Raw genomic sequence first — 113,964 nt, 5'->3', positions numbered from 1 at the left:
CACGATGCCGCCGGAGAAGTCGGAGCCTCCCGCGTTGTCGTGCACCTCGTTGTCGGTGACCCGGGCATCCTCGGTGCCGGTCAGCACGATGCCCGCGCCCTGGATGGCGCCGAGCCTGGGGTTGGCCGGGCAGTACTTGTTGTTGGCCACCACCCGGTTGTGGCGCACGTCGAGGTCCCCGGCGCGGGGCACGCCCTCGTCGCCGACGACGAAGACGCCGGCGCAGTTGCCGCTCATCTCGTTGCCCTCCACGGCCAGCCCGCGCAGCCGGCGCACGGTGACGCCGACCCGGTTGCCGCGCAGCTCGTTGCCCTCGACGACGGTGCCGCCGGTGTCGGGCGCCCCGCCCTCGCGGTAGGCGTAGTTGGCGAGGAAGACGCCGGACTGGCCGTTGTCGACCGAGCGGTTGGCGACGATCGTGGCCCGGGTGGACATCTCCTGGCTGATGCCCTGCTGGGCGTTGTCGTGGACGTAGGTGGCCCGGACGGTCAGGCCCGTGGTGCCGCTCGCGTCGATGCCGTTCTTGCGGAAGCCGGTGACGGCCAGGGCCTCGACCGTGACGTCGGCCAGCGGGGCCCGCTCGGTGCCGTGCACGCACAGGCCCTGCCCGGCGGTGGCGCAGGCGTTCTCCGTCCCCGTCCCCGGGGTGATCACGCTGGCCGGGCCGGAGCCGCGCAGGGTCAGGCCGGGGGTGGTGATGCGCACGCTGCCCGCGTAGGTGCCGGGCAGCAGCTGGACGGTGTCGCCGGGGCGGGCGGCGTCCACGGCCTGCTGGACGGATTCGCCGGGGCGGACGAGGTGCAGGGTGCCCCCGGAGGCGGCGGCCGGGGCCGCTCCGGCGAGGGTGGCGAGGACGGTGGTCAGGGCGGTGGCGGCGGCGGTGGCCGCGGCGAGGTGGTGGACCCGTCGCGTGGGCATGAGTGGTGACCTGTCTTTCCGGCGAGCCTCGTCGTGGACGCCGTGTGAGCGGGTGGTGACGGCCGGTGGGTGCGGCCGAGTCGACGCTATGGGCGCCCGGGTGGGGCCGCCACCAGGCCGTGTCGTTCGGCTCACGTCGGGTCAGCGGGCGTCGTTGGGGTGCGTGCATCGGCGGTGCCGAGGAGGGAGCCACTGCGGAGCATTGGTGACCGACGAGAAGCCGGCGAGGTGCGTGCCCCGGCGGCGACCGCCCGGCGTGAGCCGAACGACACGGCCTACGGCTGGGCTGGCGGGCTGACGGGGCGTCGGTGGCTCGGCGTGGCGTGCGTCCGTAGGGTTGGTTCGGTCGTCGCCCGGGCCCGTGACATGCTCGGAGGCATGAGCACCACGCCCGTACCGCCCGCCGCCCTCCGCAACCCGATCGGGGCGCACGTCCCGGTGGCCGCCAAGGGCCTCGCCGGTACGGGCCTGGCGTACGCGGAGACGGTGGGCGCCGAGACGGTGCAGGTGTTCGTCGCCAACCCGCGCGGCTGGGCGACCCCACCCGGGAACCCGGCGCAGGACGAGGAGTTCCGTACGCGCTGCGCCGAGCGGGGCGTCCCCGCCTGGGTGCACGCGCCGTACCTGATCAACTTCGGCTCCGACAACCCGGCCACCCGCGAGCGCTCCGCCGAGTCCCTGCGGCACTCGCTGCGCCGGGGCCACGCCATCGGCGCGCTGGGCGTGGTGCTGCACACCGGGTCCGCCGTCGGCACGGCGCCCGGCGGCGGCTCGCGGCGCGCCGAGGCGATGGCGCAGGTGCGGGCCGACGTCCGGCCGCTGCTGGACGAGCTGGACGCGCTGGGCCAGAACGCGCTGGGCGAGGACGCGCCCTGGCTGCTGCTGGAGCCGACCGCCGGTCAGGGCAGCTCGCTGTGCTCGCGGATGGAGGAGCTCGCCGAGTACGTCGAGGCGCTGGACGGGCACCCCAGGGTCGGCGTCTGCCTGGACACCTGCCACGCCTTCGCAGCCGGACACGACCTGGCCGTTCCCGGCGGGGTGACGGCCGCGCTGGACGCCCTGGCCTCGGCGGCCGGGCCCGGGCGGCTGCGGCTCATCCACGCCAACGACTCCGAGGACGTGGTCGGCGCCCGCAAGGACCGGCACGCCAACATCGGCGCCGGAATGATCGGCGCGGAGCCGTTCCGGGAGCTGTTCGAGCACCCGGAGACGGCCGGGGTGCCGCTGCTGGTCGAGACGCCCGACCGCAAGCACGGCGGGGACGGCACCGGGCACGCGATGGACATCGCCGTGCTCAAGGAGCTGCGGGAACGGGCGCGCGTCCTCGAATCCTGCTGAGCGGGTGAGCGGCTGAGCGGGAGAGGTGCTGAGCTGCCGAGGTGCTGAGCGGGTGAGCGGCTGAGCTGCCGGGTGGCGCGGGCGATGGCAGGCTGGAACGAGTCTCTGCCGCCTCCGTTGGGGGTCCTTCGTGTCACCGACCCGGAAACTGGCCGCCCTGCCCTGCGGGCGCCGCAGCAAGTGGGTGGTGCTCGCCCTGTGGCTGGTGCTGCTCGTCGCGCTCGGCCCGCTCGCCGGGAAGCTGATGGGCGCCGAGGACAACCAGGCGTCCAGCTGGTTGCCCGGCAAGGCCGAGTCCACCCAGGTGCTCGACGAGCAGCGCGCCTTCCAGCCCGTGGACACCGCCCAGGCCGTCGTCGTCTACCAGCGCGCCTCCGGCATCACCCCCGAGGACCGGGCCGAGGCCGCCCGGGAGGCTGCGGGCTTCGCCTCCGTCCCGCACGTGGCCGGCCCGGTGATCGGGCCGGTCCTCTCCGGGGACGGCCAGGCCATGCAGACCATCGTGCCGATCGACATCGGCAGCAACGGCTGGAACGACCTCAAACCCGCCGTCGAGACCCTGCGCAGCACCGCCGCCGCGAACAGCCACGGCATGACCACGCACGTCACCGGCCCGGGCGGGACGGCCGCCGACCAGGCCAAGGCGTTCGCGGGCATCGACAGCTCCCTGCTCGCCGCCACCGTCAGCGTGGTGATCGTCCTGCTGCTGCTCACCTACCGCAGCCCCGTGCTGTGGCTGCTGCCGCTGCTCTCCGCCGCGGGCGCGCTGACCGTCTCCCAGGCGTTCATCTACCTGCTGGCCAAACACGCCGGGCTGACCGTCAACGCGCAGAGCGCCGGCATCCTGATCGTCCTGGTGCTCGGCGCCGGGACGGACTACGCGCTGCTGCTCACCGCCCGCTACCGCGAGGAGCTGCGCCGGCACGAGGACCGGCACGAGGCGATGGCCTTCGCCGTGCACCGGGCCGGGCCCGCCGTCCTCGCCTCCTCGGCGACGGTGGTCGCCTCGATGCTCTGCCTGCTCGTCGCCGAGATGAACTCCACCCGGGGCCTCGGGCCGGTGCTGGCGATCGGCGTCGTCGTCGCCCTGATCGCCATGCTGACGCTGCTGCCCGCGCTGCTGGTGATCGTCGGCCGCTGGGTGTTCTGGCCGGTCAGGCCCGCGTACGGCACGCCGGAGCCCACCCGCAGCGGCCGCTGGGCGCACGTCGGCACCTGGATCTCCCGGCGGCCGCGCAAGGTGTGGGTCGGGACGGCGCTGGCGCTGGCGGCCTGCTGCATCGGGCTGGTCTCGCTGGACGCGAGCGGGGTCAGTTCGGCCGGGTCGTTCACCGGCAAGCCCGACTCGGTGGTCGGCCAGCAGGTGCTGGAGCAGCACTTCCCCGCCGGGACGGGCGCGCCGCTGTCCGTCGTCTCCAGCGCCGCCGGGGCTCCGGCCGTACAGGCCGCGGCCCGGTCCACGGCCGGGGTCGCCTCCACCTCGCCCCCGGTCGTACGGGACGGGCGGGCGCTGTTCCGGGCCACGCTCACCGACCCCCCGGACAGCCAGGCCGCCAAGGACACCGTCGACCGGCTGCGCGCCGCCGTGCACGCCGTCCCCGGCGCGGACGCGAAGGTCGGCGGCAACACGGCCGTCATCCTGGACGCCGGACGGGCGGCCGCCAACGACAACCGGGCGATCATCCCGCTGGTGCTGGGCGTGGTGCTGGTGATCCTGGCGGTGCTGCTGCGGGCCGTCACCGCCCCGCTGGTGCTGATCGCCACGGTGGTGCTGTCGTACGCGGCGGCGCTGGGCATCAGCTCGTTGTTCTTCGCGCACGTCTTCCACTTCCAGGGCGAGGACCAGGCGTTCCCGCTGTTCGTGTTCGTCTTCCTGGTCGCGCTGGGGATCGACTACAACATCTTCCTGATGACGCGCGTACGGGAGGAGTCCGCCCAGCACGGCACCCGGCTGGGCGCGCTGACGGGCCTGTCGGCGACCGGTGGCGTGATCACCTCGGCCGGACTGATCCTGGCGAGCACCTTCGCCGTCCTGGGGACGTTGCCGCTGGTGGCCTTCGCCGAGATCGGGTTCGCGGTGGCGCTGGGCGTGCTGCTGGACACGCTGGTGGTGCGGTCGGTGCTGGTCACGGCGCTGACCATGGACCTGGACCGGCACATGTGGTGGCCGGGGCGGCTTTCCCGGCCCGGTCCTGCCGCCGAGGAGCAGCGTTGAGCCCGGGGGCCGGTTGGTCGGCGCCCGGGCTCGGGTTGTGCGGTTCATACAGGTGGTGCGAGTGGTGCGGGTGGTGCGAGTGGTGCGGGTGGTGCGAGTGGTGCGGGTGGTGCGGGCGGCGCGAGATCAGCAGCCGCAGTCGCTCTCGCTGTGCTCGGCGAAGTTGAACCAGCTGGCGTGCGGGCCGAACAGGCCGACGCCCGCGGAGCCGGACTCCAGGCTCTGGCCGGACGACTGGTGCGGCGCGAAGCCGCCCGCCATGGCGGTGGTCGGCACGGAGACGACGGCACCGGCCACGGCGACGACGACGGCGAGCTTGCGGATCTTCCCACGAAGCGACATCTGTGGTCCTCTGCTTGGTCACTAGGTCTCAACCCCCGCCCGTGGACGGCTTCTTGGGCCGAACACCGGGCAGGGCGGCGCCCCCACCGGGGAGGCGCCGCGCCAAGGTTGGCACACGAACCCGCATCCGCGGGGCGCCGCCGCAACCGGGGTAGGGCATACGGGTGAGGCATCTCCCCCGCTCGGCGCAACGGGCCGCCGCATTCGGGGGACGCGGTCACGGGCCGCCGCAGGTGTGCCCGTCCTGCACTTTCGCCGCCGCAAGTCTTACGGTCACACAGCTCGCAAACCGAACGAATCCCGGCGATTTGGTGGGCGATACCGACACAGCCGAGCATGAGCGGTCGTCGCTCCATCGAGCACGCACGGCACCACAGCACCACAGCACCACGAAAGGCGCACCACCCTCATGCAGACCAGCCCGGCGACCGCACCTGCCTCGTCCACCGTTGAGACGGGGAAATCGGGCCGCTTCGGACTGGCCACCGCCACCGCCCTGGTCATGGGCAACATCATCGGCGGCGGCATCTTCATGATCCCCGCCGCCGTGGCCCCTTTCGGCACCCTCAGCCTGGTCGCCTTCGCCGTGCTCACCGTCGGCGCCATCGCCCTCGCGCTCGTCTTCGGCCAACTCGCCCGCCGCAACCCGCGCACCGGCGGACCGTACGTCTACGCCCGCGAGGCGTTCGGCGACTTCGCCGGGTTCCTCTCCGCCTGGTCCTACTGGATCACCACCTGGGTGAGCAACGCCGCCCTCGCCGTGGCCGCCGTCGGCTACCTGGAGGTGCTGGTCCCCATCGGCGACGATCCGGCGACGGAGATCGCCGTCGCCCTCGCCTTCCAGTGGCTGCCCGCCCTCGCCAACCTGGCCGGCACCCGGTACGTCGGGGCCGTCCAACTCGTCTCCACCGTCCTCAAGTTCATCCCGCTGGCGCTCGTCGCGGTCGGCGGCCTGTTCTTCTTCGACCCGAAGAACCTCGGCCCCTTCGACGCCAGCGGCCAGGGCTGGATGGGCGGCATGAGCGCCGCCGCGGCGATCCTGCTGTTCAGCTACCTGGGCGTGGAGTCCGCCGCCATGAGCGCGGGCCAGGTCCGCGACCCCGAACGCAACGTCGGCCGCGCGAGCGTCCTCGGCACCACCGGCGCGGCCGTGGTGTACCTGCTGGGCACGGTGGCCGTCTTCGGGACCGTCGCCCACGACCAGCTCGTGCACTCCACCGCGCCCTTCTCCGACGCCGTGAACGCCGTCTTCGGCGGCACCTGGGGCGGCTCCGTCATCGCCGTCGCGGCGATGGTCTCCATGCTCGGCGCGCTCAACGGCTGGACGCTGCTGGCCGCCCAGGCGCCGTACGCCGCCGCGAAGGACGGCCTCTTCCCGGCCGCGTTCTCCAAGGAGCGGCGAGGGGTGCCGACCTTCGGCGTGGTCGTCTCCGTCGCGCTGGCCTCCCTGCTGACGGTCCTCAACTTCGCCAGCGGCGCCAAGGGCGCCTTCGACATGCTCGTCCTCGTCACCACCTTCACGGCGACCGTGCCGTACCTGCTCTCCACCGCCGCCCAGCTCTACTGGCTGGTGCGCGGAGCCACGGAGAAGGTCGACACCGGCCGACTCGTCCGCGACGCCGTCCTCGGCCTCGGCGCCTTCGCCTTCTCCCTGTGGCTGCTGGCCGGCGCCGGGTACGCGGCCGTCTACCAGGGTGTGCTGTTCCTCTTCGCCGGCATCCTCGTCTACGTCTGGATGGCAGGCCGCCGCCGCAGCGCGTCGTAGCCCTCGGATATCCTCCGCACCATGACACCCGAGGACGAGGACGAAGAGCAGGTACTGGCCCAGGCCGCACGCGCCGAGAAGGTCGGCTGGTACGCCATAGGCGGCGTCAGCGCCCTCCTCGCCTTCGCCGTCATCGGCGCCCTGGTGCTGTCCGTCCTCGCCGTCGTCGCCGCCTACATCGTGATCGGCGCCTCGCACTCCTGACCCCACCCGGCCACTGAGCGCAGGAAGTCGGCCCGGCCGACTTCCTGCGCTTCGCAGTTTCCTAGCCCGACAGCAGCGGCACCCAGTGGTTCATCACCCCGCGCAGACGTTCCCGGTGCTCGGCGATCCAGCCGTCCGGCGGCACGAGCGGGACGCACACCGTGACCATGGACCCCGACTCGTCCTCGACCACGACCTCCGGGCAGTCACGCTCCCCGGCGAGCCGGATGAAGATCGACGGCCCACTGCTCATCTCCATCCAGGCGATGTCCTCGCCCGCTTCGAGCCTGTTCAGCGCCTCCGCCCAGCTTTCCACGTCACTCATATCAGTTCCATGGCTCCTGGTCGGGGTCTTCACCCATGATCGTCGCTGCGGCCACGCAGAGGTCGCGGCCGTAGATCTGGTTGCTGCCCCACTCGGAGCCCCACAGGTCGGTCGCGGCCCGGGCGACGGAACGCCAGGTGCGGTCCTCGTCCACGCGCCAGGTGCGGATCTGGGCGGCCATCGCGGGGGTGATCGTCGCCGGGTCGACGGTGATGTAGGTCATGTCGCCGACCCTACGGACTGCGGGGTGGAGGCGGCCATCGGATTCCTGCGCGGTGCTGCGCCGTGAGCCGCTCAGGGCGTGTCTGACGATTGACGACCGACGAGAAGCCGTCGAGGTGCGTGCCCCGGCGGCACTGGTCCGTCAGTACGAGGCGCTGGTGGCGCACCGACCGGTGTCGGAGTTGCACACGGTGACGTACGAGGTGATTCCGGAATCCTGGAGCTGGAGGGTGTAGTGCTCCTCGCCGCTGACGTTGCTGTAGGCGCTGGACCAGCGGCCGTTCGACTGGTGGAGGTAGACCGTACAGTAACTGCCCGTCGTGGAGATGACGTAGCCCTGCACCCAGTCGTGCCCGTTGTAGTACTGGACGTTCATGCCGCCGGCACAGCCGGGGACGTTGGCGGGATAGGTGCCGTCGGCCGACGCCACCCCGGTGGTGAGGGCCAGACTGCCCGCGGCGACGGCGGTCACGGCGGCGAGGCGAATGGCGGTGCGCAACCAAATCATCGGTTCCCCCTGCGAATTGGCGTGGTCACTGCGACCCATGCTGCCACCGAACGCCTCTGATGACGCCTCTCGCGCACGAATCCGTCTTCGACACTCGACCGCACGACCGCAGGACCGCAGGACCGCAGGACCGCAGGACCGCAGGACCGGCCCGGCGACGCCTCAGCGGTGCTCGGGGTTCTCGAAGTCGAAGCGGCAGCCGGCGTCCCACTCGGAGCGCTGGTTGCCGTACGCCGGGATGCCGCCTGCGTCCTTGAGCATGCGGGCGAGGTGCAGCTGGTTCCAAGTCATGAACGTGGTGTTGCGGTTGGTGAAGTCGTTCTCCGGCCCGCCCGACCCCTCGTCCAGGTAGGACGGCCCGGGCCCGGCCTCACCCACCCAGCCCGCGTCGGCCTGCGGCGGGACGACGTAGCCCAGGTGCTGGAGGCTGTACAGCACGTTCATCGCGCAGTGCTTGGCGCCGTCCTCGTTCCCGGTGATCAGACAGCCGCCGACCCGGCCGTAGTAGGCGTACTGCCCCTGGGAGTTGAGGATCGAGGAACAGGCGTACAGCCGCTCGATCACCCTCTTCATCACGGACGAGTTGTCCCCCAGCCACACCGGACCGGCCAGTGTCAGGATGTCGGCGCTCATCACCTGCGAGTAGATCACCGGCCACTCGTCGGTCTCCCACCCGTGTTCGGTCATGTCCGGCCAGACACCGGTCGCGATGTCGAGGTCCACGGCGCGCAGCACCTCCACCGCGACGCCCTGGCGCTGCAGGATGCCGGTACTGACGTCGATCAGCCCCTGGGTGTGGCTGCGCTCCGGGGAGCGCTTGAGGGTGCAGTTGATGACCAGGGCACGCAGGTCGCTGTAGGAGGTGGTCGGGTCCGGCACGTGGTCCTCCGTCGAAGAGCAGGTTCCTGCCACAGCTCAGCAGGACGAGGGCGCGCCCGCGTGCCGGAGTGGGCCGGACGGGTCGGCCGGGGCGGGGTCGCCTGGACTCCTGTTTGGTTCGAGTAGGCGCTCCATACTCCTGACCAGCGCATTTCTCAGGACCGGATAGGCTGGCCGCCTGAACGGAGCCTGTTCACGGCTCGGCGTCGCCCGCCTCTGGCAGCAGGAAGGTGAAACGGTTGCTCTACATACCGCTATGCGGTAGAGGAGGATACCGCGAGCCGCGAGCCGCGAGCCGCGAGCCGCGAGCCGCGAGCCGCGAGCCGCGAGCCGCGAGCCGCCTGATCGGCGCTGTGGGATCCTGCGGTCAAGCGGAGGTGCACGATGGATCCCCATGAGCGCATTCACGTCCCCATAGGGGCGGATGCCCACCGCTGGCGGACCTTCGAAAGCGAGCGGACCGTGGTTGTGGCCGCGCGCACGGTCACCTCGCTCGTGCGCGTCCTGGACGTGGTTCCCGAGATACTCCACGACGACGCCCGGGTCACCGTGGTCTTCGCGTACGACCCGACCTCGGCGTTCAACGACGGCGTCCTCGACCTGTTGCGTTCGCTGGGCTGTCGCACCATGCCGTGGCCGCAGCTGGCGGAGTGTCCTCCTGACCTGCTGATCTCCGCGTCGGAGAACCTCACCGTCCCGCCGGGGGAGTACCCGGTCCTGGTCCTGCCCCACGGCATCGGTTTCCAGAAGCACGTCCCGGACTCGGCAGGCCCGGGCACGCGGCTGTCCGGCCTGGTCCCGGACGCACTGTTGGCGGCACGCCGGGCCTGGCTCGCGGTGTCACACCCCGCCCAGGAGGCCCAGCTCGCGTCCATTCACCCCGGCACCGCCGGTAGGACCGTACTGGTGGGAGACCCCTGCTACGACCGGCTCCTCGCCAGTGAGCGATGGCGGGAGCGGTACCGGTCCGCCCTGGGCTTGCTCCCCGGTCAGCGGCTGGTACTGGTGACCTCGACCTGGGGTACGGAGGCACTGGCCGGACGCCACCCCGGGCTGCCCGCGGAGCTGTTGGCGCAGCTCCCGGCCGACGAGTACCGGGTCGCCCTGGTGCTCCACCCGAACGTGTGGTCCGGGCACGGCACTTGGCAGGTGGGGGTCCTCCAGCGGACCGCGGTGGAGGCAGGACTGACAACCGTCGACCCGACGGACGGCTGGCAGCAGACTCTGATCGCCGCGGACCTGGTGATCGGGGACCACGGCTCGGTGACGATGTACGGGGCGGCGATCGGACGCCCGGTGCTGCTCGCCGCCTTCGGCTCCGAGGCCGTCCCCGGAACGGCGGGCTGGGCCCTGCGTACCGCGGCGCCATGGCTGGACACCGCGAGGCCCCTGCCCGGACAACTCCGGACGGCCCTGGCCGATCACCGCCCGGGCCGCTACACGCAGGTCACCTCCGCGGCGTTCACCACCCCCGGCCAGGCGCTCCCCCGGCTCCGCGAGACGGTCTACGACCTGCTCGGCCTGACTCCTCCCAAACGGCCCGCACGTACAGCCCGCGCCTTCCCGCTACCGCCGCCGGGCGCCGCACCGCCCTGTTCCCTGCTGGTCCGCACCACGGTCACCGGTGTTCGGGCCGACGCGATCGAGGTGGAGCTGGACCGCTTCCCGGCCGCGCTGGCGGGCGAAGCGGCGGAGACCGCGGACTCCTTCCGTCATCTGGCCTGCGACGTGGACGAGCCCGACACGCGCCTCGCCGAGAGCGCCACCACCGTCCTGATCCGCGCGTCCGTCTTCGCCGCCGAGGACGGACGGCGGCGGATCGCCGGGCTGCTGTCCGACTTCCCCGGTGCCCGACTGGCCGCCCTCTCAGGGGAGAACGGGTGCCTGGTCGGTGTGCGCGGCGGCGGCACGCTGGAGGTCACCGCCGCCACCGGCTCATGCCCGGACCCGGGAGCCGCTGCCGCGGCGGTGTACGCCTGTCTACGTCTCGGCATTCCCCCGGACGGCATCACGGTGACGATGCGTCACGGAACGCTCAGCCGGGAACTGCTGCTCCAGTCCCTGCGCTCCTCCGCGACCGGTCAGTCGCCGACGAGCCGGGACAGGACGTCCGCCGCCCGAGGACTGCCGCCCTCCTTGTAGACCACGAGAGCCCGACGAAGACAGTCCCGCGCCTCGGCCGGATCATCGAGCAGGTCCGCGAGGTCCTCCAGTGCCCGAGCCTCGTAGTGAGACGCTCCCTCACCGCGCAGCTCCGTGACGGCCTGCCGCAGATCGGCCACCGCCCCGGCCACGTCGCCGAGGCGTGCCCTCGTCCGCCCCAGGTCGGCCAGCACCCGCGCCGCCATCCGCGCATCGCCCCGCGCGAGCAAATCCTCCCTCGCTTCGGCGAGCGCGGCCAGGGCGGCGGCGTGATCGCCGCCGACGCTCTGCGCACAGCCGAGGAAGTACCGGGCCAGCGTGGCACCGCGCCCCTCTCCGGCTTGGAGGTTGAGCATGAGTGAGGCTCGGTACGCGTCGGCCGCGCGGGCCGGATCGTGCCGGTCCCAGTATCGGCCCAAGAACTCCTGCACCGATGCCTGGAGGACGACGCGGCCCGATTCCACCGCCAACTGGTCCGCGGCCTCCAGATGCTCCCGCGCCTCGTCGTCCCGGCCCAGGTCGAGCAGTGGCCGGGAGAGCAGGCTGCGCAGCCTGGCTTCGGCCGCCGGCTGCCCGTCGCGGTTCGCCGCGGCGGCTCCCAGTTCCAGGGACTCGCGCCACTCCGCCAGGTGCCGGTGGTGCAGGAAGAGCACGGTGAACGACTCCGCCAGCTGCCACGCCTGACGGTCGAACCCGAACGCCGCGGCGGCCCTGAGAACGGCGAGGACGTCACCGCGTTCGGCTTCCAGCCAGTCCAGGGCGTCCCGCCGGGGACTCTCCGAGTTCGCGAACGGCCCGGCGTCACCGCTCCCCGGCTCGCGAACACCGGCTCCGAGTACCTCGACGGGCTCGGTGATCCTCAGGCGGTCGGCGCGGACCGCGAGGTCCGCCAGCAGCGCCAGGGCTCGGTAGTGACCGCTCACCCGGCGGACCACCTCCCGCTCCGTACCGGGCGGGTCGAGCCGGCGGGACATCTCCCGCGCGTGCAGCCTGACCAAGTCGTGCACGGAGTACCGGCCGTCTTCGGTCGCGGTCAGCAGGCTCGCCGCTTCGAGGGTGTCCAGCGCCTCCTGGGCGGCCTCCCGGGAGTACCCGGAGACCAGCGCCGTCAGAGCGGTGTCGAACGCCCGACTGGGCAGACAACCCACAGCTCGGTAGACCGTCGCGGCGGTGTCGGAGAGGTCCCGGTAGACGACTTCGAGTGCGGCCACCATGGTGCGCTCCTCCCGGCCGGACGATGCGCCGATTCGACCGAAGCGGCTCTGCTCGTCGGCGAGTTCACCGACCAGCGCGCCGATCGTCAGCCGCCGGTGGGTCAGCAATCGGGCGGCACACAGCCGCACCGCCATCGGAAGACCCCCGCACAGCCCGACCAATTCCGCCGCGGCCTCCGGCTCGGCGTCGACCCGTCGCTGTTCGCAGAGCGCAGCCAGCAGTTCCAGCGAGCTCTCCCGGTCGAGCACGTCGAGGTGGAGCAGCGCGGCCCCGTCGAGGGCGAGTTCCCCCAACCGCCAGGTGCTGGTGGCGAGCACCGCACTGCCGGCACCCTGGGGCAGTAGCGCGGTGACCTGCGCCGGACGGCTGACGTCATCGAGGACCACCAGCATCCGCCGGTCCGCCGACAGGGTGCGGTAGAGCGCGGCACGGTCGGCGAGCCTGGCCGGCAGGTAGGAGTCGTACACACCCAGGCCGCGCAGACACATCGCGAGCGCTTCCGAGACGTCCCCGCCGGCACCGCCCGCCAGAGCCCCGAAGTCCACGTAGAACTGGCCGCCCGGGAAACGCTCCCGGTGGCGATGGGCCCACTGCCGGGCGGCGGCGGTCTTCCCGATCCCGGGCAGGCCGCTGAACACGCCGATGGGGCAGCCCCCGGTCTCCTCCGCACCGGCCAGCGCGCCGTCCAGTTCGGCGAGCGCCCACTCGCGGTCGACGAAGCGGTGCGGCGGCCGGGGCACCTGATCGGGACGGCGGGGCACCTGGTCCGGGGCCTGCGCGGAGTGGTAGTTGAAGGTGATGCCGCCGTGGACGCTGCCCACCTGGGCGATCTGGCCGTGAACGGTCCCCGGCAGGCTGTTGGCCACGTGTTGCGGCACGGAGTGTTCCGCGTTCTCCGGCCCGCTCACGCAGCCCACCGCCTTCCGGATCGCCGACGAGGTCACGTTACTGGAAGGCGCCCTCAGGATGGCGGCGCTTCGATCGATACGATCGGGATATGCCACACGAGGCCCACACGCCGAGTCCGCCTCCCCACGACGCCCTTGTACCGAATCCACTCAATCCGATAAAATCGACAGTTTTGGGCAGCGGGCAGCGGGCAGCGGGCAGCGGGCAGCGGGCAGCGGGCAGCGGGCAGCGGGCAGCGGGCAGCGGGCAGCGGGCAGCGGGCAGTCCTGATCGCGGCGCGTTCCGCCGGGGCCCTTCACCGGCTCCTGGACGTGCTGCCGGTGTTCCTCGGGGATCAGCGCATCACCACCCGTTTCACTCTCGTCCCGGGTTCCGACTTCGATGTCGCGGCCCTCGCCGCACTCGACCGGTCCGGTGCCCGCACCATGCCGTGGGGGGAGGCCCTCCGCACCGACCACGACCTGGTGCTGGCCGCGAGCCCCAAGGGTGAGCTGCGCGAGCTCTCCGGCCCGCGGGTCCTGCTCCCCCACGGGGCGGGATTCAACAAGGCCGTCCGCGACGACGGCTCACCCGGCGTACCGTCTGGCCTCGATCCCGCCTACCTGCTCCCCGGCGGCATCCCCTGGGCCGACCTGCACGCCCTCGCCCATGACGATCAGGTAGCCCTTCTGGCCCACCACTGCCCCTCCCTGGCAGGCCGGGCCGGGGTGGTCGGAGATCCCACCCTCGACCGGCTCCTGGCCTCGGCCGACCACCGCGCGCACTACCGCGACGCCCTGGGCACGGGACAGCGACGGCTGATGGTGCTCACCTCGACCTGGGGACCCGAGTCCCTCCTGTCCCGACGGCCCGAGCTGCCCGGCGAACTCGTCGCCATGCTGCCCCAGGACGCCTTCCAGATCGCCCTGGTCCTGCACCCGAACGAGCACAGCCGGATCGGCGAGTTCGACCTGTCCCGCCGGCTGGCCCCTGCGTTGGCCGCAGGACTGGTGCTTTCCCGGCCGTACGAGGAGTGGGCCGCACTCCTGGTCGCGGCGGATGCCGTGGTCACCGATCACGGATCCACCGCCCTGTACGCGGCCGCGCTCGGCCGTCCGGTCGTGAACGCGTACGACGGCGGGGACGAGTTGCTCCCCGGTAGCCCCATGGCGCGACTGCTCGCGCGGGCTCCCCGGCTCGCCGAGGCACGGCGACTGGAGGAGGTCCTGTCGGAAGCCGTCGGGCGGGACACCCGCCCGGTCGCAGACGCCGCCTTCGCACGACAGGGCGAGGCGCTACCGCGACTGCAACGAAGGCTCTACGGCATGCTCGGCCTGCACCCGGTCGCCGCCGCTGCGGAGGCCCGGGCGTTCCCCGCCCCGGACGGTGGGGCCCGTCGCCCGATGGCCCACGCCGTCCGAACGGAGGTGAACGGTCTCCTGATCGGCGTGGAGCGCTTCCCACCGCAGACCCCGCACACGGTGCACCATCTCGCGGCCGAGCACCCGAAGGCCGGACCCCGAGCGTTGCAGAGCGCGGCCGTGCTGTGGCGGTGCGCCCGGCCGACCGGCCCGACAGGCCCAGCCGATCCGCGAACGGCCTCCACCACCTGGACCGCCGCCGGCTGGACGGCTCACGTCCTGGAGGAGGCACCGCTGTGCCGTACGGCCGCCGCGGTCCTGTCCGCCGAGCGGTGCCTCCTCAGGCACCGCTCGCACGGGCTCTTCAGCATCCGGGTGGAGCCTCGACGGGCCGGGGGTCGGGTGTCACGCATCGATCCGGTGGCGGCGGTCTCCGCCGTACACGCCTGGCTCGGGGCTACGGCACCGGCCGCCTCCGCCGACCCGGTCGTCCTGACCTGTGAAGCGGGGCCGCTCAGCGTGCTCGTCCACCTGGGCCCTCCTTCCCCCGCTGACCTCGACCACGAGCTCTGACCACCCGCCCCTTCAGCCTCCGTCCCGGAGTCGCCGAGAGGCCGCCCGGTACTGCTCGGCCTCGGCGAGGTCACCCCGGTCTTCCACCAGCACCGCCAGTTCCTCCAGCACCCGAACCTCGTCGGTACCCGATCGCCGCTCGCGAGCCCCGTCCAGCGCGGCCCGGACCAGCACCTCCGCTTCCTGCCCACGCCCCGACAGCCGCAGTGCCCGCCCGAGTTCGAAACCCGAACGCGACGACATGCGGCCTCGGCCCTGGTCAAGCGCCATCCGGTGGCTCCGCTCCAGCAGCCGAACGGCATCGTCGAGGTCACCACCTGCCAGAGCGGTCCGGCCGAGCAGATAGGTCTGCAGGAGCACTCCGTACTCGTTCCCGATCTCCGCATGCACCGCCCGGGACGCCTCGAACTCGACGGCGGCCCCGCTCAGATCACCGTTCGAGGACTTCAGCAGCCCGTTGAACTCCATGACCGACGCCTGCAGTCTCCGCGCCTGCGCCCGGTCGGGGAGCACGCCGTCCAGCAGGCGCGAGGCCCGCAGCGCGTGATCGATGTGTTCGGCCGCCTCCTCGTGGAATCCCTGCTCCCACAGCGGGCGGGCCAGCTGGCACCGCATACGGACCATGGCCGGGAGGAACTCGCTCCGGTCTGCGGCGGCGACCCCGAACCGGAAGGCGTCGATCACGTCCGCGTAGTGCGGATGGTCGAGGAAGTGGGTCCACAGCGGCTCGCAGAGCGCCCAGGCGTCCTCGTAGTGCCCGTCCCCGGCCGCGGTCCGCACGCACCCGAACAGGGCGAGCCGCGCCGACTCCAGCCAGCGGTAGGCCGCCGCCGCGTCCGGGAAGTCCACGTCGGCCACCTCCGGGCCGACCGGCTCCACGGGCGGCGCGAAGGTCATCCTGCGGCCGGCCGCCGCGAGATCCGCGCGGGCCGCCTGCCTGCGGTACCACCCGACGACGGAAGACCGGGCGGCCGCCCCGTCCGTGCCGTCCGGATCGATCTGCCGGGCTCTGCGTTCAGCGTGGCCACGCAGGAGGTCGTGCATGCGGTACCCGTCCGGCCGGTACTCCAGCAGGCCGGCGGCCTCCAGTTCCTCCAACGCGTCCGCGGCCCGTTCGGGGGCGACGCCGAGCAGGGCGGAGGCCGCAGACTCCCCGAGGGCCGGCCCGGGGTGCTGCGGCAACAGTCGGTAGAGCCGCGCCGCGGCCGGCGCCAGCCCTTCGTACGCGGCGTCCCAGACGGCCTCCACCATGGGAATCCCCTTCCCGTGCAGTTCGGCGGTCAGCTCCTCGACCAGCCGGGACAGACTCCGCCGGCGGTACTTGCGCACCCACTGCCCGGCCACTTGCAGCGCGGCGGGAAGTCCTCCGCAACCCCGGGCCAGTCGCACGGCGGCGTCGGGCTCGGCCTGTAGCCGCGGGTCCTCCACGATGTTCCCGAGCAGGCGCAGCGCGTCGTCCAGCGACAGCGGGCCGACAGCCACCTCCACGGCAGCCGTCCCGTCGAGGTCGTGCAGCGGCGCCTGGCTCGCGAGGATCACCAGACTCCGGCCCGAGGCCGGCAGGAACGCTCGGACCTCGCTGCCGAACCGCACGTTGTCGACGAGGACGATGAGCCGTTTGTCCCGGGTCTGCGACCAGTACTGCTTCGAACGTTCGGCGGCGCCGCGCTCCAACCACTCCGGCGGCACCCCCAACGCCGTCAGCATCCCGCCGACGGCGTCAGCGACATCCACCACGCCGTCGAGGCGCAGGTCGTCGAGGTCGACGTGGAGCACACCGTCCGGGAAACGGTCGGCGAACCGGCGTGCCAGCTGGTACCCGAGGGCCGTCTTGCCGATGCCGCCGATCCCGGTCAGCGACACCAGCAGCGGACCTGCGTCGTCGGGGTGCTCCGCCACGGCCCGGTCGACGCGGTCCTGCTCGACTTGGCGGTTCTCGAACGGCAGGGTGAAAGGCGGGACCTGATACGGCGTCGGTCTCGAAGGCCGGCCACCGTGCTCGTGGAAGTGCAGTTCCCCGATGCTCCGGGCCTGGACCACCGTCTCCGCCCGCCCGTCCAGGCTGTTGCGCGTCTCCTCTGACATGGGACCAACACTAGGTCCCGCAGGGAGGAATGACGCCGCGGTCGATATCCGGCCCCTCGCTTCGCAGACCCGATCGGGGGAAACCCGTGCCACCCGGACGGGATCTCCCTATCGTGTAGAAGCCGACACCGAGGAACGAAGGAGCACCGCGATGGACCCGATCACCGCCGCCACTCTCACGGCGATCGCCGGCGGCGTCGCCGGTGAGGTCGGACGCCAGGCATGGCAAGGGCTCGCCGCCCTGGTGCGGCGCCCGTTCCGCCGTGGCGGAGGGGAGGAGCAGCAGGAACTGCCCGGAGTCAGCTCGGGCGAGGTGGAGCTCGCAGCCCTGGAAGCGGCCCCCACCGACCCCGGACGGGCCCAGGCGCTGGCGACCGTCCTCGGTGTACGGGCCGCCCTGGACCCGGAGTTCGGCGTACTCCTCGACGAATGGCGGACCCAGGCGGAGGCCGATTCAGCCGGCTCCGTCCACAACACCATCAGCGGCGGGACTCAGAACGGCCCGGTCGTCCAGGGGCGGGACTTCTCCAACCTCACCTTCAACATGCCGGGAACCCTTCGAGGCGACGACCGCGGCTGATGACGATCATGCGGTGAGGGAGCGCCTGCCGCCCCGCCGGATTCCCCGGTCACCTGCGTAACGGGTGACGCCCACCCACAGGGCCCGTGTGGCATCAACTCCCCCCTCCGGACCATCCCATGTTCCGGGCCGGGAGGATCGGCCCGTGCTCTCCTCAGGCCGGGTGGGGTGGCTGCTGGACGAAGGGGAGGAAGAGGTCGGCGGTGGCTTCGGCGTGGATGGTGAACTGTTCGCGGGCGCGGGCCGGGTCGTGGGACTCGATGGCGGTGGTGAGGGCGCGGTGGCGCTGGTCGGGGGTGCTGCGGGCCTCGGTGCCGCCGGGGTGGTCGGCGAGTAGGCGGGTCATGATCAGCATCGGCGGCGCCGTCGGCGCCGGGCTGTTCGTCGGTTCGGGTGTGAGCATCCAGCAGGCGGGCCCGCTGGCTGTTCCCGGGGCTCACCTGGGCGGCGCTGCTGGCGCTGCTCGGGCTGTACGCGGTGATGATCGTCCTGGCGGACTCCCGCGTGGACGCCCTGCTGGCGCTGGCGCTCACCGTTGCCGTGTCCCTGACGGGGCTGTGGCTGCAGCGGAGGCAGTCGCCGCCCGCCTGAGCGCCCGCAGTTCACGCTCCGCACCGCTTCGAGGGACGCCCCCCGATGTCCTCTGATGGTCCGCCGGTTGTCCGGCGGACCATTGGGTTTTCAGGGCCGGACTTGACGGACTTAGGTAAGGCTCACCTATTATCCCGCTTTGTTCGACCTGCCCTGAAGCAACCCCCAAGGAACCCCCATGAACCGCCGGCTCCCCGTCGCCGTCCTCGCCGTCGCCCTCTCGGCCACGCTGCTCGCCGCCTGCGGCAGCGGCGGTGACGCCAAGTCCGGCGACTCCTCCGCCGCCGCCTCCGCGCCCGCCGGCACCGCCGCCGGTTTCCCGCGCAGCGTCAAGCACGCCGCCGGGACGGCCGAGATCAAGGCGCAGCCCAAGCGGGTCGTGGTGCTGGACAGCGGCGAGCTGGACGACGTCACCCTGCTCGGCCTCACCCCCGTCGGCGCGGTCTCGCCGCACATGAAGACCGAGGGCGGGTTCCCGAACTACCTCAAGGACAAGATCAAGGACACCAAGGACGTCGGCCCGATGAACGAGCCGAACCTGGAGCTGATCGCCTCCCTCAAGCCCGACCTGATCCTGTCCTCCAAGGTCCGCCACGCCAAGATCTACGACCAGCTGAACGCCATCGCCCCGACCGTCCTCGCGGAGACCACCGGGTTCCCGTGGAAGGAGAACCTCGCGCTGTACGCCCAGGCCCTCGGCCGGGAGGACGACGCGAAGAAGGCGCTCACCGACTACGAGGCGCGGGCGAAGAAGCTCGGCGAGGCGATCAAGGCGAAGAACAACGGGACGATGCCGACGGCCTCGGTGGTCCGCTTCGTGGCCGGGCCGACCCGCCTGTACGCCAAGGGCTCGTACAGCGGCGTCGTCCTCAAGGACGTCGGCCTGGCCCGCCCGGCCTCGCAGGACGTGGACAAGAACATCATCGAGGTCAGCGCCGAGCAGATCAGCCAGGCCGACGCCGACCTGCTGTTCGTCACCACCGCCGACGACCCGACCAAGACCAAGGAGAGCGAGGTCCAGCAGACGGCCGTCTGGCAGGGCCTGAACGCCGTCAAGGGCGGCAAGGTGTTCACCGTGCCGGACGAGACCTGGATGTCGGGCATCGGTGTGCAAGCGGCGGACGCGATGCTCGTGGACATCGCCAAGGCGGCGGGCGTGGACGCGCCCAAGTAGTAGCCGCCCCACCGGGGGCGGACCTCACAGACGGGTCCGCCCCCGGGCCCCCTCCGGCTGCACCGCCCCGCGCCCCGCACCACCCTGCGCCTGAACCACCCTCGCCCGCACCACCCTCCGCCTGCGCCACCAGAGGACCTGCCTTGCGGCTCTACCTGCTCGCTCTCAACCCCACCGACTCCGTCACCCGGGGATTCCTGCCCGCCGCCGCCCGGCTCGGGCTCGACGTCACCGTCCTCACCGACCACGTCGAGGATCACCGACGCGCCTACGCCGACGCCGAGTTCGAGGCGGAGGTGATGGACTGCGACGTGCAGGACTTCCGCGAGGTGATCGGGGCGATATCCCAACACCACGCGCCCGACGCGGTGTTCAGCAACAGCGACCACCTGCAGACCCAGACCGCCCTGGTCGCCGAGTACTTCGGCCTGGCCGGCAAGGACTGGAAGGCCGCGCTGCGGGCGAAGAACAAGGGCGAGCTGCGCCGCCACCTCGCCGAGACCGGCCTGGACCGGGTCTGGTCCGCCGAACTGGCGCCCGGGCAGGACGCGGGCGCGCTCACCCCGCCCTTCCCGTGCATCCTCAAGCCCCGCGAGGGCGTCGCCAGCGAGGACGTCACCCTCGTCGCCGACAGCGCCGAACTCGCCCTGCGCGTCAAGGAGATCCAGCAGCGCCGCCCCGGCGCCACCCTGGTCGTCGAGGAGTTCCTGGCCGGCGAGCTGTGCACCCTGGAGACCCTCGGCGACGGCCTGACCCGGCACGTCCTGGGCGGCTTCCGCACCCGGCTCTCCCTGCCGCCGGACTTCATCGAGGAGGTGCTGACCTTCACCCCGGCGCACCCGGAGCCGGTGGTCGACCAGCTGCTCGCCCAGCTCGACGCGCTCGGTGTCGGACTCGGCGCCTGCCACACCGAGTTCGTCCTCCAGGCGGACGGCCGGGCGCGCATCATCGAGGTCAACTACCGTGCCATCGGCGACCAGTGCGACCTGATGCTCGCCGAGATCCTCGACCTCCCGTACTTCGAGCTGGTCCTGCGCGCCCACCTCGGCGAGGCGCTGCCCGCCGGCCTCGGCGCGCGCACCGACCGGCGGGCCCGCCACGAGCGCGTCTGCGCCGACCGGGCCGGCGTCCTCACCGCCGCGCCCGGGCCGCTGCTCGAGGGGCGGGCCGACGGGGTCGTGCTCTCCTACCGCCCGGTGCGCGAGCTCGGCGCCCGGCACGAGCTGTACCGCACCAACCGCGACTACCTGGGCATCGTCTGGGCCGTCGGCCCGGACCAGGGCGCGGTCGACGCCGCCGTGGCGGAGTTCATCGCCGCCAACCGCTGGGAGATCACGCCGTGAGCCCCTCCGACCGGCTCACCCTCCGGGTGCTGTCCGCACTGCTGCGCGAGGACGTCCTCGGCCTGCGCGCGGGCGGCGTCCTGGAGCAGCGGGCCGACGGCCCCTGGCTGGGCTCCGGCACGCTCGCCCTGCCCGTGGCCCCCGAGGGCTTCCAGGGCGACCACGCCGCCCGACTGCCCCTGCTGGAAGTGAACGGCGAGCCGCTCACGAGCCTGCCCGCGATCCTGGAGCGCCTCGCCGACCTGGCCGACCCGCTGGACCGGCCCGGCCACCTGGCCTTCGCCGAGGAGTGCCGGCAGACCCTGGCCACCATGCGGCTGCACGACGAGGTCCGGCCGGCCGTGAACGCCGCACTCGCCGAGCGCTACGGCAAGGACACCGCCGAGTGGACGGGCCCGGGCGCCTCGCTCGGCTTCGAGGCCCTCGCCGCCTTCCTCGACCACCCGGTCTACCCGACCGCGCGTGGCCGCTCCGGCCTGACCGAGCCGCAACTGCGTGCCCACGCACCGGAGTTCCACCCGAGTTTCGAGCTGCGCTGGCTCGCCGTCCCGGCCGATCGGCTGACCGTACGCGGCGGCGGCCCGCTGCCCGCCTGGTGGCCGAGTGCCGAACAACTGGGCATCCCCGGTGAGTTCCTCACCGTCCCCGTCCACCCGCTCACCGCGGGCGAGGACTTCGAGCGGATCGCGCCGGGCTCGGTGCTCGCCCCCGAGCCGTACCTCAGCGTGCTGCCGACGCTGTCCATGCGCACCGTGGCCGTCGCCCGCGATCCGGGCTGCCACCTCAAACTCCCGCTCGCCACCGCCACCCTGGGCCTGCGCAACCGGCGCACCATCAAGCCCGTCACCCTGGTCAACGGGGCGGTCGGACAGCGGCTGGTGGAGGCCGTGCTCGCACGCGAGCCGCGCTTCGCCGGGCGGGTGCTGCACGCGGACGAGCAGCTCTACGCGCACGCCGAGGACGAGCTGCTGGCCGTCCTGCTGCGCCGCTACCCGGACGGCCTCGACGAGACCGTCACGGTGCCGCTGGCCGCCCTGCTCGCGGAGGCGCCCGACGGGCGGCTGGTGATCGACCAGCTCGCCGACCGCTTCTACGGCGGTTCCGTCCTCGGGCTGTACGAGGACCTCGTGCGGCTGCTGGTCGACTGGCAGACCACCCTGTTCGGCCACGGCATCGCCCTGGAGTCGCACCAGCAGAACACCTCGCTCGTCCTGGACGGCACCGGCCTGCGGCTGCTCTACAAGGACAACGACGGGCCCCGGATCAACACCACCCGGATCGGCGAACTCGCGCCCCTGGCCGCCGAGTTCAGAGATCCCCGGATTCTCGGCGAACAAGACGGCGCCCTCACCGACCTGTTCACCACGATCACCGGCCACCTGTGCACCGCGTCGCTCGCCTTCGGCCTCGCCGCGCACGAGCGGGCACCGCTGGAGCGCACCCTCGGGCTGCTCCGCGAGATCCTCACCGAGGCCGTCGACCGCCTCGGCCCGGCGGGGCGGCCGCTGCGCGCGAACCTGCTGGACGCCGAACGGCTGCCCGTCAAGGCCATGGTGAGCGCCGGCACCCTGCTCAGCAAGGAGCGCAGCGGCGCCGCCGACATCAACAAGCACTACACGGACGGCCCCAACTACCTGCTGCCCGACCGCTTGCGGCCCAACACCCTTCTACCGAAGGGCGGTTCACGATGACCGCCGAGACGCTCGCGCGGCCGGCCGGCGGTGTCGGACTCGACCGGCGCCAGGTGAACGCCGTGGCCGCCTGCTACTTCGTCGCCTCCTTCGCGGCCCTCGGCCTGCCGCCCTACCTCACCGAGATCCTCCCCGGCCTCGGCGACCACGACGGGCACTGGGCCGGCCTGCTCTACATCGTGCCGACGGTCTTCACCGCCCTCGGCGCACCGCTATGGGGCCGGCTGGCCGACCGCTTCGGCCAGAAGCGGCTGCTGCTGCGTGCCCAACTCGGCCTCAGCGTCTCCTTCCTGCTCGCCGGCGCCGCCGACAGCCTGCCCGCGTTCACCCTCGCGCTGGTGCTCCAGGGCGTCCTCGGCGGCACCTTCTCCGCCACCAACGGCTACCTCGCCTCGGCGCTGGACGGCTCCCGGCTGTCCCGGGCGCTGACCCTGATGCAGGGCAGCGCCCGGGCCGCCCTGGTCGCGGCGCCGATCCTGGTGGGGGCGCTGTCGCCGTGGATCGACCCGCACCGGCAGTACCTGGTGATGGCGCTGCTGCCGCTGACCGCCGCCGCCCTGCTCGGCTTCCTGCCTGAGCCGAGCCGACCGGCCGCCACCCGGACCGCGGAAGGCAACGCGGAAGGCAACGCGGGAGGCACCGCGGGAGGCAACGCGGAGGGCACCGCGCAGACGGACCCGCCGGGCTCACTGAAGCTGCTCTACACCTTCGAGTTCGCCTTCGTCTTCGCCACCATCATCTCCTTCCCCTACCTGATCACCCTGGTGCAGCAGCGGCTGCCGGGCGTGAACGGCACTGTCGCGGGCCTGCTGTTCGCGCTGCCGCACCTGGTCTACCTGTTCGCCGCCGGGCGGCTGCACGGCCTCGTCGAGGAGCGGCCCGGCACCGGGCTCGCCCTGGGCTTCGCCCTGGTCGCCCTCGGACTGGCCGGCCACGCCCCGGCCCACTCCCTGCTCACCTTCGCCCTCACCCGGGCGGTGCTCGGGCTCGGCATGACCCTCGGCCTGGTCTGCCTCGCCGTCCTCACCGCCGAAGCCGCCCGCGGCCGCGCCCCGGGCCGGATGTTCGGCACCCGCGAAACCGTCTCCAAGTGCGGTGCCGTCGCCGCCGGACTCGCCGCCGCGCTCGCCAACGGCAGCGGTGGACCGGCCGCCCCCGTCGTCACCGGCACCGCCGCCGCCCTGGCCGCCGCCCTGCTCGCCCTCCTGACCCGTAGGAGCCCCCGATGACCGCCCGCACTGCACGCCCGCAGTCGGCCGCCGCCCCGACCGGGCTGCCCTCGGCCGACCACGCCGTGGCCCACACCCTGCTCAACTGCCTGGTCCGGGAGGTCTCGGCGCCCGAGCACCAGACCGCCGTCGACGAGGGCCACCTGCTGCTGCGCCTGCCGCGCCGCGGCGCCCTGCTGCGGGTCGCCCTGCGCCGCACCTCGCTGATCGGAGCGCACCGGTTCACCGGGCCGGTCTTCGAGCAAGCCCCCGACGGCTGGCGCGAGTTGGGCTGGCGCGAGCTCGCCGAACACGTCCGGGCCGAGCTGACCCTGCGCAGCGGCGTGGAGAACGAGGAGTTCCTCGCCCAGCTGGCGTCCAGCCACGAGGGCGTGTCCGCCGCCCTGTCCGACCGGCCGGCGATCGGCAACCTCCCGGCGACCGGCCAGGGGCGGTACCTGGAGTCCGAGCAGGCCCTGGTGTTCGGGCACCGCTTCCACCCGGCGCCCAAGTCCCGCTCCGCCGAGGGCGCCGACCGCGCCACCTGGGCCGCGTACGCGCCCGAGGCCCGCGCCGCGTTCCGGCTGCGCCATCTCGCGGTCCGCAGCGAGTACATCGCCCAGGACACCGCCGACCCGGCCGCGCTCGCGGTGCTCGATGGCCTGGGCGAGGTCCCGGAGGGCTACACCCTGCTGCCCGCCCACCCCTGGCAGTACGAACTCCTGGGCGACGAACCGCTGTTGCGGGAGGCCATCGAGCGCGGGGACGTCATCGACCTCGGTCCGCGCGGCGAGGAGTTCACCGCCACCGCCTCGGTGCGCACCCTGCACGGCGCCGACGCCTTCCTCAAGTTCAGCCTCAACGTCCGCATCACCAACTGCCTGCGCAAGAACGCCGCCTACGAGCTGACCGGCGCCGTCCAGCTCACCCGGCTGCTGGACGAGCCGTTCGCCGACCTGGCCGCCCGCTTCCCGGACACCGCGATGCTGCGCGAGCCCGCCTTCCGTACCCTCGCCCTGCCGGGCGCGGACGGCGCCGCCGACACCACGCTGTTCGAGGGCTTCGGCCTGATCGTCCGGGACGGGCTGGCCGGCGTCGTACGACCCGGCCTGACGCCGCTGCTGTCGGCCGCCGTGGCCGACGAGTACGCCACCAGCTCGGCGCACATCTCGCGGCTGCTCGACGGCGCCGGCCCCGAGCGGGCCGAACAGTGGTGGGCCGCCTACCTGCGGCTGGTCCTGCCGCCGGTGCTCGCCGCCTACTTCGACCACGGCGTGGTCCTGGAGCCGCACCTGCAGAACGTGCTGGTCTGCGTCGACGCCGCCGGGCTCCCGGCCCAGGCGCTCCTCCGCGACCTGGAGGGCACCAAGCTCGTGCCCGAGCAGAACGCCGCCCTCCTCGAACGGCTCCCCGCCGACGTCGCCGGACCGATGACGTACGACGCCCAGCGCGGCTGGGACCGCGTCGTCTACTGCCTGCTGGTCAACCACCTCTCCGAACTGCTCGCGGCCGTCGCCGACCTCCACCCCGACCTGGAACCCGCCCTGTGGGCCGAGGTGCGGGCGGTCCTGGCGGAGTACGGCGAGGCGCACGGCCGCCCGCCCAGGCTCGCCGCCCTGCTCGCGGGCGTCCCGCTGCCCGCGAAGGCCAACCTGCTCACCCGCTGGGAGCGCAAGGCCGACCGCGAGGCCGGGTACGTACGACTCTCCTCGCCGCTGGCCGAGGACGTGCTCGCCGAGGCCGCCCGGGGCGTGACCCGATGAGCGAGCTCGCCCTGCACCACATCGACACCCTCGCGCCCGAGGAACTGCCCGCCTACGTCTACGACTTGAGCGAGCTGCGTGCGCACGCCGCCGCTGTCCGGGCCGCGCTGCCGCCGCGCGTCGAGCTGTACTACGCGGCCAAGGCCAACCCGGAGGCGCCCGTGCTCGCCGCACTGCGCGAGGCCGTGGACGGCTACGAGGTCTCCAGCGGAGGCGAGTTGGCCCACGTCCGCGCCGCCGTGCCGGGCGCCCCGCTGGCCTTCGGCGGGCCGGGCAAGACCTCCGCCGAGATCGCGGCCGCCGTGGAGGCGGGTGTGCACCGCTGGCACGTCGAGAGCGTCCACGAGCTGCGCCGGCTCGCCGCGGCCGCCACCCGGCCGGTGGACGTGCTGCTGCGGGTCAACCTGCCGGTCGGCGACGGCACTCTGGACTCCGTCGCCCTGGCCATGGGCGGGCGTCCGACCCCGTTCGGCCTCGACCCGGACCAGGTGCCGGAGTGCCTGCGGCTGCTCGGCACGCCCGAGTTCGCCCGGCTACGGCTGCGCGGCATCCACGCCCACCTGGCCAGCGGGCTGGCCGCCGCCGAACACCTCGCCGTCGCCGCCGGGATCGTGGAGTGGTCCGCCGCGCTGGCCGAGCGGCACGGCTTCGCACTGGAGGAGGTCAACGTCGGCGGCGGCATGGCCGTGGACTACGAGGACCCGTCCGCCCGCTTCGACTGGACGGCCTTCGGCGAGGGCCTCGCCGAACTGCTCGACGCCCACCCCGGACTCACCCTGCGCATCGAACCCGGCCGCGCGCTCACGGCCTACTGCGGCTGGTACGCGACCGAGGTCCTGGACGTGAAGCGAAGCCACGGCGAGGACTTCGCCGTCGTCCGCGGCGGCACCCACCACCTGCGCACCCCCGCCACCCGGGGCCACTCCCAGCCCTTCACCGTCCGCCCCGTCGCCCCCTGGCCGCACCCCTGGCCCCGCCCGGCCACCACCGGCCCGACCGTCACCGTCTCCGGCCAGCTCTGCACCCCGAAGGACGTCCTCGCCCACCGCTCCCCCGTCACCACCCTCCGCGCCGCCGACCGCCTCGCCTTCACGATGGCGGGCGCCTACGCCTGGAACATCTCCCACCACGACTTCCTGATGCACCCCCGCCCCACCTTCCACCACCTCGACGCCCCCACCTCCTGAGCGAGAGGTACGTACTGACGAGGTATGTACTGACGAGGTACGTACTGACATGGCCGGGAAGTCCCAGTGCCTTGGTATCGCCGATCCACGCGAAGGCCGTCAGGCCGCCGCCGCGGGCGGGAGCGGGAGGCTGATTCGGAAGGTCGTCGTGCCCGATGTGTCGAGAACGGTGAGTGTGCCACCGTGAACGGCGGCGATGTCGCGGGCGATGGGGAGGCCGAGGCCGGCGCCGCCGTCGTCGCGGCTTCGGGCGTCGTCGAGGCGGGTGAAGCGTTCGAAGATCTTCTCGCGGTCGGCCGGTTCGATCACGGGGCCGTCGTTGGCCACGTCGAGGAGGGCCAGGCCCGCTGCCGGGTCGAGCTCGAGGCGGACGGTGATGTGGTGCCGGGCGTGGCGATGGGCGTTGTCCAGCAGGTTGGTGAGCAGGCGGCCCAGCCATTGCGGGTTCCCGTGGACGAGGACCGGTCCGGGGGTGTGGACGGAGACCGGGTGGGCCTGGGTGCCGCGGGCTGCGACGGTGGCGCGGACGAGTTCGGCGAGGTCGACGGGTTCGTGCGGCCAGTCGTGTGCGGTGGCGTCCAGGCGGGCCAGCAGCAGGAGGTCGGCGGCGAGGGCCTGGAGGCGCTCGGTGTCCTCCAGGGCTCCGGCAACCAGGCGGTTGCGGACCTCGGGGTCCGGGTGGGCGAGGGCGACTTCGAGTTGGGTGCGCAGGACGGTCAGGGGGCTGCGCAGTTCGTGGGAGGCGTCGGCGATGAAGCGCCGCTGCCGGACCCCGGCGGCCTCCAGGCGTTCGAGCATGGCGTTCATGGTGCCGGCGAGGCGGGCGATCTCGTCGTCGCTGCCCGGTTCCGGGACGCGCCGGTCGAGGTCGCGGTCGCCGATGGCGGCGACCTCGGTGCGGATGGCTTCGACCGGCCGCAGGGCGCGGCCGGTCGATCGCCAGGTGAGGGCGCCGACGGTGAGCAGCAGGACGGCGCTGAGCACGGCGAGGGCTGCGGTGGTGAGATCCTCGGCGGCGTCGGCGGTGCGCAGGGAGGCTCCGACGTAGATGGTGACCGGGCCGGCGGGGGTCGTGGCGGTGACGGTGGTGACGCGCTGGTGGTGTTCGTCTCCCAGCGCGCCGAGGTTGAAGACGGTGTGGCCGTCCCGCCGGCTGACGGGGGCGACGGCGGGGTGGCCGGCCAGGTTCTGGCTGGCGGCGACGACGGCGCCGTGCGCGTCGACGACCTGGATGAAGTCGGTGCCGTGGTCGAGCGGGAGCGGGCTGCTGAGGTGTCCGTCCGTGGCGAGACGGGCGACGACCTGGGCCTGCTCGCGGGCGCCGGTCTCGACGGTGCGTCCCAGGTTGGCGCGCAGCAGCAGCACGACCGCGGCTGAGGCGATGGCGAGGACCACGGCGACGCTGACGCAGGCGGCGAGGGTGGTGCGGGCCCGGACCGAACGTGGGGCGAACCGGTCGAGAAGGAGCGCGAGGCGTGGGTGCCGGGCCAGACTGCGGCGGGCGACGGCACGGATGCGGACCCGGATGCTGTCAGCCACCGTCGGCCGCCAGCCGGTAGCCGGCGCCGCGGACGGTCTGGACGGCGGCGCGCCCGAACGCGGTGTCGATCTTGCGGCGCAGGGCGCTGACGTGGACCTCGACGGTGTTGGGGTCGCTGTCCAGGGCGCTGTCCCAGACGGCGTCGAGGATCTCCCGTTTGGAGACGACCTCCCCGGCGCGGCGGGCCAGGTGGTCGAGGATGGCGAACTCGCGCGGGGTGAGCGGCACGGCGACGCCGGCCCGGGTGCAGGTGCGGGCGGCGGAGTCCACGACGAGGTCGCCCAGGACGGTGCGCCGGGGTGCGCGGCTGCCGATGCGGCGGGCGAGGGCCTTGAGGCGGGCGACGAGCACGACGAAGGAGAAGGGCTTGGAGAGGTAGTCGTCGGCGCCGGTGTCCAGGGCTTCGGCCTCGTCCCACTCACCGTCCTTGGCGGTGAGCATCAGGATGCCGACGTCGCTGCCGGCGGCACGCAGGCGCGAGCAGACCCGGTAGCCGTTGAGGCCGGGCAGCATGATGTCCAGCACGATCACGTCGTAGGAGTGGTCCATGGCCCTGGCCAGGCCGGTGAGCCCGTCGTGGGCCAGATCGACGGTGAACCCTTCCGCGGCCAGGCCCAGCTGTACTGCCAGGGCCAGCCGCCGTTCGTCCTCCACCACCAGTACGCGCATACCCACCAGGGTGGCAGGTCCCGGGACCTGGGAGCTGAGGACGGCTTCAGGTCTTCAGCTCAGCTTCAGCATCGCCCGGACATCCTGGTCCTGGGCCCGGACGGCGTGCGGCACGTGGGGTCACGGTGGACGGCGCCAACGACACGATCACCGGTGACACCGTCCTGGGCGGCTGACCCATTCGTTCGGCGCGGCCGCGGCCACGCATCATGGAAGGGAGCGCCGTCCTCGTGGGCGCTACGACGACACCCCTGCACACGCACCGACGCCGAGCCGGATTCGCCGGCCCGGCCTGGAGCAAGGTCCCGCAGGTGACGGCGGTGTTCTGGATCGTCAAGATCCTCACCACCGGCATGGGCGAGACCACCTCCGACTACCTCGCCCACACCCTCGGGCCGATCCCGGCGGTCGGCTCGGCGGGCCTGCTGCTGGCCGCCGCGCTGTTCGTTCAGGCCCGTACCCGCCGCTACGTCCCGGTCGTGTACTGGGCCGCGGTGGTGATGGTGAGCGTGTTCGGCACCATGGCCGCCGATGTCGCGCACGTCGCCCTCGGCGTCCCGTACGCCGCGTCCGCGACGGCGTTCGCCCTCGTCCTCGCCCTGGTGTTCGTCCTGTGGCGGCGCGCCGAGGGGACCTTGGCGGTGGAGACGGTCGCGGGCGGGCGGCGCGAGGTCTTCTACTGGTGCGCGGTGATGGCCACCTTCGCGCTCGGCACCGCGGTCGGGGACCTGACGGCGGCCACCCTGGGCTGGGGCTACCTGCCCTCCGGGCTGCTGTTCGCCGCCCTGATCCTGGTCCCGGCGCTCGCCCGCCGCCTGTCCGGCCTCTCGCCGGTGCTCACCTTCTGGTGGGCCTACGTGCTGACCCGGCCGCTGGGCGCCTGCTTCGCCGACTGGGCCGGGGTCAGCCGCGAGCGCGGCGGCCTGGACCTCGGGACCGGTCCGGTCAGCCTCGTCCTCGCGGTGGTCATCGTGGCCGCCGTGGCATGGCTGGCCAAGGGCGAGCGTCGCGTGCCCCGAGCATCGGCCTGACGTCCGATCCTCCTCACCTCCGACCGACCCGTCCCCGCGAAAGGGCGCTGAACGCGATGAACCTCTCGTCGAGCCTGCTGGCCGTCAACCCTCTGGACGCCGGATCACTCCTCGGCGCGTTCGGCGCCCTGGGTATCGCCGTCGTGCTGTTCGCGGAAACCGGCCTGCTGGTCGGATTCTTCCTCCCGGGCGACTCCCTGCTGTTCACCGCGGGGCTGCTGTGCACCACCGGTTCCCACAGCGGCCCGCACCTGAACCTCGCCCAGGTGCTCGGTGCCTCCGCCGTCGGCGCGCTCGCCGGGGCCCAGGTCGGCTATCTGCTCGGCCGCCGCGGCGGCCGGGCCCTGCTCGACCGCTCCCGCAACAAGCGCCTCCACGAGGGAGCGCAGCGGGCCGAGGAGATCCTGCACCGCTACGGGCACGCGAAGGCCGTCGTCCTGGCCCGCTTCGTACCGGTGGTGCGTACCGTCCTCAACCCGCTCGCCGGGGCGCTCGGCGTCGACGCCCGCACCTTCACCCTCTGGCAGCTCCTCGGCGGCCTGGTGTGGACGTTCGGCCTGGTCCTCGCCGGCTACGCGCTCGGGTCCTCCGTACCGAACGTCGACCACTACCTGCTGCCGATCGTCGCTCTCGTGGTCGTGGTGTCGCTGCTGCCGCTCGCACTGGAACTGCTGCGCTCGCGCCGCCGGGCCGGGGCCCGATGACGGCCGCTGCCTCCTCCCTCGCGTTCGACGGCCGCGTGGGGAAGGCCGGCCGGGTCAGTTCGGGACCGGGCGCGGGGCCGGGCTCGGGACCGGGCTCGGGACCGGGCGGTGGTCCGCGAGTGGTGCCGCGTCGGAGCGCCCGAGGGAGAGGACGGTGTCGGCGTGGGCGGACACCAGGGGCAGGTCGTGGCTGACGAGGAGGACAGCGAGGCCCCGGCCGTCCCGTAGGTCGCGCAGGAGCTCCATGATGCCGTCGGCCGTGTCGGCGTCGAGGGCCGAAGTGATCTCGTCGCAGAGCAGGACGTCGGGTTCGGCGGCCAGGGCCCGGGCGATGGAGACGCGCTGGCGCTGTCCGCCGGACAGCTCATGGGGGTACCTGGCGGCGTGGGCGGGAGTGAGGCCCACGGCGGTCAGCAGTTCGGCCACGCGAGCACCGCGCTGGTCGGCGGTCCGGGCGAAGTGGAGCTTCAACGGACGTGTGAGGGTGGTGCCGACGGTGTGGGCGGGGTTGAGCGCGCCGAGCGGGTTCTGTGGGACGAGCTGGACGCGGCGGCGCTGGTCGCGGGTGCGGCGCCGGTAGGAGGGGGCCAGGGGTTCGCCGCCGAGGGTGATGCTTCCGGCCTCGGGGCGGTGGAGCCCGGCGAGGGCGCGCAGCAGGGTGGTCTTGCCGCAGCCGGAGGGGCCGGTGATCCCGGTCAGGGTGCCGGCCCTGACGGTGAGGTCGAGGCCCGTGAAGACCTGCCGGCGGGCGCGCCCGCCGCCGACCCGGGCGTCGAGCGCCCTCACCTCGACGACGGGCGCCGCGTCGGTGGAGACGCCGACTCGGATGGTGGCCACGGGCGTTGCCGCGGTTCTGGGGCCCGCGGCCGGCCGGGCGGGCGCCAGCGCGAGGACCTCGTCGGCGCAGCGGGCGACGAAGTCGCCGTCGTGGCTGGTGAGGGCGACGGCGATGCCCTGCCGCTCGGCGAGATCGCGCAGCAGCCCGGCGATCTCGTCGCGCAGGGCGGTGTCCAGGCCGGCCGTGGGTTCGTCGAGGAGGAGGATCGCGGGGCGCCGGGCGAGGGCGCGGGCGAGGGCGACGCGGCGCTGCTGTCCGCCGGAGAGGCCGGTGGTGCGGCGGCGTTCGATGCCCTCGTCGACCGGTAGCCGGACGGCGCGCAGCAGGTCCGCCACGGAGGTGGTACGGCGGTCGGCGGCGGTCTCGGTGATGAGCCGGCCGACGCGCATGCGGGGGTTGAGCCCGGAGCCCGGGTCCTGGCCGACGAAGGCGAGCCGGTGGCGCCGCAGCCGGCGCAGTTCCCCGGGCGGGAGGGTGAGGAGGTCGTGCCCGAGGACGGCGAGGCTTCCGTCCGTGACGCGCGCGCCGGGTGGCAGAGCGCCGACGAGGGCGCGCAGCAGGGTGGTCTTGCCGGCGCCGGAGGGGCCGGTGATGGCGTGGACGCGGCCCGGGGTGAGGGTGAGGGTGGCGCCGGTGAGCAGAGGGGTGTCCCGGAGAGCGACGGTCAGGTCGGTGGCGCGGGCGGCGGGTGCGGGGGTGCTCACTGCGGGGTCTCCGGGGTGGGCCTGGCGGGGGCGAGGGCTTCGGCGGCGAGGTTGACGCTGATGGCGAGCAGGCCGATGGCGAGGCAGGGCGCGCCGACGGCCCACGGGTTGAGGGTGATGCCGGCGGCGTTCTCGCGGATCATCAACGCCCAGTCGGCTTCGGGGGGTTGGGGGCCGAGCTGGAGGAAGGCGGCGACGGAGACGATGTAGACGCCTTCGACGAAGCGCAGGCCGAACAGGGCGAGGACGGTGGAGCGCAGGTTGGGGAGGACTTCGTGGACGGTCAGGTGCCAGAGGTTCTCCCCGCCGGCCGCGGCGGCTTCGACGTAGCCGGTGGTGGTGACGGGCGCGGCCGCGGCGGCGACGATCCGTACGGCGTAGGGGATGCCGAGGAGGGTGGCGGCGGCGGCGACGGCGAGGCGGCCGCCGCCGGGCCAGGCCAGGGCGATGAGCATGACGGCGAGGACGGAGGGCAGCAGGATCGTGCTGTCCGCGGCCCGTTCGATCCAGCGGCCGAGGACCGGGCGCAAGGCGGCGACGATGCCGATGGCGCCGGCGGCCGCGGTGACGACCGAGGCGATGGCCAGAGCGGCGACGATCAGCGGTGCGCCGCCGGTCAGGAGGCGGCTGAGGACGTCACGGCCGAGCTGGTCGCCGCCGAGCGGTGCGTCGCCGCCCGCTTCGGCGTAGGGGAAGGCGACCGGTGCGTCGATCGGGTGCGGGGCCAGGAGTGGTCCGGCGAGTGCGAGGAGGACGAGCAGGAGTGCGGGGGCGGCGCGCAGGAGCACCTGTCGCTTCCGCCGGACGGTGCGGACGGGGGCCTTGGCGGTGGCGGTCATCGGCGCTCGTCTCCGAGAACGGTGGTGCGGACGAGGTCGGCGAGCATCAGGAGCAGGCTGATGGAGGCACCGGCGGCGGCCACGACCCCGGCGACGAGCGGGGTGTCGCGGTCGGTGACGGCTCCGGCCAGGACGGAGCCGATGCCGGGGTAGTTGAAGAGGGTCTCGACGACGACGGTGCCACCCAGCAGCATGCCGGCGGAGGTGGCGATGCCGACGGCGATGGCGGGCAGGGCGCCGGGGAGCATGTGGTGGCTGAGGAGGCGCCGGTGGGGCAGGCCGTCGAGGACGGCCGCCTGGACGTGCGGCAGGGCCGCCTGGTCGGCGAGTGCGCCGCGCACGATGCGGGTGTTCCAGCCGATCTGGGGGACCGCCAGGGAGAGGAGCGGCAGGACGATCATGGTCCAGGACTCGGGTCCGCCGTCCGGCCCGGTGAGGGTGACGGCGGGCAGCCAGCCGGTCCACTGGGACAGCAGCAGGAGCAGGGCGACGGAGACGACGAACTCCGGCAGGGCGAAGGCCGCTGTGGACAGGACGTCGATCGCGCGGTCGACGCGCCCGCCCGCGCGCAGGGTGGCCCAGCCACCGAGGGCGAAGGCGCCGACCGTGCTGAGCGCGAGGGCGAGGCCGCCGAGCAGGAGGGTGTTGGGGAACGGGCCGGCCAGGACGTCGGTGACGTGCTGTCCGCGTGCGGTGGTGCCGAGGTCACCGGTGGGCAGGCCGGTCATCCAGTCCCAGAAGCGTTCGGCGACGGGCCGGTCGAGGCCCAGCGCGGTGCGCCGGGCGGCGAGGTCGGCGGCGGTGACGCCCCGGTCGGAGCTCGCGCCGGCGGCGTCGCCGGGCAGGACCTCGACGGCGGCGAACACGGCGCCGAGCAGGACGACGAGCATGACCAGCCGCCGGACGGCCTGCCGGGCGGCCCGGCCCGCACCGGGGAGGATGCGGGCCGGGAGGCTCCGGGAGGCCGGCGCGGCCACCGGGTGAGGGGTCGTCAACGCGACAGCCAGGTCTTCTCGAGCTGGACGCGGCCGTAGCCGGGGAGCCTGGGCAGGTCGCGCACGGCCGCGCCGGCGAGGTCGATGCCGTCGGCCATGCCCCACAGCAGGTAGCCGGACTTGGCGAACTCGATCTCCTGGAGCCGGTGGAGCAGTTTGTCGCGCTGCGCGGTGTCGGCGGCGCCCATGGCCTTGCGGTAGGTCTCGTCGAACTCGGGCTCGTTCCAGCCGGACTCGTTCTGCCCGGCGTCGGAGAGCATCGTCTTGGAGGCGAAGAAGACGACCGAGTCGTTGGTGCCCCAATAGGTGGTGTAGAGCGCGCCCTTGAGCCAGGTCGCGTCCCAGAACACCTTGGAGTCCTGCTTCACCACGTTGATCTTCACCCCGGCCTCGCGGACCTGGGTGGCGAACAGGGTCGCGGACTCGGCGAGGCCCGCGATGTCCTCGGTGGTGACCAGGTCGTAGGTCTTCGAGGTGTCGAACCCGGCGTCGGCGAGCAGCTGCTCGGCCTTGGCGAGGTCACGGGTGCGCTGCGGGACGTCCTTGGCGAAGGCCGGGTCGCCGGTGCCGAGGATGTCGTTGCCGATGCTGCCGTAGCCGGAGAGGACCTGCTTGACCATGGCGTCGCGGTCGACGGCGAGCCTGAGGGCCTCGCGCACCCGGGCGTCGGCGAACGGGCCGTCGGCGGTGCGCATGACGATGGGCATCGCCATGTCGTTGGGCCGGCGCACGATCTGGACGCCCTTGCGGGCCTCGGCGGTGCGGGCGGCGACCGCGCCGACGTTGGAGGCGACGTCGATCTGCCCGGCGAGCAGCGCGTTGGCCATCGCCTGGGGGCTCTCGAACAGCCGCACCTCGACGGCGTCGAGCAGGACCTTGCCGCCGTACCAGTTGTCGTTGCGCACGAGGCGGGCGTTGCCGTCGCGGTACCAGTCGAGCTTGAAGGGGCCGGTGCCGGGGGCGCCGGCGACCGCGTCGTCCTTGGTGTCCTTCCTGAGGACGAAGGTGGTCAGGCGGGTCAGCAGCGGCAGGTCCGCGTTGGGGTAGTCGGAGACCAGGACGACGGTCTTCGCTCCCTCGGCGGTGATGCCCTCGGGCTGGATGCCGGGCAGGCGGCTCTTGCCGGACGGGGTGTTGCGCAGGCGCTTGAGGGACCAGACGACGTCATCGGCGGTGACCGGGGTGCCGTCGTGGAAGGCGGCACCGTCGGCCAGGGTGAAGCGCCAGGTCCTCAGGTCCTCGGACGGCTTCCAGGAGGCGGCGAGGCGGGGGGCGGTGTTGGTCCTGTCCCCGGGTATCGCGAGCGTGTCGTAGACCAGGCTGATGATGAGGTAGTCGCTCTCATGGGCCTGGGTGCCGTGCGGGTCACGGGTGACGGCGGACGCCTTGCCGAGCGCGCCCACCTTCAACGTGCCTCCGGCGCGGGGCTGTTGGGAGGCGCCGCCGGAGGGCGCGGTGCCCTGGGAACCGCCCGTGCCGCCGCCGCAGGCAGCGAGTGCGCCGTCGGCTGCGGCCGGTCGACACCGCCGACGGCCTGTTCGTGCTGCGCGGCCTCGACGTCGACGACGCCGAGCTCGGCCCGACCCCGGGGCACTGGTCGACCGTCGCCGACGCCGGTGCGCTGTGGGACGTGGTGCTGCTGCTCGTCTCCGCGCTGATGGGCACGCCGATCGCCTGGGACGGCCAGCAGGACGGCCGCTTCGTGCACAACATCGTCCCCTCGCCGGGCCACGAGAGCGAGCAGACCGGCGCCTCCAGCTCGGTGCTGCTCACCCCGCACACCGAGGACGCCTTCCACCCCGGCCGCGCCCACCTGCTGCTGCTGTGCTGCATGCGCAACCACGACGAGATCGCCACCACCGCCGCCAGTGTGCGCCTCGCCGGGCTCTCGCAGGCCGACCTCGACCAGCTGAAGCGGCCCGTCGCCCCGATCCTGCCCGACGACGCGTACGAGGAGGCCCGGCGGTTCGGCGGCCGTCCCGACCCGGTGCCCACCCTCTTCGACTCGCCCGAGGGCCTGACCATGCGTTACGACCCCGCCTACACCCCGCTGGACGAGACGGACGGGGCGTGGCGCGAGGCGTACGACCGCCTCGGGCGGGAGTTGGCGCGCGTGTCGGTCGCGGTCAGCCTGGAACCCGGCGACGTCCTGGTCGTCGACAACGACCTCGTCGTCCACGGCCGCGTGCCTTTCCGGGCCCGCTACGACGGCACCGACCGCTGGCTCAAGCGCGCCTCGGTACGCGTCGAAAACCGTTCCACCCGCCCGCCGGCCGAGCACGACGAGCACGGGTACGGCCAGGCCGCCCTCACCGCCTGGGCCGGCTGAACCGCCTGACCCGCCTGACCCGCCTGACCCGGCGCCTCTGACGCCATCTCACCCTCTCGAAAGGGCACACCACGTGGACCGGGACGACACCGCCCTGCGCGTACTCTCCACCAGCGACCTCGCCGGCCTGGACATCACCCTCGCCGACGTCGTCGACACCGTCGAACAGGCATACCGCACCCTGGCCGCCGGAAAGTCCGACAACCCGCGCAAGCTCACCGTCAAGCCCGCAGACGGTCACTCCGTCTCCTACGCGATGCTCGGCCGCGACGGAGTGCGCAACGTCGTCGCGATCAAGACCTCCTACAAGCACGGCCTGCACTCCGGGCGCGAGGAGCAGCACTACTACACGACGCTGACCATCTACGACGACGTCACCGGCCTGCCCGTGGCGATGATGGACTGCTCCCGCATCGGCTCGCTGCGCACCCCCGCCGTCTCCGCGCTGCTGGCCCGCGAGTGCGCCGCGCCGGACGCGCGCACCGCGCTGGTCATCGGCACCGGCACCCAGGGCCGCCTCGCGCTGCCGTTCCTGCTCACCACCCTGCCGAAGCTGGAGCGCCTGCTGCTCTCCGGCACCCACCCCGACGGCATCACCGCCGTCCGCGCCGAACTCGCCCGGCACTTCCCCGGCCGCGGGATCGAACTCGTCGACGACCTCGAGGCCGCCACCCGCGACGCCGACGTCATCCTCGCCACCGCCGGCGCCCACTCCCCCGCCGCCGTCGAGGCCGACTGGCTCAAGCCCGGCGCGGTGACCGTCCTCGTCGGCCACGGCCTCGCCCCCTCCACGCTCCACCGGGCGGACCGCGTGATCGCCACCAGCGAGGCCCAGATGCGTGTCACCGGCACCGACATGGCCGACGCGGACGGCGACTTCCCGGCCGTCGATCTGGAACTGCCCGTCGTCATCGCCGGTGCCGCCAAGGCCCGAACCGCCGACGACCAGCGCATCTTCGCCTACAACAGCGGCCTGGTCGTCACCGACATCGCCCTCGGCCACCGCTTCGCCCAGCTCGCCGCCGCCCAGGGCCTCGGTACCGAGGTGGCCCTGTGGCGCTGACCCTGCCCGCCCACCCCGACCCGCTCGCCGACCGCCTCCACGCCGGCGGCCTGCTGCACGAACTCGCCCACGGCCTCGACGGTCCGTTCCACTACCTGCTGCCGGAACGCTTCGACGCCAACCTCGCCGACTTCCGGGCCGCCCTCACCGAGGCCGGCGTCGAAGGACGCGTCCACTACGCCAAGAAGGCCAACAAGGCCTCGGTGTTCATGGCCCGCTGCGCCGCCGGGGGCGCAGGCGTGGACGTCGCCTCCCTCGGGGAACTGCGCGACGCCCTCGGCCACGGCGTGCGCGGCGAGCACCTGGTCGTCACCGGGCCCGCCAAGTCCCCGGAGCTGCTGCGCGTCGCGGTCCGACAGGGCGCGCTGATCGCCGTCGACGCCCTGGACGAGCTGGACCGCCTGCTCGCCCCCGATGGCGCGCGCCCTGTCCGGGTACTCCTGCGCCGCCACCCGCCGACCCAGCTGCGCAGCCGCTTCGGCCTGGACCGCGCACAGCTGCACGCGGCACTCCGCCGCTGCGCCGCCGCCGGGGACGCCGTGCGGATGGAGGGCTTCAGCTTCCACCTCTCCGGCTACGAGGTCCAGCCGCGCGCCGACCTCGCCGGGGAGCTCGTCGAACTCTGCCTCAAGGCCCGGGTCCTGGGCCTCCAGGCGGACCGGATCAGCATCGGCGGCGGCTTCCCCGTCGACTACGTCCCCGCCGACGCCTGGGACACCTTCCTCGGAGAACACGGTCCCGGGCAGTACCACGGCGAGAAGGCCTTCGCCGTGGATGACTTCTACCCGTACCACTCGCCGGTCGCCGGCGACGACGCGCTGCGCGCGATCCTCGCCGCCCGACCGGCCGGCGACGACGACGACGTGAGCCTGGCGGAACGGCTGCGGCAGGCCGGGGTGATGCTGCTGCTCGAACCCGGCCGCGCCCTGCTCGACCGCGCGGGCTCCTCGGTGTTCCGCGTCCAGGGCGTCAAGGACCGTACCGGATACGGCATCGTCACCGTGGACGGCACCAGCCTCAGCCTGTCCGAGCAGTGGTTCAACAGCGAGTACCTGCCCGAACCCCTCCTGCTGCCCCGGGGGGAGCGCGAGGACGGCCCGTACGAAGCCTGCGTGGGCGGTGCCAGCTGCCTGGACTCCGACCTGCTGACCTGGCGCAGGATCCGCTTCCCCTCCCGGCCCCGGTTCGGCGACCTGATCGTCTACCCCAACACGGCCGGCTACCAGATGGACTCCAACGAGTCCCCCTTCCACGAACTGCCCCTGCCGCCCAAGGTCGTGATCGACCAGGACGGCGACCGCCCGCGCTGGCGCCTCGACCGCTGACCCCACTGGAGTTCTCCCACCATGACCGACGCCCTGCACCGCCCCCCGGTGGTCAGCCGGATATCCGACCTCATCGGCTGCACCCCGCTGTTCGAACTCGCCCGTGCCGACAACGGCGCCCGCCTCCTCCTCAAGCTGGAGATGTACAACCCCACCGGCAGCGCCAAGATCCGGATGGCCCGCCAGATGGTCCTCGACGCCGAGGAACGCGGCGACCTGCGCGAGGGCGGCCACATCATCGAGTCCACTTCCGGCAACACCGGCCTGGGCCTGGCCGTCGTCGCCGCCGAACGCGGCTACCGCTTCACCGCCGTCGTCGACCACCACGCCGCCGCCGACAAGCTGCGCGCCATGTCGGCCATGGGCACCGAGCTCGTCTACGTCGACGAGAACGGCGGCGAGGACGGGGGCGAGGACGGCGACGAGGACCTGCACACCGCCGCCCGTGAGGAACTCGCCGAGGAGATGGCCCGGGGCAAGGAGAACACCTTCTTCACCGAACAGCACAACAACCCCAGCAACGCGGTGGGCTACTACGCGGTGGGCCGCGAGATCGCCCGGGCCCTGGACAACCGGGTGGACGTGCTGATCGGCGCGGTCGGCACCGGCGGCGGCCTGTGCGGCACCGGAGCGGAGCTGAGGAAGAGCGTCCCGGACCTCACCGTCGTCGGCGTCGAACCCAAGGGCTCGATCGCCTTCGGCCCGCCCGCCCACGACTACTACCAGTCCGGCACCGGCACCCCCGAAGGCGCCACGATCGGACTCCTGGTCGACTACGACCTCATCGACGAAGGCGTGAAGGTCGGCGACATCGAGGCGTTCGCCACCGCCCGCGTCGTCGCCCGCCGCACCGGCCTGCTCATCGGAGGCTCCGCGGGCGGAGTCGTGTACGAGGCCCTCACCAGGCTGCAGACCCTGCCGCCGGACGCGGTGATGGTCGCCTTCGTCAACGACGGAGGCGAGAAGTACCTGGACACCGTCTTCGACGACGACTGGATGCGCGCCCGCTCCCTCACCGACCCCGGCGTGGAAGCCGGGATCGACGAGACCCTCACCAAACTCCGCCAGAACTGAGCCTCACCATGCAGCAGTTGACCACGCTGGTCCGCGACGGCCGGGCCCTCGCCGCCCTCGCGGTCCCGCTCGCCCTCACCCAACTCGCCCAGGTCGCCCTCACCACCACCGACACCGTCATGATGGGCGCCCTCGGCACCGGGGCCCTCGCGGCCGGCGGCCTCGCCCTGGTCATCTTCAACCAGCTGCGCACCATGGGCGTCGGGCTCGTCACCTCGGTCGGCAACCAGGTCGCCGCCGCCGCAGCCCGCGCCGAGAAGGCCGAGGGAGCCGAGGGGGCCGAGGGGGCCGAGGGGGCCGAGGGGCCGGAGCAGACCGCCGCGGCCGGGAGCGGTGACGAGGTACGCGGCCTGGTCCGGGCCGCGATGGCCGTCGCCACGATCGCCGGCCTCGCGGGCGCCGTCCTGATGGTCCTCATCGGCCAGGCCGCCACCCTCCTCGGCCAGGACGCGGACGTCGCCCACCGCGCCCAGGGCATGCTCGCCGCCCTGGCGCCCGGCCTGCTGCCCTGCCTCTGGTTCCAGGCGATCCGCCAGTTCACCGTCGGCATGCGCCGCCCCCAGGCGCTGCTGCGGATCACCATCGCCTCCGTCGCCGTCAACGCCGGGCTCAACTGGATCTTCATCCACGGCACCTGGGGCCTGCCGAAGCTCGGACTCACCGGCATCGGGGTGGCCACCAGCAGCGTCCACCTGCTCTCCTTCCTCGCCCTCCACGCCTCCGCCCGCCGTGACCCCCGACTCGCGTCACGGCTGAGCCTGGACTTCTGGCGCGCCGACGCCCCCACCGTGCGCCGCCTGCTCGGCCTCGGCACCCCGATCGCCGCCACCTACGGATCCGAGGCCGGCTTCTTCTCCGTCACCGCCCTGCTCGCCGGCAGCTTCGGCGCCGCCGCCCTCGCCGCCCACACCGCCGTCAACCAGCTGATCTACATCGTCTTCCAGGTCGCCGTCGGCCTCTCCCACGCCGCCTCCATCAACGTCAGCCGCGAACTCGCCCTCGGCGAGTACACCGCCGCCCGCCGCATCAGGAACACCGCCCTCGCCTGCGGCGCCGTCGTCACCACCCTCGTCGGCATCGCCTACCTCACTCTCCCCGAGCTCGTCCTGCGGCCCTACTTCGACCCCGACACGGCCGCCGACCAGCAGGGCCTGCACATCGCCACCGGCCTCCTGGCCGTCGTCGCCCTGCTCCAGTTCTTCGACTGCGCCCAGAACATCGGCGTCGGCCTCCTGCGCGGCCTCGACGACACCAGGAGCGGCTTCCGCATCACCCTCGTCGGCTACTGGCTCGTCGGCCTGCCCGCCGCCTGGCTCCTCGCCTACCCTCTCGGCGGCGAGACCCGCGGCCTCTGGCTCGGCCTCCTCCTCGGCCTCGCCACCACCGCCGTCCTCCTGCTGCGCCGCTACGGCCTCGCCCTCACCACCAGATCCGCCCTGACCCACCAGCCGGCCGCCACCGGCTGAACCACGTCTCCCCCTCCACACAGGGGCCGGCCGGCATGCCCGGTCCGGCCCCACGGCGAGCCTGACCCGAACGGGTTCGGCCGGAGAGCGGGGCGGCCGACCGAGCCGTAGGTTGCGGTGCGTGGGGGTCACCTGAACGAGAGGTACGTACTGACATGGCCGGGAAGTTCGAGCTGTACACGGACGAGAGCGGGATGCACCGGTTCCGGCTCAAGGCGAGCAACGGGACGATCGTGGTCACCGGGGATCCGCAGGAGAGCAAGGACGACTGCCTCAGGAGCATCGAGTCCATCCGCAAGCTCGCTCCGTACGCCGACCTGAAGGAGGCCGCCGGGTCGGTCTGACCGGACCGGGAGGGCCCCGCGCGGGTCGGTGGTGCAAATCGCCGACCCGCGTTCGCTTGTACGACAGATCCCTTTGGCCGGGTGCACGCCGGGTGTGGACAGAAATTCGGCATGCGCGTCGTCATCGTCACCGAATCCTTTCCGCCCGAGGTCAACGGAGTCGCCCACAGCGTGCTGCGGACGGCCGAGCACCTGGTGCGCCGGGGTCACCAGCCCCTCGTCGTCACCCCGGCTCCCGCGCGGAGCGCCCACTGCCCGCCGCAGAGCTTCGGCGGCGGGGCCGAGACCGCCGAGATCCCGGTGGTGCGCATCCCGTCGATGCCGCTGCCCGGGTACCCGCAGGTGCGGATCGCGCTGCCGAGCCGGCAGCTGGCGGCCGCGGTCGCCGGGCACCGGCCCGACATCGTCCACCTGGCCAGCCCGTTCGTGCTCGGCGCGCGCGGGATGCAGGTCGCGGCGCGGCTCGGGGTGCCGGCCGTGGCCGTCTACCAGACCGACCTGGCGGGCTACGCGCACGCCTACCGCGCCGGGCGGGGGCTGGGCGAGGCCGCCGCGTGGCGGCGCATCCGGTCCGTGCACCGGGCCGCCGCCCGGACGCTGGCGCCGTCCACCCCGGCCGCGCAGGACCTGACGGCGCACGGGGTGCCCCGGGTGCAGCTGTGGCCGCGCGGGGTGGACTCGGTGCGCTTCCACCCCAGGCACCGGGACGAGGGGCTGCACCGGGCGCTCGCGCCGGGCGGGGAGGTGCTGGTGGGGTACGTCGGGCGGCTGGCGCCCGAGAAGCGGGTGGACCTGCTCGCGGCGACCTCGGCGCTGCCCGGGGTGCGGGTGGTGGTCATCGGGGACGGCCCCTCCGCACCCGGGCTCAGGGCGGCCATGCCGGGGGCGGTGTTCCTGGGGCGGCGCACCGGGGACGAGCTGGCGCGATGTTTCGCCACCCTCGACGTGTTCGTGCACACCGGGCCGCTGGAGACCTTCTGCCAGACCATCCAGGAGGCGATGGCGAGCGGGGTCGCGGTGATCGGCCCGGCGGCGGGCGGCCCGCTGGACCTGGTGGGCCACCACCGGACGGGCCTGCTGGTGCCGCCGAGGGACGGCGCGGCCATCGCCCGGGCGGTGGCCGAGCTGGCCGCCGACCCGGAGCGGCGGGCGGGGTACGGGCTGGCGGGGCGGGCGGATGTGACGGCCCGCACGTGGGAGGCGGTCGGGGACCTGCTGCTGGGGCACTACGCGGAGGTGCTGGCGGAGGGGCGGGGGAAGCCGGTCACCGCCGAACCGAGCCTCGCGGAGACGATCGTCCCGCGAACGGACGATCAGCTCGCCGCCGGGCAGGTCACGACCGTCGAGGAGCTGCCGGCATGAGTGCGGAGCCGTCCGGTGCGCCGCTGACCGTCGTGCGGCTCGCCAACTTCGTCACCCCCGTCTCCGGGGGCCTTCGCACCGCGCTGCGCCACCTCGGCGCCGGGTACCGGGCGGCGGGGCACCGGCCGGTGCTCGTCGTGCCCGGGGAGCGGCGCAGCGAGGAGGAGACCGACCAGGGCCTGGTGATCACCCTGCCCGGGCCGGTGCTGCCCGCCAGCGGCGGGTACCGGCTGCTCGTCGACCGCGCGGCCGTCGCCGCCGAGCTCACCCGCCTCTCCCCCGACCGGCTGGAGGTCTCCGACCGCACCACCCTGCGCTGGACGGGCGCCTGGGCGCGGCGGCACGGCGTGCGCTCGGTGATGGTCTCGCACGAGAGCGCCGCCGGGGTGCTGCGCGCCTGGGGTCTGCCGGGCCCGCTGGCCGGCGCGGCGGCCGACCGGCTCAACGCGGCGACGGCGCGGGAGTACGACGCGGTGCTGTGCACCACCGACTGGGCGGCGGCCGAGTTCCGCCGGATCGGCACGCCGAACCTCGTCCGGGCGCCGCTCGGGGTGGACCTGACCGCGATGCGGCCGCTGGAGCCGCGGGTACGGGCCGAGGAGCGGGCCCGGTACGCCGCGCCCGACGAGACGCTGCTGGTGCTCTGCTCGCGGCTCTCCGCGGAGAAGCGGCCCGAGCGGGCGCTCGAGGCGCTGGCCGCGCTACGAACCCGGCGGCCGGCCGTGCTGGTGGTGGCGGGCACCGGGCCGCTGCGGGCGCGGCTGGAGCAGCAGGCCCTGCGGCTGGGGCTGCGGGTGCGGTTCCTCGGGCATCTGAGCGAACGGGCGGCGCTGGCGCGGCTGTTGGGGTGTGCGGACGTGGCGCTGGCGCCCGGGCCGGTGGAGACCTTCGGGCTGGCGGCGATGGAGGCGCTGGCCTGCGGGACGCCCGTCGTGGTGAGCCGCTCCTCCGCCCTGCCCGGGCTGATCGGGCTCGCCGGGGTGGCGGCGGCCGATACGGGCACCGGATTCGCCTCGGCCGTACGGGAGTTGCTGGCGCGGCCGGAGTCGGCACGGCGGGCGGCGGCCCGGGCGCGGGCGGAGCGGTACGGCTGGCCGGCGGCGGTGGACGCGTTCCTGGCCGCACATCAGGTGAACCGGGTGGCTCGGGTGGCTCGGGTGAACAACTGCGGCGCTGTGGAGGGGGGTTGGGATGAGCCTGCTCGACAGCGGGTGTGACCTGGCGGCGGACGGCGGCGACAAGGACCGGCAGGAGCAGCAGGACAAGCAGGACCGGCAGGACAGGCAGGACCGGCAGAGCCCGCAGGAAGCGCGCGGGTTCTCGCGCTTCGTCGCGCTCGGCGACTCGCTGACGGAGGGCGTCGGCGACGCGGCGGGCGAGGGCTGGCGCGGCTGGGCCGCCGTCCTGGCCTCCGCGCTGGCCGACGGCGGGCAGGAGGTGGAGTTCACCAACCTGGCGCGCAGCGGGGCCCTGACCATGGATCTGACGACGAGTCAGCTACCGGAGGCGCTCGCCCTGCGCCCGGAGCTGGCGGCCGTGGTGGTCGGCGGCAACGACACCCTGCGGGCGGGCTTCGACATCCGGCGCAGCACCCTGCGACTGGACGAGGTCCTCGGCGAACTCACCGCCCACGGCGCGGTGGTGCTCACCGCCTGCCTCCCGGACCCGGGCACCCTGCTCGGCCTCCCGGCCCCCCTCACCCGCCCGCTGGCCCGCCGGATGCGGGCCGTGAACACGGTGGTGCACGCCCTCACCGAGCGCCACCGGGCCGTCCACCTGCACATCGCCGACCTGCCCTGGCTCGCCGAACGCCGCCTCCTCAGCGTGGACCGCCTCCACCCCAGCGCCGAGGGCCACCACCTCATCGCCCGGCACTTCCACACCCTGCTCTCGGACAAGGGCCACCCCCTCGGCCCCCCACCCACCGCCACCCCGACCGAGGCCCCGCCCAGCCGCTCCGCCGACCTGTGGTGGATGGCCACCCAGGGCACCCGCTGGCTGGCCGCCCGCAGCACCGACCTCCTCCCGGGCCTCCTCGCCCTCGCCGCCGCCGAGGGCTACGCCCGCCTCCGCGGCGCGAGCCGCCGCCACGACGAACGGATGGCCCGCGCGGCGGCCCAGGCCCTCGCTTCGCTGGGCTGACCCCCGGCGCTTGCGCGCCGGTCCGGCCGGATCGGGCCGCGGCGAGGGGCGGCCCGATCCCGTCGGGCAGTCGGCCCGGCTCGGGCCGCAGGTGGCCGATCAGGTGGTTCGGCGGCCCGGACGCGGCCGCCCGAACGGTCGGTTACCCGCCTGCGCCGAGGCCCGTCCGGCCTCGGCGACGGGGAGGCGCGCGGGAGCGCGGAGCCGGTGCGGGAGCGCGGAGCCGGTGCGGGAGGAGGACGGGTCGGGCGGAGGACGGGTCGGGCGGAGGACGGGTCGGGAGGAGGAGGCGGGGGAAGGATCACCGCGTGGACGTGAGCGGGCGAGCGCGAGGGGGCCGGGTGGACGGGCGGGGGTTGTTGGCGGCGGCGGGGGTGTTGTTCCCGGACGGGCGGGGGCGGGTGATGGTGGTGCGGCTGCCGTACGACCGGAGGCATCCGGTGGCGGTCCCGGGTGGGGGGTGGGAGCCGCAGGACGGGTCGCTGCGGGAGACGGCCGTGCGGGAGATCCGGGAGGAGCTGGGGTTCACTCCGGTCCTCGGGCGGCTGGCCTGCGTGGACTGGGCGATGAAGGAGGGCCGGCCGCCGATCGTGGCGTACCTCTACTGGGCCGAGCCGCTGACGCGGGCCCAGGTGGCGGCGCTGCGGCCGGACGCGGCCGAGGTCGGCGGGTGGACGTGGCTGGCGGAGGCGGACGCGGGGCGGGCGCTGCCGCCGAGGCTGTCGCGGCGGGTGCTGGCCTGTCTGCGGGCGCCGCGGGCGGCCGGTCCGCTGGAGCTGGAGGACAGCTTTCCGGCGGGGCACACCCGGGCGCTGCCGGAGCTGGGCGGGCCGGCTCCCGACTACCTCGGCCTGGCCGCCGCGCCGGAGCTCCGCGACGAGGGCGCGCCCGCCGCGCCGCCGCCGCTGGACCGGGAGACGTACTACGCGACCAGGCCCCGGATCCGGGCGAAGGCGCGGGCGCTGTTCACCGACGAGGCCGGGCGGGTGCTGCTCGTACGGCTGAGGCCGTGGGACGGGCCGCGCGGCGAGGTGCCGTACTGGACGCTGCCGGGCGGCAGTGTGGAGGCGGACCGGGAGACGCCCCGGGAGGCGGCACGGCGGGAGATCGCCGAGGAGCTGGGCTGGCGGGTCGAGCCGGGGCGGCTGCTGGGGCTGGACTGGCAGCCGCTGGACACCAACGGCGAGGCCCCGGTCCTGGTGTACGTGTACGACGGCGGCCGGGTGACCCCGGAGCTGCTGGACACGATCCGGCTGCAGGAGGAGGAGCTGGTGGACTGGCGCCTGTGCGGCCCGGAGGAGGCGCGGGCGCTGCTGGCCGGGCCGTCCCGGGAGCGGACGGCGGCGGCGCTGGCGGCCCGGGAGGGCGGGGGCGGGCCGGTCGAGCTGGTGCGCGGGCGGGAGGTGCGGTGAGTCGGCACACTGGTGGCGTGGACGAGGCGATCGCGCGGGTGCTGGGCGGGCGGCGGGTGGAGTCGGTCGGTGGCGGCACCCGGCTGGAGCTGGCGCTGGCCGGGGCGGTGACCGTCCGGGTGGCGCACGAGTTCCGGTACGCGGCGCCCTCGTTCGCCGCACCGGAGGAGGTCGAGCACTTCTTCCCGGCGCTGACCTTCCGCCCCTCCCCCGGGCTGCTGGCGCTGGTGGGCCGTACGGTGGGCTCCGCCCGGATCACCCTGGCGGGCGGGCTGGAGCTGGGCTTCGCGGGGGGCGGGGCGCTGTCGGTGCCGCCGCACGCGGTGCTGGCGCCGTGGAGCGTGCTGACGGCGGACGGCGAGGTGTGCGGGCTGCCGGGCGGTGACGTCGGCTGGGGCTCCAGCGGGCCGGAACCCGGCGGAGCCTGAGCTCTCCGCCGGGCGTCGGGGGGCGACTCAGACCTCGAGGTCGGCCTCTATCCGGGTGAGCTGGTGGCGGGCCATCGCGAGGTTGGCGCGGCCCCGGTCCAGCGCGATGTAGAGGAAGAGGCCCTTGCCGCTGCGGCCGCTGAGCGGGCGGATCAGGTGGTACTGGCTGGTGAGGGTGATGAGGATATCCTCGATCCCGTCCTGCAGGCCCAGCATGTCCATGGTGCGCATCTTGGCGCGGACCACGTCGGTGTTCCCGGCGGCGGCGACGTTGAGGTCGATCCCGCCGGGGCCGTCGAGGGTGGCGAGCGCCATGCCGCTGTTGTAGTCGACGAGGGCTCCGCCGAGGGCGCCCTCGATGCTGGTCATGGCCTGCTTGAGTGCGCCGGCTGCGTCGGTCATTTCTCGTGTCTCCGGTTCGATCGTCGGGTGAGGGCGAGGGTGATGGCTGTGGGTGGAGCGGGTGGAGCGGGTGGAGCGGGTGGAGCGGCTGGTCAACCGCCGGGCAGCAGCGTGTCGTTGAGCAGCCCGGTGATCCCCTTGGCGCAGCGGCGGGCCTCCAGGTGGAGCCGTCCGACGTTGACGTCGGGGTGGGCCAGGAGGGTCAGCACGCAGCTGCCGCCGGCGGCGTAGGTGGCGACGTAGCCGTGCTCGCCGCGCACCAGCGACTCGCGGAACTCGCCCTGGCCGGTGGTGTCGGCGAGCCGCTGGGCGAGGGAGAGCGAGGCGGCCGTCATCGCGGCCAGTCCTGAGGGTTCCGTCCCGTGGGTGTCGTGCGCGATCAGCAGGCCGTCGACGGTGGCCACCAGGCCGCCCGCGAGGTGCGGGACGCGCTGCTTGACCGCGCGCAGTTCGGCGAGCAGCTCGGTCTCCAGGGCGATGAGGTGTCTCCTTCCGACTCGCTGCTTGAGGGCCCGCCTCATGGCCGGGACTGCGGGGTCGCGGGCGGGGAGTGGGTCAAAGTCGGGCCTCCAGTAGGTCTCGGACCCGGGTCAGCAGCGCGATGTCCGGGTCTGGGACGGTCAGCGGGTGCGCCGCTGCCGTGGCGGGCGGATGGGCGGAGCGGGCGGGGGCGGGGGCGGCACGCAGGGTCGCCCCGGGGACCCTGCGGTGCAGGCCGCCGAGGCTCCGCCGGGTGCCGGGGGCGTCCTGGACGGCTTCGAGCAGTCCGGCGGCGGCGAGGCGGCGCACGTCCGCGGTGACGCCGAAGCCGGAGCGGCCGAGCAGCCGGGCCAGGTCGGCGGGGGTTCTTCGGCCGTCCGCGTGGTCGAGGAGTTCGCGGCGGCGGCGCCCGGCCGTGCGGTGGTCGGGCAGGCGGCCGCGTTCGCCGGGGCGGACGGGTTCGGTGTCGAGGCGGGCGGAGGGCCAGAGGCCGTCGAGGAGGCGACGGCGGCGCTCGACCTCACGGTGGAGGCGGTCGGGGTCGACGGCGGCGACCTCGCCGAGCCAGTGGCGGGTGTCGGCCTCGAAGCGCCAGGTGCCGCCGGCCGGGTCGGCGAGGACGAAGAAGGCGGCGTCGAACAGCGTTCCCAGGTGGCCGAGTTCGAGCTCGCCCCGGGTGAGGACGCGCCGCTCGACCAGTTCGGCCGCGACGCGGGAGTGCGGGCCGTGGGTGCGCAGCAGGTCGGTCCAGCTCTCGGGGGTGATCAGCGCGCCGACGGTGAGCAGGTCGGCCAGGCCGGGGGCGCGGGGGGACTCGGCGGCGGTGACCAGGCCGCCGACCAGGTGGAGGGTGCCGAGCGGGCCGTGCAGGGCGCCGGTGGCGCGGCGGGCGGCGAGCAGGTCGAGCGCCTCGCCGGGGGTGCGGGGCTCGCCGGGCGGGGGCGGGGCGGCGGGCGCGGTGACGGTGGCGGTCACGGGCGGGCTCCGCCGGCACCTGGTGCCGATGACCGGAAAGCGACGGGCATCGCGGTCACCCCAGCACCAGGTCCTCGGCGAGCGACTGGAGCCGGAAGCGGGCGGCGGCGAGGTTGCCCTCGGTACGGTCGAGCCACAGGTGCAGCACGAGCCGGTTGTCGAAGACGGTGTCGATGAACCGGATCAGGTGGTAGCTGCGGCCGGCGGTAACGATGATGTCCTCCAGCGGGGAGCCGGCGTCCTCGGCCGCGGTGAAGGTCTGGCTCTCGACGGCCGCCCGTACCAGGTCGGTCGCCTCGGCGGCGGAGGTCTCGTGCTCGCCGGTGGGGCTGTCGCCGAGGCTGCCGAGCGCCAGCCCGCTGCTCCAGTCGACCAGGCTCGCGGCGCGGGCCCCGGCGATCGTCATCGCCCCGGAGAGGCATTCGTCGATACCCGGCACACCGGCTCCTTCACGGGGTCTGGGCGGCCGGGGCGCGGCACCGCCCCGGGCCGGATCGCCACCAGCAGTGGCAGGTCCGACACGGAAGGCTACTGCCGCAAGCCGTCGATCGAACATTCCGATGGCATATTCACATCGGATTCGACGGTTTCCAGCCAAGGTCTGACGATCAGTCAATCATTCCGCTGTGGCAAACCCGCTGGCCGCCCGGCCGTCCATGGACATCGCCAACCGGCCACCTGGCAAGGGACCTTGACCGATATCCGGCCGCCGCAGAAGACGGTGCCATCGAAAGTACGATAAGGCGATTCAATGAGTCACATGGACGCCGAGGCGCCGTCGACCTGACCGAACGCCTCCGCCAGCAGCCGGTGGGAGTCCAGCAGTTCGGCCCGGTCGTAGGTGCTGGTGGCGAGCAGGAACTCGTCCGCGCCGGTGCGCTCCACCAGGGCGCGCAGCTGCCCGGCCGCCTGCTCCGGGGTGCCGGAGATGTGGCCCTTCATCGACTGCTCGAAGGCGGCGCGCTCACGGGCGCTCATCTCCAGGGCCCGGACCTCGGCCGCCGGGGCGAGCGGCGGGAACTCCCCGTGGGTACGGGAGTAGGCGCCGGCCCACGCCTCGGGCACCAGCAGCTCGCGGGCCCGTTCGGCCGTCGCGGCCACCGCCACCGTGCCGGAGACGATCACGTACGGCTCGGAGGCCTGCGCGGAGGGGCGGAAGCGCTCGCGGTAACGGTCGACGGCCGCGAGCATCCGGTCCTCCCCGCGCGGGGCGGCGATCACCAGCGGCAGGCCCGCCTCGGCGGCGAGGTCGGCGCCCTCCCCGGTGGCCAGGACGTACGCCGGCACCCGCAGGCCCTCCGCCGGGCGGGCGTGGACGCCCCGGTGGGCCTGCTGGGTGCCGTCGAACCAGCCGATCAGCTCGGCGAGTTGGGCGCCGAAGTCGTCCGCGGCGTCCTTCTCCCGGCCGAGCGCCCGCCGGACGCCGTCGGTGAAGCCGACCGAGCGGCCCAGGCCCATGTCGATCCGGCCGGGGAACAGCGCGGCCAGCACACCGAACTGCTCGGCCACCACCATCGGCTGGTGGTTGGGCAGCATCACCCCACCGGTGCCGACCCGGATGCGGGAGGTCGCCGAGGCGATCGCGGCGGCCAGCACCGTCGGCGCGGAACCGGCGACGCCGGGCACGCCGTGGTGCTCGGAGACCCAGATGCGGTGGTAACCGAGCCGCTCGACCTCGCGGGCGAGGGCCACCGTGGCGCGCAGCGCCTCGGCGGGCTCCTCGCCCCGCCTGGTCCGGGAGCGGTCGAGGACGGAGAGCCGGATCGGCTGCTTGCTCGCGCTGGTCACGTCCGGCAGAACGCGCCGGCGCGCGGGCGGAATTCCCGTGTCCGTCCTGAATAGGGGGCCCTACCCACAGAGCCACGGGGCCACGGGACCACCACTCACAGGGCCACGGGGCCGCCCCTCCTACGAGGTCACCGCGAACCCCCCTGCCGCGCCGAGGCGCTGGAGCGAGTCCCGCCCCGGGAGGCCGTCCGCCGCCGACCCGCCGTAACCGCAGCGCCGCTGCCACGCGGCGTAGGCGGCGATGGTGAGGGTGCCGTACGAGCCCCTCACCCAGCGCTGTTCGAGCAGCCCCTCGTCCGCGAGCGCCTGCTGGACGATGGCGACCTCGGAGCCGTACGTGCGGTGGTCCTGCTCGGCGGGCGGGTCGGCCTGGGCGGCGGCGAGCAGGTGGGCCAGGGAGACGGTGCGCGGGCCGGGCAGGTAGCCGAGCAGGCGCAGCAGCGAGCCCTCGCCGGGGACGCCGTCGGCCGCGCCGCCGGTGTAGCCGAGGCTGCGCTGGTAGTCGGCGTAGTTCTCGGTGTCCGCGTCCGTCCAGTCCGGGCCGGGGCCGGAGTGGTAGTGCCCGCCGAACCCCCTGGCCACCAGGGCACGGCCGACGGCCGTCACCTGGTAGCCGTGGGCGCCGTAGCCGTACGCGAGGCCGTTGATGGAGACCTGGTAGCGCGCCGGGGTGCCCCCGGCGGGTGGCGCCGGGCGGGAGGGCGGGGTGCCCGGGGAGCCGGAGCCGGTGAACTCGGGCCAGGAGCCCGGGTCGGTGTGGTCGTTGTACGGGACGTGGGCGTGGGCGTACCAGCCGCCGCTGCACTCCCAGACCTGCTCGTCGCGGCGGCCGGAGAAGTCCACGGGCCGGCCCATCGGCCAGGCGTCGGGCACGCCCCAGGAGGCGATCCAGGCGTGGATGCGGTCCCAGCCCGCGCAGGGGGTGTCGACCAGGCGGGGGTAGACGGTGCCCTGGTGGCGGCAGTAGGGGAAGAAGACGGCTTCGATCTGGATGACGACGCGGCCGGCCCGGTTGGTGCGGGTGGGGCTCCCGTCGGGGCTGAGCAGGCTCTTGGAGCGGGAGTCGGCGGGGAAGAGCTGGGCGGTCCGGCCGCTGAACGGGTCCCAGACCAGATGGGGGGCGTCGCCTGCGCCGCTTCCGGTGAAGTAGCTGACGAGGTCCTCGTAGGAGCACCACTCCTGGGGCTCGGCGGAGCTGGCGTTGCGGTCCCAGGTGATGTGGGCGATGGCCTTCGGCGGGTACTGGTGGTCGGTCGGCGCGTGGTCGCCGAGGTCGTGGATCTCGGCTCCGGGCAGCCACAGCTCGGGCATGCGGATCTCCTCATCCGAACGGCGTAAGAACGTCGTCCGGAGGTATCGGCAGATCAACCGACCGGATTGACCCCGAACCGTCGGTTTCCCGACGATCGGCGCCCGGAGGGCCCTCCGAGACTCCTCTGAACCCCTTCGGCCCGTCCGGCCGTTCGGATCCGCGAGGGGGGTTCGCACATCCACACGAGAACGGGGCGGCGGCGAGCGGCGCCGGCGAGCGGTGGCCGCGAGGGGCGCATTGCACCCCGCCGGGGCCCCGCTGTCAATCGTTGACTTCGGCAATGGTCTAGTCCACGGTGGTGCGGCGGACCGGCCGCAGCACCGCGCCCGCGATCCTCGCGTGCGCTCAACCGACCGCCGTGGAACCGCATCTGACGATCCGACGGAGAACCCCGCACCATGCAAAGAGTCTGCCTCGCCCTGCCCACCATGCGCCCTTGTCCCGAGACCATCGTGGAGCTCGCCGAGGAGGCGGCCTACGCCGTCGCGAACTTCGAGGTCGAGGTGCACCTCGTCGTCCTCGACACCACCGAGGGCGCCGAGTTCGCGCGCAACGCGGACGCCGTGGCCACCCTGCCCTCCGTCCCCGGCGTCACCGTGCACCACCTCGGCAACGAGGCCCAGCGCGCCTTCTTCCTGCGCGTGGCCCGGGACTCCGGCTCCGCCGACCCCGAACTGCTGCTGGAGCTGATGCTCCCCGAGAACGCCGTCGCCTACGGTTCCTGCGTCAACCGGCTCTTCCTCGCCGCGGCCGCCCTGGGCTGCACCTCCACGCACCTGCGCAACGACGACGCGGACTTCCAGGTCGTCGACGGGCGGAAGATGTTCTCCATCCACCACGAGCTGCTCTCCATCGGCAAGCCCGCCGGCGAGGCGGCGGCCGGCGTCACCCGCTCCGAGCTCGACCCGGCCGACGCGGACACCCCGGTCCTGCTGGTCAGCGGCGCCTTCATCGGCGAACTCTGCGTGGACATCAGCGAGATCCGCGAGCTCGACCCGGACATCTACCGCGAGGTCGTACGCCTGTGGGCCCCGCCGGTGTGGTCCGACGAGGAGAAGGACGCGATGGTCGAACTCTCCTTCAAAGGCGCCGGCACCGCCGCCTTCACCACCGACGAGTCCGTCCTCGGCGTCCCCGACATCTGGGACGTCTACATGTGCAACGTCGCCATGGACCACCGGGGTTACGAGGTGCTGCCGCTGCTGCCCTCCACCGAGACCATCGGCAGCGACTACGCCCTGCACCACGCCATGATCCACGCCCGGATGCCCGGCGTCGTCCACAACCGCCACATCGTCAACTACTACACGCCCGAGCGCCGCACCGACGCCGGCTTCGCCGCGTACCAGATGCGGTTCGTCAAGTTCCTGCTCTCGATGCTCTACCTGTACCCGGTCTACGGCGGCATGATCGACCTCGGCCGCGACATGATCGACGAGAACGCCACGCTGCGGGCCGAGCCCATCCTCGACCTGGTACGCGGCAGCTTCGACTGGGACCGCACCGGCAACGAGCACTGCCTGGACGTCCTCGACCGCTGCTACCGCAAGCTCGGCGGCAGGTACACCGGCATCGCCGACACCGTGGCCGAGCGGCGGAAGCAACTGCTCGACGAGGCGCAGGCCGACGCCGAACGCTGGGCGGTGCTGATCGAGAACTGGGCGCCGATGGTGGCCGCCGCCCGCGCCAAGGGCCTCGGCGACGTCGTCGAGGTGCCGGCCGGGTGAGCGAGGACTTCACGATCCGGCTGCTGACCGACGGCGACTGGCCGGCCGTCGTCGCCCTGGAACACGACGCCTACGCCGCCGACGGCCTCTCCGAGGGCGAGGAGGCGCTCAGATCGCGCGCGAGCGGCTCACCGGGGACCTGCTTCGTCCTGGAGCGCGACGGCGTGGTGCACGGCTACCTGCTGAGCCTGCCCTACCCGCCGCTGCGCTGCCCCGACCTGACCCGGCCGGAGAAGGAGGCGTTCGCCTCCGAGAACCTGCACGTCCACGACCTGGTGATCGCCGAGGAACTGCGCGGCAAGGAGGTGGCCCTCGGCTTCATGCGGCACTTCCAGCGGGAGGCGGGCGCCCAGGGCTACCGCACCATCTCCATGGTCGCGGTGCGCGGCGCGGACATCCTGCTGCGGCTGCTCGGCTACCGGTCCCACCGGGAGGTGGAGGTGCCGTCCTGCTACGGGCGGCGGGCGGTCTACATGTCGACCCCGGTGCCCGAGGCGCCCGTCCACTGAACCGCCCCCGTGCGCGCGGCGCCGGAAAACGGGCGGCGGCGACGGCCCCCGGGCGGGCATGATGCCCGGATGCCGTCGCTGCTGCACGCCCTCGCCGAGAACCCGGCTCTGCCGCCCGAGCTGCTCCAACGCCTGGTCGACGCGGCGCCCGGCGATGAATTCCTGGCCGGGGAGCTGGCCCACCGCACCGACCTCGACCCCCGACAGGCCATCGCCCTGGCCGCGTTGCTGGATGATTCCCCGTACGGGCTGGCCGCGCTCGGCGTCCCGGTCGGCGATCCGCTCGCGCAGCCCGCACTGGCCATCGCCCTGCTCGACGAGGGCCGGGGCCGACCGGAGTGGGCGCTCGCGCTCGCCCGTCACCCGGACTGCGACACCCGCATCAAGCTCGCGAGCTGCCCAGGGCTCCCGGACGCGGTGAGCGACCTCCTCGCGGCGGACGGGGAAGCGGACGTCGCCGCCGAACTCGCCCACCACACCGGGCGGTCGGACCTGCTGCGCACCCTGGCCACGCATCCGGAGGCCCAGGTGCGCCGGGGCGTCGCGGGCAACGAGGCCACGCCGCCGGAGCCGCTGGCCTCACTGCTGCTCGACGAGGAGGTCGGGGTCCGCGAACGCGCGGCGGGCAACCCCGCCACCCCGGCCGACGCGGCCGCGCGGCTGGCCACCGACCACCTGTTCGTCCGGCAGGCGCTCGCCGAACACCCCGGGCTGCCGGAGGACGCCCAGCGGCTCCTCGCCGAGGACGAATACCCGTGGGTGCGCGGCAATCTGGGCCTCAACCCCGCGACCGCCGAGCCCGTGCTGCGCCGCCTCGCCGCCGACCCGGACGCGTCGGTCCGCAGGCAGGTCGCCCAGAACGAAGCCGTCCCGCTCGACCTCCTCGCCGCCCTCGCCCTCACCGTCCGCATCGGTCCCACCCTGCTCGACCGCGTCGCCGCCGCCACGCCCGACGAACTCGCGCAGCTCGCCGCCTCCCCCGAGCCCCGGGTACGGACGCTCGCCGCCCAGCGCCGCGACCTGCCCGCCGCCCTGCGCGACCGGCTCGCCTCGGACGCGGACGCCAAGGTGGTGAAGTCCGTCGCCCCGCACCCGGGCCTCGGCCCCGCCCGACTCGCCGACATGTACGAGCGGTTCGGCTCCCAGGTGGCAGCCACCCTCGCCACCAACCCGGACGCGCCCGCCGGCCTGCTGGACCGCATCGCCAGCGCCGCCCCGCCCGTCACCAGGGCCCTGCGCGCCATCGCCCGGCACGCCCACGCCTCCCCCGCCGCCCTCGCCGTCTGCCTGGCCTCCGCCGACGCGCGCACCGCCGAAGGGGCCGCCGCCAACCCGGCGCTGCCGGTCGCGATGATGGCCGCCCTGATTCAGCAGGCGTGACCGACCCGCCCGGCTCTCAGGTGCGGGCGGCGGCCATCAGCGCCCCGGCCGCCGTACGGGCCGTACGGGCGGCGGCGGGGTCGCCGGTGATGGCGGCCGTGGTGATGGCGCCGTCGATCAGGAGGAGGAGTTGGTCGGCGAGGGCGGCCGGGTCGTCGACCGGCAGAGCGCCCGCGAGGGTGGCCACGTAGGTGCGGAGGGCGTGTTTGTGGTCGCGGGCGGCGGCGGCCACCGGGGCGGAGGTGGCGCCCAGTTCGCCGAAGGAGTTGATGAAGGCGCAGCCCCGGAAGCCAGGGGCGGCGAACCACTCGTGGAGCCAGTCGAAGACGGCGAGCAGCGCCTCCTCCGGCGCGGCGGCCCGGCGGGCGACGTGGCCGGCCAGGTCGGCGCGCCAGCGTTCGTCGCGGCGGCGCAGGTAGCCCTCGACCAGGTCGGCCTTGGAGGGGAAGCACTGGTAGAGCCGTTTGAGCGAGACTCCGGCGGCGGTGCGCAGTTCGTCCATGCCGACGGCCTGGATGCCGCGTTCGTAGAAGAGCCGCTCGGCGGCGTCGAGCAGCCGTGCGTGTGCCTCGTCGTGGCTCGTCGGGCTTGCCGCCGCGCCTGCCATCGTGCCTCCCACTGGCGTCGAGAACGATCGTTCTCTAGAGTATCGAACAGAGGGGAGAACGACCGTTCTCCCACCTTGAGCCCCAGCACCGAGGCCCACCAGGAGAAGGAGCACGCCGTGGCACCACGCCCTCCGTTCCCGCCGTTCGACGAGGAGACCGCGCTCCGCAAGGTCCAGGCCGCCGAGGACGCGTGGAACACCCGCGACCCCGAGCGCGTCGCGCTCGCCTACACCGAGGACTCCGTCTGGCGGAACCGGGACCGGTTCGCCACCGGCAGGCGGGAGATCACCGACTTCCTGCGCGAGAAGTGGGAGCGCGAGCTCGACTACGCCCTGCGCAAGGAGCTGTGGACCTTCGGGGGCGACCGGATCGCGGTGCGCTTCCAGTACGAGTACCGCGAGGCGGGCGGCCAGTGGTGGCGCGCCTACGGCAACGAGCTGTGGGAGTTCGCCGAGGACGGGCTGATGCGCCGCCGGGAGGCGAGCATCAACGAGGTCGCCATCACGGAGGAGCAGCGGCGCATCTTCGGCCCCCGCCCGGAGGCCGAGCGGGGAGCGCCCCTCCCGATCCAGTAACCACCCGACACAGGGCCCGGATGCCACGGCATCCGGGCCCTGTGTCGATGTGTCTATGCGTAGGTGGAGAGCAGCCGCGCGAGGTGGCGCCCGGCGAGGCGCAGGGGCTCCTCGCTGCGGGCGACCTGGGCGGAGAGTTCGGCGCCCTCGAGGGTGTCGATGACGGTGCCGGCCAGGCCGGCGGCCTCCTCGGCGGCGATGCCGCCGGCCCGCAGGTGCTCCGCCACGATGGCGCGCCAGTGGGCGAAGGCTTCGGCGACGGCCTCCTCGATCACCGGGGCGCGGCCGACCGTCTCCAGGGCGGTGGTGATGACCGGGCAGCCGTCCTGCCAGTCGGAGGCGCGCAGTTCGCGGGCGAGCAGGGCGGCGCAGGCGGCGATCGCCTCGGCCGGGTCCTGGCTGGTGGCGAGCCCGGCGCGCAGGACGGCGGCGAACTCCTCGTCGCCGTGGCGGATCGCCTCGGCGGCCAACTCCTGCTTGCCGCCCGGGAAGAAGTGGTAGACGGAGCCGAGCGTGGCCTCGGCCTCCCGGGAGATCTGCTTGATCCCGGTGCCCTCGTACCCCTGGCGCTGCAGCAGCCGGGAGGTGGCCCGGACGATGCGGTCGCGGGTGCCTGTGCTGCTGGTCTTCTCGGCGGTGTTCACGGCCCCGATCCTAGCCGCTAATGAATAGAGCGTTCGTTCTAGACCTGTGCTAGCTTCACTCCCGGCACTGAATAGAGCGTTCGTTCTAGCGATCGCGATCGGGGAGGAATTTCACATGGGATCTCACGTGCAGCAGTCCAAGGCTTCCGTGACGGTGATCGGGCTCGGCCCGATGGGGCAGGCCATGGCCGGGGCATTCCTGGACGCCGGGTACGCCGTCACGGTGTGGAACCGTACGGCCTCGCGGGCCGACCGACTGGTGGCCCGTGGAGCCGCGTTGGCGGACAGCGCGGAGGCGGCCGCGGCGGCCAACGAGCTGGTGGTGCTCAGCCTCACGGACTACGACGCGGTGTTCGCCGTGCTGGAGTCGGCGGAGGCGGCGGTCGCGGGCAGGGTGTTCGTCAACCTCAGCTCGGACACCCCCGCGCGGGCCCGGGAGGCCGCCCGATGGGTCACCGAGCGCGGGGGCTCGCACCTGACGGGCGGAGTGCAGGTGCCGCCCTCGGGCATCGGCAGCCCCGAGTCCTCGACCTTCTACAGCGGGCCGGTCGAGCCGTTCCAGCGGCACCGGGCGGCGCTCGAGGTGCTGACCGGCGCCGACTACCGGGGCGACGACCCGGGGCTCGCACAGCTGTACTACCAGATCCAGATGGACCTGTTCTGGGCCTCGATGAGCGGATACCTGCACGCCACGGCCATCGCCGAGGCCAACGGGATCCCGGCCGAGGAGTTCCGGCCGTACGCCGTCTCCGCCGCCTCCATCATGCCGGGGATGATCGAGTTCTACGCGCCCCGGATCACGGCGGGCAACCACCTCGGGGACGTCGACCGGCTGGCGATGGCCCTCGCCAGCATCGAGCACGTCCGGCACACCGCCGAAGCCTCCGGCGTGGACGGCGCCCTGCCCGCCCTCCTGGCCGAGGCCGTCCGGCGCGGCGTCGAGGCGGGCGACGGCGCGGCGAGCCTGACCAGCCTGGTGGCGCGCTTCCGCCGGGCGTAGCAGGCCGAGGGGCCGGGTGCCCGGGCGCACCAGCGGCCACTCCCGCCCCTCGGGCCCCGGCGCCTGTTGCAGTTCCGTCTCCGTTGCGGCCGGAGGGCGTACGAACCGGCCGCCCGTACGGGATCGTGGAGGGCAACGGCTGGTGCGGCAAGGGGAGTTGCCATGGGGGACGGTCGGGAGCTGACACCGAGGGTGGTCGCGGCGCTGCTGAGACCGGCGCCGGGGGCCACGGCGGAGGTCGTACGGGCGCGGCTGCGGGTGACGCCGGAGGGGGCGCGGGTGGTGGCGGCCGCCGAGGCGAGCCCCGAGGACGCCGGGGCGCGGGCCGAGCTGTCGGCCGCCGTCGCCCGGCTCCTCGCCACGGACGCGGCGTTCGCCCAGTACCTCGGGACCACCGAGCTGGGCGGGGCCGCCGATCCGGACACCGTCCGGCTCAAGACCGGATCCGGTCCGTCCACCGTGCAGCTCAGGACGAAGAGCAGCCCGTCCACCGTCCAGCTGAGGATCGGCGGCGGCGCGAAGGCGGCCACGCGCGGCGCCAACCTGCCGATCATCACGGCCCTGGTGCTGGTCCTGGTCGCCGCCCTGGTGGCGATCGGCGTCCACCTGAGCTCGCGTCCGCTGCTCGACCCCGGGCTCGCCCGCGACGGGCACTCGCTGCGCGAGCCGGCGCAGCTGCGGACCGTCCTGCCGGACCTGCCCGCGCTCCCGCAGATCGCCTGGGCGGTGGAGTCCGGCCCGTCCTCGGGCACCGGCAGCGGCGGCGAGGTGCCCTGCCTCCTCCCGGTGCCCTCGGACGGCTGCCCGGGCCAACTCGCCTACGCCACCGAGACGTTCCGGGTGGCCATGATCGCGACCACCCGGTTCTCCGTGATCGCCTTCGACTCCCCGCAAACCGCCGAACGCGCCTTCGCCACCCTGCTCGACCGGATCGGCGGCCCGAAGGACGCCACCGCCGTGCCCTTCCCGCAGGTCGGCGACCAGAGCGCCGCCCGCACGCACGGCGCTACGGGCGCCGACGCGATCGTGCGGACGGGGAGTGTCCTGCTCCACGTCCACGACTCCGGCTCGCCCATGACGACCCTCACCGCGCCGACCGCCCTCGCCCGCATGCTCGCCACGCGCCTGCAGCAGGCGCTGGACGGCCGCCACCCCGACGCCGACGTGCGCAGCACCTGACAGCCCGCACACGAACACCGCCCGGCCGCCGACGGCCGCCGGGCGGTGCTCTCGCACGCCCACTCCACGTCCACCCCTCCCCCGACCTGCCCCTCCCTCGAATGCGTGTATCGCTCTCTTGACTGTCGTCACGGGCACGCCATACTGGGCCTCACTCCCCGCTCGCACGATGAGGTGCCCGCCCATGGAGCTGTCGCCCTCCGCACACGTGGACACGTTCTGCCGAGACCATCTGCCGCCCTTCGACCAGTGGCCCGAACTCCTCCTGGATCAGCAGGAGTCGGCCTACCCGGACCGCCTCAACTGCGCCCGGGCCCTGCTGGACGACACCATCGAGCGCCTCGGCCCCGACCGCCGCTGCCTGCTCACCCCCACCACCGCCTGGACGTACGGCGAACTGCGCGACCGCACCGACCGGATCGCCCGGCTGCTGACCGGCCGCCTCGGGCTCGTCCCCGGCAACCGGGTGCTGTTACGCGGCCCCAACACGCCCGACCTGGCGGCCTGTTGGCTCGCCGTCCTGAAGGCCGGCGGCGTGGTGGTGACCACCGTGCCGCTGCTGCGCGCCGCCGAGCTGACCGAACTGCACGCCATCGCCCGGCCCACCGTCGCCCTGTGCGACCACCGGTACCTGGACGAGCTGCGCCGCGCCGACACCCCCGGCCTGCGGGTCCTGCCGTACGGCGGTCCGGGCCCGGAGGACCTCACCGCCCTGATCGCCGCCGAGAGCGCCACCGAGAGCGCCGCCGAGAGCCCCGGCTTCGAGGCCGTCGCCACCGCCTCCGACGACGTGGCACTGATCGCCTTCACCTCCGGCACCACCGGCCGCCCCAAGGCCACCCTGCACTTCCACCGGGACGTGCTGGCCATCGCCGACACCTTCTCCCACCACCTCCTGCGACCCACCCCCGAGGACCTGTTCGCCGGCACCCCGCCGCTCGGCTTCACCTTCGGCCTCGGGGGCCTGCTGGTCTTCCCGCTGCGGGCCGGCGCCGCCAGCCTGCTGCTGGAGCAGGCCACGCCCGAACAGCTCACCGAGCAGGTGCAACTCCACGGCGCCACCGTGCTGTTCACCGCCCCCACTGCCTACCGGGCGATCCTCGCCGCCGGGCTCGCCGACCGCCTCGCCGGGGTGCGCAGCTGCGTCTCGGCCGGGGAGCCGCTGCCCCTCGCCGTCTGGGAGGCGTTCCACGCGGCCACCGGGAAGCGGCTGATCGACGGCATCGGCGCCACCGAGCTGCTGCACGTCTTCATCTCGGCCGCCGGGGAGGACATCCGCCCCGGCGCCACCGGCCGGCCCGTGCCCGGATACCGGGCGGCGATACTGGACGACCGGGGCGAGCCGGTGCCGGACGGCACACCCGGGCTGCTCGCCGTCAAGGGCCCGACGGGCTGCCGCTACCTCGACGACGAGCGCCAGCTCGCGTACGTCCGCGACGGCTGGAACCTCACCGGGGACACCTACGTCCGCGACGGCGAGGGGTACTTCTGGTACCGGGCCCGCAACGACGACATGATCATCTCGGCCGGCTACAACATCGCCGGCCCCGAGGTCGAGCAGGCGCTCGCCGCCCACCCGGACGTGGCCGACTGCGCGGTGGTCGGCGCGCCGGACGAGCTGCGCGGCGCCGTGGTCAAGGCGTACGTGGTGCTGCGCCCGGGCGCGGCCGCCGGGCCGGAGGCCGTCCGGGCGCTCCAGGAGCACGTGAAGGCGGCCATCGCGCCGTACAAGTACCCGCGCGCCGTGGAGTTCGTCGAGGAGCTGCCGCGCACCGCAACCGGCAAGCTGCACCGCGCCGAACTGCGCCGCCGGGCCGCCGAGGGCCCGCCGCCGCAGCGGCCCGCACCGGCGAGCGTGGCCATCGAGCGCCGGGTCGAGTGGTCGGACACGGACGCCGCCGGGCACTACCACTTCTCCGCCGTGCAGCGCTGGGCGGAGGCGGCCGAGGCCGCGCTGCTGCGCCGCCTCGGCCTCGCGGAGCTGTTCGGGCGCATCCCCCGGGTGCACTTCGAGGCCGACTACCGCGAGCGGCTCTGGTTCGGGGACGTGGTGCGCACCGAGCTGCGGGTGGTGCGGGTCGGCGGCTCCTCGCTCCACTACGCCTTCGAGGTGCACGGCCCGACCGGCCTGGCCGCCGCCGGGCGGATGTCCGTGGTGCACGCCGTGCCCCCCACCACCGGGGGTGCGCGGCCGAAGGGTTCCGAGCCCTGGCCGGAGCCCGTCCGCCGGGCCCTGGCCGAGGCCGGGCCGCAGGCCGAGGAGGTGATCGGATGACCCGGATCGCCGTGATCGGGGCCGGGCCCGGCGGGCTCTACTTCGCCGCGCTCGCCAAGCAGTCGGACCCGTCCCGCGAGATCACCGTCTTCGAGCGCGAGGCCCGCGAGGCGGAGTCCGGCTTCGGCGTGGTGTTCTCCGACGAGACCCTGGACGGCATCGCCCAGGCCGACCCCCGCGTCTTCGCCGCGATCGGCGCCGAGTTCGCCCGCTGGAGCGACATCGACGTCCGGTACGCGGGCCAGGTCCGCACCAGCGGCGGGCACGGCTTCGCCGCCCTGGACCGCAACCGGCTGCGCGCCATCCTCCAGGAGCGCTGCGCCGAGCTGGCCGTCGACGTCCGCTACCGCACCCCCGCCCCTCCCGTGGACCAACTCACCGACGCGTACGACCTGGTGGTGGCCGCCGACGGCATCCACTCGGCCACCCGCGCGGCCTTCGCCGACGTCTTCCGACCCGAGCTGGACGAGCGTCACAGCCGCTACATCTGGCTCGCCACCGACCTGCCCCTGGAAGCCTTCACCTTCATCGTCGAGCGCTTCGACTTCGGCACCGTCCAGGTGCACGCCTACCCGTACAGCGCCGCCCGCTCGACCTTCATCGTCGAACTCGCCGAGGCGGACTGGCGCCGCGCGGGCTTCGAGGCCCTGGCCGCACGGGAGTTCGCGCGCGGCGAGAGCGACACGGCGAGCGTCGGGCGCTGCGCCGAGCTGCTCGCCGCCCACCTCGGCGACCACCGGCTGATCCCCGACGCCTCCCGCTGGATCCGCTTCACCACCGTGCGCAACGCCCGCTGGCACCACCGCAACCTCGTGCTGCTCGGCGACGCCGCGCACTCCGCGCACTTCTCGATCGGCTCCGGCACCAAGCTCGCCCTGGAGGACGCGCTCGCCCTGGCCGCCGCGCTGGGTGAACAACCCACCCTGGAGGGGGCGTTGGCCGCCTACGAGGCGGAGCGCCGGCCCGTCGTGGAGTCCACCCAGCGCGCCGCCCAGGCCAGCCTGGAGTGGTTCGAGACGGTCGGACGGCGCACCGGGCAGGGCGCCGACCAGTTCGCCTTCAACCTGCTCACCCGCAGCCGCCGCGTCACCTACGGCAACCTGCGCGAGCGCGACCCGGCCTTCGTCGACGCCGTGGACACCGCCGTGGGCGGCTCCCCCGGGGTGGCGCCGATGTTCCGGCCGCTGAAGCTGGGCGCCCTGGAGCTGCGCAACCGCATCGTGGCGCCGCCGCTGGCCACCTTCACCTCGCCGGACGCCCTGCCCAGCGCCTTCGACCGCGCCCAGCTGACGGGCCTGGCGCTCGGCGGCGCGGCACTGGTGATCGCCGGGATGACGGCCGTCAGCCCGGAGGGCCGGGCCACCGACCACTGCCCCGGCCTGTGGAGCGACCGGCAGGAGGCCGCCTGGCGCGAACTCCTCGCCGCCGTACGGTCGGTGAGCGACACCCCGATCGGCCTCCAGCTCACCCACGCCGGCCGCCGCGCCGCCACCGCGCCGCCCGGCCCGGACGGCGTCGGCCTGCCGCTGCCCCGGGACGACGGCTGGCCCACGATCGCCCCCTCCCCCCTGCCCTGGGCCCCCGGGTACCCTGCTCCCCGGGCCGCCACCTCGGACCAACTCGCCGCCGTCACCTGCGACTTCGCCGAGGCCGCCGAGCGCGCCGCCCGCGCCGGGTTCGACGCGCTGGAGCTCCAGTTCGGCCACGGCCACCTGCTCTCCTCCTTCCTGTCCCCGCTCACCAACCGCCGCACCGACCGCTACGGAGGCCCGCTCGCCCACCGACTGCGCCTGCCGCTGGAGGTCCTCACCGCCGTCCGCGCCGTCTGGCCCGCCGGGCGGCCCCTGCTGGTGCGGGTCTCGGCGAGCGACTGGGCGCCCGGCGGCACCACCGAGGCCGAGGCGGTGGCCGCCTGCCGCGCCTTCGGCGAGGCCGGGGCCGACGCGGTGGACGTCTCCACCGGCGAGGTGGTGGCCCACCAGAGACCGCCGTACGGGCGCGGCTACCAGACGCCCTTCGCCGAGCTGGTGCGCGCCGCCACGGGCCTGCCGACCGTCGCCGTCGGCGCGATCTCCGGCCACGACGACGCCAACTCCGTCCTACTCGCCGGCCGCGCCGACCTGGTCGCCGTCGGCCGCGCCCACCTGTACGACCCGCTGTGGACGCTGCACGCCGCCGCCGAGCAGGGCTACCGAGGCCCGGCCGCGCCCTGGCCGCAGCCCTGGGCGGCGGGCAGCCGCAAGCCGCCCGGCCCCGGCGCCGACCGCGTCGCCCCGCGCCTGCACCTGCTGCGCGCCACCGCCCCGCCCGTCCACCGCCGCTGGCACCCGGGCGCACCCGCGCCCTCCGCCCCGACCCCGCCCGCCGCACCGACCCCGCCCGAGGAGTGAAAGAGGAGTGAACGGAACCGTGCTGGACCTCCCCCGATTCACCGCCGCCGCCGTCCAGACGGCCCCCGTCTACCTCGACCCGGCCGCCACCGTGGACAAGGCCGTCTCCCTCATCCACGAGGCGGCCCGCAACGGCGCCTCCCTGGTCGTCTTCCCCGAGGTCTTCGTCCCCGGCTACCCGTACTGGAACTGGACGATGACCCCGGTCCAGGGCTCCCCCTGGTACGAGCGCCTCTACCGCGCCGCCGTGGACGTGCCCGGCCCGCACGTGGAGGCGCTGTGCGCCGCCGCCCGGCAGGCCGGGGTGGTCGTGGTGATCGGCGTCAACGAGCGCGGACGGCACAGCCTCGGGGTGCTGTACAACACCCTGCTGATCATCGGCGACGACGGCGAACTCCTCAGCACCCACCGCAAGTTGGTCCCGACCTGGGCCGAGAAGCTGACCTGGACCCAGGGCGACGGCAGCACCCTGCGCGTCCACCGCACCTCCGTCGGCCCGCTCGGCGCCCTCGCCTGCGGCGAGAACACCAACCCGCTGGCCCGCTTCACCCTGATGGCGCAGGGCGAACTCGTCCACGCCGCCTGCTACATCGCCCTGCCGGTCGCCCCCGAGGACTACGACATGGCGGAGGCGATCACCCTGCGCACAGCCGCCCACTGCTTCGAGGGCAAGCTGTTCACGGTGGTCTCCTGCTCCACGATCTCCCCCGAGATCGCCGACCTCATCGCCGGGGACGACCCGCTGGTGCGCAAGCAACTCGCCCGCCCCCGCGCCGCTTTGTCCGGGATCTTCGGACCGGACGGCCGCCCGGTCACCGAGCCGCTGGTGGACGAGGAGGGCATCGTCTACGCCGAGATCGACCTCGGCCGCTGCATCCAGCCCAAGCAGATGCACGACATCGTCGGCCACTACAACCGCTTCGACGTCTTCCGGCTGCACGTGGACGACCGCCCGCTGCGGCCCCTGGTGTTCCCCGAGGAGCAGTCATGACCGATACCGGTACCCCCTTCGACGACGACAGGATCGGCCGGGCCCGCGTCACCGACAGCCCGGAACTGCTCGCCTACTACGAGGAGTTGGCCAAGGTCCAGGCCGGGGCCCTGTGGACGGTCGCCAACGAGATCGAGCCCTGGTACCCGCAGCCGAAATCCGTCCCCGTCCTGTGGCGCTACGAGGACCTGCGCCCGCTGGTCCGGAAGGCCCTGCCACTGGTCAAGGCCGACGACGCCGGACGCCGGGTGGTGATGCTCGTCAACCCCGGACGCCGCGAACTCAGCGCCGCCGTCGGCCTGTTGTACACCGGCCTGCAGATCATGGGCCCCGGCGAGGCGATGACCGCCCACCGCCACCAGGCCGCCGCCCTGCGCTTCGTCCACGAGGGCGTCGGCGCCTGGACGATCGTCGACGGCCAGAAGCTCAGGGTCGGCCCGCGCGACTTCGCCATCACCCCCAACGGCACCTGGCACGAGCACGGGAACGAGTCCGAGGACGAGCCGGTCATCTGGCAGGACGGCCTGGACATCCCGCTGGTCAACACCCTCGACGCCAACTTCTACGAGGTCCACCCCGAGCTCCACCAGCGCCCCGGCCCGGTGGTGAACTCCTCCCTGCTCAGCCACGGCGGCAACCTGCTCCCGTACGGTGTCGAGAAGTGGAGCCGCCCGTACTCCCCGCTGCTCGGCTGGCCCTGGGAGCCCAGCTACGAGGCGCTGCGCCGGCTCGCTCGCGCCAGTGAGGGATCGCCCTACGACGGCGTGATCATGGAGTACACCAACCCCGTCACCGGCGGGTCCGTGATGCCCACCATGGGCGCCCACCTGCAACTGCTGCGCCCCGGCCAGGCCGCCCGCGCCCATCGGCACACCGGCTCGGTGGTCTACACCGCCGCCCAGGGCCACGGCGTCTCGGTGATCGCCGGACAGCGCTTCGAGTGGAGCCGCGGGGACGTCTTCGTCGTCCCCGCGTGGGCCTGGCACGAACACGAGAACCTCGACCGGGGCGAGGACGCCTGCCTGTTCTCCTTCAACGACTTCCCGGTGATGCACGCCCTCGGCCTCTACCGCGAGGAATCCCACCCCGACGGCCACCAGCCCACCACCGCCCGACCCGCCTGACCCGCCCGATCCGCCCGATCCAGGAGACAGCCCGATGCACCTGCTCACCTTCCGCACGGACGGCGACGCCACCGCGCGCCTCGGCGCCCGGATCGGCGCCGACCGCGTCGCCGACCTGACGGCCCTCGCGAGCGCCGCCGGGGTCGAACTGCCCGGCGACCTCCTCGGGTTGGTCCGCGCCGGACAGCCCGCCCTGGACCTCACCCGGGAACTGCTCGGCACGCACCCGGCCACCCGCCCGCTCGCCGAGGTGACGCTCTGCGCCCCGCTGCGCCCGGGGAAGATCGTCGGCGTCGGCCTCAACTACGTGGAGCACGTGGAGGAGTCGCACCGCACCCTGGACACCGACCGCGAACTCCCCGACCGTCCGCTCCTGTTCGGCAAGCCCTCCACCTCCGTCACCGGCCCCGGCGCGCCGATCCCGCACAACGCCGACCTCACCAAGCAGCTGGACTACGAGTGCGAACTCGCCGTGGTCATCGGCGCGTCCGCCTTCCGGGTGCCGGAGGAGGACGCCCTGCGGCACGTGTTCGGCTACAGCATCGTCAACGACGTCAGCGCCCGCGACCAGCGCCGCTCGGGCCAGTGGTTCTTCTCCAAGGGCCAGGACGGCTTCGCCCCCTTCGGCCCGGTCGTGGTCACCGCCGACGAGATCCCCGACCCCCAGCGCCTCGACCTCTCGCTCACCGTCAACGGCGAGCTGCGCCAGAGTTCCAACACGCGCCACATGCTCTTCGGCGTCGCCCGGCTGATCGCCGACATCTCCTCCGGCGTCACCCTCGAGCCCGGCGACGTGATCGCCACCGGCACCCCCGCCGGCGTCGGCTCCGGCATGGTCCCGCCGCAGTTCCTCCAGCCCGGCGACCTCGTCGAGGCCACCGTCGAGCGCATCGGCACCCTCACCAACCCCGTGGTCGACGCCCGTTGAGAGACGCGCCCGGAGGCGCCCGAAGGAAAGGAACAGGCCCGCCGATGCCGCCCACGTACCGGATAGGCCAGATCGTCCCCAGCTCCAACGTCACCATGGAGACCGAGGTCCCCGCCCTGCTGCGCGCCCGCGAGGCCGTCGCCCCCGAGCGGTTCACCTTCCACTCCAGCCGGATGCGGATGACCAGGGTCACCCCCGAGCAACTGCGCGCCATGGACGCCGAGTCGGACCGCTGCGCCGTCGAGCTCTCCGACGCCCGGATGGACGTGATCGGCTACGCCTGCCTGGTCGCCGTCATGGCCACCGGCCCCGGCTACCACCGCGAGGCCGAACGGCGCCTGCACGGGCGCACCGCCGAGAACGGCGCCCCGGCGCCCGTGGTCACCAGCGCGGGCGCCCTGGTCGCCGGACTCCAGACCCTCGGCGCCCGCAGGATCGCCATGGTCACCCCGTACCTGCGCCCGCTCGCCCGTACGGTCGTCGGCTACCTCGCCGAGGAGGGCATCGAGGTGCTCGACCACGCCGCCCTGGAGATCGCCGACAACCTGGACGTGGCCGCCCACGACCCCGCCAAGCTGCCCGGCATCGCCAAGGGCCTCGCCCACACCGACGCCGACGCGGTCGTCCTCTCCGCCTGCGTCCAACTGCCCTCCCTGTCCGCGGTGGAGGAGGCGGAACAGCTCCTCGGCAAACCGGTCGTCTCGGCCTCGATCTGCACCACCCACCAGCTGCTGCGCGCCCTCGGCCTGCCCGCCTTCGCCCCCGGGGCGGGGCGGCTGCTCTCGGGCGAGTACGCCTGACTATGATCACCGGGACCGCCGGGGAGGAGGGCCCGCACACCGTGCAGCAGATGCCACAGATACCGCAGTTGCCGCAGAGCGCGCCTCCCCGCCCCAGCTCCCTGATCCACACCGTCTACGGCGAGTTCATCCGCCGCCTCGGCGGCTGGACATCGATCGCCGACCTCATCGCCCTGATGGCCGAGCTGGACGTCGACGGCCCCGCCGTCCGCTCGGCCATCTCCCGGCTGAAGAAGGCCGGCACCCTGCTCCAGGAGCGCCGCGGCGCCACCGGCTACCGCCTCGCCCCCGCCGTGGAGCCGGTGTTCGAGGAGGGCGACCGCCGGATCTTCCACAGCCTGGAGCCCGCCGACCTCGCCGACGGCTGGGTGGTCGCCGTCTTCTCCGTCCCCGAGTCCGCCCGCGCCCACCGCCACCAGCTGCGCTCCCGGCTCAGCTGGCTCGGCTTCGGCAACGCCGCCCCCGGCGTCTGGCTGGCGCCCGCCCGGCTGCTGCCGGACGCCCGGCGGCTGCTGGAGCGCCTGGACCTGAGCGCCTACGTCCACCTCTTCCTCTCCGCCGAGTACGCCGGCTTCGCCGATCTCCGTACGGCGGTGGCGAGTTGGTGGGACCTCCCGGCGATCGACGCGCAGTACGCGGCCTTCTCCGACACCTGGCGGCCGGTCGCGCGGCAGCCGCGCACCGAGGACCCGGCCGAAGCCTTCCGCGCCTACGTGCCGATGCTCACCCGGTGGCGCCGTCTCCCCTACCTCGACCCCGGGCTGCCCGAACCGCTGCTGCCCGACGCCTGGAGCGCCGGCGCCGCCCGCGCCGTCTTCGCCGAGCTGCACGGGAAACTGGCCGAGCCGAGCCTCCGGTACGTCGAGAAGGTCACCGGACTCGCCCACCCCCAGGAGTCGCCATGAACAACCTCGCCGACCACGCCGACCACGCCGATCTGCTGATCCGCGCCACCGTGCACACCCTCGCCCCCGGCCAGCCCCCGCAGCGGGCGATCGCCGTCACCGACGGCCGGATCACCGCCCTGGCCGCCGAACCCGACGGCCTGGACGCCCTCATCGGCCCGGACACCGAGGTGCTGAACGCCCCCGACGCCACCGTGCTCCCGGCCTTCGACGACACCCACACCCACCTGGTGATGGCCGCCCACAGCGTCCACGGCGTCCCCGTCCACCGGGCCCGCGACCTCGCCGGCTTCCTCGACCTGATCCGCGAGCGCGCCGCCACCACCCCGGCCGGCCACTGGATCACCACCACGGTCAACTGGCAGGAGGCCCTCCTCGCCGAGCAACGCATGCCCACCACCACCGAGTTGGACGCCGTCACCACCGACCACCCGGTGCTGGTTCGCCGCGGCGCGTACAACATGGTGCTCAACTCGCCGGCGCTGCGCCTGGCCGGGATCACCGAGGAGACCGAGGCCCCGCCCGGCGGCGTGATCGAGCGCGACGCCGAGGGCCGGATGACCGGCCGGCTGATCAACCGGGCCATCGAGCCCGTCGAGCGGGTCCTGCCCCGCCCGGGCCTCGCCGAGCGCGTCGAGGGCCTGCGCGCCGCCTCCGCCGCGTACGCCTCGACGGGCATCGGCACCGTCCGCGACTGCGCCGTCCCGATCGAGGACCTGGACGTCCTGGACGCGGCCCGCGCCGAGGGCGCCCTCGCCGTCCGGGTCCGGGCCCTGGTCTCCGGCTTCGCCGCCCGCACCCGCGAGCAGGTCGACGCCCTGCTGGACCGGATGGACGACTGGCGCGCCTCCGGCCGCGACGACGACCGACTGAGCCTGTGGGGCGTGAAGTTCGGCATCGACGGCGGCTTCGAGGCGGGCGCGCTGGAGGAGCACTACGAGGGGCAGCCCTGCTACCACGGCCACCTGCTCTGGGAGCCGGAGGAGCTGGTCGCGGCGGTGGACCGGGTGGTCGAACGCGGCTGGCGCGTCGGCGTGCACGCCTGGGGAGACCGCGGGCTGCGCGTCCTGCTGGACGTCTTCGAGCAGGTCCTCAAGCGCCGCCCGGGCCTGGCGCCCGGCACCCTGGTGGTCGAGCACGGCGGCCTCGCCCGCGCCGACCAGCGCGCCCGGGCCGTCGCCCTCGGGATCCCGGTGACCGTCCAGCACCCGCTGCTGCACGACGGCGCGCTCACCCTGCGGCGCGGCTGGGGCGAGGAGCGCACCAGCGCCGTCTTCCCGCTGCGCGAGTGGCTGGACGAGGGCGCCGAACTCTCCGCCGGCTCGGACTTCCCGATCGGACCGTACGGGGCGATGCTCTCCGTCTGGGGCATGACCACCCGCGACACCACCGCCGGGGTCCTCGGCCCCGAGCACGCCCTCGCGCGCACCGAGGCGATCGCCCTGCACACCGTCAACGCCGCCCGCCTCACCGGCGAGAGCGCCCAGCGCGGCAGCCTGCGCCCCGGCACCCTGGCGGACCTGACCCTCTGGCCGGTCGACCCGCTGACCTGCCCGGTCGAGAGGCTGCACGACCTCAGGCCCACCCGGACGATCGTCGACGGCCGCACGGTCTAAGCGGCCACCAGCTAAGCGGCCACCAGCTCCCGCAGGTCGACCCCGTCCCGGTGCAGCGCCCGAAGGTCCGCGTGCAGCGTGGACGGCGGGACGACCAGCACGCCGCAGCCCGCCCGGTCCAGGCACCGGCGGCGGACGGACCCGCGCAGCAGCCGGTGCGCCCGGCCGCGCACCAGACCCTGCCGTCCGGCGCTGATCACCAGCAGGTCCCCGGGCCGGTCGGCGAGGCCCGTCAGCACCTCGGCGGGCTCACCGCGCACGACCATCGGCTCCATCGGCACCCCGATCGGCAGCCCTCCGAACGCCTCCTCCAGTGCCGAGCCCAGCCGGGCCCCGGCGGCCTGCTGCCAGGCGCGCAGCAGCGAGGGGCAGGGCCGCGCCCGGTAGTTGCGCTCGCCGCCGACCGGGGTCCAGGCGAGCACCGGCACCAGGACGGCCCGCCGGGCCCGGGCCTCGTCCGCCGCCCGGTGCAGGGCGGTCAGGCTGTGCAGCGAACCGCTGACTCCGACGATGACGCGCGCGACGTCCGACATGATCCTTCGCTCTCCGATGCCAAACCGATCCAGTGTCTGCGATAACACTCCCACAGCCACCATCAAGCCTTCAAATTAAAGCCTAAACCTGAACTTCAGCCTTGCATCCAAAAATCCACCGCCCCCCGCGGCCCCGGATTCGCGGATTCGAGCACCCGTTCGATTCAGGGCGTACGCTGGCCCCATGCACGGCACCGTCCACCTCCAGCCCTCGCTGTTCGACGACGCCCCGGCCGCCGGAGGCGTCCCCCTGAACGCGCTCACGGGCCTGCGGCGGCTGGAACTCGGCGATGGCGCCTGGCTGGACGTCCTGCCCGGCTGGCTCCACGGCGCCGACCGGCTGTTCGAACAGCTGGCCGCCGAGGTCCCCTGGCGCGCCGAAAGGCGCGAGATGTACGACCGAACGGTCGACGTCCCGCGCCTGCTGGCCTCCTACCCGGCGGACGCCGAGCCCCCGCACCCCGTCCTGGGCGAGGCCCGGACGGCCCTGAGCCGGCACTACGCGCCCGAACTCGGCGAGCCCTTCCGCACCCTCGGCCTCTGCTACTACCGCGACGGCCGCGACAGCGTCGCCTGGCACGGCGACCGGATCGGGCGCGGCGACCGCGAGGACACCATGGTGGCGATCCTCTCGGTCGGCGAGCCGCGCGTCCTCGCCCTGCGGCCGCGTCACGGCGGCGGGACGGTCGTCCGCCGCCCGATCGGCCACGGGGACCTGGTGGTGATGGGCGGATCCTGCCAGCGCACCTGGGAGCACGCCGTCCCCAAGACCGCCCGCCCGGTGGGCCCCCGGATCAGCATCCAGTTCCGCCCGCGCGGGGTGGCGTGAGCCCCTCAGTCCTTGACCGCGCCCCTCAGTCCTCGACCGCACCCCTCAGTCTTTGACCGCCCCGGCCAGCCCCGAGACCAGCTTGCGCTGCACCGCGATGAAGAAGATCAGCACCGGCACCGTCATCAGCGTGGACGCCGCCATGATCCCGCCCCAGTCGTTCTCGTCCGGCTTGAAGAAGACCAGCAGCGCCGAGGGCAGCGTCTGGTTCTCCGTCGCGCTGATGATGAACGTCTTGGCGAACACGAAGTCGTTCCACGCCGCGATGAAGGAGAACACGCTGGTCGCGGCCAGCCCGGGCGCCACCAGCGGCAGCAGGATCCGCCACAGGATGCGCGTGCGGCTCGCCCCGTCGATCTGCGCCGCCTCCTCGATGGAGACCGGCACGGCGGCGACGAACCCGCGCATCATCCAGATCCCGAACGGCAGCGAGAACGCCAGCTGCACCAGCACCAGCGAGGCCAGGGTGTTCAGCCCGACGCCGGGCGCGAACGTCCCGGCGTCGCGGAACATGAAGAACAGCGGGATGGTCATCGCCTCGACCGGGATCATCTGGGCGATCAGGAACATCACCATGATCGTGGTCCGGAAGCGGAACCTGAACCTGGTCACGGCCACCGCCGCCAGGAACACCACCACCGCCGACAGCACCACCACCGACAGCGCGACCACCAGGCTGTTGACGAAGTACCGCCCGAACCCGTCCACGCTGAGCACCTGCCGGAAGCTCTCCAGCGTCGGGTGCGCCGTCCAGGGCTTCGGGTCCAGCGCCTGCACCTCGCCCTTGGGCTTGAACGCCGACAGGACCATCCAGAAGATCGGGAAGGCGGTCACCACCGCCACCACGACCGCCGTCCCGTTGGCGGCGAGGCGCCACCTGCTGCGCGTGTTCACAGCTCGTTCCCCGTCCGTCGCAGAGTGCGGATGTACAAGGCGGTCGGGATCACCAGGACCAGCAGCATGATCACGCCGATCGCCGCGCCCAGTCCGTACTGCGAGGAGGCGAACGCCTTCTGGTACGCGTACACGTTGAGCACGAGGTTCTGGCCGGCGATGCCGCCGCCGTTGGTCATGACGTAGATCTGGGTGAAGACCTTGAAGTCCCAGATCACGGACTGGATCACCACGATGGTCAGGATCGGCCGCAGCATGGGCGCGGTGATCCGGCGGAAGGTGGTCCAGGTGCCGGCGCCGTCGAGGGCGGCGGCCTCGTGGATCTCCTCGGGGATGGCGCGGATGCCCGCGTAGAGGGTGACCATCACGAAGGGGAAGGAGTGCCACACCACCACGGCGCCGACGATCAGGAACGCCGTCCACTTGTCGTAGAACCAGTTGAACTCGTGGAAGTCGCTGAGCCCGATCCGCTCCAGGGTGTGGTTGACCAGGCCCAGGTTGGTGTCGAACAGGAAGCTCCACACCGTCGAGCCGGTCATCGCGGGCGCCGCCCAGGCCGCCATCGCCGCCGTGGTGAGCAGCAGCCGGGGCCAGCGGCCGACCTTGGTGAGCAGCACGGCGAGGGTGGCGCCGACGGCCAGGGTGGCGACCACGCAGAACGCGGCGAAGCCGATCGTCTGGACGAGCACCGTCCAGAACTGGTCGTCCTCCAGGATCTTCGCGTAGTTCCCGAAGCCGACGAAGGAGGTCGGCGCGCCCCCGGACGCCTGCGCCTGCCCGAAGTCCAGGACGGACAGCAGCCCGAGCTGGTAGATCGGGTAGGCGACCAGCGGGATCAGGACGACCGCGGCCGGCAGGAGCAGCAGCAGCGGTGGCCTGCGGCGCCGGCCGCCCGGGGGTGCGGCCGGCGCCTCACCCCGACGGCGCCCGCGGGAGGAAGGCGGCGCCGTCGGGGCGGTCGAGGTGGGTACGGACACGTGCGGGACCTGCTCTCTGTCGCAGACTGCTCAAGTGACTGCTCGGTGACTGCTCAGTGACCGCTCAGCCGTGGAGCCGATCAGTGGGCCGCGAAGGCCGAGTTGATCTGCGCCGCGGCGTCGGTCGACGCCTTGGCCACGTCCGCCTTGCCGGTGACGACCTGCTGGAGCATGGTCGGGACGACCGACTGCGCGTCGATCTGCGCCCACGCCTGGTCCAGCGGCACGAACCTCGTCCCGGCCGCGATGGTGTCGGTGAACGGCTTGAGGAACGCGTCCTTGGCCGCGACCGTGCCGCTGACGGACTTGAGCGTCGGCAGGTTGCCCATCGCGTCGTACATCCGCTCCTGGTACGCGGGGCTCGCGAGCAGTTCGGCGAACTCCACGGCCAGGGTGCGGTGCTTGGCCGCCTTCATGACGCCGAGGTTGTTGCCGCCGGCGAAGGCGGGGGCGATGGAGCCGGCCTTCTCGCCGGGCAGCGGCACCACGCCGTACTTGCCCTTGACGGGGCCCGCGTCCACCTTGCTGCGGCTGGAGTTGGGCAGGATCGCCATCGCGGACTTTCCGGCCGCGAACAGGTCGACGGTCTTGCCGCCGGTGAGGTCCGCGCACTGCTGGGCGGGGCAGCCGTCCGCGCCGAACAGGTCGGTGTAGCGCTTGACGCCGGCCTGGGAGGCGGGCGAGTCGATGGCCGCCTTGTACGTGGCGCCGTCCTTGGTGGCGATGTCGCCGCCCGCGTCCCAGACGAAGGGCAGCGCGCCGAAGGTGTACTTGCCGCCGACGGCGATGCCGAAGGTGTCCTGGTGCGCGCCGTGGATCCTCTGGGTGGCGGCGACCAGTTCGGCGTACGAGGTGGGCGGGTTGAGCCCGGCCTCGGTGAACAGGTCGGTGCGGTAGTACAGCGCCCGGACGGCGACCCACCAGGGCAGGCCGTAGGTCTTCCCGTCGACGACGGCGGTCCTGGCGATCACCGGGTCGAGGTCGGCCTTGTCCTTCCACTTGTCGAGTTCGGCGCCGATCTCGGCGAGGCCGCCCGCGGCGACGTAGCCGGGCAGGTCGGTGTTGCCGAACTCGACCAGGTCGGGGGCGCTGTTGGGGTCGTTGAAGGCGCCCTTCATCTTGGCGGCGCGGGCGGCGGCGTCGGTGTCGATGTAGCTGACGTTGACGGTGACGCCCTGGTGGGAGGTCTGGAACTCGGTGACGGCCTTGGCGATCACGGCCTCCTTGGCCACGTTGCCCGCCTCGTTGAACAGCCAGACCTGCAGGGTGCCCGTCCGGTCGTCGGCCGCCTTGCCGCCGGCCGGTGCGGCGGTGCCCGGGGCGCAGGCCGTGGCGGCCAGGCATCCGGCGGCGAGCAGGGCGGCGATCGCGGTCCGTCCGGTGAGTCGCATGGGTGGAGACCTCCCCTCCCGACAGTTGCCGCCGAGACGTGCGCCGCTGGGGACGGGCGCGTCGAAGCAGGCCCTGACCGGGGCCGATGGTGGGTGAAGTGGTGGGGGTACGGCAGGGTGCAGCGCTTCGGATGGGCGTCGTCGCCTGCTCGTGGCAGGGACGTTAAGCGGGCACGATCGACCCCAACAAGAGGGGGTTCGCGAAGTTTTGCACTGCACAACGTTGTATCGAAGACGGGGGGACACGCCCCCGAAGGGGTACGTTCTGACGACCCCCGCCGATCCTCGAGACAGCCGATCCTCGAGACTGCTGATCCTCGAGGCAGCCGATCCTCAAGACAAGGGAACGGACCCCACCCATGACGGACACGGCGCCCAGGAAGCCCGCGACCGAACGCAACCAGTCCTCCTCGCTGCGCCGCGCGCTCGCCGTCCTCGGCTACGTCCGCGACCACAGCGACGGCCGGGGCGTCCCGCTCGCGCAGCTCGCCGAGGACCTCGACCTCAACAAGAGCACCGTGCTCAGACTGACCGGCCCGATGCTGGACGAGCACCTGCTGGAGCGCGACCGGGAGACCGGCCGGTTCCGCCTCGGCCACGGCTCCCTGCGGCTCGGCCAGGCGTACCTGTCCACCCTGGACCTGCGCAGCGTCGCCGCCGAGCACCTGCGCCGCCTCCAGCGCGAGGCCGGCGAGACCGTCCACCTGACGGTCTGGCAGGCGCCCGGCATCGTCTACCTGGACAAGGTCGAGGACGAGACCAACGTCCGGATGGCCTCCCGGGTCGGCAGCCGCGCTCCCGCCTACTGCACCGCCACGGGCAAGGCGATCCTGGCCTGGCTGCCCGACGAGGCCGTCACCGAGGTGGTCGCGGCGGGGCTGCGCCCGGTCACCGCCTGGACGATCTCGGACGAACCGAGGCTGCGCGCCGACCTCGCCCGGATCCGGGCCCGCGGCTACTCGATCGACGACCGCGAGAACGAGCCCGAGGTCCGCTGCGTCGCCGCCCCGATCTTCGACCACACCGGCGAGGTGACGGCCGCGCTCTCCGTGTCGGGCCTGACCTCCCGGATGACGGCCGCCCGGGTCCGCGCCCTCGGGCCGGTCGTCGCCCAGGTCGGCCTGCGGATCTCCCGGGAGCTGGGCTCGGACCGCCAGCCGTCCTGACGCCGACGACGACGGGCGGGCGCCTCACTCCGAGCCGGTGGCGGCCCGCCCTCGCCGGTTGGGCCGGCCGTACTCGAGCCACGCCCGCTCCCACTGGCGGGTCAGCACCGGATAGATGAAGACGTACCGGAACGGCATGATGAAGCCCATGTAGAGCCGCCCGAACAGGCCGTTGGGCTTGACCAGCGCGGCCATCCGCAGCTCGTACCCCCCGTCGTCGAGCCGCACCCAGCCCAGGTGCATGATCGTGTGCATCGTGAAGTTGCCCAGCTCGCGGGCCGCCTCGTTCTCCAGCTGGTACACCTCGCTGAACGGGTCGACGCCGGGGACGGCGTCCTCCACCGTCCGGGCGATCTCGGGCGGCAGACGGTCGCTCAGCGAGGCGACCCGCCCGCCCACGCTCGCCTCGGCGGTGTCCCAGCCGCACAGGGCGCCGAGCTTCCAGCGCACCGCGAACAGGAACCGGACCGGCAGCGGGTCCCTGCGGTCGGCGTAGGCGGTCTTCAGGGCCCTGACCATGACGGGGAAGTCCTCGGGCCCGGCATCGGGCACGCGGAAGGACCAGACGTCCTCGATCCGGAAGTCCCGGGTGAACTCGTGTATCCGCCACGGCTGTTCGGCGTGGGCCGCCTTCGGGATGCGCATCGGTCGTTCCTTCCTGGGCCGGGCACGGTTACGTAACCGCTGGTTTCGTTACTCCTGGTTCTGTATGGTGCACCCATGCCAGTACGGAAGCAAGCCCGCGCCCAGGGCGGCCGCCCCCGGGACGCCCGCGTCGACGAGGCCATCACCGCCGCCGTCCGCGACCTGCTCGTCGAAGTCGGTTACGCCCGGCTCACCGTGGCCGAGGTCGCGACCCGCGCCGGCATCGGCAAGCCGGCCATCTACCGGCGCCACGCCACCAAGCAGGAGATGATCTTCGACGCCCTGCTGCCGGACCGCTTCCTCGCCACCGCCCCCGACCGCGGCTCGCTGCGCGCCGACCTCGCCGCCCTCATCGAGGAGATCGCCGGCGCCATGGCCTCCGCCCCACCCGGGACGGTCCCCGGCATCCTGGCCGACATCCACGCCGACCCCGCCCTGCGCGAACGCTTCGACGAGAAGTACCTCGGCGTCCAGCGGCAGACCCTCACCGAGATCCTCGACCGCGCCGCCGAACGCGGCGAACTCACCGCCCGCCCCGACCCGACCGCCCTCAACGCCCTGCTCGTCGGCCCCGTCTTCGCCTGGCTCTTCCTGCTCTCCGAATCCCCCGACCGGCTCCCCGTCCTGACCGCCGCCCTCCTCGACGCGGCCCTCGCCCTCGCCACAACCCCCGCCCCCGCCCGGGTGCAACCCGATGCCCGCACCTGAGGCCCACACCCCGGACGGCACCCTGCGCGGCCGCCCCTCCACCCGCGCCCTCCAGTGGCGGGGGATCCCCTACGCGGCGGCGCCCGTCGGCGAGTTGAGGTTACGGGCGCCGCGCCCCGTGCGGCCGTGGACGGGAGTGCGCGACGCCACCCGGTACGGGCCGGCGGCCCCCCAGCGGCGCACCCCGATGGTGGGCCTGCGGCCCACCGGCGAGGCGTGCCTGACTCTCAACATCACCACGCCGCCCGGGAGTTCACCGACTCCACGGCCCGTCCTGGTCTTCCTCCACGGCGGCGGCTACCTCTTCGACACCGCCGCCCGCTACCCCGGCGACTCACTGGCGGCCCGCGGCGAGGTGGTCGTGGTGACGGTCGACCACCGGCTCGGCGCCCTCGGCTACGTCGACTTCGGCGAACTCTCCACGCCCGAGCGGCCGTTCGAGTCCAACCTCGGCCTGCGGGACCAGCTCGCCGCCCTGCACTGGGTGCGGCGCAACATCGCCGCGTTCGGCGGCGACCCCGGCAACGTCACCCTCTTCGGCGAGTCCTCGGGCGCGGACGCGGTCCTGACCCTGATGACCGTCCCGGCCGCCGCCGGACTCTTCCACCGCGCCATCGCCCAGAGCCCGGCCGCCGACTGGGCCGCCGTCGACGCCGAAGCAGCCCGCCGCTTCGCCCGCCGCCTCGCCCGCCGCCTCGCCCTCTCCCCTTCGGCGGCCACCCCCGAAGCCCTCTGCCGGGCCACCGACCGCGCCCTGCGCGAGGCACTGCGCACCGCCCCCGGCGGCTACCCGATCGCCCCCGTCGTCGACGGCGACCTCCTGCCGCAACACCCCCTGGACGCCTTCGCCGAGGGCCGCGCGCACCCGGTGCCGCTGATCATCGGCACCAACCGCGACGAGTGCACGCTCGCCCGCTTCGACCCCACCGTCCCCAGCACCGCACCCGCACTGCGCGCCGCCCTCCACCGCTGCGGCGCCGACCACGACCGCCTCGCCGCCGCCTACCCCGGCTACCCGAAACGCGCCGCCGCGATCCGCCTGGCCACCGACTTCATCCTGCGGCGCTCCGTCCAGGCCGTCCTCGACGCCCACAGCCACCGCGCCCCCACCTACGCGTACCGCTTCGACTTCGCCCCACCCCTCCTCCGCCTCACCGGACTGGGCGCCACCCACGGCCTCGAACTGCTCCCGGTCTTCGGCGGAGTCGACAGCCCACCCGCCCGCCTCCTGACCCTCGCCGGCGGCCACCACGCCTTCCGCACCCTCCAGCACGAGATCCAGTCCCACTGGCTCTCCTTCGCCCACACCGCCCACCCCCTCCCCACCTGGCCCCCCTACACCCCACCCCACCGCACCACCCTCATCCTCGACCACCCCTCCCACCCCGAGGACGACCCACACCCCGCCCACCGCCTCCTCTGGCAGGGCATCCGCATCCCCGGCGCGGGCTAGGCCCTGCCCGGCACACGCTCCAGCCGCGGCCCGGACGTCCGGGCCGCGCGATGCTTCGGCTGTGCTTCGCGAAGCGGGTAGTCTCGCGGCAGACGAGAGACGGGGTGGCGTCATGAGTCGGCCCATGTACGACGGAGTCGAGCTGATCCCCCGGCCCGAGCGGAGTCCGGCCGCACTCAAGGCGGCCCTGGCCGTCGTTGCCGCGGACCGTCTCCCGGAGATGATCGACGGGCAGACGGGGGCGATGGCCGAGGCCATCGCCTCGGGCAGCGTCCAGCCGATTCGCTCGTTCGTCGCACACTGGGCCGCCGTCGTGCAGATCGAGCGGCATCCGGCCACCGCCCGGGCCTATCACCGGGCGAACTACCTCGCCAACCACGCCGGCACCGTCCAGGAGTGCCGCGAGCACGCCGCAGCCGTTGCCGAGCTCTACCGCACCGCCTACGCGGCGGTGAACACGTGACCTGGAGCTGGGAGTACCTCCCCAGCGAGCAGCACGTCACCGCCGGCGCCCCGGCCGAGTTCCTTGCCGCCGTCGGGCAGCGGGCCGCCGAACTCGTACGTGCCTCGAAGGCGCTCCACCTGGACGGCGCCTCGTACCAGGGCAGTGGCGAGCCGATGCGCTAGCTCGACGTGGCCGGAGGTCTGCTCGCCTACTACGTCGTTCCCCGCCTGGAGCTCGTCGTGGTCTGCCAGGTCACGCCACCGCCGACGCTCTGACCCCTGAAGCTTCCGCCCGTATCACGGGCCGGTGACCAACTCCCGCAGGCCGTAACCGCGTTCGAGGGCCTCGAGGTCGCGCTGGAGTGCCGGGCGCGGGACGGTCAGGACCGGGCAGGTGGCCCGGCGTACGCAGTAGGCGGTGACGGAGGGGCGCAGCAGGCGGGAGAGGCGCCCCCGGTCGCGGCCCGCGCCGAGGACGAGGAGGTCTCCGGGGCGGTCGGCGCAGCGGATCAGCGCGTGTCCGGCCTCGCCGCGTACGGCCTGGCAGCGCAGGCGCGCGCCCGCGTACCGTCCGGCGAAGGCGTCGTCGAGGGCCTGGCGGAGCCGGGCGACGGCGGCGTCGCGTCCGGCGGTGGAGACGAGGGGGCAGGGGGTGCGGCGGTAGCCGAACTCCTCGCCGGGCGGGGTCCAGCACAGGACGGCGAGCACCTCGGCGTCCGTCCGGCGGGCTTCGGCGACGGCGCGGTGGAGCGCGGCGAGGCTGCCGAGGGAGCCGCTGACGCCGACCACGATCCGGCCCTCGGCCGTATCAGCGCCGTACGGGTCGCCCGTATCGCCCGTGTCGCCCTCGTCCATGGCCTGCTCCACCTCTCCGCCCGGTTCGCGCCACCGGCCCGGTTCGGGCCCGCGCGTTCCCCTCAGCAAAGCGGCCGGTCCGCGCCCCGGCCACCGGCGTTGACGCCGTCCTGACGCGGCGCCGGGCGTTCCGTACGGCTCCCTGACACGGGCCGACGCCGCGAAACGGCAGAACGGCAGGGCGACAGGACGGCCCCGGCGCCGAGGCACGCCGGGGCCGTCCGCTCCCGCGGTGGCGACCCGTGGGTCAGCAGGTCTGGTCGACGAGCCAGAACGTGGCGTAGTGGTCGCCGGTGTAGTAGTCCTCCTGGACGCCCTCGCCGGCGACGATGCGGCGGGCGCCGCGGGTCGGGGAGCCCGGGGTGATGACGGTGTACTCGTGGTAGTAGCCGTAGGACTGGCTCGGCAGGACGTGCTCGCGGTTCTGGAAGACCACGCCGTCCTGGGAGTAGGGGAACGGCCCGTCGGTGGCGATCAGGTTGAGGGTGTCGTTGGCCTCCGGGGGGAGGGTGGACAGACAGACCGATCCGCTCACGGCGGCGTGCGCGTCGGTCGCGACGGCGACGGGCGCGAGGGTCATCACGGTGACGGCGGCGACGGCGGCGGCGCGGGTCTTCCACGCGCGTAGAGTGCGAGTCATGTCCCCCAGTGTGGCGAGCCACGGTCAACTCCGAAAGCCTTGCGACAACAATTAACCGGCGGGTAACTCACCTGCCCGACCAGCGACTTGACCAGTATCCCGACTCCTCGGCCTCCCCCACCGGGGCCGTCCACGAACCGCCCGCCCACCCCATGGGCCGACCGCCGTCGAACAAGCACTTCTGCCGGTTCGCGCCCCTCACCACCCCTCTGTCGGCCTGCTCACACCTTCACCACGATCCCGGCCCCCGCCACCCCCGCCGCATAGAGTGACGGATCGTCTCGGACCGGAACGATCACCGACGGGGTGGACATGAGCACGGGCGCCGCAGCCGCACTGACCGCACGCCAGCTGATCGGCCTGCTCGTCGATCCGGACGATCCGGATGATCCGTCCGGCCCGGACGGCTTCGAGACCTGGGACGAACCGCCGGCCGCCCCGCCCGCCGACCCCGGCTACGCCGCCTCCCTCGCCCGCGCCCGCGCCCGCACGGGCCTGGACGAGGCGGTGCTCACCGGCGTCGGCCTGATCGACGGCCGTCCGATCGCCCTGGTCGCCTCCGAGTTCGGCTTCCTCGGCGGCTCCATCGGCGTCGCCACCGCCGAACGCATCACCCGCGCCGTCGAACGCGCCACCGCCGAACGGCTGCCCCTGCTCGCCCTGCCCGTCTCCGGCGGCACCCGCATGCAGGAGGGCTCCGCGGCCTTCCTCTGCATGCTGCGCATCACCGCCGCCGTCCAGGCCCACCGGGCGGCCGGGCTTCCCTACCTCACCTATCTGCGCAACCCCACCATGGGCGGCGTCTTCGCCTCCTGGGGCACGCTCGGCCAGCTGGTCCTCGCCGAGCCGGGCGCCCGCCTCGGTTTCCTCGGGCCGCGGGTGTACGAGGAGCTGCGCGGCGTGGAGCTGCCCCCGGACGTGCAGCGGGCGGAGACCCTGGCCGAGCGCGGCCTGGTGGACGCCGTCGTCCCGCCGCAGGAGCTGCGCGAACTGCTCCGCCGCACCCTCGCCGTCCTCTCCACCACCCCTCCCGCCGCCGCCCCTCGGACGACCGCCACCGCGACCCCGACCGCCACGGCGACCACCACCGCCACCGCGAGCACGCACACCCCCGACGCCTGGGACTCCGTCCAGCGCACCCGCCGTCCCGACCGCCCCGGCACCCGCGAGCTGCTGCGCCGCACCGCCGCCGAGCTGGTCCTGCTGGACTCCCCCGGCGGCCGCTCGGGCGCCCTGGTGCGGGCCCTCGCCGTACTCGGCGGCCGCCCCGTCCTGGTCGTCGGCCAGCAGCGCGCCACCCCCGGGCACGAGCGCCCCTTCACCGCCGCCGACCTGCGCGCCGTACGCCGCACCGCGCGCCTGGCCGAGCAGCTGGGCCTGCCCCTGGTGACGGTGGTGGACACGGCCGGGGCCGAGCTGTCCGCCGGGGCCGAGCTGGAGGGCATCGCCGTCGAGATCGCGCACTGCCTGACCACCCTGCTCGCCCTGCGCACCCCCGTCCTGGCCGTCCTCCTCGGCCAGGGCTCGGGCGGCGGCGCACTGGCCCTCCTCCCGGCGGACCGCGTGATCGCCGCCGAGCACGCCTGGCTGGCGCCGCTGCCGCCCGAGGGCGCCTCGGCGATCGTCCACCGGGACGGCGCGCACGCGGCCGAACTGGCCCGCTCCCAGGGCATCGGCGCCCGGCACCTGGCCGAGGTGGGCCTGGTGGACGAGGTGGTCCCGGAGCCCGAGGACCCGGCCGGGGCCCCGGAGGCGTTCTGCGCCCGCCTCGGCGATGCGGTCGGCGCCGCCCTCGCCACCCTCGCCGCCGCCACGGAGACCGACCGCCTCGCGGCCCGCGCCCTCCGCCACCGCCGCCTCGGCGACGTCCGGTAACTCTCCGTAGACACAAGGGCGGTACGGACCGTGCCGCCCCTCGACCTGCGCGTGACGGACCCCGGCCTCAAACGGTGAGTGCGCTCACACCCCGATCGCGTCCACGACGCCCGATAGTGGAGCGCCGCCCGCTCACTCCCGCCCGCCCCCGGACAGCCCTGAACGGCCCGTCCGCACAGCGCCGACAAGGCCCGAGCACTGCGCGATCACCGGGCCTTCGAATCCACGGCGGCCACCGCGCGTACGACGGTGCGTCGTAACGGAGGGGTCTTGGCGGGTGCCGATCCCCTCTGGCAACAATGGCTCCGTCGTCAGCCGCACCGGCACCTGTCCCGCCGGTGAACGGCTTGCTGCCGAGTCACGCCCCGTGACCGTCATGGCCCCTGTCCGGCCACGGTCGTCCAAGGCGGGGTGTGACCCGGCCCAACCCGATTGAGGTCTTGTTCTACATGCCCGGTTTCAAGCTCCGTATGCGCACTTCCGCCGCGATTCTCGCCGGCGCCGCCGCCCTGACCGCCCTCGGCGCGGGCGTCCTGCCCGCCACGGCCGCCAGCGCCGCCACCCCGCAGAGCGTCGCCGCGCAGATCGTGCCCGCGAACCAGCTGGCCTCGTTCAGCCAGATCATCTCCCACGAGTCCGGCTGGAACGTGACCGCGACCAACCCCAGCTCGGGCGCGTACGGCCTGGCGCAGGCGCTGCCGGGCTCCAAGATGGCCACGGCCGGCTCGGACTGGCAGACCAACGCGTCCACCCAGATCAAGTGGGCGCTGGACTACATGAACTCCCGCTACGGCAGCCCGAACGCCGCCTGGTCGTTCTGGCAGGCCAACCACTGGTACTAAGCCGACCCCGCCGGCACACCTGACCACTCCCCCCTCACCCCGGGGGTCGGACAGGGGCCTCCGAGGTGACCCGAGAGGGCCCGGGCCCGCGCGATCCGCGTGGCCCGGGCCCTCTCCGGCCTTCCCCCCTCGACGTCCCTACAGCTCCCCGGTCAGCCCCAGCAGCTCCCGCATCCGCGCGTACTTCGCCGTCAGCCGCTCCGCCGTCGCCGGGGGAAGCGCCGCCAGCCGGGCGGGGTCCGAGTTGTGCGCCAGGTCGGCGCGCTTGACCAGCAGCGCGCCCGGCGTGGCCAGGATCCGCGCCGTGTACTCCTCGACGGGCTCCCCCGGGCGCTTGGTGAGCGCGTCCACGATCGCCTTGGTCTCCTCCGGCAGCGCCGCGCCCTCCAGCCACTCCCGGCTCAGCCGGTCGTCCTCGACGGTGTCGTGCAGCCAGCCCGCCGCGATCTGCGCCTCACTGCCCCCGCGCCGCGCCGTCCCGCCCGCCACGGCGGCGATGTGCTCGGCGTACGGGTGGCCGTTCTTGTCCACCTGCCCCTCGTGGGCACGGCGGGCGATGGCCTCCACCTCGGTCAGGTCCAGGTACTCGTCGTCCATCGCCTCATCGTAGGAGCCCGTGGGGCGCTCCCGTGGATCTTGCCGGGGCCCCGTCGTCATGGCGTCGGCGGGCGCTTGGTTTACTGCCCCGGGCGGGCGATCCCCGCCGCACCGGCAGTACCTTCCGAGCGATCCGAGGAACCCATGCCCTCCCTGCATCCGCTGCTGTCCGGCTTCGCCCCGATCTGGGCGCTCACCGGGGTCGGTTACCTGGTGGCGCGCGCCAAACTCCTGGGCCCGCAGGCGGAGACGGTGCTGAACCGGTTCGTCTTCCACGTGGCGATGCCCGCCGCGCTGTTCCTGATGATCTCCCGCACCCCGCTGGACCGTTTCGCCAACACCTCCATGCTGGCCTTCGCCGCCGGCACCGCCGTGGCCACGGGCCTGGGGCTGCTCGCCGGGCGGCTGCTGTTCCACCGCAAGGCCGGCGAGCTCGCCATCGGCTCGATGGCCTCCGGATACGTCAACTCGGCGAACCTCGGCATACCCGTCACCATGCAGGTGATCGGCGACGCCTCCTTCGTGGCGCCGGTGGTGCTCTTCCAGATCCTGCTGGTCACCCCCGCCGTGCTCGCCGTCCTCGACAGCGGCGCGGCCGGGCGCCGCGCCCTGCTCACCCTGCCGATGCGCAACCCCATCCTGCTGGCCACCGCCCTCGGCGCCGTCGTCTCCGCCGCCGGGCTGCACCTGCCCACCGAGGTGAACCGCTCCGCCGAACTGCTCGGCGGCGCCGGCGTGCCGACCGCCCTGATCGCCCTCGGCATGTCACTGCACAACCGCCCGCCCGCGGAAGGGCGTTCGCACCGGGCCGAGACCGCACTCACCGTCGGGATCAAGACCCTCGTCCAGCCGCTGGTCGCCCTCGCCGTGGCCGGGCCGGTGCTCCACCTCTCCTCGCACCAACTGCTCACCGTGGTGCTCTTCTCCGCGCTCCCCACCGCGCAGAACGTGTACACCTACGCCCGCGAGTACGGGCAGGGCTCGGGCCTCGCCCGGGACGCGGTGCTCTGGTCGACGCTCGCCTCGATGGCCACCCTCTCGGTGATCAGCTGGTCTCTCGGGCCGGCCTGAGCCCCGCCCGACCTCCTCCCACCGGTGGTGTCGTGACGAGGAGTCGGCGGCCGCAGCCTTAGCGTGACCGGATGAGCGCTTCCACCGCGGCGACCGGGCCCTCGGCCAACGCGGCGCACCTGATGACCTCGGCGGTGGTCTTCACCATCCCCGTCCTCAAACTCGCCTGGACCCTCGGCGGCGGCGACGCCGCCCGCGACGCCCTGCTCGCCATGGGGCCCGCCAACTGGCTCGACGTCGTCATCGGGATGTTCTTCGCCGAACCGGTGCTCGCCGCCGTCCTCGCCGCCGTCGCCTGCCACTTCACCTACGCCTACCAGGCCGCCCACGGCGGCGCCGCCCGGCACCGCGACCGCTCCCGCGCGGCCACGGCCGCCACCGCGGCGATCCTCCCGGTGGCCGTCGCCGTCGTGGTCGGCGCCTTCAACGGCCTCGGGTGGGGCGTCGCGACGGGCCTCCTCGGGTACGCGATGCGGCTCGGCGTCGTCATGGAGTACCGCACGGGCGGCCGCTCCACCGAGACCGGCCACCGCACCGGACGGCCCGCCACCACCCTGTGGCCCCGCGTCGCCGAGGCGATCCGCCTCGTGGCCATGGCACTGGCCCTGGCCGTCCTCCCCGTCCTCGCGGTCTCGGCCGCCCTCAACGGCCGTGCCTGGACGAGCGTGCTGCGCTGCGACGTCGACACCGGCTCCGGCCCGCAGCGGGCCCGGGTCGTCGAACTGGACCGCTCGGCACCGGGCGTGGTCGCCTGGGACATCCCGGCCCACGAAGTCGTCAGCGGCACCAACTGCGCCGTCGACCCGGACGACGTCATCCGCCCGCCCTGGTGGCGCCGCTAGCCGCCCTCTCATTCGACTGCTCAGTAGATCAGGTAGTTGGGCCGGCGCCCCTCGTCGTCGATCTCCCCGGTGGCCTGGGCCGCCAGTTTGCGCGACAGCTCCTCCAAGGCGCGGGAGGCCGCCATCTCCTCGCCGATCCTGGCGAGCGGGCGGTCGTCGGCGCTCTTCACGGACTCCCCGTGCGCGCTCAGCCCCGGCGCCCTCGCGCCGGTCAGCCGGGCCTCGCACGCCGTGTTGACGCCGTCCTCCTCGAAGCTCAGCTCAACATCCCATTGGTTGTGCATGCCACACCTCCTGGCGCCGCCGGTACGGGCGGTGGCCCGCCGTGGCCGCTCACACCAGCGTGCGCCCGCCGCCCCCGCACCGGCAAGCGCTGCCCGGGCGCCGCCCCGGCGGTACGCTGACGGAGGCACGCCGCGACCGCCGACCGACCCCCGGCCGGCCGACGCGGCAGCGACAACCTGGTGGTCCCACCGTGGCGGTCTTCCTCCTCGCCCTCGGCGCGGCCTGCTGCCTGGGGCTCGGCTTCGTCCTCCAGCAGCACGCGGCGCAGCGGGCCCCCCGTGCCGATCTGCTGCACTGGCGACTGCTGCTCGACCTGATGCGGATGCCCGAGTGGCTGCTCGGCACCGGGTTCATGGTGAGCGGGCTCATCCTCTCCGCGCTCGCCCTCAACCAGGGCGAGGTCTCCCTCGTGGAACCGCTGCTGACCACCAACCTGCTGTTCGCCATGGCCCTGTCCCGGGTGCTGACCCGCCAGAGCCTCGGCCGCTCCGGCTGGGCCGGGGTCCTGCTGCTGGGGCTCGGTGTGACGGCCTTCATCGTCGCCGGACAGCCCACCGGCGGCGGCGCCCCCGCCGGGGAACTGCGTCACTGGCTGGTCGTCGGCACGGTCGTCGGCCTGACCGTGCTGCTGGTCTCCCTCGCCCGCCGCCTGCCCCTCTTCGAGGAGGCCACCCTGCTCGCTCTCGCCGCGGGCCTCCTCTACGGCCTCCAGGACGCCCTCACCCGCACCACCACCCAACGCCTCGACCACAGCGGCCTCGACGCCGTCCTGCGCAGCTGGCAGCCCTACGCGGTGATCGTCGCCGGGGTGGTCGGCCTCCTCCTCGTCCAGAGCGCCTTCGAAGCCGCCCCCCTCCGCATGTCCCTCCCCGCCCTCACCGCCGCCCAGCCCCTCTCCGGCATCGCCTGCGCCGTCGGCTTCCTCGGCGACCGACTCCGCGTCACCCCCGCCGCCCTCGCCTGGCAGACCACCGGCCTGATCGCCATCATCACCGGCGTCGTCCTCCTGGGCCGCCACCCCGCCCTCCCCGGCACCGTCCGCGACACCCTGGAATCCATCGGCGCCCCTCCCCTCGACCCCCCGGACTCCCCCGAGTCACCGGACACCCCGGACACCCCGCACACCCCGGACACCCCCGCCGGCACACCCCACCCCCAGCCGCCGACCACCCCCGACCATCCGGCCGAACCGGATCCGCCCAGCACCCCGGACCGCCCCAACCACGTCGCCGGCACACCCCACCCCCCGACACCGAACACCCCCGGACACCCAGGCGCGCCGCCTCCACCCGGCGCCCCGGACGGCCCCGGCCGCCGCGCCGACGGCGGCGCATAGGCCCGCCGATGTGCTGGAGCGCGCAGGTGGACCTGGTGGCCGGCGGGTTGATCGCCGGTGTCGGTGTCCTCTGCCTGGCCCGGGCCGCGCGGCACGGGCAGCCCGGGCGTCTGCTGCTCGCCGCGCTGCCGCTGGTCCTCGGCCTGCACCAACTGATCGAGGCGCTGGTCTGGCTGAGCACCGACGGCCGGCTCCCGGACGCCCTCGGCGGCGCGGCCCGCACCGCCTGGGCCGCGATCGCCCTGCCGCTGCTGCCCGTCCTCATCCCAACCGGCGTGTGGTGCGCAGCCTCCGAGCGCTCCTACCGGCAACCACCGACCGCCCCCGCCGCGCTCGGGCCCGCCCGCCGGCGGGCGCTGGCTGCCCTCGCCGTGCTCGGGCTCGGGGTGGCCGTTCCGCTCTCCGTCGCCGTCGCCGCCCACCCGGTGAGTGCCTCGGTGCACGGCCACACACTCGCCTACGGCGTCGGGGTGGCGCATCCGGCCGTGCTGCTCTCCGGGTACCTGGTCGCCACTGTCGGAGCGCTCCTGCTCAGCGGCGACCGGCTGCTTCGGCGGCTCGGGTTGGTCACCGGCTTCGGCGCCCTCCTCTGCGGGTTGCTCTGGCAGTTGGCGTTCATCTCCACCTGGTGTGCCCTCGCGGCCCTCGCGAGCATCCTCCTGTTCCGGTGGTCCGGTCGGACTCCGAACACATGATTGGTTCGTGGTTCGGGGCATGGGTCGTGAGCTGGTAATCTTCTCTTCGCCGCGAGGGAGATGATTCCTCGTCAGGCGTCAGCGGTGCTACCAGAGCACGTCCTACTTTCAGTAGGAAGAGTCCGTGCAACCCGGGCCTGGCGCTCCACGTACGAACGAGGTCCGGTGCCCCAGCGGCGCCGGGCCTCATTCGCGTCCGCCGAAATCCGGGTGCGGGCTCCCCCTGGTGCTGCCCTACCATCCGTTCCGGCAGATCGCACATGTTCACGGGGGAGCCACCACCAATGCTCAAGACGTCGACGACCGCACGCACCGCCAGAGCGTCCCTGCTGATGGCCTCGGCCTCCCTTCTGCTCGGCTCCTGCTCCTTCCTCGGCATGGGCGACTCGGAGACGCCGGCCCCGCCCACCCGCGTCGAGTCCCGGGAGGACGCGATGGCGCGGGCGACGACGGTCCAGGACCACCTGCGCGAGCTGTCGGGCCTCGAGCCGGACCCGTGGGGCAAGATCAGCGGCTACTACCGGTGCGCGGGGCGCGGAACGGGCATCGCCGACGGCAACGAGCCGTACCAGCTCACCTTCGTGACGACGCTGAAGGCTCAGGACGACCAGCGCCCCGCCGTGATCCGCGCCCTGCGGGAGAAGCTGGGCGGCGAGGGCTTCAAGGTCACCGCGGACCCTGACGGCTCGGCCACCGCACCGGCCACCCCGGGGTTCACGGCGGTCCACGAGTCGGACCCGTACACCGTTTCCCTGATCGGCGACGGAAAGCCGGGCCGGGGCCTGGGCGTCTCCGTCACCCTGCCCTGTCAGGCCCCGCCCGCCGGTGCGACCTCGGCCGGTGCGGCGTCGGCCGCGCCGAAGGGTTCTGCCTGAGGCGGCTCGGCGGTGCTCGCGGCGCCCTTGCCCCGGAGGCGGTCCATCTCCCGCCATTCGGGGCGAAGGCCCGCGAGGGTGGTGGTCGCGAGGTAGAGCAGACCGCCCGCGACCAGGGCGGGTATCAGGCCGGTGCCGGTGACGGCCGCGCCGGCGATGAGGCCCCCGAGGGGGATGCCGGCCCAGGCGAGGGAGTCGCCGAGGGCGTGAACCCGGCCGAGGAGGTGGCGCGGGACGCGTTCGAAGAGGATCGCGCCGAGGATCGGGTTGATGAAGCCGGAGCCGAAGCCCGCGACCGCGAAGACCGCGAGCACCGCCCACATGGGCGCGCCTGAGGCGAGCACCAGGAAGCGCGGGGCTCCGCAGACCAGGAAGCCGAGGAGGAAGACCGTCCGCCGGGGCATCCGGTGGGCGACGACCGCCGCGATCAGGCTGCCGATGACCGCCGTGACGCCCATGACCGTGCCGGTCAGGCCGATCGCGCCCGCGCCGTGGCCGGAGTCCTGCGCCCAGACCGGCAGGAGGACGGCGCTGAACCCCATGTCCAGCAGGTTGGTGATGCCGACCATCACGATCACCGCGAGCATCAGCGGCTCGGAGCGCAGGAATCCGAACCCCGCCCGGAGCATCGGCCAGTAGCCCTCGCTCTCGTTCTCGCCCGCTTCTCCGGGATCCGCCGCGACCGCCGCCCGCCCCATGCCGCCTGGCAGGGCGACGGCGATGATCAGCGAGCCCAGCGCGAACGTGGCCGCGTTGAGCACCAGACCGGCCATCGGGCCGACCAGGGCGACCAGTCCGCCGCCGACGGCCGGGCCGACCGTGCCCGCCAGCCGTTCGGTGACGCCCGCGAGCCCGGTGGCGCGTTCCAGCGGGACCCGGGCGCGGTCGGACGCCTCCGGGACCATCACGGACTTGGCGAGGTTCCCCGGGCCGCGCATCAGGCCGATCACCGCGACGAGCACCATCAGCAGCCAGAAGGGCAGCAGCCCCTGCCCGTGCAGCACCGGGACGAGCAGGGCGGCCACCGCGCTGACCGTGTCCGTCGTCCAGGACACCACCCGCGGCCCGAGCCGGTCGACCAACGGCCCGGTCAGCGCCATGGACAGCACGTACGGCGTCATCTCCACGAAGGCGGTCAGGCCCGTCATCGTGGCGCTGCCGGTGGTCGCCAGCACGAACCAGGGCAGGGCGATGGCCGAGACCTTCGTCCCGGTCTGGGACACGGCCATGGCTCCCAGCACCCCGGCCAGCGGCCGGAGGCTGCGGGCCGGCCGACCGGTCGTCACCGTGCTCGTCATTGCTCCCCCTCCGATGATTCGCCCGAGCTGACCGGACCCTCGCCCGAGTCGGCGGGCGCCGGGTCCGGCAGGACCTGGACGATGCCGTGGACGAGCTCGGCCCCCTCCGGCACGGGCCCCTGGGCGTCGTGCCGGCGGTACCGGTCGAGGACGGCGTTGAGATCCAGGGCCAGTTGCTCCGCCTCCGCCGGGGTCAGGCGCAGCATCCGGCCGCTGAGGTCGGTGGCCCCGCGCCACTCGCGCGGCATGGCCTCGAAGGAGTCCAGGGTGTGCTGGCCGGCGTGGGCGTAGGTGGCCAGGACCGCGCGCAGGAAGCCGACCGCCGTGTCGACGTCCTCGTCCGCCAGGTCCTCCCCCTCCCAGACGGTGAGCATCGCCACCGAGCGCCACCACCGCTCACGGGCGTTGCCGCGCTCGGTGTCCTCCTCCACGAAGCCCGCGGCGGCGAGCTGGCGCAGGTGGTAGCTGGTGGCTCCGGAGTTGAGCCCCAGCTGGCCGGCGAGCTTCGTCGCCGTGGAGGGGCCGTTCACGCGCAGCAGGCTGACCAACTGCATGCGCACCGGGTGCGCCATCACCTTCATGCCCTTGACGGTGATGGCGAGGTGCCGTTCGTCGCTGTGCTTCCAGCCCTGGTTCTCGGTCATGGCAGGAGCGTAGGACCGCAAAGACTTCTTCGCAAAGGGTTTTTTGCAAAGAAATCCGTGCGGTTGAACGTTTCCGCAGGACGAAGCGGCAGGAGGCGGCAGGAAGCGGAGAGCCCTCCTACTCCTGGGCGACCGCCATCAGCAGCACCACCGTGAGCCCGCCGCCCGGCGTCGGCTCGACCGCCAGCCGCGCGCCGGCCGCCAGCACCAGGCTGTGCAGCGCCGGCCCGACCGGCGCCCCCTGCCGCACCCCGGCCAGCAGCCACTCCCCGGCCTGGGGCGCGTCGTACCAGCCCCGGTCCGATATCCGGATCTCCACCCGGCCGCGACCACCGCCCCGGCCCGGGGCACCCGCGCCCGCACCGAGCCGCGCGGGCCCGCCCTCCAGCCCCTGCGGCAGCCCTCCCGCGACCTCCGCCCGCACCGACACCCGCGCGCCCAGCGGGCTGCGCCGGATCGCGTGGTCGACCAGCCCGGCCACCGCGGCCTCCAGCCGCCGCGCGTCCCCGGCGACCACCGGCAGCCCGGCCGCCACCTGCACCGTCACCCCGGCCGCCCGGCCGCCGCCGCGCACCACCCGGCGCAGCACCTCGGCCACCTGGACGTGCCGCGCCAGCGGCCCGCAGCCCGCCTGCCGTCCGGACCAGCGCAGCCGGTCGAGTTCCGGCCCGGTCAGCGCCCTGGGCCCGGCGACCACGCCCGGCCGCACGGCCCCCAGGCCCTCGGCCGCCGACCCGCCGGCCGTCTCCCGCAGGTGGCCGTCGCCCGCCACGCCCGTACGCCCCGGCTTGCCGAACGAACCGCCGAAGCCGCCGCTGAACCCACCCCCGCGCCCGCCGCCGAACGCACCGAGCGCCCGGGCTCCCGACCGGGCCCCAGAAGCGACGTAGCCCCAGAGTTTCCCGCGTGCCATCGCCCTGCCTGCCCCTCGTGCCTGACCAGCGGCCGCGAACGGGCCGTCGTGCCTCACCGGCGGCCGCGCAACGGCCGCACCGGGCCGACCACCCGGCCCTCCAGCCAGCCTGCGCCTCACCCGCCCGGGTGACAATCCGGCTCCGGGCTGCCGCCCGGGCGCCCGCCCCCGCCAAGCGGCCGGACCCGCACCCGCCGGTCGGGGGGGTACGGGCCCGGCCGCGTGCACCGCTCCCACCCCGTCCCACGTCCGCCGGCCCCCGCGGGTTCACCGCTCGCCAGGCCGCCCCACGCACCCCGCACCTAGACTGACCCCATGCCCCGGCTCAACGACCAGGTCAGGGAGCTGCTCCAGGAGTACGCCGACCTGATCAACATCACCGGCGGCGACGCCTTCCGCGCCCGCGCCTACGAGAAGGCCGCCCGGGCCGTCGGCGAGCACACCGCCGACATCGAGGGCCTGGACGCCAAGGCGCTCCAGAAGATCCCCGGCGTCGGCAAGTCCACCGCCGAGAAGGTCGCCGAGTACCTCGCCACCGGCCACATCCCCGCCCTGGACAAGCTGCGCGCCGAAATCCCGTCCGGCGTCCGGGAGATGACCGCCGTCCCCGGCGTCGGCCCCAAGCGCGCCCTGGCCCTGCACCGCGACCTGGGCCTCTCCTCCGTGGACGACCTCGCCGCCGCGATCCGCGCCGACAAGCTCTCCGGCCTGGCCGGGTTCGGCGACCGCAGCGCCGAGAAGATCCTCCACGGCATCGAGCTGATGCGGCAGTCCGGCGGCCGCACCCTCCTGGACGCCGCCACCGAGCTCGCCGAGCAGCTGGTCGACACCCTCTCCCGGGTGCCCGGCTGCACCCGCTGCGCGTACGCGGGCTCGCTGCGCCGGATGCGCGAGACGGTGGGCGACGTCGACGTCCTGGCGACGGCCGCCGACTCCGCCCCGCTGATGGCCGCGCTCACCGAACTCCCGTACGTGGCCGAGGTGATCGGCAGCGGCCCGACCAAGACCTCGGTGCGCACCGACCGGGGCGTGCAGGTCGACCTGCGGGTGGTGCCCGAGGAGGACTGGGGCGCGGCGCTGGTCTACTTCACCGGCTCGAAGGCCCACAACATCAGGCTGCGCACGATGGCCGTCAGGGCGGGCCTGAAGCTCTCCGAGTACGGCCTGTTCGAGGCCGAGAGCGGCGAGAAGGTGGTGTCGGCGACGGAGGAGGAGGTGTACGCGGCGCTGGGCCTGCCCTGGATCGCCCCTCCGCTGCGCGAGGACCGCGGCGAGATCGAGGCCGCCCTGCGCGGTGAACTGCCCGACCTCGTCCAGGAGTCGGACCTGCGCGGCGATCTGCACACCCACACCGACCTCACGGACGGCCTGGCCACCCTCACCGAGATGATCGACACCGCCGCCGCCCGCGGCTACTCCTACTACGCCGTCACCGACCACGCCCCCGACCTGGTGATGCAGCGGATGACGGACGAGAAGATGCTCGCCCAGCGCGAGCAGCTGCGCGAACTGGCGGGCCGCCACCGCAGGTTGCGCCTGCTGCACGGCACCGAGCTGAACATCGGCCCGGAGGGCGACGTGGACTGGCCCGCCGAGTTCCTGGCGGGCTTCGACGTCTGCGTGGCCTCCGTGCACTCGCACTTCGCCCTCGACCGTGCCGCCCAGACCCGCCGCCTGGTCCGCGCCTGCGAGAACCCGTACGTCAACGTCATCGGCCACCTCACCACCCGCCGCCTCGGCCGCCGCGGGCCGATCGACGTGGACCTGGACGCGGTGTTCGCGGCCGCCGCCCGCACCGGCACCGCGATCGAGATCAACAGTTCGCCCCAGCGCCTCGACCTGCGCGACGAGGACGTGCTGCGCGCCAGGGAGCACGGGGTCCGCTTCTCGATCGACAGCGACGCCCACGCCACCGGCCAACTCGCCTACCCCCGTTACGGGATCGGCACGGCGCAGCGCGGCTGGCTCACCCCCGAGGAGGTGATCAACACCTGGCCCTGGCAGCGCCTCAAGCGCTTCCTCCACAAGCCGGGACGCTGACCGGTCGGCCCGTTCAGGCGGACACCGACGCCCCCGGCGAGGCCAGCACCCGGGCCGCGCTGCGGTGCCCCGCCTCCACCGCCCGCCGCAGGTCCCCGTCCTCCAGCCGCCGCCCGTCCCCCGGGCGCCCGCCCTCCAGGCCCCCACCCTCCAAGAACGCCGCCAGGAACCCGGCCGCGAAGGCGTCCCCCGCCCCGGTGAGGTCGCGCACCTCGGCCACCGGCGGCACCGCCACCGTGAACGGCACCCGTCCGGGCACGTCGACCGTGGTGTCCTCCGCCCCCGCCTTGGTGACGACCGTGGTGGCCGCCAGCCGGGCGCGCTGCGGCCCCGGCAGGCCGTCGACGAGCAGCCCCAGGCAGGCCGATTCCCATCGGTTGGCGAACAGGAAGGTCGGCGCCAACTCGCCGAGCAGCGCGAGGAAGCGCTCCCGCCCGTACTGTTCGAGCATCCCGGTGGAGGAGGCGTCCACCGAGGTGGTGCCCCCGGCCCGCCGGACGCGCCGCAGCGCGTCCACGGCGGCGCCGCCGACCGGCTCGCCGTCGAAGGAGTACCCGGGCACGTGCAGGTGGGTCAGGCCCTCGAGCCACTCCCCGGGGACGGGCTCCAGCAGCGTGGCGGCGCCCCGGTCGGGCAGCATGGTCCGCTCGCCGTCCTGGTCGATCAGCACCACGATGGTGCCGGTGCGGCCGCGCCGCTGGACGCGTACGTCCACGCCGTGGCCGTCGAGTTCGGCGACCACGGCCTCGCCCGTCGCATCCGGGCCGACGCAGCCGAGGAAGCGGACGGGGTACTGCCCGGCGGCGAAGCAGGCGACGTTGGCGGCGCTGCCGCCGCGCCGGCGGAAGATCCGGGCGCCGGAGTCGGTGCCGTGGCGCAGCGGGCCGTCCACCCAGACGACGATGTCCTCGACGAGGTCGCCGAGCACCCCCAGCACGGTCAGGCCCCAGCAGGCGCGGTGACAGCCAGCGCGGTGGCGATCTCGCCGCCGAGGCGCACATTGCCCCGGTAGACCTCGACGTTGACCTCCAGACTGCGCCCGCCGGTGTCGCGCTGGATGAAGTCGAGCAGGAAGGGCGTGGAGGCGTTGCCGGTGACGCCCTGGCGCTCGGCCTCGGCCCAGGCGCGGGCGAGGATGCCGTCCAGCTCCTCGGGCGGCAGCTGCTTGTCAGGGTGGACGGGGTTGGCGATCAGGACGGCCTGCGGCAGGTCGAGCCGGTCGCGGGCCTCGATGACGGCGGCGGCCTGCTCGGGCGAGTCGACGCTGAAGTTGACCGTGTGCCCGGAGTCGGTGACGTAGAAGCCGGGGTACCTGAGGGTGCGGTAGCCGAGGACCGGGATGTTGAGGGTCTCGAACCGCTCCAGCGTGGCCCGGATGTCGAGGATGGACTTCACTCCGGCGCTGATCACGGTGACGGGCGTCGCGGCCAGGGTGGTCAGGTCGGCGGACTCGTCGAAGCTCTCCGAGGCGCCGAAGTGGACGCCGCCGAGGCCCCCGGTGGAGAAGACCCGCACGCCCGCGCGGTGCGCGAGGAAGGCGGTGGCGGCGACGGTGGTGCCGCCGTGGCGGCCGAGCGCGGCGACCACGGGCAGGTCGCGCAGGCTGACCTTGTCCAGGCCGTCGGTGGCGGCGAGTTCGGTGATCTGCTCGGTGCTCAGCCCAACCGTGGGCACCCCGGCGTGCACGCCGATGGTCGCGGGCACGACGCCCGACTCGCGCAGCTGCCGCTCCGCCTCCAGCGCGACGTCCAGGTTGCGCGGGCGCGGCAGGCCGTGGGTGAAGATCGTCGATTCCAGGGCGAGCACGGGCCGGCCCTCGGCCACGGCCCGCTCGACCTCCTCGGCGACGTGGACGGCCTGCGGGGAGCGGGCGGCGGGGCGGCGGGCGGGCGGTGGGGTCATGGTGCGCGCTCTCCTAGGGATGCCGGGGGTGCCGGGGGTGCCAGGGGTACCGGGGGTACCACTGGGACGGGGGCGACGGGGGCTTCAGCGTAGGCACGGTGCGCACCGGAATCCAGAGGGCCTCCTCGCACCCACGTACCCCCACCCCCACCTCCCCTGACGCCGCAACAGCCCGCCGCATCGCCGCCGCCCCCACCCTTGACCCTCACATGCCACCACCGGAAGGATGCCCGGATCACCCACCCGGCCCGAGGCCCGCGCCCCGGGCCGCCCGACCCCGGGAACCGACCTTGGCCGTCCGCCAACTGCTCCGCCGCGCCGCCCGGTTGTTCGGCGCCGCGACCCTCGTGCTCGCCGGCAGCCTCACCGCCGCCGGCCCCGCGCACGCCGACTTCGGCACCGACTACCACGATCCCGTCACCGCCACCCGCCCGCTGACCCGCCCCGACACCCGTGCCTGCACCGTCGAGGTGATGCACGAACGGCAGTTCCGCAACGGGTACGGCAACCCGCCCGACACCCCGTACACCACCACCCTCACCCCGCCCGCCGACTGCGCCGGCCCCTGGTCGGCCGTGGTCATGGACCTCCACGGCCAGGTCGCCGGGCGGCAGTTCGACCGGATGTTCGGCGTCCGCGTCGGCGGCGTGCAGGTGCTGCTGTCCTCCACCCCGGAGCCGTCCAAGGACGGCATCGAGTGGCGCCTCGAACACGACCTGACCCGCTACGCGCCCCTGTTCGCGGCCGGCCCGCAGTCCTTCTCCTTCGATCTCGCCAACGTCACCGACGCCACCTACACCGGTGTCTTCACCATCAGCGCGAGCCTCACCTTCTACACGGCGGACGCGCACCGGCCCGCCGCCCGCACCCCCGACCAGGTGCTCACCACCGGCCCGTTCGCCCTCGCCCAGGCCACCCCGACCGCCACCGGCAGCCTGACCTTCCCGCAGAACCTCGAACGCCTCACCGCCGAGGTGTACGCCCGGGGCGGCGGCGCCTGCGAGGAGTTCGCGTACGCCTCCGCGCCGGACGCCTTCGCGGCCGCCAACCCGGGCAGCGGCATCTGCGGCAAGGGCCCGTTCCGCGAGCTGCGGCTCAGCGTGGACGGCCGGGTCGCGGGCACGGTCTGGCCGTACCCGGTGATCTACACCGGCGGCTGGGACCCGCTGCTCTGGCGGCCCGTCCCCGGCATCTTCGCCTTCGACCTGCCCGCCTACCGCCTCGACCTCACCCCGTACGTCGGCCTGCTGCTGGACGGGCGCCCGCACAGCCTCGGGATCACCGTCAACGCGAGCGAGGCGCAGAGCAACGACCTCTGGACCGGCCAGGTCAACTTCCTCGCCGAGACCGACCACGGCACCGCCCGCACGACCGGCGCGCTCACCGAGCACCGCGTGGCCCCCGAGGCCGAGGTGACCACGGACCTCTCCGACCACCGCGGCGGCAGCGGCGACTGGACGGTCACCGCCGCCCGGCACGACCTCGCCCGGGGCTGGGTCCAGACCTCGCACGGCCGGGTCACCACCGAGGTCCGTGACGACCTCGCCTTCAGCTCCGCCCAGCGGCTGCGCGACACCGGCAACGACGTGACCCTCCACAACCGCGCCGACCTCACCCGCAGCACCAGCACCTGGGGCTCGGGCCCGCACCGCACCATGACCGTCCACGAGGGCGAACCGCTGGACGTCACCTACCTGGTCACCCACGACGCCGCCGGGAACACCGACCAGCGCACCGCCATGGACCTCGGCTACCACCGCGAGACCACCGGCGCCACGGGCGGCCACGTCACCGACCGCGCCATCGTCGACCACACCCTGCGGCCGACGGCGCAGCGCCACGACGGGGACCGCACCGTCCGCACCGGCAGCAGCACCGAGGACTACCGCAGCACCGGGCCCGAGGGGCCGTACCACCGGACCCTGAGCTTCGTGGACGGCTGGCCCACGTCGTGAGGATCGGAGCCTGAGGGCCTTATCCGGACACGCCTGAGCCGGACACGACCGCGTCCACGGAGCCGAGGGGATGCTCCGTGGACGCGTGGAACCTGTGAGGCGGGGGTGGCCTCCGGGCTCGACTGACGCCCTCCGGCCGGTAGTTCGATCGTCGACCGAGGTAGTCGCTCAGCGGCGGACCCTGATCCTTCCGATCCGTCGCCCCTGCCTCCTGCGGTCGAACTCCTTCAGCTACCTCACAGGTCCATCTCTCATCATGCGCTTCTCCGAGCTGTTGCACCAGGGGCTTTTCACCCGAATTCGGATAATTTCACCCGTCGTCGATGCCCCGGCCCCGGGTGAGGTCCCTACGGAGGTCAGACCGCCGCCGCGGCCGCCTCCCCCATCTCCTCCTCGGCCTCCGCCGCCGTCTCCACCGGGCGCCGCCCCCGGCCCTCGTACAGCGCCGCGGCCACCATCGCCGCCCCGCCGAGCAGCAGCCACACCACCAGCGTCACCAGGTGCCCGCCGAAGCCCGCGCCGCCGTCGAAGTACAGGAGGCTGCGCACGCCCTCCATGAAGCCGGCGCCGTTCCAGAAGCCGTGCAGCCCGCCGAAGAATCCGTTCTGCAGCTCGGGCCGGTAGATCCCGCCGGAGGAGGTGAAGTTCAGCATAACGAACAGCACCATCAGCGTCAGCGTGGTCCACCGCCTGAGGAAGCTGTGCAGGCCGATGCCGACCAGCACGATGCCCGCCGAGTACAGCCAGCCGAGCGCCCAGACCGCCGCGAGGTCGTGCTCGACGACGTGGAACACCGGCCCGGCCGTGACGATCCCGATCACGCTCACCACCAGCGAGACGGCCACGCCCACCAGCGCCCGCAACCGCATGCTCAGCCCGGCCCCGGCGGCGCCGATCACCGCGACGCTCGCGTAGGAGCCGATGCTCAGCGCGACCAGCAGGAAGAACAGGCCCTGGCCGGTCGGGTCACCCGAGGCGAGCGGGGTCAGGTCGGTGACGTGCAGCGGGACGCCCTGACGGTCGGTGACGGTGCTGAAGACGGCGGTCGCGGCCACCACCGAGGTGTCCGAGTTGCCCTTGGCGACGATCAGTTCAGGGCTCTTCGCGTCCGGCACGAAGGCGCCGACCAGGTCGCGGTCGCGCAACTGCCGCTCGGCGGTGGCGCGGTCGGGCAGCGTACGGACGTCGAGCGCCTCGCCGGCCCTGGCGCGGATCGTCTGCGCCAGGCCGTCCGCCTGGGCGGTGGTGCCGACGACGGCGACCTTGAGGTGGTGCGGCTCGGGCTGGTGGAAGGCGCCCTGGTAGGCGAGCGCCATGCCCAGGCACATGAGCAGCGGGGTGAGCAGGTGGACGGCGAGGTGCTTGAGCGCGTGCCCCGGGGTGGGCGCTGCGGCGGGGGTGTGGGGTGTGCTCATGGGGTCCGTACCGTTCTCCGAGTCTCCAGAATGGATGGCTTTTACAACCAATGAGGGTGGCAAATGCAACCATCGGTGGATGTAGCTTACAACCGTCTGACATCGCCCGGAAGCCGGCCCGGTCACCCCGGGGGCATCAGCTCAGCTCGAACACCCCGTACGAGAACCCGTCGGCCCGCAGTTCCCCGTCCACCGCCCGCACCCCCTGGGCGTCCAGCGCCCGCGCCTTCCGCCCCTGCGGCACCGCGACGGCCCCCGGCTCGCGGCGCGGGTTGACGGCCACCAGGTAGCGCCCGTCCCGCAGGTACACCAGCGGGTACCCGGCGTGCCGCACCTCCACCGACCCCGACGGGCCCAGCCCCGGGTGCGAGCGGCGCAGCGCGATCAGCCGCCGGACGGTGTGCAGCAGGGAGGTCGGGTCGGCGCGCTGCGAGAGGACGTCGGGCCGGTGCGGGTCCGGGTCGACGGGCAGGTAGAGCCGCTCGGGCGGGGCGCTGGAGAACCCGGCCGTGGGGCCCGGCGTCCACTGCATCGGGGTGCGCGAACCGGCCCGGTTGAAGCGCGGGCCGAGCACGCTGCCCTCGGCGTCCGGCAGGCCGGGCAGGTAGCGCATGCCGATCTCGTCACCGTAGTAGATCGCGGGCAGGGTCGGCCAGGTGAGCAACAGGGCGAAGGCGGGGGCGAGTTGCTCGGCGGTGCGCGGGGCGGTGGCGAGGCGGGAGAAGTCGTGGTTGGCGCTCGGCAGGACGATCTGCCCGCTGCCCCGGGTGAGGCCCGCGGCGGAGCGCCAGGCGTCGAGGAAGGGCTGCGGGGTGCCGCGGCCCTCGGCCTCGAAGTAGCAGGCGTCCTGGTGCCAGGACTCCTCGACCGTCCCGCCGTTGTTGTTCCAGAGGGAGCGCAGGGGCAGCCCGTCGTCCTCGCCGCCGAAGTGCAGGAAGAAGTCGGCGTGGAAGCCCGCGGCGACGGCGGCGGCCGGGTCGCCCCACTCGGCGAACAGGGCGGCCTCGGGGTGGGCGCGGTCGAGCCAGTCGCGCAGCTCCGTCCAGAGCTTGGTGGTCTCGGCCTTGTCCGGGTCGTCCTTGACCAGCGAGTACGCCATGTCCACCCGGAAGCCGGCCACGCCCAGGCCCAGCCAGTGCTCCATGATCTCCCGCAGGGCCGCCCGGTTGGCGCGCGGGCCCTCGGCGTCCACCGGCTGGCGCCAGGGCTCCTCTGAACTGCCGCGCGCGTAGCCGAAGTTGAGGGCTGGCTGGCAGTCGAAGAAGTTCGGCCGGTACCAGCCGGGTCGGCTGCCGGGCGAGGCGACGAAGCCGTCCACCTGCCGGTCGGACCAGATGTAGCGGTGGTCGGACGGGTCCTCGGCGGCGGCCAGGAACCAGGGGTGGCGGTCGGAGGTGTGGCCGGCGACGAGGTCCAGCAGGACGCGCACGCCCCGGCGGCGGGCGGCCTCGACGAGCGCCGCCAGGTCCTCGGTCCGGCCGTAGCGGGGCGCCGGGGCGAGGTAGTCGGTGATGTCGTAGCCCGCGTCGCGGAAGGGCGAGGCGAAGCAGGGGTTGAGCCAGACGGTGTCGACGCCGAGCCAGGCGAGGTGGTCGAGGTGCTCGGTGATCCCGGCGAAGTCGCCGATGCCGTCGCCGTCGGAGTCCGCGAAGCTCTGCGGGTAGATCTGGTAGAGCACGGCGTCGGCGAGCCACGAGGGGCCTGGGCGGGTCGCGGTCATGGGGCGGGTCCTCCTGCCGGGTCCGGGGCTGCGAACGGCCGAGGCCGTGTCTTTCGGCTCAGCACCCGGGGCCGCGCCCCTCCCGAGGGAAGGCCGCCGGGCTCCGGGTGCCATCGATTCTCGTCCAATCCCGCCCGCCCCGACAGCCCGCCGCGACCTGCCCGTACGCCCGGGCCCGCCCTGTCCACCGGGGCTCGAGCGTCCGGTTAGGCCCGCACGACGCCGCAGGCCTCGGTGAAGGCCCGGGCCCGCCGGGTGATCTCCGCCCAGTCCCCCGCCGCGACGGCCTCCGGGGGCACCACCTCCGTGCCCGCGCAGACCGCCAGGGCGCCCTGGGCCAGGAACTCGGCCGCGTTGGCCGCGCTGACGCCGCCGGAGGCGACCAGCGGCACGCCGGGGTAGGGGCCGCGCAGGTCCTTGAAGTAACCGGGCCCGAACGCCCGGGCCGGGAAGATCTTGACGGCGGCGGCCCCGAGGTCCACCGCCTGGGCGACCTCGGTCGGGGTCAGCGCGCCGAGCACCACCGGCACCCCGGCGGCCCGCGCCGCCTGCGCGACCTCGGGCCGGCAGCCGGGGGTGACCAGGAAGGAGGCCCCGGCCGCGATCCCCCGCTCGGCCTGCTCGGCCGTCAGCACCGTTCCGACGCCGACCTTCCAGCCGGCGCCGGAGGCGCGCTTCAGATGGTCCGTCACATCCCTGGTGGTGTAGGTGAATTCGGTGATGCCGATCCCGCCCTCGGCCAGCGCGGCGCACAGTGCGGCGGCGTCCGGTATCCGGGGGGCGCGGACGACGGCGATGACCGGGTCCTCGCGCAGTTCGTCGGTCAGCGTGCTCACGGGGAGAGTGCTCACAGGGCCATGGTCCCTCGATCGGTGCGGCGCAGGGCGCGCCCGGGCCTGGCGCCCGTGGTGCGGCCCTGCCGGACGACGGCGGTGCCGTTGACGTAGACGTGCTCGATGCCCTCGGCGGGCAGCCGGGGCTGTTCGAAGGTGGCGGCGTCCCGGACGCGCTCCGGGTCCAGGAGCACCAGGTCGGCGTGGTAGCCGGGGGCGATCCGCCCGCGCCGGTGCAGCCCGAGGCGGGCGGCCGGGCGGCCGGTCATCCGGGCCACCGTCTCCTCCAGGGTGAGCACCCCCGACTCCCGGCTGTAGTGGCCGAGGTAGCGGGGGAAGGTGCCCCAGGCGCGCGGGTGCGGGCGGGCGCCGACGAGCAGGCCGTCGCTGCCCACGGTGTGGGCGCGGTGGCGCATGATCGCCCGGACGTTCTCCTCGTGGCCGACGTGCTGGAGGATGGTGGTCGCCAACTCGTCGCGCACCAGCAGGTCGAGGAACACCTCCGTCCCGGTGATCCCCTGTTCGGCGCCGAGTTCGGCCACCGTACGACCGACCGCGGCCGCCAGACCGGGCCAACGCACGCCGGAGATCTGGATGGTGGCCCAGTCGGTGACCACGCCGTGGCAGCCGTCGCTGCCCTTCTCCTCCACCTCGTACCTGATCCGCTCCCGGACGGCCGGGTCGGCCAGCCGCCGCAGGGTGGCCTCCGGGCCGCCCTCGGTGGCCCAACCAGGCAGCAGGGCCGCCAGGGTGGTGGAGCCGGGCAGGTAGGGATAGCTGTCCAGGGTGAGGTCGACGCCGTCCACCAGCGCCTCGTCGAGGAGGTCCAGGAACTCGCCGGCGCGCCCCTCGTTGACGCCGAAGTTCATCGTGGCGTGGGTGAGGTGCAGGGCGCAGCCGCTGCGGCGGGCGATCTCCACCATCTCCGCATACCCCTCCAACGCGCCGCGCCCGTACGAGCGTTGGTGCGGGGCGTGGAATCCGCCGTAGGCCGCGACCACGACGCACAGGTCGACGAGTTCGGCGGTGTCGGCGTACATCCCGGGGGTGTAGCTGAGGCCGCTGGACATGCCGACCGCGCCCTCCAGCAGGCCCTTGGCCAACTGCTGGCGCATCCGGTCAAGTTCGGCCGGGTTCGGCGCGCGGTCGGCCCAGCCCATGGCGAGCATCCGCAGGGAGCCGTGCGGGACGAGGTAGCAGGCGTTGACGGCGACGCCGGTGCGGTCGATCCGGTCGAGGTAGCCGGCGACGCCGCGCCAGTCCCAGTCGAAGCCGTCCGGATCGCCGTTCCAGCCCGCGAGTTGGCGCCGCAGCGCGGGCAGGGTGGTGTCGTCGACCGGGGCGTAGGAGAGCCCGTCCTGGCCGAGGACCTCGCAGGTGACGCCCTGGGTGACCTTGGCCGGGTGCTCGGGTTCGAGCAGCAGGGCCAGGTCGGAGTGGGCGTGCATGTCGATGAAGCCGGGGGTGAGGACCAGCCCGTCCGCGTCCACCGTCTCGGGGGCGTCGAGCCTCGGGCCGACCTCCGTGATCAGGCCGCCCTCGATCCGTACGTCCGCCCGGTGGCGCTCGACGCCGGTGCCGTCCACGACGGTGGCGCCCCGGAAGACGGTCGCTCCGACGCCCGCCATCGGAGCCCTGCCCATGAGAGCCCTGCCCATCAGAAGAATGTCCTGATCAGACCGGTCACCTTCGGCTCGTCGGCGTCCGCCGAGTCCAGCACCGGGATCGCCGTCCACTTGTCGAAGGCGGTGCACGGGTGCGAGACGCCGAGGCGCAGCACTGCGCCGACGGGGGCGAGGTCGCCCGCGTCCCGCAGGAAGGCGTGCTGGTCGTTGAGCGCGGTGACGCGGGCGGCGGTGCCCGTCAACTCGGCTCCGCCGCGTACGCGTTGGGGCTCGGGCAGGCCCTCGTCGAAGGGCAGGTCGCGCTTTCCGGCGTCCAGCAGCGCGAGTTGGGGCTCAGGGCGGGAGACGACCCGGGCCCAGCCGTGCAGCGCGCCGCGCAGCGGGGCCGTACCGGCGCTCCGGACGAAGGGCGAGATGCCGCGGTAGAAGCCGTCGTCGTGGGCGAGGTAGGCGCCGGAGCGCAGCAGGACGAGGGCGTCGGGCAGACCGGCCAACTCCTCGACGACCTGGTCGAAGTAGGCGCTGCCGCCGGCGGTGACCACGGGCCGGGCGTCGTCGGGGTAGGCGCGGGAGAGCCGTCCGTGGAGGGTGGCGAGGTCCTTCAGGTAGGCGCGGACGGCGGCCAGCGCCTCGGGGGCGGCGTCGTGGGCGAGCGCGCCCTCGTACCCGGCGACCCCGGCCAGGCGCAGGCCGGGCGCGCGCAGCACGGCGGCGGCGACCTCGACGGCGGCGTCCACGCCCCGGGCGCCGGTGCGCCCGCCGGGGCCGCCGAGTTCGACGAGCACCTCGACGGGCCGTTCGACGCGGGCGGCGCGCAGCGCCTCGTCCATCAGGCGGACGCTCTCGACGGAGTCGACCCAGGAGACGAAGGCGAAGGCCGGGTCGTCGGCGAGTTCGGCGGCGAGCCAGCCGAGCCCGGCCGGGTCGAGCAGGGTGTTGGCGAGCAGGATGCGCCGCACGCCGAAGGCGCGGGCGACGCGGACCTGCGGGAGGTTGGCGAGGGTGATGCCGTGGGCGCCGGCGGCGAGCTGGGCCTGCCAGAGGGCGGGGGCCATGGTGGTCTTGCCGTGCGGGGCGAGGGCCACGCCGGCGTCGGCGCACCAGTCGGCCATGGTGCGCAGGTTGTGTTCGAGGGCGCCGGCGTCGAGGGTGAGCAGCGGGGTGCCGAGGTCGCCGAGGGTCGGTCCGGTGGCGAGCCAGTCGTGGACGGTCCGGCCCCACGACTGCGGCGGGGCGGCCTTGAACCTCCAGTCCAGCGTCTCCTCGGCGAGGGCGGCCACCGCGCCCTCGGCGATACCGGGCCCGCGGACGCTGTGCGCGAAGGTCTGCTCCACCATGTTCCTCCATCTGCCGTGTTGCAACATGCGCAACGAGGGTTGCACATGCTGGCATCACGGTTCTAGCATCGGCGCCGGATCAGGGTCAACGGAACCGTCACCACCGCTTGCCGGACCAGCCGGACGAGGAGCCCCAGCAGATGCCGCGACAGGACACCCCGCCCCCGCCCCGACCAGGCCCTCCCGCCGTCGCGGTCTGTGTGGGCGAGTCGATGGCCGTCCTGCTCCCGGACCGCCCTGGCCCCCTGGAGGCCGTCGAGAACTTCCGCCTCTCCGTGGGCGGCGCCGAGTCCAACGTGGCGGGCGCACTCGCCGCGCTCGGCGTGCCGACCGCCTGGATCAGCCGCGTCGGCGACGACGGCTTCGGCCGGCGGCTGCTCGCCGAGGTCGCCGCGCGCGGCGTGGACGTCTCCGCCGTCGCCGTCGACCCGCACCGCCCGACGGGCCTGTACCTCAAGGAGGTCGGCGGCGCCTCCGGCCACCACCACGACCTCGGCCCCGGCCGCAGCCGCCTGCACTACCACCGCCGGGGCTCGGCCGCCGCCGCCCTCTCCCCCGCCCTGCTCACCGACCCGGCCGCCGCCGCCCTGCTCGCCGGCGCCCGCCTGCTGCACCTGTCCGGCATCACCGCCGCGCTCTCCGACGACTGCCTGGCCCTGCTGCGCGCCCTCCTCGCCGACCGCCACCCGGGCCGGATCGTCAGCTTCGACCTCAACTGGCGCCCGGCCCTGTGGCGCGAGCGCGACCCCTCCGTCCTGCCGCCCCTGCTGGACGCCGCCGACGTCCTGCTGCTCGGGGCCGACGAGGCCGAGGACGCCTTCGGCACCGGCGACGCGGCCGCCCTGCGCCGCCGCTTCCCCGGCCCCGCGACGGTGGTGGTCAAGGACGCCGCCCGCGCCGTCACCGCGCTGGAGCGCGACGGGACGGCCGTGACGGAACCCGCGCTCGACGTCGAGGTCGTCGAGGCCACCGGCGCCGGCGACGCCTTCGCGGCCGGCTACCTCGCCGGCACCGTCCACGGCCTGGACCAGCGCAGGCGGCTGCGCCTCGGCCACCTCAGCGCCGCCTGCGCGCTCACCGCCCCCGGCGACCAGGCCGAACTGCCGCCCGCCCCGGTGCTCACCGCGCTGCTCGACGCCTCCGCCGCCGACTGGGCCGCCACCCGCGTCAGCGCGGAGGGCATCACCTGCCCCGCGCTGCGCTGCGGCCCGGCCACCGACCTGGCAGCACGCGACCGGGCGGCACAATGAGCGGGAACCCCGACCCCCGGAGCCGAGCCCGATGAGCCAGACCGTCACCCGCGCCCTGCGCATCCTCGCCGAACTCGGGGAGGGCGAACGCTCCCTCGACCAGCTCGCCGAGGTGCTCGGCGTGCACAAGACCACCGTGCTGCGCCTGCTCCAGAGCCTGGAGGAGGAACGGTTCGTCTACCGGGACGCCGGCTACCGCTACCACCTCGGCGCGGGCCTGTTCGCGCTCTCCGGCCTCGCCCTGGAACAGCGCGGCATCCGCCGCATCGCCGCCCCGCACCTGGCCGAGCTCAACGCCGCCACCGGCCAGACCGTGCACCTGGCCGCGTACGAGGGCGGCGAGGTCGTCTACATCGACAAGTTCGACTCCCGCCACCCGGTCAGGATGTACTCGCGGATCGGCCTGCGCGCCGCCCTCCACAGCGCCGCCGTCTCCAAGGTGCTGCTCGCCGACCTGCCGCTGCCCGAGCGCCGCCGGGTCGTCGCCGGGATCGACTTCACCCCCCACACCCCGCACACGATCACCTCCCCCGAGGCGCTGCTCTCCGAGCTGGAGAAGGTCGCCGTCCAGGGCTGGGCACAGGACCACGCCGAGCACGAGGCGTTCATCAACTGCGTGGCCGCGCCGATCCGGGAGGTCGGCGGCCGGGTGATCGCCGCCGCCTCGATCTCCGTGCCCGACGTCCTCCTCCCGTACGAGCAGGTGCTGGACCTCCTGCCCCAGCTGCTCGCCACCACCCGCGCGATCTCCGCCGACTGCGGCCGCCCCGACCACAACTGACGAACCGTCACCCACTGCAAGGAGCCTGGAACCCGATGTCCTCCGAGAAGACCGAGAAGACCGAGATCCGCACCGACGGCGCCCCCGCGCCCGCCTGGATGTTCTCCCAGGGCGTCCGCAAGGGCCCCATCCTCCAGGTCTCCGGCCAGGGCCCGCAGGACCCGGCCACCGGCGAGTACCTGCACCACGGCGACGTGAAGGCCCAGACCCGCCGCACCCTGGAGAACGTCAAGGCCATCGTCGAGGCCGGCGGCGCGACCGTCGAGGACGTGGTCATGTTCCGCGTCTACCTCACCAAGCGCGCGGACTTCCCGCTGATGAACGAGGTCTACGCCGAGTTCATCGACGAGAACATCGCGCCGGGCGGCGTGAAGCCCTGCCGCACCACGATCTTCGTCGAACTGCCCCAGGAGCCCATGCTGGTGGAGATCGACGCCCAGGCGGTCGTCGCCTGACCGCACTCCACACCCCGCGAAGGCCCGCCCCCTGGAAGCCGCCAGGGGCGGGCCTTCGCGGGTTGCGGCGGCGCAGGCCCGCTGGTGTTCCCCCCGCGCGACGTCGTTCGGCTGTTGATGCCGTGTAGATGCCGTGTATACGTCCGCCTGGTTCGGTGCCGGTCGGCGAACCGCGTCTGCGGGAGCCGGTCCAGTTCCCGCGATGTGAGGACGGCATGCTCGAACACCACAGCCCACCACGGCCGGTACGAAACCCGGCGACATCACCGTTCCGAACTCGGCCCCGGGCATCGGGTACGACGGTCGTCCTGGTCCTGGCCCTGCTCGCCACGATGATGCAGTTCCTCCCGGTGCTCACCTCGTCGGCGTCCGCCGCCGTGGCCGACCACTCGGTGGCGACCTGGAACATGCAGCGGAAGAAGAAGAACTGGCAGACCGCGCTGACCTATCTCCTCCCGGGGCGCGAGGCGGTGGCCCTCCAGGAGGTGCCGGACAACATCACCGCACCGAGGGGCTACGACCTCTACTCGCCGGTGCCCAACGACCCGGACGACATCGGGACCTTCCTTCGATTCGGAGGAACCAGGAACAACACGTACTCCGTGTACAAGCACGAATGGAGAGTCCAGGGCCGTCAAGCCCCGGACGCGGACAGCGTCTACGTCTACTACCTCAATACCGACAGCCGTGGCACGAACATCGCGTTCATGACCCACACGGATCTGGACGTCCGCGACGGGCAGGGTCAGGTCGACGTCATCGGCTGGCGGGACGACTTCGACGTTCGCGGCAAGTATCCGAAGCCCATGCTGGGGCTCAAGCTCGGTGACACCTGGTTCTACAGCGCGCACATGCTCACGGACGGCGGTGACGACGCCGTCGACCAGCTCACGGCGGTCAACGCGGCGAGGCAGGGGCAGAAGTGGGCGGTCATGGGCGACTTCAACCGCAAGCCGGCGACTCTGGCCGCGGCGCTCACGGCGCACCCCTGGTGGCATGCGATACGGAGCGGCCAGGAGACCCGGCCGACAAGCCCGGTGGGGGAACGCGAACTGGACTACATGGTCGCGAGTGACCCCCCGGCGGGCGTGGCCCAGGAGTACACCGGTTTCGTCCAGGGGTTCTTCAACGACGTCCAGTCCGACCACCGGCCCGTCGGGTTCCGGCTGGAACAGGATCCCCAACGCCGGCAGAACCGGCGGGACAACTGTCCGCCGGGCCTTCGGCCGCTTCCCCGCGCCGCGGCCGTACCGGCCGTCGCCACCACCGCATCCGACACCACCGCGTCCGACACCACCGCCCTGCAGACACCTGCGAGCACCGACACCTCGGCACCGCAGCACGGCAGGACCTCGGTCCTGACCTCGGCCTCCGGCAACCTGGTCGCCGACGTGACGGGCGGTTCACCGGCCGCCGGAACGGGGGTGCGCGCCGCCGCTCCCGCCTGTGCCCCGCAGCAGAACTGGGCGACCTGGCAGAAGTCCGACGACACCTGGGTGATCGAGACCGGGCTGACCAACGGCACCACCCCCGCAGGACAGGGCAGCGTGCTCGGCCTCCCCACCTACGGCGACCAGGTGGCGATCCGCCCGATCGAGAACGACGCGACCGGAAAGCCCGACGGCAGTCCGGGCCAGCGCTGGCGGTTCACCCCCGCCGACGAGGACGGCTGGTACCGGATCACCGCCGCGTCCACCGGGGCCTGCCTCACCGCCTCGACGGACGGGGCCGGCCTGACCACGAAGGACTGCGACGGGTCCGACCGGCAGCGGTGGCGGCTGTCCATGCCGTGCAACGGGCCCGGTCACGCCGTTCCGGGCTTCCCGGACACCCCGTGGCCGGCCGTGGCCGACCACCCCGAGCTGACCTGGCCGTCCCTGCCCGGACACCCGGCCATCCCCTGGCCGTCCGTCCCCGGCTACCCGAACGTCCCGATGCCCGGCCACCCCGACCTGCCGGAGGTCCGCTGGCCCGGGTTCCCGACCGTGCCGAGCCGACCGTGGCCGACGATCGGCGGCCACCCCGAGGCGACCTGGCCCTCCGTGCCGGGCTTCCCGACCACCCCCTGGCCCGCGATGCCCGGGCACCCCGACGTCCCGTGGCCGGTGCTTCCGCTGCCCGGCAACGGGAACGACGACGGCACCGCCCTGATCCCCGGCCTCCCCGCGATCACCGACCCGGCGATCCCGGACCACCCGGGCCTCGCCTGGCCGACCGTTCCCGGGTTCCCGCAGGTCAAGTGGCCCTCCGTCCCCGGCAATCCGACCGTTCCGTTCCCCGGCCACCCCGCCATGCCGAAGATCACGTGGCCGGGCGCGCCGTCGTTCCCGTCCGTCCCGTGGCCCTCGGTGCCGGACCAGCCCTTCTGGAACTGGCCGTCCGTCCCGGGCTTCCAGAGGATCCCGTGGCCCTCGCTACCCGGTCTGCCGAACGTGCCGTGGCCGACCACCTCGGGCTTCCCGAACGACCCCGCCGCGTCCGCCAATCCGCCCAAGGCCCCGGAGCAGCCGGACAAGTGCGAGCCGGCGGACACCAACCATCCGGCCAGCGACGACACCACGCCCGGCCCCGGCGATCCCGATCCCGGTGGCACGCCCGGAGGGGGACCGGGACCGTCCCTGCCCTCGCTCCCCGGCATCCCGATCATCGGCTTCCCCTGGCTGCCCAGCCTGCCCTCCTGGGGCGGCAGCGGCCCCGGCGGGCCCAGTTGGCCCGGCAGCGGCCCCGGCGGCGGTTCGCCGGCGGAGCCGACCCAGGGGATCGGCCTCGTCTCCGCCGCCGACCCCCAACTGGTGCCGGACGTACGCGGCGGCGTGCCCGCCGTGGGCACGCCCGTCCAGGCGTGGCAGCCCAACCCGACCGACTCCCAGCGCTGGGCGTTCTGGGACCGGGGCAACGGCAACTGGCTGATCGAGACCCGGCTCACGTACGGCGGAAACCGCCCGGAGGAGCGGCTCGTCCTCGGGCAGGACACCTCCGCCCACCGCACCGAGCTCCAGGCGGTGGCGGCGGACCGCACGAACCAGCTCTGGAAGTTCGCCGACGCCGGGAACGGCTGGTCGACGGTCACCAACGGTGACGGCGGCGGCTGCCTGACCCTGTCCGCCTCCGGCCAGCCGCTGACGGTCGGCACCTGCGACGGCTCCGACCGCCAGAAGTTCCGCCTGACCGGCCCCACCGGCAGCGACGGCGGCGGCGCCGGCTCGGTACCCGTCTACTCGGCGTTCCCGGGCAAGTGCCTGGACGTCACCGGAGGCATCACGACCGACAAGACCCCGATCGACCTGTACGACTGCAACAACACCCGCTCCCAGCGCTGGACCCCGTCCGCGACCAGCGGCGTCTTCACCCTGAAGGCGTTCGACAAGTGCCTGGACGTGACCGGAGGCCTCACCGGCCGCGGCACCCGGGTCGACCTGTACACCTGCAACGGCACCACTGCCCAGAACTGGCAGCAGGGCGACAACTTCTCGCTCGTCAACCCTGCCTCGGGCAGGTGCCTGGACGTCACCGGCGGCAACTCCGCGAACGGCACCGCCCTGCAGATCTGGGACTGCAACGCGTCCGACTCGCAGCGCTGGGGCCTGGGCACCGTCCCGCCCCGCGCCACCCAGCCGCCCGCGCCGAAGCCGGGCACCGGCCCGGTGGTCAACCCCGGCATCGGGGCCGGACAGGTCTCCACCCTCGTCTCCGGGAACAACGGGATGGTGGCGGACCTGGACGGTGCGAGCACCGGCTCGGGCACCTCGATCAAGGCGCTCGGCGCCAACGGCAACGACGCCCAGCGCTGGGCCTTCTGGGCCACCGCGAACGGACGCTGGATCATCGAGACCCTCCTGACCGACGGCAAGACCGCCGCCGGCCAGGGCATGGTCATGGACCACGACCCCGGCAACCACCGCACCCACCTGGTCCGGGTGATGGACGGCAACGCCAACCAGCACTGGGCCTTCCAGGACGCCGGGAACGGCTGGTACTGGATCACCAGCGACACCGACAACAACTGCCTCACCGCCAACAACCCCGGCGAAGCCCTCGCCATCAGCCCCTGCGACGGCAGCGACCGCCAGAAGTGGCGCCTCGGTGACGTCGCCAACGGACCGAACCCGCCGGGTCAGCCGAGTCAACCGGGCCAGCCGAACCCGGCCGACAGCCCGGTCGTCAATCCCAGTGTCCGCAACAACCAGGTGGCGACGCTGCGTTCGGCGAACAACGGGATGGTCGCGGACCTGGACGGCGGCACCACCGGCTCGGGCACGTCGATCAAGGCGCTCGGCGCCAACGGCAACGACGCCCAGCGCTGGGCCTTCTGGGCCACCGCGAACGGACGCTGGATCATCGAGACCCTCCTGACCGACGGCAAGACCGCCGCCGGCCAGGGCATGGTCATGGACCACGACCCCGGCAACCACCGCACCCACCTGGTCCGGGTGATGGACGGCAACGCCAACCAGCACTGGGCCTTCCACGACGCCGGGAACGGCTGGTACTGGATCACCAGCGACACCGACAACAACTGCCTCACCGCCAACAACCCCGGCGAAGCCCTCGCCATCAGCCCCTGCGACAGCAGCGACCGCCAGAAGTGGCGCCTCGACAACCTCGCGCAGGGCCCCAACCCGCCGAACCCGGCCACCGGCCAGGTCGTCAACCCGGGCGTCGCGGACAACCGGGTCGCGACGCTGCGTTCCGCGAACAACGGGATGGTCGCGGACCTCGACGGCGGCACCACCAACTCCGGTAGGTCGATCAAGGCGCTCGGCGCCAACGGCAACGACGCCCAGCGCTGGGCCTTCTGGGCCACCGCGAACGGACGCTGGATCATCGAAACCCTCCTGACCGACGGCAAGACCGCCGCCGGCCAGGGCATGGTCATGGACCACGACCCCGGCAACCACCGCACCCACCTGATCCGGGTGATGGACGGCAACGCCAACCAGCACTGGGCCTTCCACGACGCGGGCAACGGCTGGTACTGGATCACCAGCGACACCGACAACAACTGCCTCACCGCCAACAACCCCGGCGAAGCCCTCGCCATCAGCCCCTGCGACGGCAGCGACCGCCAGAAGTGGCGCCTCGACAACGTGGCCCAGGGGCCGTCCGCTCCCCAGCCGCAGCCCCAGCCCGGCGGCGGATCCTCCGGCGGGTCGCCCGGTGGTCCGGTGGTCGGCCCGAACATCGGCAGCAGCCAGGTCGCCACGCTCCGCTCGAACAACAACGGGATGGTCGCCGACCTCGACGGCGGCAGCACCGCCTCCGGCACCTCGATCAAGGCACTGGGCGGGAACGGCAACGCCGCCCAGCGGTGGGCGTTCTGGGACGCGGGCAACGGTCAGTGGATCGTCGAGACCCTGCTCACGGACGGCAAGGCCGCGCCGGGCCAGGGCATGGTGATGGACCACGACCCCGGCAACCACCGCACCCACCTGACGCAGAACCAGCAGGGCAACGCCAACCAGCGCTGGTCCTTCCGCGACGCGGGCAACGGCTGGTACTGGATCGTCAGCGCCACCGACGGCGGCTGCCTCACCGCGAACAACGCCGGTGAGCAGCTCGGGGTGTGGCGGTGCGACGGCTCCGACAAGCAGCGCTGGCGCATGGACAACGTCCAGAACGGCCCGACCCCCGGTGCCGGCGGCGGCTCCGGCGGCGGGAACACCGGTGGCGGCGGTGGCGGCGGTGGCGGGAACACCGGTGGCGGCGGTGGCGGCGGCAACACCGGTGGTGGCCAGCCGTCCTCCGACTGCTCCCTCCAGCCTCCCGGCGCGGAGCGCCAGGGCTCCTGGATGTGGCGGAACTTCACCATCTGCCGCGGCCAGACCTTCGAGGCCACCGGCAACCCGGATCAGTGGACCGTCCTGAAGATGGAGGACAACGGCGAACTGGCGCTCTGGTACACGAGCGTCGACGAGCTCGGCCAGGAGCACCGGGTCAAGGAGTGGAGCGCTCCGAACACCGCCGGCTGCGGCACCCGGGCGACCATGCAGACGGACGGCAACTTCGTCGTCTACGGCGTCGGCAACCAGTCCTGCTGGTCCTCCGGCACCAACGGCTACACCAACGCCTGGCTGGAGATCAACCAGTCGGGAACGCTCTCGGTCTGGTGGAGCGACCAGAACCTGGCCGCGATCGGCATGGGCGGGCTGCTCACCTGGATCGGTCTGGTCCCGCGCCTGGAGTGGAGGGCCGGCACCCAGCACAAGATCTCCGTTCCCAACTGCGGCAGGATCAAGTGCTTCTGAGGCCTGCTCCTGACCGGTCGCACCGCTGACGGCGTCCGGCGACGCCGAAGGCCCGCACGAGGAGTTCAGCGAGGCGCGGGGGGGGGGGGTTCCCCCCCCGCGCCCCCCGGGGGGGGGGGGGGGGGGGGGGGCCCCCCCCCCCCCCCCCCACCCAAACGCCCCGAAAAAAGCAAACGCCCGCCCCGCCACGCCCGGGGAGGTGCCCCGG

General features: G+C 73.8%; 100 protein-coding genes and 2 pseudogenes (1 of these 102 only partly in view). 60 read left to right on the top strand and 42 right to left on the bottom strand.

Going from position 1 to position 113,964, the window contains the following annotated elements; all coding sequences use genetic code 11:
* Positions 1-918: the 5' portion of a nitrous oxide reductase family maturation protein NosD gene (locus tag ACIBCA_RS31430; RefSeq protein ID WP_396286450.1), read on the bottom strand. 162 nt of this gene lie to the left of the window's left edge; only the first 918 of its 1,080 coding nucleotides appear in the window; it begins with the start codon at positions 916-918; its stop codon lies beyond the left edge, outside the window.
* 378 nt (positions 919-1,296) lie between these two features.
* Here ACIBCA_RS31430 and ACIBCA_RS31425 point away from each other — a divergent pair, with 378 nt between their 5' ends.
* Both ACIBCA_RS31425 and ACIBCA_RS31420 read left to right on the top strand, forming a co-directional pair.
* Positions 1,297-2,256, top strand: coding sequence for a deoxyribonuclease IV (locus ACIBCA_RS31425; protein WP_396286449.1), 960 nt, complete (start codon positions 1,297-1,299; stop codon positions 2,254-2,256).
* A gap of 130 nt (positions 2,257-2,386) precedes the next feature.
* A complete protein-coding gene (locus ACIBCA_RS31420; protein WP_396286448.1) occupies positions 2,387-4,471 on the top strand; it encodes an MMPL family transporter in 2,085 nt (694 codons plus the stop codon).
* A 126-nt stretch (positions 4,472-4,597) separates the two neighbouring features.
* Here ACIBCA_RS31420 and ACIBCA_RS31415 read toward each other — a convergent pair whose 3' ends face one another.
* Complete coding sequence (locus tag ACIBCA_RS31415) at positions 4,598-4,813, bottom strand: hypothetical protein (RefSeq protein ID WP_396286447.1); 216 nt, start codon at positions 4,811-4,813, stop codon at positions 4,598-4,600.
* 409 nt (positions 4,814-5,222) lie between these two features.
* Here ACIBCA_RS31415 and ACIBCA_RS31410 point away from each other — a divergent pair, with 409 nt between their 5' ends.
* Together ACIBCA_RS31410 and ACIBCA_RS31405 are read left to right on the top strand one after the other, a co-directional pair.
* The gene (locus tag ACIBCA_RS31410) at positions 5,223-6,578 is read left to right on the top strand and encodes an amino acid permease (protein ID WP_396286446.1); all 1,356 of its coding nucleotides are present in this window, start codon (positions 5,223-5,225) and stop codon (positions 6,576-6,578) included.
* 21 nt (positions 6,579-6,599) lie between these two features.
* Complete coding sequence (locus ACIBCA_RS31405; protein ID WP_396286445.1) at positions 6,600-6,782, top strand: hypothetical protein; 183 nt, start codon at positions 6,600-6,602, stop codon at positions 6,780-6,782.
* A 61-nt stretch (positions 6,783-6,843) separates the two neighbouring features.
* On the opposite strand, the gene ACIBCA_RS31400 is transcribed toward ACIBCA_RS31405, so the two are convergent.
* From ACIBCA_RS31400 to ACIBCA_RS31385, 4 genes are all read right to left on the bottom strand, one after another.
* Entirely contained in the window at positions 6,844-7,107 is a 264-nt protein-coding gene (locus tag ACIBCA_RS31400; RefSeq protein WP_396286444.1) for a DUF5959 family protein, read from the bottom strand.
* A gap of 1 nt (position 7,108) precedes the next feature.
* Entirely contained in the window at positions 7,109-7,330 is a 222-nt protein-coding gene (locus ACIBCA_RS31395; protein ID WP_396286443.1) for a hypothetical protein, read from the bottom strand.
* A gap of 141 nt (positions 7,331-7,471) precedes the next feature.
* A complete protein-coding gene (locus tag ACIBCA_RS31390; protein ID WP_396286442.1) occupies positions 7,472-7,828 on the bottom strand; it encodes a hypothetical protein in 357 nt (118 codons plus the stop codon).
* Positions 7,829-7,999: 171 nt separating this feature from the next.
* Positions 8,000-8,716, bottom strand: a complete 717-nt coding sequence (locus tag ACIBCA_RS31385; RefSeq protein ID WP_396286441.1) for a flavodoxin family protein — start codon at positions 8,714-8,716, stop codon at positions 8,000-8,002.
* Positions 8,717-9,184: 468 nt separating this feature from the next.
* On the opposite strand from ACIBCA_RS31385, the gene ACIBCA_RS31380 reads away from it, so the two are divergent.
* Entirely contained in the window at positions 9,185-10,858 is a 1,674-nt protein-coding gene (locus tag ACIBCA_RS31380; protein ID WP_396286440.1) for a CDP-glycerol glycerophosphotransferase family protein, read from the top strand.
* On the opposite strand, the gene ACIBCA_RS31375 is transcribed toward ACIBCA_RS31380, so the two are convergent.
* The gene (locus ACIBCA_RS31375) at positions 10,798-12,951 is read right to left on the bottom strand and encodes an NB-ARC domain-containing protein (RefSeq protein WP_396286439.1); all 2,154 of its coding nucleotides are present in this window, start codon (positions 12,949-12,951) and stop codon (positions 10,798-10,800) included. The genes ACIBCA_RS31380 and ACIBCA_RS31375 overlap by 61 nt on opposite strands.
* A gap of 342 nt (positions 12,952-13,293) precedes the next feature.
* Here ACIBCA_RS31375 and ACIBCA_RS31370 point away from each other — a divergent pair, with 342 nt between their 5' ends.
* Positions 13,294-14,895 carry a translation initiation factor 2 gene (locus ACIBCA_RS31370; RefSeq protein ID WP_396286438.1) on the top strand — a complete coding sequence of 534 codons (1,602 nt, stop codon included), beginning with the start codon at positions 13,294-13,296 and terminating at the stop codon, positions 14,893-14,895.
* A 12-nt stretch (positions 14,896-14,907) separates the two neighbouring features.
* On the opposite strand, the gene ACIBCA_RS31365 is transcribed toward ACIBCA_RS31370, so the two are convergent.
* Complete coding sequence (locus tag ACIBCA_RS31365) at positions 14,908-16,980, bottom strand: NB-ARC domain-containing protein (RefSeq protein WP_396286437.1); 2,073 nt, start codon at positions 16,978-16,980, stop codon at positions 14,908-14,910.
* Positions 16,981-17,131: 151 nt separating this feature from the next.
* Between ACIBCA_RS31365 and ACIBCA_RS31360 the strand changes: the two genes are divergently transcribed.
* Positions 17,132-17,560, top strand: a complete 429-nt coding sequence (locus ACIBCA_RS31360) for a hypothetical protein (protein ID WP_396286435.1) — start codon at positions 17,132-17,134, stop codon at positions 17,558-17,560.
* A gap of 154 nt (positions 17,561-17,714) precedes the next feature.
* Here the strand turns inward: ACIBCA_RS31360 and ACIBCA_RS31355 are convergent, their stop codons facing one another.
* Positions 17,715-17,906 (bottom strand): hypothetical protein, encoded by a 192-nt coding sequence (locus ACIBCA_RS31355; protein WP_396286434.1) that lies wholly within the window; start codon positions 17,904-17,906, stop codon positions 17,715-17,717.
* A gap of 423 nt (positions 17,907-18,329) precedes the next feature.
* Here ACIBCA_RS31355 and ACIBCA_RS31350 point away from each other — a divergent pair, with 423 nt between their 5' ends.
* From ACIBCA_RS31350 to ACIBCA_RS31325, 6 genes are all read left to right on the top strand, one after another.
* A complete protein-coding gene (locus ACIBCA_RS31350) occupies positions 18,330-19,325 on the top strand; it encodes an ABC transporter substrate-binding protein (RefSeq protein ID WP_396286433.1) in 996 nt (331 codons plus the stop codon).
* A gap of 143 nt (positions 19,326-19,468) precedes the next feature.
* Entirely contained in the window at positions 19,469-20,668 is a 1,200-nt protein-coding gene (locus ACIBCA_RS31345) for an acetyl-CoA carboxylase biotin carboxylase subunit family protein (RefSeq protein WP_396286432.1), read from the top strand.
* Positions 20,665-22,359: an IucA/IucC family protein gene (locus ACIBCA_RS31340; RefSeq protein ID WP_396286431.1), complete on the top strand. Its 1,695-nt coding sequence runs from the start codon at positions 20,665-20,667 to the stop codon at positions 22,357-22,359. Before ACIBCA_RS31345 ends, ACIBCA_RS31340 begins: the two co-directional genes overlap by 4 nt.
* A complete protein-coding gene (locus ACIBCA_RS31335) occupies positions 22,356-23,588 on the top strand; it encodes an MFS transporter (RefSeq protein WP_396286430.1) in 1,233 nt (410 codons plus the stop codon). The genes ACIBCA_RS31340 and ACIBCA_RS31335 overlap by 4 nt, the downstream gene beginning before the upstream one ends.
* Complete coding sequence (locus tag ACIBCA_RS31330) at positions 23,585-25,330, top strand: IucA/IucC family protein (RefSeq protein WP_396286429.1); 1,746 nt, start codon at positions 23,585-23,587, stop codon at positions 25,328-25,330. Before ACIBCA_RS31335 ends, ACIBCA_RS31330 begins: the two co-directional genes overlap by 4 nt.
* Positions 25,327-26,517, top strand: coding sequence for a type III PLP-dependent enzyme (locus tag ACIBCA_RS31325; RefSeq protein ID WP_396286428.1), 1,191 nt, complete (start codon positions 25,327-25,329; stop codon positions 26,515-26,517). The genes ACIBCA_RS31330 and ACIBCA_RS31325 overlap by 4 nt, the downstream gene beginning before the upstream one ends.
* A gap of 99 nt (positions 26,518-26,616) precedes the next feature.
* On the opposite strand, the gene ACIBCA_RS31320 is transcribed toward ACIBCA_RS31325, so the two are convergent.
* Together ACIBCA_RS31320 and ACIBCA_RS31315 are read right to left on the bottom strand one after the other, a co-directional pair.
* Positions 26,617-28,056: an ATP-binding protein gene (locus tag ACIBCA_RS31320; RefSeq protein ID WP_396286427.1), complete on the bottom strand. Its 1,440-nt coding sequence runs from the start codon at positions 28,054-28,056 to the stop codon at positions 26,617-26,619.
* Positions 28,049-28,726: a response regulator transcription factor gene (locus tag ACIBCA_RS31315; RefSeq protein ID WP_396286426.1), complete on the bottom strand. Its 678-nt coding sequence runs from the start codon at positions 28,724-28,726 to the stop codon at positions 28,049-28,051. Before ACIBCA_RS31315 ends, ACIBCA_RS31320 begins: the two co-directional genes overlap by 8 nt.
* A 209-nt stretch (positions 28,727-28,935) precedes the next feature.
* Between ACIBCA_RS31315 and ACIBCA_RS31310 the strand changes: the two genes are divergently transcribed.
* Together ACIBCA_RS31310 and ACIBCA_RS31305 are read left to right on the top strand one after the other, a co-directional pair.
* Positions 28,936-29,757: a hypothetical protein gene (locus tag ACIBCA_RS31310; protein WP_396286425.1), complete on the top strand. Its 822-nt coding sequence runs from the start codon at positions 28,936-28,938 to the stop codon at positions 29,755-29,757.
* A 56-nt stretch (positions 29,758-29,813) separates the two neighbouring features.
* The gene (locus ACIBCA_RS31305; protein WP_396286424.1) at positions 29,814-30,461 is read left to right on the top strand and encodes a DedA family protein; all 648 of its coding nucleotides are present in this window, start codon (positions 29,814-29,816) and stop codon (positions 30,459-30,461) included.
* 54 nt (positions 30,462-30,515) lie between these two features.
* Here ACIBCA_RS31305 and ACIBCA_RS31300 read toward each other — a convergent pair whose 3' ends face one another.
* The 4 genes from ACIBCA_RS31300 to ACIBCA_RS31285 are packed head-to-tail and all read right to left on the bottom strand — an operon-like array spanning position 30,516 to position 35,240.
* Positions 30,516-32,003, bottom strand: a complete 1,488-nt coding sequence (locus tag ACIBCA_RS31300) for an ABC transporter ATP-binding protein (RefSeq protein WP_396286423.1) — start codon at positions 32,001-32,003, stop codon at positions 30,516-30,518.
* Complete coding sequence (locus ACIBCA_RS31295; RefSeq protein WP_396286421.1) at positions 32,000-32,842, bottom strand: ABC transporter permease subunit; 843 nt, start codon at positions 32,840-32,842, stop codon at positions 32,000-32,002. The genes ACIBCA_RS31300 and ACIBCA_RS31295 overlap by 4 nt, the downstream gene beginning before the upstream one ends.
* Positions 32,839-33,837, bottom strand: a complete 999-nt coding sequence (locus ACIBCA_RS31290) for an ABC transporter permease (RefSeq protein ID WP_396286420.1) — start codon at positions 33,835-33,837, stop codon at positions 32,839-32,841. Before ACIBCA_RS31290 ends, ACIBCA_RS31295 begins: the two co-directional genes overlap by 4 nt.
* Positions 33,834-35,240: an ABC transporter substrate-binding protein gene (locus ACIBCA_RS31285; protein ID WP_396286518.1), complete on the bottom strand. Its 1,407-nt coding sequence runs from the start codon at positions 35,238-35,240 to the stop codon at positions 33,834-33,836. The genes ACIBCA_RS31290 and ACIBCA_RS31285 overlap by 4 nt, the downstream gene beginning before the upstream one ends.
* A 92-nt stretch (positions 35,241-35,332) precedes the next feature.
* Here ACIBCA_RS31285 and ACIBCA_RS31280 point away from each other — a divergent pair, with 92 nt between their 5' ends.
* From ACIBCA_RS31280 to ACIBCA_RS31230, 11 genes are all read left to right on the top strand, one after another.
* Positions 35,333-36,166 (top strand): TauD/TfdA family dioxygenase, encoded by an 834-nt coding sequence (locus tag ACIBCA_RS31280; protein WP_396286419.1) that lies wholly within the window; start codon positions 35,333-35,335, stop codon positions 36,164-36,166.
* A gap of 37 nt (positions 36,167-36,203) precedes the next feature.
* Positions 36,204-37,229 (top strand): ornithine cyclodeaminase family protein, encoded by a 1,026-nt coding sequence (locus ACIBCA_RS31275; RefSeq protein WP_396286517.1) that lies wholly within the window; start codon positions 36,204-36,206, stop codon positions 37,227-37,229.
* Entirely contained in the window at positions 37,220-38,554 is a 1,335-nt protein-coding gene (locus ACIBCA_RS31270; protein WP_396286418.1) for a Y4yA family PLP-dependent enzyme, read from the top strand. Before ACIBCA_RS31275 ends, ACIBCA_RS31270 begins: the two co-directional genes overlap by 10 nt.
* A gap of 21 nt (positions 38,555-38,575) precedes the next feature.
* Positions 38,576-39,628: a cysteine synthase family protein gene (locus ACIBCA_RS31265; RefSeq protein WP_396286417.1), complete on the top strand. Its 1,053-nt coding sequence runs from the start codon at positions 38,576-38,578 to the stop codon at positions 39,626-39,628.
* An 8-nt stretch (positions 39,629-39,636) separates the two neighbouring features.
* Positions 39,637-41,094, top strand: a complete 1,458-nt coding sequence (locus ACIBCA_RS31260) for an MATE family efflux transporter (RefSeq protein WP_396286416.1) — start codon at positions 39,637-39,639, stop codon at positions 41,092-41,094.
* A gap of 155 nt (positions 41,095-41,249) precedes the next feature.
* The gene (locus ACIBCA_RS31255) at positions 41,250-41,438 is read left to right on the top strand and encodes a YegP family protein (protein ID WP_396286415.1); all 189 of its coding nucleotides are present in this window, start codon (positions 41,250-41,252) and stop codon (positions 41,436-41,438) included.
* 111 nt (positions 41,439-41,549) lie between these two features.
* Positions 41,550-42,800 (top strand): glycosyltransferase family 4 protein, encoded by a 1,251-nt coding sequence (locus tag ACIBCA_RS31250; RefSeq protein WP_396286414.1) that lies wholly within the window; start codon positions 41,550-41,552, stop codon positions 42,798-42,800.
* Entirely contained in the window at positions 42,797-44,017 is a 1,221-nt protein-coding gene (locus ACIBCA_RS31245) for a glycosyltransferase (protein WP_396286413.1), read from the top strand. The genes ACIBCA_RS31250 and ACIBCA_RS31245 overlap by 4 nt, the downstream gene beginning before the upstream one ends.
* Positions 43,992-44,942, top strand: coding sequence for an SGNH/GDSL hydrolase family protein (locus ACIBCA_RS31240; RefSeq protein WP_396286412.1), 951 nt, complete (start codon positions 43,992-43,994; stop codon positions 44,940-44,942). The genes ACIBCA_RS31245 and ACIBCA_RS31240 overlap by 26 nt, the downstream gene beginning before the upstream one ends.
* A gap of 314 nt (positions 44,943-45,256) precedes the next feature.
* Positions 45,257-46,354, top strand: a complete 1,098-nt coding sequence (locus tag ACIBCA_RS31235; RefSeq protein ID WP_396286410.1) for an NUDIX hydrolase — start codon at positions 45,257-45,259, stop codon at positions 46,352-46,354.
* A gap of 17 nt (positions 46,355-46,371) precedes the next feature.
* Complete coding sequence (locus tag ACIBCA_RS31230; RefSeq protein ID WP_396286409.1) at positions 46,372-46,782, top strand: DUF6188 family protein; 411 nt, start codon at positions 46,372-46,374, stop codon at positions 46,780-46,782.
* 27 nt (positions 46,783-46,809) lie between these two features.
* On the opposite strand, the gene ACIBCA_RS31225 is transcribed toward ACIBCA_RS31230, so the two are convergent.
* The 6 genes from ACIBCA_RS31225 to ACIBCA_RS31200 all read right to left on the bottom strand — a co-directional run bounded on the left by ACIBCA_RS31225 (position 46,810) and on the right by ACIBCA_RS31200 (position 51,738).
* Entirely contained in the window at positions 46,810-47,184 is a 375-nt protein-coding gene (locus ACIBCA_RS31225; protein WP_396286408.1) for a hypothetical protein, read from the bottom strand.
* Between the two features lie 92 nt (positions 47,185-47,276).
* Positions 47,277-47,705: a roadblock/LC7 domain-containing protein gene (locus ACIBCA_RS31220; RefSeq protein WP_396286407.1), complete on the bottom strand. Its 429-nt coding sequence runs from the start codon at positions 47,703-47,705 to the stop codon at positions 47,277-47,279.
* A 34-nt stretch (positions 47,706-47,739) separates the two neighbouring features.
* A complete protein-coding gene (locus ACIBCA_RS31215) occupies positions 47,740-48,639 on the bottom strand; it encodes a transcriptional regulator (RefSeq protein WP_396286406.1) in 900 nt (299 codons plus the stop codon).
* Between the two features lie 55 nt (positions 48,640-48,694).
* Complete coding sequence (locus ACIBCA_RS31210; RefSeq protein ID WP_396286405.1) at positions 48,695-49,078, bottom strand: hypothetical protein; 384 nt, start codon at positions 49,076-49,078, stop codon at positions 48,695-48,697.
* A 317-nt stretch (positions 49,079-49,395) separates the two neighbouring features.
* Complete coding sequence (locus ACIBCA_RS31205; protein WP_396286404.1) at positions 49,396-50,427, bottom strand: LLM class flavin-dependent oxidoreductase; 1,032 nt, start codon at positions 50,425-50,427, stop codon at positions 49,396-49,398.
* Positions 50,428-50,547: 120 nt separating this feature from the next.
* A complete protein-coding gene (locus ACIBCA_RS31200) occupies positions 50,548-51,738 on the bottom strand; it encodes a peptidoglycan-binding protein (RefSeq protein WP_396286403.1) in 1,191 nt (396 codons plus the stop codon).
* A gap of 399 nt (positions 51,739-52,137) precedes the next feature.
* Between ACIBCA_RS31200 and ACIBCA_RS31195 the strand changes: the two genes are divergently transcribed.
* The 3 genes from ACIBCA_RS31195 (at position 52,138) to ACIBCA_RS31185 (ending at position 55,355) form a co-directional block, all read left to right on the top strand.
* The gene (locus ACIBCA_RS31195) at positions 52,138-53,466 is read left to right on the top strand and encodes a DUF6271 family protein (RefSeq protein ID WP_396286402.1); all 1,329 of its coding nucleotides are present in this window, start codon (positions 52,138-52,140) and stop codon (positions 53,464-53,466) included.
* On the top strand, positions 53,463-53,975 hold the full coding sequence (locus ACIBCA_RS31190; protein ID WP_396286401.1) for a GNAT family N-acetyltransferase: 513 nt from the start codon (positions 53,463-53,465) through the stop codon (positions 53,973-53,975). Before ACIBCA_RS31195 ends, ACIBCA_RS31190 begins: the two co-directional genes overlap by 4 nt.
* A gap of 69 nt (positions 53,976-54,044) precedes the next feature.
* Complete coding sequence (locus tag ACIBCA_RS31185) at positions 54,045-55,355, top strand: hypothetical protein (RefSeq protein WP_396286400.1); 1,311 nt, start codon at positions 54,045-54,047, stop codon at positions 55,353-55,355.
* A 16-nt stretch (positions 55,356-55,371) separates the two neighbouring features.
* On the opposite strand, the gene ACIBCA_RS31180 is transcribed toward ACIBCA_RS31185, so the two are convergent.
* Positions 55,372-55,962, bottom strand: coding sequence for a TetR/AcrR family transcriptional regulator (locus tag ACIBCA_RS31180; RefSeq protein ID WP_396286399.1), 591 nt, complete (start codon positions 55,960-55,962; stop codon positions 55,372-55,374).
* Between the two features lie 117 nt (positions 55,963-56,079).
* Between ACIBCA_RS31180 and ACIBCA_RS31175 the strand changes: the two genes are divergently transcribed.
* On the top strand, positions 56,080-56,538 hold the full coding sequence (locus tag ACIBCA_RS31175) for a nuclear transport factor 2 family protein (protein ID WP_031072880.1): 459 nt from the start codon (positions 56,080-56,082) through the stop codon (positions 56,536-56,538).
* 53 nt (positions 56,539-56,591) lie between these two features.
* Here the strand turns inward: ACIBCA_RS31175 and ACIBCA_RS31170 are convergent, their stop codons facing one another.
* Positions 56,592-57,182 (bottom strand): TetR/AcrR family transcriptional regulator, encoded by a 591-nt coding sequence (locus ACIBCA_RS31170; protein ID WP_396286398.1) that lies wholly within the window; start codon positions 57,180-57,182, stop codon positions 56,592-56,594.
* Positions 57,183-57,297: 115 nt separating this feature from the next.
* On the opposite strand from ACIBCA_RS31170, the gene ACIBCA_RS31165 reads away from it, so the two are divergent.
* The 11 genes and pseudogenes from ACIBCA_RS31165 (at position 57,298) to ACIBCA_RS31115 (ending at position 70,390) form a co-directional block, all read left to right on the top strand.
* Complete coding sequence (locus ACIBCA_RS31165; RefSeq protein WP_396286397.1) at positions 57,298-58,182, top strand: NAD(P)-dependent oxidoreductase; 885 nt, start codon at positions 57,298-57,300, stop codon at positions 58,180-58,182.
* Between the two features lie 162 nt (positions 58,183-58,344).
* Positions 58,345-59,361, top strand: a complete 1,017-nt coding sequence (locus ACIBCA_RS31160) for a hypothetical protein (protein ID WP_396286396.1) — start codon at positions 58,345-58,347, stop codon at positions 59,359-59,361.
* A gap of 184 nt (positions 59,362-59,545) precedes the next feature.
* Positions 59,546-61,177 (top strand): annotated as a pseudogene (locus tag ACIBCA_RS31155) (AMP-binding protein); the annotation flags it as partial.
* Positions 61,178-61,216: 39 nt separating this feature from the next.
* The gene (locus ACIBCA_RS31150; RefSeq protein WP_396286516.1) at positions 61,217-61,636 is read left to right on the top strand and encodes an acyl-CoA thioesterase; all 420 of its coding nucleotides are present in this window, start codon (positions 61,217-61,219) and stop codon (positions 61,634-61,636) included.
* Positions 61,633-64,026 (top strand): FAD-dependent monooxygenase, encoded by a 2,394-nt coding sequence (locus ACIBCA_RS31145; protein ID WP_396286395.1) that lies wholly within the window; start codon positions 61,633-61,635, stop codon positions 64,024-64,026. The genes ACIBCA_RS31150 and ACIBCA_RS31145 overlap by 4 nt, the downstream gene beginning before the upstream one ends.
* A 7-nt stretch (positions 64,027-64,033) precedes the next feature.
* Positions 64,034-65,017: a carbon-nitrogen hydrolase family protein gene (locus ACIBCA_RS31140; RefSeq protein WP_396286394.1), complete on the top strand. Its 984-nt coding sequence runs from the start codon at positions 64,034-64,036 to the stop codon at positions 65,015-65,017.
* Positions 65,014-66,141, top strand: a complete 1,128-nt coding sequence (locus ACIBCA_RS31135) for a cupin domain-containing protein (protein ID WP_396286393.1) — start codon at positions 65,014-65,016, stop codon at positions 66,139-66,141. The genes ACIBCA_RS31140 and ACIBCA_RS31135 overlap by 4 nt, the downstream gene beginning before the upstream one ends.
* A gap of 34 nt (positions 66,142-66,175) precedes the next feature.
* Entirely contained in the window at positions 66,176-67,069 is an 894-nt protein-coding gene (locus tag ACIBCA_RS31130; protein ID WP_396286392.1) for a fumarylacetoacetate hydrolase family protein, read from the top strand.
* Positions 67,070-67,113: 44 nt separating this feature from the next.
* Positions 67,114-67,869, top strand: coding sequence for an Asp/Glu racemase (locus tag ACIBCA_RS31125; RefSeq protein WP_396286391.1), 756 nt, complete (start codon positions 67,114-67,116; stop codon positions 67,867-67,869).
* A gap of 50 nt (positions 67,870-67,919) precedes the next feature.
* Positions 67,920-68,774, top strand: coding sequence for a PaaX family transcriptional regulator C-terminal domain-containing protein (locus ACIBCA_RS31120; protein WP_396286390.1), 855 nt, complete (start codon positions 67,920-67,922; stop codon positions 68,772-68,774).
* The gene (locus ACIBCA_RS31115) at positions 68,771-70,390 is read left to right on the top strand and encodes an amidohydrolase (RefSeq protein WP_396286389.1); all 1,620 of its coding nucleotides are present in this window, start codon (positions 68,771-68,773) and stop codon (positions 70,388-70,390) included. The genes ACIBCA_RS31120 and ACIBCA_RS31115 overlap by 4 nt, the downstream gene beginning before the upstream one ends.
* 11 nt (positions 70,391-70,401) lie before the next feature.
* On the opposite strand, the gene ACIBCA_RS31110 is transcribed toward ACIBCA_RS31115, so the two are convergent.
* Positions 70,402-70,923 carry a universal stress protein gene (locus ACIBCA_RS31110; protein ID WP_396286388.1) on the bottom strand — a complete coding sequence of 174 codons (522 nt, stop codon included), beginning with the start codon at positions 70,921-70,923 and terminating at the stop codon, positions 70,402-70,404.
* Between the two features lie 184 nt (positions 70,924-71,107).
* Between ACIBCA_RS31110 and ACIBCA_RS31105 the strand changes: the two genes are divergently transcribed.
* On the top strand, positions 71,108-71,752 hold the full coding sequence (locus tag ACIBCA_RS31105; protein WP_396286387.1) for an alpha-ketoglutarate-dependent dioxygenase AlkB: 645 nt from the start codon (positions 71,108-71,110) through the stop codon (positions 71,750-71,752).
* 45 nt (positions 71,753-71,797) lie between these two features.
* Here the strand turns inward: ACIBCA_RS31105 and ACIBCA_RS31100 are convergent, their stop codons facing one another.
* The 3 genes from ACIBCA_RS31100 to ACIBCA_RS31090 all read right to left on the bottom strand — a co-directional run bounded on the left by ACIBCA_RS31100 (position 71,798) and on the right by ACIBCA_RS31090 (position 75,014).
* Positions 71,798-72,646, bottom strand: a complete 849-nt coding sequence (locus ACIBCA_RS31100) for a carbohydrate ABC transporter permease (RefSeq protein ID WP_396286386.1) — start codon at positions 72,644-72,646, stop codon at positions 71,798-71,800.
* A complete protein-coding gene (locus ACIBCA_RS31095) occupies positions 72,643-73,623 on the bottom strand; it encodes a carbohydrate ABC transporter permease (RefSeq protein WP_396286385.1) in 981 nt (326 codons plus the stop codon). The genes ACIBCA_RS31100 and ACIBCA_RS31095 overlap by 4 nt, the downstream gene beginning before the upstream one ends.
* Positions 73,624-73,703: 80 nt before the next feature.
* Positions 73,704-75,014, bottom strand: a complete 1,311-nt coding sequence (locus tag ACIBCA_RS31090; RefSeq protein ID WP_396286384.1) for an extracellular solute-binding protein — start codon at positions 75,012-75,014, stop codon at positions 73,704-73,706.
* 359 nt (positions 75,015-75,373) lie between these two features.
* On the opposite strand from ACIBCA_RS31090, the gene ACIBCA_RS31085 reads away from it, so the two are divergent.
* Complete coding sequence (locus ACIBCA_RS31085) at positions 75,374-76,180, top strand: IclR family transcriptional regulator (protein WP_396286383.1); 807 nt, start codon at positions 75,374-75,376, stop codon at positions 76,178-76,180.
* Between the two features lie 24 nt (positions 76,181-76,204).
* Here ACIBCA_RS31085 and ACIBCA_RS31080 read toward each other — a convergent pair whose 3' ends face one another.
* Entirely contained in the window at positions 76,205-76,825 is a 621-nt protein-coding gene (locus ACIBCA_RS31080; protein ID WP_396286382.1) for a DUF2867 domain-containing protein, read from the bottom strand.
* A gap of 75 nt (positions 76,826-76,900) precedes the next feature.
* Here ACIBCA_RS31080 and ACIBCA_RS31075 point away from each other — a divergent pair, with 75 nt between their 5' ends.
* From ACIBCA_RS31075 to ACIBCA_RS31060, 4 genes are all read left to right on the top strand, one after another.
* Positions 76,901-77,533, top strand: coding sequence for a TetR/AcrR family transcriptional regulator (locus ACIBCA_RS31075; RefSeq protein ID WP_396286381.1), 633 nt, complete (start codon positions 76,901-76,903; stop codon positions 77,531-77,533).
* On the top strand, positions 77,520-78,986 hold the full coding sequence (locus ACIBCA_RS31070) for a carboxylesterase/lipase family protein (RefSeq protein WP_396286380.1): 1,467 nt from the start codon (positions 77,520-77,522) through the stop codon (positions 78,984-78,986). The genes ACIBCA_RS31075 and ACIBCA_RS31070 overlap by 14 nt, the downstream gene beginning before the upstream one ends.
* Positions 78,987-79,110: 124 nt before the next feature.
* Positions 79,111-79,449 (top strand): hypothetical protein, encoded by a 339-nt coding sequence (locus tag ACIBCA_RS31065; protein ID WP_396286379.1) that lies wholly within the window; start codon positions 79,111-79,113, stop codon positions 79,447-79,449.
* A complete protein-coding gene (locus ACIBCA_RS31060) occupies positions 79,446-79,613 on the top strand; it encodes a hypothetical protein (RefSeq protein WP_396286378.1) in 168 nt (55 codons plus the stop codon). Before ACIBCA_RS31065 ends, ACIBCA_RS31060 begins: the two co-directional genes overlap by 4 nt.
* A gap of 114 nt (positions 79,614-79,727) precedes the next feature.
* Here the strand turns inward: ACIBCA_RS31060 and ACIBCA_RS31055 are convergent, their stop codons facing one another.
* Both ACIBCA_RS31055 and ACIBCA_RS31050 read right to left on the bottom strand, forming a co-directional pair.
* Entirely contained in the window at positions 79,728-80,285 is a 558-nt protein-coding gene (locus ACIBCA_RS31055; RefSeq protein ID WP_396286377.1) for a universal stress protein, read from the bottom strand.
* A 247-nt stretch (positions 80,286-80,532) separates the two neighbouring features.
* Positions 80,533-80,925, bottom strand: coding sequence for a ribonuclease (locus ACIBCA_RS31050; RefSeq protein ID WP_396286375.1), 393 nt, complete (start codon positions 80,923-80,925; stop codon positions 80,533-80,535).
* Between the two features lie 312 nt (positions 80,926-81,237).
* Here ACIBCA_RS31050 and ACIBCA_RS31045 point away from each other — a divergent pair, with 312 nt between their 5' ends.
* A complete protein-coding gene (locus ACIBCA_RS31045; protein WP_396286374.1) occupies positions 81,238-82,800 on the top strand; it encodes a carboxyl transferase domain-containing protein in 1,563 nt (520 codons plus the stop codon).
* A gap of 449 nt (positions 82,801-83,249) precedes the next feature.
* Positions 83,250-83,642 (top strand): transglycosylase SLT domain-containing protein, encoded by a 393-nt coding sequence (locus ACIBCA_RS31040; RefSeq protein ID WP_396286373.1) that lies wholly within the window; start codon positions 83,250-83,252, stop codon positions 83,640-83,642.
* 138 nt (positions 83,643-83,780) lie between these two features.
* Here ACIBCA_RS31040 and ACIBCA_RS31035 read toward each other — a convergent pair whose 3' ends face one another.
* Positions 83,781-84,239, bottom strand: coding sequence for an HD domain-containing protein (locus ACIBCA_RS31035; protein WP_396286372.1), 459 nt, complete (start codon positions 84,237-84,239; stop codon positions 83,781-83,783).
* 144 nt (positions 84,240-84,383) lie between these two features.
* On the opposite strand from ACIBCA_RS31035, the gene ACIBCA_RS31030 reads away from it, so the two are divergent.
* Both ACIBCA_RS31030 and ACIBCA_RS31025 read left to right on the top strand, forming a co-directional pair.
* Positions 84,384-85,310 carry an AEC family transporter gene (locus ACIBCA_RS31030; protein ID WP_396286371.1) on the top strand — a complete coding sequence of 309 codons (927 nt, stop codon included), beginning with the start codon at positions 84,384-84,386 and terminating at the stop codon, positions 85,308-85,310.
* A 71-nt stretch (positions 85,311-85,381) separates the two neighbouring features.
* A complete protein-coding gene (locus ACIBCA_RS31025; protein ID WP_396286370.1) occupies positions 85,382-86,152 on the top strand; it encodes a hypothetical protein in 771 nt (256 codons plus the stop codon).
* Positions 86,153-86,172: 20 nt separating this feature from the next.
* Here the strand turns inward: ACIBCA_RS31025 and ACIBCA_RS31020 are convergent, their stop codons facing one another.
* Positions 86,173-86,436, bottom strand: a complete 264-nt coding sequence (locus ACIBCA_RS31020) for a dsRBD fold-containing protein (protein ID WP_396286368.1) — start codon at positions 86,434-86,436, stop codon at positions 86,173-86,175.
* Between the two features lie 191 nt (positions 86,437-86,627).
* On the opposite strand from ACIBCA_RS31020, the pseudogene ACIBCA_RS31015 reads away from it, so the two are divergent.
* From ACIBCA_RS31015 to ACIBCA_RS31005, 3 genes and pseudogenes are all read left to right on the top strand, one after another.
* Positions 86,628-87,467 (top strand): annotated as a pseudogene (locus ACIBCA_RS31015) (DMT family transporter); the annotation flags it as partial.
* A gap of 314 nt (positions 87,468-87,781) precedes the next feature.
* The gene (locus tag ACIBCA_RS31010) at positions 87,782-88,468 is read left to right on the top strand and encodes a DUF6629 family protein (protein WP_396286366.1); all 687 of its coding nucleotides are present in this window, start codon (positions 87,782-87,784) and stop codon (positions 88,466-88,468) included.
* Between the two features lie 284 nt (positions 88,469-88,752).
* Positions 88,753-89,343, top strand: coding sequence for a hypothetical protein (locus ACIBCA_RS31005; protein WP_396286365.1), 591 nt, complete (start codon positions 88,753-88,755; stop codon positions 89,341-89,343).
* Here the strand turns inward: ACIBCA_RS31005 and ACIBCA_RS31000 are convergent.
* The 3 genes from ACIBCA_RS31000 to ACIBCA_RS30990 all read right to left on the bottom strand — a co-directional run bounded on the left by ACIBCA_RS31000 (position 89,277) and on the right by ACIBCA_RS30990 (position 92,198).
* Entirely contained in the window at positions 89,277-90,641 is a 1,365-nt protein-coding gene (locus tag ACIBCA_RS31000; RefSeq protein WP_396286364.1) for an MFS transporter, read from the bottom strand. The two genes, ACIBCA_RS31005 and ACIBCA_RS31000, sit on opposite strands and share 67 nt — an antisense overlap.
* Positions 90,638-91,285, bottom strand: coding sequence for a helix-turn-helix domain-containing protein (locus ACIBCA_RS30995; protein WP_396286363.1), 648 nt, complete (start codon positions 91,283-91,285; stop codon positions 90,638-90,640). The genes ACIBCA_RS31000 and ACIBCA_RS30995 overlap by 4 nt, the downstream gene beginning before the upstream one ends.
* A gap of 118 nt (positions 91,286-91,403) precedes the next feature.
* Complete coding sequence (locus ACIBCA_RS30990; RefSeq protein WP_396286362.1) at positions 91,404-92,198, bottom strand: hypothetical protein; 795 nt, start codon at positions 92,196-92,198, stop codon at positions 91,404-91,406.
* Between the two features lie 315 nt (positions 92,199-92,513).
* Between ACIBCA_RS30990 and polX the strand changes: the two genes are divergently transcribed.
* Positions 92,514-94,238 carry a DNA polymerase/3'-5' exonuclease PolX gene (gene polX / locus ACIBCA_RS30985; protein WP_396286360.1) on the top strand — a complete coding sequence of 575 codons (1,725 nt, stop codon included), beginning with the start codon at positions 92,514-92,516 and terminating at the stop codon, positions 94,236-94,238.
* Positions 94,239-94,251: 13 nt separating this feature from the next.
* Here the strand turns inward: polX and ACIBCA_RS30980 are convergent, their stop codons facing one another.
* Together ACIBCA_RS30980 and ACIBCA_RS30975 are read right to left on the bottom strand one after the other, a co-directional pair.
* On the bottom strand, positions 94,252-95,166 hold the full coding sequence (locus ACIBCA_RS30980; RefSeq protein WP_396286359.1) for a carbohydrate kinase family protein: 915 nt from the start codon (positions 95,164-95,166) through the stop codon (positions 94,252-94,254).
* Between the two features lie 11 nt (positions 95,167-95,177).
* Positions 95,178-96,140: a pseudouridine-5'-phosphate glycosidase gene (locus tag ACIBCA_RS30975; RefSeq protein ID WP_396286358.1), complete on the bottom strand. Its 963-nt coding sequence runs from the start codon at positions 96,138-96,140 to the stop codon at positions 95,178-95,180.
* Between the two features lie 290 nt (positions 96,141-96,430).
* Between ACIBCA_RS30975 and ACIBCA_RS30970 the strand changes: the two genes are divergently transcribed.
* Positions 96,431-98,095, top strand: coding sequence for a peptide-N4-asparagine amidase (locus tag ACIBCA_RS30970; protein WP_396286357.1), 1,665 nt, complete (start codon positions 96,431-96,433; stop codon positions 98,093-98,095).
* Positions 98,096-98,451: 356 nt separating this feature from the next.
* Here the strand turns inward: ACIBCA_RS30970 and ACIBCA_RS30965 are convergent, their stop codons facing one another.
* From ACIBCA_RS30965 to ACIBCA_RS30945, 5 genes are all read right to left on the bottom strand, one after another.
* The gene (locus ACIBCA_RS30965; RefSeq protein ID WP_396286356.1) at positions 98,452-99,510 is read right to left on the bottom strand and encodes a hypothetical protein; all 1,059 of its coding nucleotides are present in this window, start codon (positions 99,508-99,510) and stop codon (positions 98,452-98,454) included.
* A 136-nt stretch (positions 99,511-99,646) separates the two neighbouring features.
* Positions 99,647-101,230, bottom strand: coding sequence for an alpha-amylase family glycosyl hydrolase (locus ACIBCA_RS30960; RefSeq protein WP_396286355.1), 1,584 nt, complete (start codon positions 101,228-101,230; stop codon positions 99,647-99,649).
* Between the two features lie 206 nt (positions 101,231-101,436).
* Entirely contained in the window at positions 101,437-102,081 is a 645-nt protein-coding gene (locus ACIBCA_RS30955; protein WP_396286354.1) for a bifunctional 4-hydroxy-2-oxoglutarate aldolase/2-dehydro-3-deoxy-phosphogluconate aldolase, read from the bottom strand.
* Entirely contained in the window at positions 102,078-103,706 is a 1,629-nt protein-coding gene (locus ACIBCA_RS30950) for an amidohydrolase family protein (protein ID WP_396286515.1), read from the bottom strand. Before ACIBCA_RS30950 ends, ACIBCA_RS30955 begins: the two co-directional genes overlap by 4 nt.
* Before the next feature lie 14 nt (positions 103,707-103,720).
* Complete coding sequence (locus tag ACIBCA_RS30945) at positions 103,721-105,025, bottom strand: amino acid deaminase (protein WP_396286353.1); 1,305 nt, start codon at positions 105,023-105,025, stop codon at positions 103,721-103,723.
* A gap of 140 nt (positions 105,026-105,165) precedes the next feature.
* Between ACIBCA_RS30945 and ACIBCA_RS30940 the strand changes: the two genes are divergently transcribed.
* The 4 genes from ACIBCA_RS30940 to ACIBCA_RS30925 all read left to right on the top strand — a co-directional run bounded on the left by ACIBCA_RS30940 (position 105,166) and on the right by ACIBCA_RS30925 (position 113,756).
* Entirely contained in the window at positions 105,166-106,275 is a 1,110-nt protein-coding gene (locus ACIBCA_RS30940) for a sugar kinase (protein WP_396286352.1), read from the top strand.
* Between the two features lie 31 nt (positions 106,276-106,306).
* Positions 106,307-107,056, top strand: coding sequence for an IclR family transcriptional regulator (locus tag ACIBCA_RS30935; protein ID WP_396286351.1), 750 nt, complete (start codon positions 106,307-106,309; stop codon positions 107,054-107,056).
* 35 nt (positions 107,057-107,091) lie between these two features.
* Positions 107,092-107,511: a RidA family protein gene (locus ACIBCA_RS30930; protein WP_396286350.1), complete on the top strand. Its 420-nt coding sequence runs from the start codon at positions 107,092-107,094 to the stop codon at positions 107,509-107,511.
* 332 nt (positions 107,512-107,843) lie between these two features.
* Positions 107,844-113,756, top strand: a complete 5,913-nt coding sequence (locus ACIBCA_RS30925; protein WP_396286349.1) for an RICIN domain-containing protein — start codon at positions 107,844-107,846, stop codon at positions 113,754-113,756.
* Positions 113,757-113,964 lie beyond the last annotated feature (208 nt).

This window comes from Kitasatospora sp. NPDC051170 (assembly GCF_044455705.1).
Taxonomy (GTDB): Bacteria; Actinomycetota; Actinomycetes; order Streptomycetales; family Streptomycetaceae; genus Kitasatospora.
The sequence above is the reverse complement of the archived record's forward strand: the minus strand, read 5'-3'. Positions and strand labels throughout refer to the sequence as shown.

Bases quoted from the DNA above. Each gene is read 5' to 3' on its own strand.
- ACIBCA_RS31425 (WP_396286449.1), top strand. From the start codon at position 1,297: ATGAGCACCACGCCCGTACCGCCCGCCGCCCTCCGCAACCCGATCGGG.
- ACIBCA_RS31415 (WP_396286447.1), bottom strand. From the start codon at position 4,813: ATGTCGCTTCGTGGGAAGATCCGCAAGCTCGCCGTCGTCGTCGCCGTG.
- ACIBCA_RS31410 (WP_396286446.1), top strand. From the start codon at position 5,223: ATGCAGACCAGCCCGGCGACCGCACCTGCCTCGTCCACCGTTGAGACG.
- ACIBCA_RS31405 (WP_396286445.1), top strand. From the start codon at position 6,600: ATGACACCCGAGGACGAGGACGAAGAGCAGGTACTGGCCCAGGCCGCA.
- ACIBCA_RS31400 (WP_396286444.1), bottom strand. From the start codon at position 7,107: ATGAGTGACGTGGAAAGCTGGGCGGAGGCGCTGAACAGGCTCGAAGCG.
- ACIBCA_RS31395 (WP_396286443.1), bottom strand. From the start codon at position 7,330: ATGACCTACATCACCGTCGACCCGGCGACGATCACCCCCGCGATGGCC.
- ACIBCA_RS31365 (WP_396286437.1), bottom strand. From the start codon at position 16,980: ATGTCAGAGGAGACGCGCAACAGCCTGGACGGGCGGGCGGAGACGGTG.
- ACIBCA_RS31360 (WP_396286435.1), top strand. From the start codon at position 17,132: ATGGACCCGATCACCGCCGCCACTCTCACGGCGATCGCCGGCGGCGTC.
- ACIBCA_RS31355 (WP_396286434.1), bottom strand. From the start codon at position 17,906: ATGACCCGCCTACTCGCCGACCACCCCGGCGGCACCGAGGCCCGCAGC.
- ACIBCA_RS31350 (WP_396286433.1), top strand. From the start codon at position 18,330: ATGAACCGCCGGCTCCCCGTCGCCGTCCTCGCCGTCGCCCTCTCGGCC.
- ACIBCA_RS31335 (WP_396286430.1), top strand. From the start codon at position 22,356: ATGACCGCCGAGACGCTCGCGCGGCCGGCCGGCGGTGTCGGACTCGAC.
- ACIBCA_RS31330 (WP_396286429.1), top strand. From the start codon at position 23,585: ATGACCGCCCGCACTGCACGCCCGCAGTCGGCCGCCGCCCCGACCGGG.
- ACIBCA_RS31325 (WP_396286428.1), top strand. From the start codon at position 25,327: ATGAGCGAGCTCGCCCTGCACCACATCGACACCCTCGCGCCCGAGGAA.
- ACIBCA_RS31315 (WP_396286426.1), bottom strand. From the start codon at position 28,726: ATGCGCGTACTGGTGGTGGAGGACGAACGGCGGCTGGCCCTGGCAGTA.
- ACIBCA_RS31310 (WP_396286425.1), top strand. From the start codon at position 28,936: ATGGAAGGGAGCGCCGTCCTCGTGGGCGCTACGACGACACCCCTGCAC.
- ACIBCA_RS31305 (WP_396286424.1), top strand. From the start codon at position 29,814: ATGAACCTCTCGTCGAGCCTGCTGGCCGTCAACCCTCTGGACGCCGGA.
- ACIBCA_RS31295 (WP_396286421.1), bottom strand. From the start codon at position 32,842: ATGACCGCCACCGCCAAGGCCCCCGTCCGCACCGTCCGGCGGAAGCGA.
- ACIBCA_RS31265 (WP_396286417.1), top strand. From the start codon at position 38,576: ATGACCGACGCCCTGCACCGCCCCCCGGTGGTCAGCCGGATATCCGAC.
- ACIBCA_RS31260 (WP_396286416.1), top strand. From the start codon at position 39,637: ATGCAGCAGTTGACCACGCTGGTCCGCGACGGCCGGGCCCTCGCCGCC.
- ACIBCA_RS31255 (WP_396286415.1), top strand. From the start codon at position 41,250: ATGGCCGGGAAGTTCGAGCTGTACACGGACGAGAGCGGGATGCACCGG.
- ACIBCA_RS31250 (WP_396286414.1), top strand. From the start codon at position 41,550: ATGCGCGTCGTCATCGTCACCGAATCCTTTCCGCCCGAGGTCAACGGA.
- ACIBCA_RS31245 (WP_396286413.1), top strand. From the start codon at position 42,797: ATGAGTGCGGAGCCGTCCGGTGCGCCGCTGACCGTCGTGCGGCTCGCC.
- ACIBCA_RS31240 (WP_396286412.1), top strand. From the start codon at position 43,992: ATGAGCCTGCTCGACAGCGGGTGTGACCTGGCGGCGGACGGCGGCGAC.
- ACIBCA_RS31225 (WP_396286408.1), bottom strand. From the start codon at position 47,184: ATGACCGACGCAGCCGGCGCACTCAAGCAGGCCATGACCAGCATCGAG.
- ACIBCA_RS31220 (WP_396286407.1), bottom strand. From the start codon at position 47,705: ATGAGGCGGGCCCTCAAGCAGCGAGTCGGAAGGAGACACCTCATCGCC.
- ACIBCA_RS31200 (WP_396286403.1), bottom strand. From the start codon at position 51,738: ATGCCCGAGCTGTGGCTGCCCGGAGCCGAGATCCACGACCTCGGCGAC.
- ACIBCA_RS31195 (WP_396286402.1), top strand. From the start codon at position 52,138: ATGCAAAGAGTCTGCCTCGCCCTGCCCACCATGCGCCCTTGTCCCGAG.
- ACIBCA_RS31185 (WP_396286400.1), top strand. From the start codon at position 54,045: ATGCCGTCGCTGCTGCACGCCCTCGCCGAGAACCCGGCTCTGCCGCCC.
- ACIBCA_RS31180 (WP_396286399.1), bottom strand. From the start codon at position 55,962: ATGGCAGGCGCGGCGGCAAGCCCGACGAGCCACGACGAGGCACACGCA.
- ACIBCA_RS31165 (WP_396286397.1), top strand. From the start codon at position 57,298: ATGGGATCTCACGTGCAGCAGTCCAAGGCTTCCGTGACGGTGATCGGG.
- ACIBCA_RS31160 (WP_396286396.1), top strand. From the start codon at position 58,345: ATGGGGGACGGTCGGGAGCTGACACCGAGGGTGGTCGCGGCGCTGCTG.
- ACIBCA_RS31145 (WP_396286395.1), top strand. From the start codon at position 61,633: ATGACCCGGATCGCCGTGATCGGGGCCGGGCCCGGCGGGCTCTACTTC.
- ACIBCA_RS31135 (WP_396286393.1), top strand. From the start codon at position 65,014: ATGACCGATACCGGTACCCCCTTCGACGACGACAGGATCGGCCGGGCC.
- ACIBCA_RS31130 (WP_396286392.1), top strand. From the start codon at position 66,176: ATGCACCTGCTCACCTTCCGCACGGACGGCGACGCCACCGCGCGCCTC.
- ACIBCA_RS31125 (WP_396286391.1), top strand. From the start codon at position 67,114: ATGCCGCCCACGTACCGGATAGGCCAGATCGTCCCCAGCTCCAACGTC.
- ACIBCA_RS31120 (WP_396286390.1), top strand. From the start codon at position 67,920: ATGCCACAGATACCGCAGTTGCCGCAGAGCGCGCCTCCCCGCCCCAGC.
- ACIBCA_RS31115 (WP_396286389.1), top strand. From the start codon at position 68,771: ATGAACAACCTCGCCGACCACGCCGACCACGCCGATCTGCTGATCCGC.
- ACIBCA_RS31110 (WP_396286388.1), bottom strand. From the start codon at position 70,923: ATGTCGGACGTCGCGCGCGTCATCGTCGGAGTCAGCGGTTCGCTGCAC.
- ACIBCA_RS31105 (WP_396286387.1), top strand. From the start codon at position 71,108: ATGCACGGCACCGTCCACCTCCAGCCCTCGCTGTTCGACGACGCCCCG.
- ACIBCA_RS31090 (WP_396286384.1), bottom strand. From the start codon at position 75,014: ATGCGACTCACCGGACGGACCGCGATCGCCGCCCTGCTCGCCGCCGGA.
- ACIBCA_RS31085 (WP_396286383.1), top strand. From the start codon at position 75,374: ATGACGGACACGGCGCCCAGGAAGCCCGCGACCGAACGCAACCAGTCC.
- ACIBCA_RS31080 (WP_396286382.1), bottom strand. From the start codon at position 76,825: ATGCGCATCCCGAAGGCGGCCCACGCCGAACAGCCGTGGCGGATACAC.
- ACIBCA_RS31075 (WP_396286381.1), top strand. From the start codon at position 76,901: ATGCCAGTACGGAAGCAAGCCCGCGCCCAGGGCGGCCGCCCCCGGGAC.
- ACIBCA_RS31070 (WP_396286380.1), top strand. From the start codon at position 77,520: ATGCCCGCACCTGAGGCCCACACCCCGGACGGCACCCTGCGCGGCCGC.
- ACIBCA_RS31065 (WP_396286379.1), top strand. From the start codon at position 79,111: ATGTACGACGGAGTCGAGCTGATCCCCCGGCCCGAGCGGAGTCCGGCC.
- ACIBCA_RS31055 (WP_396286377.1), bottom strand. From the start codon at position 80,285: ATGGACGAGGGCGACACGGGCGATACGGGCGACCCGTACGGCGCTGAT.
- ACIBCA_RS31050 (WP_396286375.1), bottom strand. From the start codon at position 80,925: ATGACTCGCACTCTACGCGCGTGGAAGACCCGCGCCGCCGCCGTCGCC.
- ACIBCA_RS31045 (WP_396286374.1), top strand. From the start codon at position 81,238: ATGAGCACGGGCGCCGCAGCCGCACTGACCGCACGCCAGCTGATCGGC.
- ACIBCA_RS31040 (WP_396286373.1), top strand. From the start codon at position 83,250: ATGCCCGGTTTCAAGCTCCGTATGCGCACTTCCGCCGCGATTCTCGCC.
- ACIBCA_RS31035 (WP_396286372.1), bottom strand. From the start codon at position 84,239: ATGGACGACGAGTACCTGGACCTGACCGAGGTGGAGGCCATCGCCCGC.
- ACIBCA_RS31030 (WP_396286371.1), top strand. From the start codon at position 84,384: ATGCCCTCCCTGCATCCGCTGCTGTCCGGCTTCGCCCCGATCTGGGCG.
- ACIBCA_RS31025 (WP_396286370.1), top strand. From the start codon at position 85,382: ATGAGCGCTTCCACCGCGGCGACCGGGCCCTCGGCCAACGCGGCGCAC.
- ACIBCA_RS31020 (WP_396286368.1), bottom strand. From the start codon at position 86,436: ATGCACAACCAATGGGATGTTGAGCTGAGCTTCGAGGAGGACGGCGTC.
- ACIBCA_RS31010 (WP_396286366.1), top strand. From the start codon at position 87,782: ATGTGCTGGAGCGCGCAGGTGGACCTGGTGGCCGGCGGGTTGATCGCC.
- ACIBCA_RS31005 (WP_396286365.1), top strand. From the start codon at position 88,753: ATGCTCAAGACGTCGACGACCGCACGCACCGCCAGAGCGTCCCTGCTG.
- ACIBCA_RS31000 (WP_396286364.1), bottom strand. From the start codon at position 90,641: ATGACGAGCACGGTGACGACCGGTCGGCCGGCCCGCAGCCTCCGGCCG.
- ACIBCA_RS30995 (WP_396286363.1), bottom strand. From the start codon at position 91,285: ATGACCGAGAACCAGGGCTGGAAGCACAGCGACGAACGGCACCTCGCC.
- ACIBCA_RS30990 (WP_396286362.1), bottom strand. From the start codon at position 92,198: ATGGCACGCGGGAAACTCTGGGGCTACGTCGCTTCTGGGGCCCGGTCG.
- polX (WP_396286360.1), top strand. From the start codon at position 92,514: ATGCCCCGGCTCAACGACCAGGTCAGGGAGCTGCTCCAGGAGTACGCC.
- ACIBCA_RS30975 (WP_396286358.1), bottom strand. From the start codon at position 96,140: ATGACCCCACCGCCCGCCCGCCGCCCCGCCGCCCGCTCCCCGCAGGCC.
- ACIBCA_RS30965 (WP_396286356.1), bottom strand. From the start codon at position 99,510: ATGAGCACACCCCACACCCCCGCCGCAGCGCCCACCCCGGGGCACGCG.
- ACIBCA_RS30960 (WP_396286355.1), bottom strand. From the start codon at position 101,230: ATGACCGCGACCCGCCCAGGCCCCTCGTGGCTCGCCGACGCCGTGCTC.
- ACIBCA_RS30950 (WP_396286515.1), bottom strand. From the start codon at position 103,706: ATGGGCAGGGCTCCGATGGCGGGCGTCGGAGCGACCGTCTTCCGGGGC.
- ACIBCA_RS30945 (WP_396286353.1), bottom strand. From the start codon at position 105,025: ATGGTGGAGCAGACCTTCGCGCACAGCGTCCGCGGGCCCGGTATCGCC.
- ACIBCA_RS30940 (WP_396286352.1), top strand. From the start codon at position 105,166: ATGCCGCGACAGGACACCCCGCCCCCGCCCCGACCAGGCCCTCCCGCC.
- ACIBCA_RS30935 (WP_396286351.1), top strand. From the start codon at position 106,307: ATGAGCCAGACCGTCACCCGCGCCCTGCGCATCCTCGCCGAACTCGGG.
- ACIBCA_RS30930 (WP_396286350.1), top strand. From the start codon at position 107,092: ATGTCCTCCGAGAAGACCGAGAAGACCGAGATCCGCACCGACGGCGCC.
- ACIBCA_RS30925 (WP_396286349.1), top strand. From the start codon at position 107,844: ATGATGCAGTTCCTCCCGGTGCTCACCTCGTCGGCGTCCGCCGCCGTG.